General features: G+C 67.7%; 104 protein-coding genes, 1 tRNA gene and 1 pseudogene (2 of these 106 running past the window's edge). 84 read left to right on the top strand and 22 right to left on the bottom strand.

The window, feature by feature from the left end:
- Together BN3560_RS01050 and BN3560_RS01045 are read left to right on the top strand one after the other, a co-directional pair.
- Positions 1–1,592, top strand: the 3' portion of a protein-coding gene (locus BN3560_RS01050; RefSeq protein ID WP_227153925.1) for a helix-turn-helix transcriptional regulator. 88 nt of this gene lie to the left of the window's left edge; the window shows 1,592 of its 1,680 coding nt (coding positions 89–1,680); its start codon lies beyond the left edge, outside the window; its stop codon occupies positions 1,590–1,592.
- A 203-nt stretch (positions 1,593–1,795) separates the two neighbouring features.
- Positions 1,796–3,049 (top strand): GGDEF domain-containing protein, encoded by a 1,254-nt coding sequence (locus tag BN3560_RS01045; RefSeq protein ID WP_096226651.1) that lies wholly within the window; start codon positions 1,796–1,798, stop codon positions 3,047–3,049.
- Between the two features lie 66 nt (positions 3,050–3,115).
- Here BN3560_RS01045 and BN3560_RS01040 read toward each other — a convergent pair whose 3' ends face one another.
- The 5 genes from BN3560_RS01040 to BN3560_RS01020 all read right to left on the bottom strand — a co-directional run bounded on the left by BN3560_RS01040 (position 3,116) and on the right by BN3560_RS01020 (position 8,538).
- Complete coding sequence (locus tag BN3560_RS01040) at positions 3,116–3,817, bottom strand: DUF2461 domain-containing protein (RefSeq protein ID WP_227115434.1); 702 nt, start codon at positions 3,815–3,817, stop codon at positions 3,116–3,118.
- On the bottom strand, positions 3,814–4,707 hold the full coding sequence (locus BN3560_RS01035) for an RNA polymerase sigma factor (RefSeq protein ID WP_096226650.1): 894 nt from the start codon (positions 4,705–4,707) through the stop codon (positions 3,814–3,816). The genes BN3560_RS01040 and BN3560_RS01035 overlap by 4 nt, the downstream gene beginning before the upstream one ends.
- Before the next feature lie 213 nt (positions 4,708–4,920).
- The gene (gene yfcE, locus BN3560_RS01030) at positions 4,921–5,466 is read right to left on the bottom strand and encodes a phosphodiesterase (RefSeq protein ID WP_096226649.1); all 546 of its coding nucleotides are present in this window, start codon (positions 5,464–5,466) and stop codon (positions 4,921–4,923) included.
- 109 nt (positions 5,467–5,575) lie between these two features.
- A complete protein-coding gene (locus BN3560_RS01025; protein WP_096226648.1) occupies positions 5,576–6,802 on the bottom strand; it encodes a deoxyguanosinetriphosphate triphosphohydrolase family protein in 1,227 nt (408 codons plus the stop codon).
- 569 nt (positions 6,803–7,371) lie between these two features.
- Positions 7,372–8,538 carry a baeRF8 domain-containing protein gene (locus BN3560_RS01020; RefSeq protein WP_096226647.1) on the bottom strand — a complete coding sequence of 389 codons (1,167 nt, stop codon included), beginning with the start codon at positions 8,536–8,538 and terminating at the stop codon, positions 7,372–7,374.
- A 225-nt stretch (positions 8,539–8,763) separates the two neighbouring features.
- On the opposite strand from BN3560_RS01020, the gene BN3560_RS01015 reads away from it, so the two are divergent.
- The 19 genes from BN3560_RS01015 to BN3560_RS00925 all read left to right on the top strand — a co-directional run bounded on the left by BN3560_RS01015 (position 8,764) and on the right by BN3560_RS00925 (position 26,550).
- The gene (locus tag BN3560_RS01015; protein WP_096226646.1) at positions 8,764–8,955 is read left to right on the top strand and encodes a hypothetical protein; all 192 of its coding nucleotides are present in this window, start codon (positions 8,764–8,766) and stop codon (positions 8,953–8,955) included.
- Between the two features lie 9 nt (positions 8,956–8,964).
- Positions 8,965–10,878 (top strand): DNA primase, encoded by a 1,914-nt coding sequence (gene dnaG, locus BN3560_RS01010; RefSeq protein ID WP_096226645.1) that lies wholly within the window; start codon positions 8,965–8,967, stop codon positions 10,876–10,878.
- 128 nt (positions 10,879–11,006) lie between these two features.
- A complete protein-coding gene (locus BN3560_RS01005) occupies positions 11,007–11,432 on the top strand; it encodes an NfeD family protein (protein ID WP_096226644.1) in 426 nt (141 codons plus the stop codon).
- Entirely contained in the window at positions 11,432–12,370 is a 939-nt protein-coding gene (locus BN3560_RS01000) for an SPFH domain-containing protein (protein ID WP_087189650.1), read from the top strand. Before BN3560_RS01005 ends, BN3560_RS01000 begins: the two co-directional genes overlap by 1 nt.
- A gap of 165 nt (positions 12,371–12,535) precedes the next feature.
- A complete protein-coding gene (gene def / locus BN3560_RS00995) occupies positions 12,536–13,081 on the top strand; it encodes a peptide deformylase (protein WP_087189651.1) in 546 nt (181 codons plus the stop codon).
- Between the two features lie 2 nt (positions 13,082–13,083).
- Positions 13,084–14,040, top strand: a complete 957-nt coding sequence (gene fmt / locus BN3560_RS00990) for a methionyl-tRNA formyltransferase (RefSeq protein WP_096226643.1) — start codon at positions 13,084–13,086, stop codon at positions 14,038–14,040.
- Entirely contained in the window at positions 14,033–15,412 is a 1,380-nt protein-coding gene (locus tag BN3560_RS00985; RefSeq protein WP_096226642.1) for a transcription antitermination factor NusB, read from the top strand. The genes fmt and BN3560_RS00985 overlap by 8 nt, the downstream gene beginning before the upstream one ends.
- 307 nt (positions 15,413–15,719) lie before the next feature.
- Positions 15,720–16,304 carry a helix-turn-helix domain-containing protein gene (locus BN3560_RS00980; RefSeq protein WP_087189656.1) on the top strand — a complete coding sequence of 195 codons (585 nt, stop codon included), beginning with the start codon at positions 15,720–15,722 and terminating at the stop codon, positions 16,302–16,304.
- A gap of 134 nt (positions 16,305–16,438) precedes the next feature.
- Positions 16,439–18,220 (top strand): AMP-binding protein, encoded by a 1,782-nt coding sequence (locus tag BN3560_RS00975; RefSeq protein WP_096226641.1) that lies wholly within the window; start codon positions 16,439–16,441, stop codon positions 18,218–18,220.
- Positions 18,217–18,942: a nucleotide-binding protein gene (locus tag BN3560_RS00970; protein ID WP_096226640.1), complete on the top strand. Its 726-nt coding sequence runs from the start codon at positions 18,217–18,219 to the stop codon at positions 18,940–18,942. Before BN3560_RS00975 ends, BN3560_RS00970 begins: the two co-directional genes overlap by 4 nt.
- Before the next feature lie 67 nt (positions 18,943–19,009).
- Entirely contained in the window at positions 19,010–19,216 is a 207-nt protein-coding gene (locus tag BN3560_RS00965) for a 4Fe-4S binding protein (RefSeq protein WP_096226639.1), read from the top strand.
- A gap of 7 nt (positions 19,217–19,223) precedes the next feature.
- The gene (locus tag BN3560_RS00960; protein WP_096226638.1) at positions 19,224–20,297 is read left to right on the top strand and encodes a 3-methyl-2-oxobutanoate dehydrogenase subunit VorB; all 1,074 of its coding nucleotides are present in this window, start codon (positions 19,224–19,226) and stop codon (positions 20,295–20,297) included.
- 3 nt (positions 20,298–20,300) lie between these two features.
- The gene (locus BN3560_RS00955; protein WP_096226637.1) at positions 20,301–21,149 is read left to right on the top strand and encodes a thiamine pyrophosphate-dependent enzyme; all 849 of its coding nucleotides are present in this window, start codon (positions 20,301–20,303) and stop codon (positions 21,147–21,149) included.
- Positions 21,146–21,682, top strand: coding sequence for a 2-oxoacid:acceptor oxidoreductase family protein (locus BN3560_RS00950; protein WP_096226636.1), 537 nt, complete (start codon positions 21,146–21,148; stop codon positions 21,680–21,682). The genes BN3560_RS00955 and BN3560_RS00950 overlap by 4 nt, the downstream gene beginning before the upstream one ends.
- A gap of 182 nt (positions 21,683–21,864) precedes the next feature.
- Complete coding sequence (locus BN3560_RS00945; protein ID WP_096226635.1) at positions 21,865–22,416, top strand: helix-turn-helix domain-containing protein; 552 nt, start codon at positions 21,865–21,867, stop codon at positions 22,414–22,416.
- A gap of 12 nt (positions 22,417–22,428) precedes the next feature.
- The gene (locus BN3560_RS00940; protein ID WP_096226634.1) at positions 22,429–24,102 is read left to right on the top strand and encodes an AMP-binding protein; all 1,674 of its coding nucleotides are present in this window, start codon (positions 22,429–22,431) and stop codon (positions 24,100–24,102) included.
- Between the two features lie 37 nt (positions 24,103–24,139).
- Complete coding sequence (locus tag BN3560_RS00935) at positions 24,140–24,991, top strand: aminoglycoside 6-adenylyltransferase (protein WP_096226633.1); 852 nt, start codon at positions 24,140–24,142, stop codon at positions 24,989–24,991.
- A gap of 203 nt (positions 24,992–25,194) precedes the next feature.
- Positions 25,195–26,136: a HipA domain-containing protein gene (locus tag BN3560_RS00930; protein WP_096226632.1), complete on the top strand. Its 942-nt coding sequence runs from the start codon at positions 25,195–25,197 to the stop codon at positions 26,134–26,136.
- A gap of 36 nt (positions 26,137–26,172) precedes the next feature.
- A complete protein-coding gene (locus BN3560_RS00925) occupies positions 26,173–26,550 on the top strand; it encodes a peptide chain release factor family protein (protein ID WP_096226631.1) in 378 nt (125 codons plus the stop codon).
- A gap of 87 nt (positions 26,551–26,637) precedes the next feature.
- Here the strand turns inward: BN3560_RS00925 and BN3560_RS00920 are convergent, their stop codons facing one another.
- The gene (locus BN3560_RS00920; RefSeq protein ID WP_096226630.1) at positions 26,638–27,252 is read right to left on the bottom strand and encodes a Type 1 glutamine amidotransferase-like domain-containing protein; all 615 of its coding nucleotides are present in this window, start codon (positions 27,250–27,252) and stop codon (positions 26,638–26,640) included.
- Between the two features lie 195 nt (positions 27,253–27,447).
- Between BN3560_RS00920 and BN3560_RS00915 the strand changes: the two genes are divergently transcribed.
- The 6 genes from BN3560_RS00915 to BN3560_RS14830 all read left to right on the top strand — a co-directional run bounded on the left by BN3560_RS00915 (position 27,448) and on the right by BN3560_RS14830 (position 29,941).
- Complete coding sequence (locus BN3560_RS00915) at positions 27,448–27,723, top strand: hypothetical protein (protein ID WP_227115432.1); 276 nt, start codon at positions 27,448–27,450, stop codon at positions 27,721–27,723.
- A 109-nt stretch (positions 27,724–27,832) separates the two neighbouring features.
- The gene (locus BN3560_RS00910; protein WP_231897322.1) at positions 27,833–28,486 is read left to right on the top strand and encodes a flavodoxin; all 654 of its coding nucleotides are present in this window, start codon (positions 27,833–27,835) and stop codon (positions 28,484–28,486) included.
- On the top strand, positions 28,483–28,971 hold the full coding sequence (locus tag BN3560_RS00905; protein ID WP_096226628.1) for a cyclophilin-like fold protein: 489 nt from the start codon (positions 28,483–28,485) through the stop codon (positions 28,969–28,971). The genes BN3560_RS00910 and BN3560_RS00905 overlap by 4 nt, the downstream gene beginning before the upstream one ends.
- Positions 28,972–28,984: 13 nt before the next feature.
- Complete coding sequence (locus tag BN3560_RS00900) at positions 28,985–29,404, top strand: cyclophilin-like fold protein (protein ID WP_096226627.1); 420 nt, start codon at positions 28,985–28,987, stop codon at positions 29,402–29,404.
- A 26-nt stretch (positions 29,405–29,430) separates the two neighbouring features.
- Positions 29,431–29,748, top strand: a complete 318-nt coding sequence (locus BN3560_RS14835) for a flavodoxin family protein (protein ID WP_269456904.1) — start codon at positions 29,431–29,433, stop codon at positions 29,746–29,748.
- Complete coding sequence (locus BN3560_RS14830) at positions 29,630–29,941, top strand: NAD(P)H-dependent oxidoreductase (protein ID WP_269456922.1); 312 nt, start codon at positions 29,630–29,632, stop codon at positions 29,939–29,941. Before BN3560_RS14835 ends, BN3560_RS14830 begins: the two co-directional genes overlap by 119 nt.
- Positions 29,942–29,998: 57 nt before the next feature.
- Here the strand turns inward: BN3560_RS14830 and BN3560_RS00890 are convergent, their stop codons facing one another.
- The 3 genes and pseudogenes from BN3560_RS00890 to BN3560_RS14945 form a co-directional block, all read right to left on the bottom strand.
- A complete protein-coding gene (locus tag BN3560_RS00890; protein ID WP_197702161.1) occupies positions 29,999–31,906 on the bottom strand; it encodes an MFS transporter in 1,908 nt (635 codons plus the stop codon).
- A gap of 260 nt (positions 31,907–32,166) precedes the next feature.
- Entirely contained in the window at positions 32,167–32,475 is a 309-nt protein-coding gene (locus BN3560_RS14950) for an aldo/keto reductase (RefSeq protein WP_414842613.1), read from the bottom strand.
- A 20-nt stretch (positions 32,476–32,495) separates the two neighbouring features.
- Positions 32,496–32,975: pseudogene (locus BN3560_RS14945) on the bottom strand (aldo/keto reductase); the annotation flags it as partial.
- Between BN3560_RS14945 and BN3560_RS14940 the strand changes: the two are divergent.
- Together BN3560_RS14940 and BN3560_RS00875 are read left to right on the top strand one after the other, a co-directional pair.
- Positions 32,893–33,477: a LysR substrate-binding domain-containing protein gene (locus BN3560_RS14940; RefSeq protein ID WP_096228542.1), complete on the top strand. Its 585-nt coding sequence runs from the start codon at positions 32,893–32,895 to the stop codon at positions 33,475–33,477. The pseudogene BN3560_RS14945 and the gene BN3560_RS14940 overlap by 83 nt on opposite strands.
- A gap of 18 nt (positions 33,478–33,495) precedes the next feature.
- Entirely contained in the window at positions 33,496–33,987 is a 492-nt protein-coding gene (locus BN3560_RS00875) for a flavodoxin (protein WP_096226625.1), read from the top strand.
- Between the two features lie 108 nt (positions 33,988–34,095).
- Here BN3560_RS00875 and BN3560_RS14605 read toward each other — a convergent pair whose 3' ends face one another.
- The 6 genes from BN3560_RS14605 to BN3560_RS14215 form a co-directional block, all read right to left on the bottom strand.
- Entirely contained in the window at positions 34,096–35,412 is a 1,317-nt protein-coding gene (locus tag BN3560_RS14605) for a UDP-glucose--hexose-1-phosphate uridylyltransferase (protein WP_231897320.1), read from the bottom strand.
- Positions 35,412–36,635, bottom strand: a complete 1,224-nt coding sequence (locus BN3560_RS14600; RefSeq protein ID WP_096226624.1) for a galactokinase — start codon at positions 36,633–36,635, stop codon at positions 35,412–35,414. Before BN3560_RS14600 ends, BN3560_RS14605 begins: the two co-directional genes overlap by 1 nt.
- Positions 36,635–38,464 (bottom strand): glycoside hydrolase family 2 protein, encoded by a 1,830-nt coding sequence (locus BN3560_RS00860; protein WP_096226623.1) that lies wholly within the window; start codon positions 38,462–38,464, stop codon positions 36,635–36,637. Before BN3560_RS00860 ends, BN3560_RS14600 begins: the two co-directional genes overlap by 1 nt.
- A gap of 42 nt (positions 38,465–38,506) precedes the next feature.
- A complete protein-coding gene (locus tag BN3560_RS00855) occupies positions 38,507–39,832 on the bottom strand; it encodes an MFS transporter (protein ID WP_096226622.1) in 1,326 nt (441 codons plus the stop codon).
- A 74-nt stretch (positions 39,833–39,906) separates the two neighbouring features.
- A complete protein-coding gene (locus BN3560_RS00850) occupies positions 39,907–40,875 on the bottom strand; it encodes a helix-turn-helix transcriptional regulator (RefSeq protein WP_096226621.1) in 969 nt (322 codons plus the stop codon).
- Between the two features lie 117 nt (positions 40,876–40,992).
- The gene (locus tag BN3560_RS14215; protein WP_147611927.1) at positions 40,993–41,178 is read right to left on the bottom strand and encodes a hypothetical protein; all 186 of its coding nucleotides are present in this window, start codon (positions 41,176–41,178) and stop codon (positions 40,993–40,995) included.
- A 352-nt stretch (positions 41,179–41,530) separates the two neighbouring features.
- Between BN3560_RS14215 and BN3560_RS00840 the strand changes: the two genes are divergently transcribed.
- From BN3560_RS00840 to BN3560_RS00720, 25 genes are all read left to right on the top strand, one after another.
- Positions 41,531–42,136, top strand: a complete 606-nt coding sequence (locus BN3560_RS00840) for a TetR/AcrR family transcriptional regulator (RefSeq protein ID WP_096226619.1) — start codon at positions 41,531–41,533, stop codon at positions 42,134–42,136.
- A gap of 1 nt (position 42,137) precedes the next feature.
- Positions 42,138–42,914: an SDR family NAD(P)-dependent oxidoreductase gene (locus BN3560_RS00835; protein ID WP_096226618.1), complete on the top strand. Its 777-nt coding sequence runs from the start codon at positions 42,138–42,140 to the stop codon at positions 42,912–42,914.
- A gap of 214 nt (positions 42,915–43,128) precedes the next feature.
- On the top strand, positions 43,129–43,545 hold the full coding sequence (locus BN3560_RS00830; RefSeq protein WP_197702159.1) for an RNHCP domain-containing protein: 417 nt from the start codon (positions 43,129–43,131) through the stop codon (positions 43,543–43,545).
- Positions 43,545–44,615 (top strand): ribosome small subunit-dependent GTPase A, encoded by a 1,071-nt coding sequence (gene rsgA / locus BN3560_RS00825; protein ID WP_096226617.1) that lies wholly within the window; start codon positions 43,545–43,547, stop codon positions 44,613–44,615. Before BN3560_RS00830 ends, rsgA begins: the two co-directional genes overlap by 1 nt.
- A gap of 219 nt (positions 44,616–44,834) precedes the next feature.
- Positions 44,835–45,695 (top strand): aldo/keto reductase, encoded by an 861-nt coding sequence (locus BN3560_RS00820; protein ID WP_087189678.1) that lies wholly within the window; start codon positions 44,835–44,837, stop codon positions 45,693–45,695.
- Between the two features lie 193 nt (positions 45,696–45,888).
- Complete coding sequence (locus tag BN3560_RS14210; RefSeq protein WP_157780526.1) at positions 45,889–46,383, top strand: DUF5067 domain-containing protein; 495 nt, start codon at positions 45,889–45,891, stop codon at positions 46,381–46,383.
- A 113-nt stretch (positions 46,384–46,496) separates the two neighbouring features.
- The gene (locus tag BN3560_RS00810) at positions 46,497–46,916 is read left to right on the top strand and encodes a helix-turn-helix domain-containing protein (protein WP_041239651.1); all 420 of its coding nucleotides are present in this window, start codon (positions 46,497–46,499) and stop codon (positions 46,914–46,916) included.
- Positions 46,917–46,990: 74 nt separating this feature from the next.
- Entirely contained in the window at positions 46,991–48,382 is a 1,392-nt protein-coding gene (locus BN3560_RS00805; protein WP_096226615.1) for a serine/threonine protein kinase, read from the top strand.
- Between the two features lie 173 nt (positions 48,383–48,555).
- Positions 48,556–49,932, top strand: a complete 1,377-nt coding sequence (locus tag BN3560_RS00800) for an APC family permease (RefSeq protein ID WP_096226614.1) — start codon at positions 48,556–48,558, stop codon at positions 49,930–49,932.
- 127 nt (positions 49,933–50,059) lie between these two features.
- Positions 50,060–50,773: a LytR/AlgR family response regulator transcription factor gene (locus BN3560_RS00795; protein WP_161959466.1), complete on the top strand. Its 714-nt coding sequence runs from the start codon at positions 50,060–50,062 to the stop codon at positions 50,771–50,773.
- A 60-nt stretch (positions 50,774–50,833) separates the two neighbouring features.
- Positions 50,834–53,317, top strand: a complete 2,484-nt coding sequence (locus BN3560_RS00790; protein ID WP_231897319.1) for a glycoside hydrolase family 3 C-terminal domain-containing protein — start codon at positions 50,834–50,836, stop codon at positions 53,315–53,317.
- Entirely contained in the window at positions 53,314–54,492 is a 1,179-nt protein-coding gene (locus tag BN3560_RS00785) for a putative ABC transporter permease (protein WP_096226612.1), read from the top strand. Before BN3560_RS00790 ends, BN3560_RS00785 begins: the two co-directional genes overlap by 4 nt.
- Before the next feature lie 245 nt (positions 54,493–54,737).
- Positions 54,738–55,358 (top strand): recombinase family protein, encoded by a 621-nt coding sequence (locus tag BN3560_RS00780; protein WP_096226611.1) that lies wholly within the window; start codon positions 54,738–54,740, stop codon positions 55,356–55,358.
- A 296-nt stretch (positions 55,359–55,654) separates the two neighbouring features.
- Positions 55,655–56,206 (top strand): hypothetical protein, encoded by a 552-nt coding sequence (locus BN3560_RS00775; protein ID WP_123649907.1) that lies wholly within the window; start codon positions 55,655–55,657, stop codon positions 56,204–56,206.
- Between the two features lie 11 nt (positions 56,207–56,217).
- Positions 56,218–57,009, top strand: coding sequence for a sugar transferase (locus BN3560_RS00770; RefSeq protein WP_096226609.1), 792 nt, complete (start codon positions 56,218–56,220; stop codon positions 57,007–57,009).
- 6 nt (positions 57,010–57,015) lie between these two features.
- Positions 57,016–57,750: a sugar transferase gene (locus BN3560_RS00765; protein WP_096226608.1), complete on the top strand. Its 735-nt coding sequence runs from the start codon at positions 57,016–57,018 to the stop codon at positions 57,748–57,750.
- Positions 57,751–57,752: 2 nt separating this feature from the next.
- On the top strand, positions 57,753–58,667 hold the full coding sequence (locus BN3560_RS00760; RefSeq protein WP_157780525.1) for a glycosyltransferase family 2 protein: 915 nt from the start codon (positions 57,753–57,755) through the stop codon (positions 58,665–58,667).
- Between the two features lie 51 nt (positions 58,668–58,718).
- On the top strand, positions 58,719–59,984 hold the full coding sequence (locus BN3560_RS00755) for a UDP binding domain-containing protein (protein WP_096226606.1): 1,266 nt from the start codon (positions 58,719–58,721) through the stop codon (positions 59,982–59,984).
- On the top strand, positions 59,985–60,920 hold the full coding sequence (locus BN3560_RS00750; RefSeq protein WP_096226605.1) for an ATP-grasp fold amidoligase family protein: 936 nt from the start codon (positions 59,985–59,987) through the stop codon (positions 60,918–60,920).
- A gap of 62 nt (positions 60,921–60,982) precedes the next feature.
- The gene (locus tag BN3560_RS00745) at positions 60,983–62,032 is read left to right on the top strand and encodes a glycosyltransferase (protein WP_231897413.1); all 1,050 of its coding nucleotides are present in this window, start codon (positions 60,983–60,985) and stop codon (positions 62,030–62,032) included.
- Positions 62,033–62,046: 14 nt separating this feature from the next.
- Positions 62,047–63,402: a DUF362 domain-containing protein gene (locus BN3560_RS00740; RefSeq protein WP_157780524.1), complete on the top strand. Its 1,356-nt coding sequence runs from the start codon at positions 62,047–62,049 to the stop codon at positions 63,400–63,402.
- An 11-nt stretch (positions 63,403–63,413) separates the two neighbouring features.
- Entirely contained in the window at positions 63,414–64,514 is a 1,101-nt protein-coding gene (locus BN3560_RS00735; protein WP_157780523.1) for an EpsG family protein, read from the top strand.
- 31 nt (positions 64,515–64,545) lie between these two features.
- Positions 64,546–65,688, top strand: coding sequence for a polysaccharide pyruvyl transferase family protein (locus BN3560_RS00730; protein WP_157780522.1), 1,143 nt, complete (start codon positions 64,546–64,548; stop codon positions 65,686–65,688).
- Between the two features lie 43 nt (positions 65,689–65,731).
- On the top strand, positions 65,732–67,135 hold the full coding sequence (locus BN3560_RS00725; RefSeq protein WP_096226600.1) for a lipopolysaccharide biosynthesis protein: 1,404 nt from the start codon (positions 65,732–65,734) through the stop codon (positions 67,133–67,135).
- A 5-nt stretch (positions 67,136–67,140) separates the two neighbouring features.
- On the top strand, positions 67,141–68,172 hold the full coding sequence (locus BN3560_RS00720) for a Coenzyme F420 hydrogenase/dehydrogenase, beta subunit C-terminal domain (RefSeq protein WP_096226599.1): 1,032 nt from the start codon (positions 67,141–67,143) through the stop codon (positions 68,170–68,172).
- Between the two features lie 369 nt (positions 68,173–68,541).
- Here BN3560_RS00720 and BN3560_RS14205 read toward each other — a convergent pair.
- The 3 genes from BN3560_RS14205 to selA all read right to left on the bottom strand — a co-directional run bounded on the left by BN3560_RS14205 (position 68,542) and on the right by selA (position 72,573).
- Positions 68,542–68,638 (bottom strand) — tRNA-Sec (locus tag BN3560_RS14205).
- Positions 68,639–69,091: 453 nt separating this feature from the next.
- Positions 69,092–71,032, bottom strand: a complete 1,941-nt coding sequence (selB, locus tag BN3560_RS00715) for a selenocysteine-specific translation elongation factor (RefSeq protein ID WP_096226598.1) — start codon at positions 71,030–71,032, stop codon at positions 69,092–69,094.
- Positions 71,029–72,573, bottom strand: a complete 1,545-nt coding sequence (gene selA / locus BN3560_RS00710) for an L-seryl-tRNA(Sec) selenium transferase (protein ID WP_096226597.1) — start codon at positions 72,571–72,573, stop codon at positions 71,029–71,031. Before selA ends, selB begins: the two co-directional genes overlap by 4 nt.
- 467 nt (positions 72,574–73,040) lie before the next feature.
- On the opposite strand from selA, the gene BN3560_RS00705 reads away from it, so the two are divergent.
- The 7 genes from BN3560_RS00705 to BN3560_RS00675 all read left to right on the top strand — a co-directional run bounded on the left by BN3560_RS00705 (position 73,041) and on the right by BN3560_RS00675 (position 79,383).
- Positions 73,041–73,862 (top strand): formate/nitrite transporter family protein, encoded by an 822-nt coding sequence (locus BN3560_RS00705; protein WP_096228538.1) that lies wholly within the window; start codon positions 73,041–73,043, stop codon positions 73,860–73,862.
- A gap of 428 nt (positions 73,863–74,290) precedes the next feature.
- Positions 74,291–75,568 (top strand): double-cubane-cluster-containing anaerobic reductase, encoded by a 1,278-nt coding sequence (locus BN3560_RS00700; RefSeq protein WP_096226596.1) that lies wholly within the window; start codon positions 74,291–74,293, stop codon positions 75,566–75,568.
- Positions 75,569–75,572: 4 nt separating this feature from the next.
- A complete protein-coding gene (locus BN3560_RS00695) occupies positions 75,573–75,956 on the top strand; it encodes a DUF3343 domain-containing protein (RefSeq protein WP_227115420.1) in 384 nt (127 codons plus the stop codon).
- A gap of 264 nt (positions 75,957–76,220) precedes the next feature.
- Positions 76,221–77,003 carry an acyl-CoA dehydratase activase gene (locus BN3560_RS00690; RefSeq protein ID WP_096226594.1) on the top strand — a complete coding sequence of 261 codons (783 nt, stop codon included), beginning with the start codon at positions 76,221–76,223 and terminating at the stop codon, positions 77,001–77,003.
- 177 nt (positions 77,004–77,180) lie between these two features.
- Positions 77,181–78,326: an aminotransferase class V-fold PLP-dependent enzyme gene (locus BN3560_RS00685; RefSeq protein WP_096226593.1), complete on the top strand. Its 1,146-nt coding sequence runs from the start codon at positions 77,181–77,183 to the stop codon at positions 78,324–78,326.
- 170 nt (positions 78,327–78,496) lie between these two features.
- Complete coding sequence (gene yedF, locus BN3560_RS00680) at positions 78,497–79,120, top strand: sulfurtransferase-like selenium metabolism protein YedF (RefSeq protein ID WP_096226592.1); 624 nt, start codon at positions 78,497–78,499, stop codon at positions 79,118–79,120.
- 11 nt (positions 79,121–79,131) lie between these two features.
- Positions 79,132–79,383 carry a putative Se/S carrier-like protein gene (locus BN3560_RS00675; RefSeq protein ID WP_096226591.1) on the top strand — a complete coding sequence of 84 codons (252 nt, stop codon included), beginning with the start codon at positions 79,132–79,134 and terminating at the stop codon, positions 79,381–79,383.
- A 263-nt stretch (positions 79,384–79,646) separates the two neighbouring features.
- Here BN3560_RS00675 and selD read toward each other — a convergent pair whose 3' ends face one another.
- Both selD and BN3560_RS00665 read right to left on the bottom strand, forming a co-directional pair.
- Complete coding sequence (selD, locus tag BN3560_RS00670; protein ID WP_096226590.1) at positions 79,647–80,762, bottom strand: selenide, water dikinase SelD; 1,116 nt, start codon at positions 80,760–80,762, stop codon at positions 79,647–79,649.
- Positions 80,763–80,994: 232 nt separating this feature from the next.
- The gene (locus BN3560_RS00665; RefSeq protein WP_087189693.1) at positions 80,995–82,323 is read right to left on the bottom strand and encodes a Na+/H+ antiporter NhaC family protein; all 1,329 of its coding nucleotides are present in this window, start codon (positions 82,321–82,323) and stop codon (positions 80,995–80,997) included.
- A 419-nt stretch (positions 82,324–82,742) separates the two neighbouring features.
- Here BN3560_RS00665 and BN3560_RS00655 point away from each other — a divergent pair, with 419 nt between their 5' ends.
- From BN3560_RS00655 to BN3560_RS00590, 14 genes are all read left to right on the top strand, one after another.
- On the top strand, positions 82,743–85,892 hold the full coding sequence (locus tag BN3560_RS00655) for a molybdopterin-dependent oxidoreductase (protein WP_147611925.1): 3,150 nt from the start codon (positions 82,743–82,745) through the stop codon (positions 85,890–85,892).
- 11 nt (positions 85,893–85,903) lie between these two features.
- Positions 85,904–86,830 carry a 4Fe-4S dicluster domain-containing protein gene (locus BN3560_RS00650; protein WP_224768066.1) on the top strand — a complete coding sequence of 309 codons (927 nt, stop codon included), beginning with the start codon at positions 85,904–85,906 and terminating at the stop codon, positions 86,828–86,830.
- On the top strand, positions 86,830–87,597 hold the full coding sequence (locus BN3560_RS00645) for a cytochrome b/b6 domain-containing protein (RefSeq protein WP_096226588.1): 768 nt from the start codon (positions 86,830–86,832) through the stop codon (positions 87,595–87,597). The genes BN3560_RS00650 and BN3560_RS00645 overlap by 1 nt, the downstream gene beginning before the upstream one ends.
- A 199-nt stretch (positions 87,598–87,796) precedes the next feature.
- Positions 87,797–88,675 (top strand): formate dehydrogenase accessory protein FdhE, encoded by an 879-nt coding sequence (locus BN3560_RS00640; protein ID WP_096226587.1) that lies wholly within the window; start codon positions 87,797–87,799, stop codon positions 88,673–88,675.
- A gap of 18 nt (positions 88,676–88,693) precedes the next feature.
- Entirely contained in the window at positions 88,694–89,446 is a 753-nt protein-coding gene (locus BN3560_RS00635) for a formate dehydrogenase accessory sulfurtransferase FdhD (RefSeq protein WP_096226586.1), read from the top strand.
- A 170-nt stretch (positions 89,447–89,616) separates the two neighbouring features.
- Positions 89,617–91,044: an AmmeMemoRadiSam system protein A gene (gene amrA / locus BN3560_RS00630; protein WP_096226585.1), complete on the top strand. Its 1,428-nt coding sequence runs from the start codon at positions 89,617–89,619 to the stop codon at positions 91,042–91,044.
- Complete coding sequence (gene amrS / locus BN3560_RS00625; RefSeq protein ID WP_227115416.1) at positions 91,037–91,960, top strand: AmmeMemoRadiSam system radical SAM enzyme; 924 nt, start codon at positions 91,037–91,039, stop codon at positions 91,958–91,960. Before amrA ends, amrS begins: the two co-directional genes overlap by 8 nt.
- 64 nt (positions 91,961–92,024) lie before the next feature.
- Positions 92,025–92,849 carry a hypothetical protein gene (locus BN3560_RS00620; RefSeq protein WP_096226583.1) on the top strand — a complete coding sequence of 275 codons (825 nt, stop codon included), beginning with the start codon at positions 92,025–92,027 and terminating at the stop codon, positions 92,847–92,849.
- Positions 92,850–93,385: 536 nt separating this feature from the next.
- Complete coding sequence (locus tag BN3560_RS00615) at positions 93,386–94,180, top strand: class B sortase (protein ID WP_096226582.1); 795 nt, start codon at positions 93,386–93,388, stop codon at positions 94,178–94,180.
- A gap of 181 nt (positions 94,181–94,361) precedes the next feature.
- Complete coding sequence (locus BN3560_RS00610; protein ID WP_096226581.1) at positions 94,362–95,069, top strand: NPXTG-anchored protein; 708 nt, start codon at positions 94,362–94,364, stop codon at positions 95,067–95,069.
- Positions 95,070–95,429: 360 nt separating this feature from the next.
- Positions 95,430–96,017 carry a bifunctional pyr operon transcriptional regulator/uracil phosphoribosyltransferase PyrR gene (gene pyrR / locus BN3560_RS00605; protein ID WP_087189703.1) on the top strand — a complete coding sequence of 196 codons (588 nt, stop codon included), beginning with the start codon at positions 95,430–95,432 and terminating at the stop codon, positions 96,015–96,017.
- Positions 96,018–96,020: 3 nt separating this feature from the next.
- The gene (locus BN3560_RS00600; protein ID WP_087189704.1) at positions 96,021–96,965 is read left to right on the top strand and encodes an aspartate carbamoyltransferase catalytic subunit; all 945 of its coding nucleotides are present in this window, start codon (positions 96,021–96,023) and stop codon (positions 96,963–96,965) included.
- Complete coding sequence (locus BN3560_RS00595) at positions 96,949–98,241, top strand: dihydroorotase (RefSeq protein WP_096226580.1); 1,293 nt, start codon at positions 96,949–96,951, stop codon at positions 98,239–98,241. The genes BN3560_RS00600 and BN3560_RS00595 overlap by 17 nt, the downstream gene beginning before the upstream one ends.
- Before the next feature lie 433 nt (positions 98,242–98,674).
- Complete coding sequence (locus BN3560_RS00590; protein ID WP_096226579.1) at positions 98,675–99,658, top strand: PDDEXK family nuclease; 984 nt, start codon at positions 98,675–98,677, stop codon at positions 99,656–99,658.
- A 44-nt stretch (positions 99,659–99,702) separates the two neighbouring features.
- On the opposite strand, the gene BN3560_RS00585 is transcribed toward BN3560_RS00590, so the two are convergent.
- The gene (locus BN3560_RS00585; protein WP_096226578.1) at positions 99,703–101,211 is read right to left on the bottom strand and encodes a response regulator transcription factor; all 1,509 of its coding nucleotides are present in this window, start codon (positions 101,209–101,211) and stop codon (positions 99,703–99,705) included.
- A gap of 245 nt (positions 101,212–101,456) precedes the next feature.
- On the opposite strand from BN3560_RS00585, the gene BN3560_RS00580 reads away from it, so the two are divergent.
- The 5 genes from BN3560_RS00580 to BN3560_RS00560 all read left to right on the top strand — a co-directional run bounded on the left by BN3560_RS00580 (position 101,457) and on the right by BN3560_RS00560 (position 106,935).
- On the top strand, positions 101,457–102,230 hold the full coding sequence (locus tag BN3560_RS00580; protein WP_087189707.1) for a molybdopterin-binding domain-containing protein: 774 nt from the start codon (positions 101,457–101,459) through the stop codon (positions 102,228–102,230).
- 111 nt (positions 102,231–102,341) lie between these two features.
- On the top strand, positions 102,342–104,573 hold the full coding sequence (locus BN3560_RS00575; RefSeq protein ID WP_096226577.1) for a molybdopterin dinucleotide binding domain-containing protein: 2,232 nt from the start codon (positions 102,342–102,344) through the stop codon (positions 104,571–104,573).
- A 15-nt stretch (positions 104,574–104,588) separates the two neighbouring features.
- The gene (locus tag BN3560_RS00570) at positions 104,589–105,212 is read left to right on the top strand and encodes a 4Fe-4S dicluster domain-containing protein (protein ID WP_087189709.1); all 624 of its coding nucleotides are present in this window, start codon (positions 104,589–104,591) and stop codon (positions 105,210–105,212) included.
- A 5-nt stretch (positions 105,213–105,217) separates the two neighbouring features.
- Positions 105,218–106,159: an NrfD/PsrC family molybdoenzyme membrane anchor subunit gene (gene nrfD / locus BN3560_RS00565; RefSeq protein ID WP_096226576.1), complete on the top strand. Its 942-nt coding sequence runs from the start codon at positions 105,218–105,220 to the stop codon at positions 106,157–106,159.
- 143 nt (positions 106,160–106,302) lie between these two features.
- Positions 106,303–106,935, top strand: a complete 633-nt coding sequence (locus BN3560_RS00560; protein ID WP_157780521.1) for a molecular chaperone TorD family protein — start codon at positions 106,303–106,305, stop codon at positions 106,933–106,935.
- 70 nt (positions 106,936–107,005) lie between these two features.
- On the opposite strand, the gene BN3560_RS00555 is transcribed toward BN3560_RS00560, so the two are convergent.
- Positions 107,006–108,520 (bottom strand): helix-turn-helix transcriptional regulator, encoded by a 1,515-nt coding sequence (locus BN3560_RS00555; RefSeq protein ID WP_096226574.1) that lies wholly within the window; start codon positions 108,518–108,520, stop codon positions 107,006–107,008.
- Positions 108,521–108,763: 243 nt separating this feature from the next.
- Between BN3560_RS00555 and BN3560_RS00550 the strand changes: the two genes are divergently transcribed.
- The 4 genes in view from BN3560_RS00550 to BN3560_RS00535 are tightly spaced (at most 15 nt apart) and all read left to right on the top strand, a layout consistent with a single transcriptional unit that may run on beyond the window.
- Entirely contained in the window at positions 108,764–111,862 is a 3,099-nt protein-coding gene (locus BN3560_RS00550) for a molybdopterin dinucleotide binding domain-containing protein (RefSeq protein ID WP_157780520.1), read from the top strand.
- 12 nt (positions 111,863–111,874) lie between these two features.
- On the top strand, positions 111,875–112,504 hold the full coding sequence (locus BN3560_RS00545) for a 4Fe-4S dicluster domain-containing protein (RefSeq protein ID WP_096226572.1): 630 nt from the start codon (positions 111,875–111,877) through the stop codon (positions 112,502–112,504).
- Positions 112,505–113,365 carry an NrfD/PsrC family molybdoenzyme membrane anchor subunit gene (gene nrfD, locus BN3560_RS00540; protein WP_096226571.1) on the top strand — a complete coding sequence of 287 codons (861 nt, stop codon included), beginning with the start codon at positions 112,505–112,507 and terminating at the stop codon, positions 113,363–113,365.
- Positions 113,366–113,380: 15 nt separating this feature from the next.
- Positions 113,381–113,999, top strand: the 5' portion of a protein-coding gene (locus tag BN3560_RS00535) for a molecular chaperone TorD family protein (RefSeq protein WP_096226570.1). Its footprint extends 98 nt past the window's final position; 619 of the gene's 717 nt are visible here — the first part of the coding sequence; its start codon is at positions 113,381–113,383; the stop codon falls past the right edge of the window.

Raw genomic sequence — 113,999 nt, 5'->3', positions numbered from 1 at the left:
ACATGGGCGCGAACCGGGCGTTCGGCGAGGGAATCCTGTCGTTCGAGCGAGCGGACCTGTTCGGCACGCTGCTGTTCATGATAGCGTCGTTCGGCCTCCTGCGCGTGGCCTCCTCCAAGGCGCGCGGGGCGCTGCTCGCGCGGCCTCTTCTGTGGTGCTACGCCGTGCTGCTCGTGGTGGGCTCGATCGTGCCGGCGCTCGCCGGGAATCCGGCTCCCGCGAGCCTTGCGCTGGAGAGCGCGCTCGTGGGCCTGCCCGCCGGGCTCATGCTGGCTGCTTGGGGCCGCGCGCTGGGCGGGCAGCCGCTGGCCCGTGCGCTGCCGGCGGTGTTCGTGGGTTCGGCCGTGGGCGCCACGGCCTGCTTCGCCATGGCAACGGTGCCGGTGGAGGGAGCCGCCTTCTTGCTGAAGCTGCTGCCGCTGGGCAGCGCCTGGGCGCTCCAGGCGCTCGTCTGCGCGGGCTCCCAGCCCGACAGGGGCGGTCGCGATGCGGGAGGCGGCGTTGCGGAGGCCGGCGCCGGCGCCCGCGATGACGAGGCCCCTGCGGCCGGCAGGGCTGCAGCAGCCGAGACCGTGCAGGTTGCCTCGGCCGCCTTTGCCGCCGGCGCTGCGTCCACGCCCCGCGCCGTGCGGGGCGCCGAAGGCCCGAAGTCCCCGCTGTCGCTGCGGGCGCTGCTGGCCACGCCTGCCGAGCGGGCGCAGACGGCGCGCCTTTCGTTCAAGATGGCGGCCGGCACTGTGCTGTTCGGCTTGGCGGCGGGCTTCATGGAGACGTACGGCTCCGATCCCGGCATGGCTTCCACGCCCGCCTTCCCTGCGACGCTGCTGCTGTTCGTGCTGTTCTGCATTGCGGCGCTGCAGCTTCTGGCCACGGGGGGCCTCGACCTCGAGGCGGGCCCGGGTGCGGCATCGGGCCCGGACGCCGCATCCGCCGACGACGGCGCGCCCGCAGAGCCCGAGGGCCCGCTCGACGACGTGTACCGGCTGGCCGCGCTCGTGATGATGGCGGGGTTTCTGTTCGTGCCCGTGCTCGGCGACTTCGGCGTGCCGGGCGAGGCCATCGTGCTGGCGGGCTACCTGGGGCTGTCGGCCGTGCTCGTGTCGCTGTTCCTGGTCATGGCGCGCATCACGGGGCAGGATGCGGCGCAGTCGTTCGCCCGCGGCTTCACGGCCCTGTTCGCCGGGGAGATGGCCGGCGTGGCGCTGGGCAACGTCATCGACGTGGTGGCCGGCACCGAGCAGACGCCCTCCGTCGTGGTGGCCTGCGCCGGCCTCGCGGCGCTCTACGCCTTCCTGTTCCTGTTCACCGAGCGCGACTTCCGGGCGCTGTCCGTCATCGCGCGCGACGCCGACCGCTTCGACGACGCGTGCTCGCTCATTGCCGCCGAGCACGGCCTGTCCAAGCGCGAGGCCGAGATCCTGCCCTTCGCGCTCAAGGGCCGCACGGGCGAGCGCATCGCCGCCGAGTTCTACATCTCGAAGAGCACGGTGGACACTCACCTGCGCCGCATCTACGCGAAGTGCGGCGTCCACGGCCGCCAGGAGCTCATCGACCTGGGCGAGCGCACCGAGCGCCGCCTGTCGGGCCGCTAGCGCCCCTGCCCAGGTCCCCGCCCTGCGGCCTCCGGGCCCTCGCCCGCCTCATCCTGCGCCGCCCTTGCGCGGAGCACGGGCCTTCTCCGCCTCCTGGCCGCTCCTGCATGCCTCGCGGGGCCCGGATGGGGTACAATCGCGATCATCGAAGGGTGGGGGCTGGCACGGCGGGCGCCCTGGCGAGGCAAAGGCGGGAGCGGCGCATGGGACAGGAGAGAACGCGGGGCCCCGGCCGTTGGAGCCGGGTCGACGTCCAGGTGTCGATGGTCGCGGCCGTCGTCGTCGCGCTGTCGTTTCTGTGCGTGTACGTGTTCAACTACCAGATAACCTACCGGGACATGATATCCACGCTCAAGGAGCGCTCCGACAGCATCTACGGGTACGTCGAGGACGCGCTGGACAAGTCCACGTTCCTCGTCATCGAGGGTGCTGACGACGTCGATGGCGACGACGATCCGGCCCGTCCCGCCTACCGGGAGATGAAGGAGTCGTTCAAGGAGGTCAAGGCCGCCACCGGCGTGCGCTATCTCTACACGGCGAAGCGCGCGGCCGACGGCACGCTCGTCTACCTCGTGGACGGGCTCCCCTCGGAAAGCGACGATTTCCGCAACCCGGGCGACCCCATCGAGCAGGAGATCGTCGGCGATATGGAACGCGCCCTGGCCGACGAGGTGGTCTACCCGACCGACATCAAGTCGACCGACTGGGGACACATCTTCGTGTCGTACTATCCCATCCACGACGAGGGGAGCGTCGTGGGCGTCGTGGGCATCGAGTTCGATGCCGAGCGCCAGTTCGAGACGTTCCGCACGGTGCGCATCGGCACGCCGCTCATAGGGGTCGCGTTCTGCCTCGTGGCCGTGGCCGTGTCGGTGGTGCTGTTCAGGCGCATCTCGAACCCCGCCTACCGCGACCTGGCGAACACGGACTACCTGACGGGGCTCAAGAGCCGCAACGCGTTCGAGGTGGACGTGGCGAACTGGAACCGCACGGGTGTCCGGGTGGCCGGGGTCGTGGCCGTCGACGTCGACGGGCTGAAGGCGGTGAACGACGAGCTGGGGCATGCGGAGGGCGACGAGCTCATCCGCGCGGCGGCCGGGGTCGTGTCCTCGTGCTGCGGGGGCTTGGGGCCGGTGTACCGCGTGGGCGGCGACGAGTTCGCCGTCTGCTGCTTCGAGCTGGACGAGCGCGCCGGACGCCGCATCGCCGACGACCTGCGCGCCGCCTGCGCCGCCGTGGGCGTGGCCGGCCGATCCCTGTCGCTGTCCGTGGGGTGGGCGGTGCGGGAGGCGGGCGAGGATATCATGCAGGCCCACCGCCGCGCCGACGAGCGCATGTACGAGGACAAGGCGCGTGCCCACCGCGGCCGCAGGCCGGGGGAGCATGCCGGGGGCTCCGGGTTCGGCGAGGCGGCGGGATCGCCGGAGCCTCCGCCGCCCGGAGGCCGAGGCGCCTGATGCGCCCCGGCGCGGCCGATCCCCGTCCCAGTCCGGCCGAAGCCGCGCCGAGACGGGGGTCGGCCCCTAGCGCGCGGGCATCTCGAAGCCCTCGAGCGCGCGGTTGAGGAAGTCGTTCAGCGGCTTCATCCGCTCGAACTCGCGCGCGGCCGCCTCGGCGAAGCCGGGCGCGGCCACGTCCTCGTCGGGCACGGGCAGCTCCAGGTACCAGCTCTTGAACTTGAGCCAGCCGGCCTGCGGGTGCGCCGCGTCGAAGCCCTGCGGCACGCGCTTGAGCGCCTCGCCCTCCACCTGTAGGGGCGCGAGGCCCTCCACGACGCGCTCCCAGGCGTCGCCGTCCGCTGCGATGGCGCGCCGAACGCGGTCGGTGGCGTCCCTGAACATGGCCGCGAACAGCCCGCCTCCCAGAAACGAGCGGCCGCCCGGCCTGACCATGAGGTAGTAGCCCACGGGCACGGGCAGCTTGCCCGCCGGCCCCACATGGGCGCGCAGCGACGGGTTATAGGGCGACTTGTCGTTGGAGAAGCGCGTGTCGCGCGTGAGCTTGAACGTGAGCTTCTTCGGGTCGTGGCCCAGCACGGCGGGGTCGAACGCGCCCACGCGCTGCTGCACGTCGGCCACCAGGCCGTCGAAGGCGGCAAGGGCACGGGCCCGCTCGGCCTTCGTCTCGGCGAACCAGGCGCGGTCGTTGTGGGCCTCCAGCTCGGCCAGGTAGGAGAGCGCCGCGCCCATCCCGGCATCGACCCCGGCGCCCCTCTCGGCCGTCATTCGGACACCGCCTGCGCGAACACGTCCGAGGCCACGAGGCTGCGGGCGAATGCGGCCGCGTCGGAGGGACAGCGGTAGCGCGGCAGCGACGCGAACGCGCCCGATGCGTCGTCGAGGAGCTCCATGGCGTCGGTGCGCGCCTCGGCCGACGGTACCCTGGCGCCTGCGCCCGCGGCGGGCTGCGCACCTGCCGCGCGGCCCTCGACGGCATCCTCGGCCAGCTCCTCGAGCGCCTGGAAGCCGGGCCGGGCGGGGTCGATGCGGTGCGTGGCGATGGCGTAGTCCACGCGCCGCGCGCAGCGGCAGGGCCCGCCGGCCACGCCGCAGTAGGTTGTGAGGAACTCGGCCATGCGCGCCCGCGCGCGAGAAAGCCGTTGGCGGTACGCCTCGGGCGTGATGCCGAGCGCGTCGGCTGCGGCGCGGCTGTCCATCTTGAACATGGTGCCCAGCACGAACGCGCTGCGCCCCTCCACATCCAGGCACTGCAGCATGCCGTGCATGCACGACACCTTCAGCTCGCGTTCCAGCAGGCTCCTGTCCGCGCCGCCGGCCAGGTCGGGCACGTCGCGCTCGCGACCCGAGGCGATGTCCTCTCCATATACGTCGAAGCTCACGGGCCGCTGGGCGAACAGGCCCTTGCGGTAGGTGGCCAGATGGTTGAGCGCGATGCGGAACACCCAGGTGGAAAACGCGCTCTCGCGGCGGAACCCGGACAGGCGCGTACACGCCTTCACCAGCACCTCCTGCGTGGCGTCCTCGGCGTCGGGCACGGTGCCCAGCATGCGCAGCGCCAGGTTGAACACCCGGTCCTGCACGCCCGCCAACAGCTTGCCCAGGGCTTTCTCGTCCCCTGCGAGCGCGGCGTCGATCAATGCGTTCTCGTCGGTCATGCGGTTCCTCTCTCGTTCTCGCCGTCAGGTCGGGACACGGGCCGTTGCGCGGGGCCTTTGCGGCCGAGGCGGGCGCGCCCGCGCCCTCTGGTGCATTGGACGCTCCTGCGACCCCGCGTGTGACAGGGAAACGGAAAATTCCGGAAAAGCTGCGATCCGCATGCCCCGACGACCGTGGCGCCGCGCACCGCAGAACGGCGCCGCACGGCCGGCCTACCAGCCGCCTTCCGCGAGCGTCTCGCCGGCGAGCGACTTGAGCGCGAACGCCCCGCGCTCGTACACGGCGTAGCCCGCCGCGCCGTCTTTCGGGAGGGACGTGCTGCCGGGGTTCGCGAACAGCACGCCGCCGCGGTCGCCGAGCTCCTTCACGTGGGTGTGGCCGGTGAGGAGCGCGCTGCCGGGCGCGAGCGCGGGCGGGTCGTCGGGCGTCATGCGCGGCACGTGGCCGTGCGTGAGGTACAGCAGGTGCCCGTCGGCCTCCACCAGGGCGTAGTCGGCCAGGCAGGGGAAATCGAGCACCATCTGGTCGACCTCGGCGTCGCAGTTGCCGCGCACGGCCGTGATGCGCGCGGCCATGCCGTTCAGCACGGCCGCGACCTCCCGGGGCGCGTAGCCCTCCGGCAGGTCGTTGCGCGGCCCGTGGTACAGCAGGTCGCCCAGCAGGAGCACGCGGTCGGGCGCCTCGGCCTCGATGCGCGCGGCAAGCGCGCGCACGGCCGGCGCCGCGCCGTGCAGGTCGGATGCGATGACGAGCTTCATGGGACCTCCGATCAGTGGGGAGTTCCCAGTGTAGCGCACCGCCTCCCGACACGCGACCCCGCTGCACCGAGACCGCCCGGCGCCCAAGCCCCCATCTGCCTCTTCCGGCTCATCCGAGGTCGGCGCAGTAGCCGCGGGTGACGGTGCGCAGGGGGCTCTCGGGGAACAGGTGGGCGAACAGCGACGTGAAGTACCGGTCGGTCATGGACGCCAGGTAGTCCACCACGATCTGGTTCGGCTCGCCGGCCAGGTACTCCTCGGGCGTTATGGTGGCGGAGCGGGCGGCCAGGCTGCGCACGTGGTGGCGGAACACCGGCGAGCCCTCGTCGCCGCGCACGAGGTCGTCGAGCAGGCGCGCGTAGAGCTCCTCGAACATGGCGCCCACCACGTTGCCGTCGTTGCCCGCCATGCCCTCGCGCGCGTAGATGAGCTCGTAGTTCTGCCGCTTCGCCCGCTTGAGGTCGTCGAAGGCGGCCTCGGAGAGCGCGATGCGGTCGGTCCCGTAGCTCTCGTTCACGATGTCCACCGTGAGGTTGTTGATGATGCGCGCGTTGTCGCGCCCCAGGTAATCCGACTCGAACGCGTCGAGCGAGTCAACCACGCCCAGCTCGATGGCGTCGTAGCGGTCCTTGCCCACGTAGGCGATCATGTCGGCCACGCGCACGACGCAGCCCTCGAGCGTGGAGGGGCGCAGCCGGCCGATGGCGCCCTCGTCTGCCGTGCAGGCCTCCACCAGGCGGTCGAGCTCGTCGAAGGAGGCGGTGCTGCCCGTGCGCAGCACCTGCTGGGCGAACTCGCCGTTGTGACAGAGCACGCCGTCGAGCGTCTGCAGGCTCACGTTGCGGCGGTACAGCCGGTCGAGCACGCGCACGGAGTGCACGTTGTGGTTGAAGAAGCGCCCCGTGCGCTCGTGGTAGCACTGCGAAAGGTAGCGCTCGCCGGCGTGCCCGAACGGCGTGTGGCCCACGTCGTGTCCGAGCGCGATGGCCTCGATGAGCTCGCAGTTGAGCCCCAGGAGCGAGCCGATGCCCCGCGCGATGCGGCTCACCAGCTGCACGTGCAGGCCGCGCCGGCAGATGTCGTCGTTCTCCACGAACGAGAACACCTGCGTCTTGTCGGCGTAGCGGTTGTACGCGGGCACGTTCAGGATCTTCTCGATGTCGCGCGCGAACGCGGGGCGGGCGAGCGTGGCCTCGTCGTGGGGCTTCGGCTCGCGCCGCACGACGTCGGCATCGTCGAAGGCGCGCGGGTGCCGGCGCCCCGCCTTCCGGTCGGCGCGGATGGCGGCCTCGACCTCGGGGTCGAGCGTGCGGTAGGGGATGCTCGTGCGTTCCATAGGCGTCCTCTGCGAAGAAGCGCCGCCGCGGCGGCGCGCGTCGTGTTCGTCGGGGACATTGTAGCGCACGGAGGCGCGTCCCGCCGCCTGAACCGCGCAGCGAACGAATGTTTCACGCGAAGCGGGTGGGTGGCGGGAGGGCGCCGATCCACGATACGGGTGCCCTGACGTCCCCTTTGACGCATGGACGGTGAAGCGGATCGTGCCGTATGCGAAAAACGCCTTGCGCATGCCTACAGCGCTTCGATATATGACTGAATGCATAAGGGACAAAAAGGCCCGGTAATCTATAGATTTCGGACGGAAACCAAGGGATGGCGAATGCAGTGTTCGCGAAACACCTGGTAGCACCCCTGGTGTTTTGACTATCTTTTATCCAGAATAAAGAAAACTGCCCCTTTTCGTCCACAGCACCGCATGCCCCGTGCGTCGAGGGGGATGCCTATGAGAGGTGCGGCGCGTCGTGGTGATGCCGCCGAACGTGCGACCGACCCTGCGCGGCGGGCTTCGCGGAACCCGATGCGGCCGAACCCGGGCCCCTTGGCTCGGCGCCAAGGGGCCCGCCTCGATCAGTACCGGTACAGCGCCGCCATGCCGGAGTCGCCGGGGATCTTCTCGGGGGCGAGCTCGAACACCTCGGCGTCCTGGGCGAGCGCCGCGCGGGCGAACGCGTCGGCCAGCTCGGGGCCCTGGAAGCGGCCGTGCGGCTCGCGCTCGAACAGGAACACCTCGCCGGTCTCGTCGTCGAAACCGCCGGGGATGTAGGCGCCTTCGGCCACGAACAGCGCGCGCACCTTGCGCTCGACGAGCGCCAGCCCGATGGCCGAGAGGTCGGTGGAGCCGCCGCCGTGCGGCGCGGCGTCGCCCAGCTTCTCCAGCAGCTCGTCCGCGCGCGCCTCGCGCACGTGCTCGATGACGGCCTTGGCGTCGGCCAGCAGCTCGGGCGCCTCCATGCCGCCGATATCCTTCTCTATGCCCTCGTGCAAAAGGCGCGGCACGGTGGAGATGCGGCGGAAGGCGGCCTGGTGCTCGGGCAGGCTCACCAGGATGACCGGCAGCTCCGTTCCCTGCGCCAGGTACTCCGTCACCACCTTGTTCACGTGCTGGAAGAACTTCCCGGCCTCCTCCTTCCGCACGTCGTTGCGCGACTTGTAACCGTGGTAGGGCGGCATATGGTTCTCGAGCGACGAGTAGTCGAGCGCGCCCTCGTGGCCGTCGTACACGAGGGGGAATTCCTCGCTGAACTCGTCCAGCACGTCGGCAGGCAGCTCCACGCGGTCGAGCGAGCCGAAGTCGCCGTGCACGAACGCGAAGCGGTCGGCCGACAGCCCCAGCAGGAAGTAGCGCGAGCCGAACGAGAAGTTCTTGAGCAGCGGGCGCACGTAGAACCGCTCGCCTGCGAACGCGAGCGGACCCGCCACGTAGCCCAGCTGGTAGAGATAGGCGCGGTCGTTTCCCACGAGCACGGCCAGGCTGCCGCCGGGCACGGGGCTCGCCAGCTCCTCCAGCCGTGCGGCCACCTCGTCCAGCCGCGCGTCGACGCCCGTATGCTCGCGGTGCGCGAACTCCTGGGCGAGCTTGCCGCGCGCCTCCTCCACGAGGCCCTTGAACCGGATGCGGTCCTCCTCGGCGCCGGCGCGGCCGTGCGTGGGCAGGTAGAGCGATACCAGGGGAGGCTCCTCGTGCTCGAAAAGGGCCGAGTCGAAGTCCGCGAGTACCGAGATGCCGTCTTCCATGGGTAACCTCCCGTGTCCGTTTGCTTGTCCGTGGGCGTGCGTCGGCGCTCCCGGCCCGGACGCCGGGGCGCGACGCATCGGCCCAGCATAACAACGCGCCCGTAGGCCCGCCCGACCCCGCGACGCTCTGTAAGCATCCGGTTGGCAAGCTGCTGACAACTCGGCGCGGACGCGCTTGCGCTATACTGTGCGGAAGGGCGGGACGACGAGACGGAAGGGCCGTGCATGAGGAATCGGGAATGGGTGTACGCGGCGATCGCGGTGCTGAGCTTCGTCCTGATGACGGGCAGCCTGGTGCTCGCCTTCGGCAAGGGGGGCGAGGGCCTGTCGGGCGCGCGCGACTTCATCCCGGCCATCGGGTTCGGCGCCCTGTTCCTGGTGAACCTCGTGCTGGCCAAGCAGAACAGGCGGAGGTAGCGGGGGCGCATGGCGGGCACCATCAGCGAAGAGGACATCCAGAAGGTGCGCGAGGCGTCCGACCTCGTGGCCATTATCGGCGAGCGCACGCCCGTGAAGCAGCGCGGCCGCGACTTCTGGTGCTGCTGCCCGCTGCACAACGAGAAGACGCCCTCGTTCAAGATCGACCCCGTGCTGCAGCTGTGGCATTGCTTCGGCTGCAACGAGGGGGGCGACGTGTTCGGCTTCCTCATGAAGACCGAGGATCTGTCGTTTCCCGAGGCGGTGCGGAAGCTGGCCGAGCGGGCGCACATCGACATCGCCGACACGGGCGGCCGCGGCGGCGTGCCGAGCTCCAAGAAGGCGCGCCTGAAGGCGGTATGCGAGGCGACGGCCGCGTTCTACCACACCCAGCTCATGCGCAACCCGGACGCCGACGCGGCCGCCGCCCGCAGCTACCTGGCGGGCCGCGGCCTGGGCGGCGACGTTCCGCGCCGCTGGCGGCTGGGCTTCGCGCCGGGGCGCGGGCAGCTCGTGCGGCACCTGTCCGCGCAGGGCTTCTCGGCCGAGGAGATGGTGGAGGCGAACGTGGCCATGAAGGACCGCGGCGGCAAGCTGCGCGACCGCTTCTTCAACCGCGTGATGTTCCCCATCGGCGACGCGCAGGGCGAGTGCATCGCGTTCGGCGGGCGCGTCATCGGCAAGGGCGAGCCGAAGTACCTGAACTCGCAGGAGACGTCGGTGTTCCACAAGTCGCAGGTGCTCTACGGGCTGGACCACGCGAAGGCGGCTATGGCCGCCACGGGCGTGGCCGTGGTGGTGGAGGGGTACACCGACGTCATCGCGCTGCACGAGGCCGGCATAGGCAACGCGGTGGCCACGCTCGGCACCGCGCTCACCATGCGCCACATACGCCTGCTCGCGCGCCACGCGCAGCACAAGATCGTGTACCTGTTCGACGGCGACGAGGCGGGGCAGCGCGCCGCCGACCGCGCGCTCGGCTTCATCGACGACTCCATGACGCCGGAGGCGGGGCGGGCGAAGGTGGAGCTGGCCGCCGTCACGCTGCCGGACAACCTGGACCCTGCGGAGTTCGTGGGCGCGCGCGGCGCCGACGCGCTGCGCGAGCTCATCGCGCGCGCCCAGCCCCTGCTGAAGTACGGCATCGAGCGCCGCCTGGCCGCGCACGACCTGGGCAGCGCCGAGGGTCGCTCGCGCGCGCTCGTCGACGCGCTCGCGGTGCTCGCGCCCATCAAGGACTCGCTTCTGGCGAAGGACTACGCCGTGCAGATAGCGAGCCGCTGCCGGGCCCGCGAGGAGGACGTGCTCGAGCAGCTGGCGCGCCTGGAGCCGCCGCGCCGCGCCGCCGAGGCGGATGACGGCGGGCCGGGCCGTGCGGGCGCACCCGCAGGCGACGGGCGCCTTCCCGCGGCGGACCCGGGAGCCGCGGCCCCGGGCGGGGGCGCGCCGCGCCGCGCGGGGCTGTCCCAGCCCGAGGCGAACCGGCGCCGCTTCGAGCGCGAGTTCCTAAGCCTTGCGGCCCAGCACCCCGAGCTCGCCCTGGCACACGCTGACGCGCTCGCCAGCACGCAGTGGCACGAGCCGGTGCACGCCACGCTCGCGCAGAGCATGCTGGCCACGCTGGCCGAGGACCCCGCCGCGCCCGCGGCGCGCGTCATCGGCGACGCCGCCCGCGTGCTGCCGCAGGCGTCGGGCATCCTCACGTCCGGCTCCATGGCCGGCGCGACCGAGCCGGAGCCGCTCGCGCGCTTCCTGGCGGAGGAGCTGGCCATCGGCGACGCCGAGGACGCCGTGGCCGCCCTGCGCGCCCAGCTGTCCGACCCGTCCGCCCTGCCCGCCGACGAGTACGAGATGCTGTTCCAGACCGTGACCGCCATGCAGAAGGACCTCACCCGCCGCCGCCTCGCGCACAAGGCCGTGTAGCACGAGGAGGGGCACGCCCAAGGCCGGCTGATGCGAGGTTCGCCCGCTCGCGCTCTCTTCATTCCGCCTGGCGCCACCTCGGCGGCACGGACGACATGGTATACTCGAGCAAAGAGAAAGGAGTCGCCATGAGTCCCTTCGTCTGGCTGGGCGTCGCCGCCGTCATGGGCGTCGTCGAGATCGTCTCGCTCAGCCTCATCACCATGTGGTTCGTCGTGGGCGCGCTCGTCGCGTTCGCCGCGAGCCTGCTCGGCGCCGACCTCGTCGTGCAGCTGGTCGTGTTCCTCGTCGTCTCCGTGGCCTGCCTCGTGGGCCTGCGCCCCGTGTTCGTGAAGTACCGCGACCGCGGCAAGCAGGAGGAGCCCACCCATGTCGGCCAGACGGCCGTCGTGGTGGAGGACGTCGACAACGACGGCATGACCGGCCGCGTGGAGACGGACAACCGCATGACCTGGGCCGCGCGCTCCGCGGACGGCCTCCCCATCCCCGCGGGCGAGGTCGTGCGCATCGTGAGCCAGGAAAGCGTCAAGCTCATCGTCGAAAGGAAACGCTGATGTTCCCCTTGAACCCCCTCACCATCGCCATCGTCGTGGTCGTCGTGCTCGTGGTGCTGTTCTCCGTCACGTGCATCAAGATCGTGCCGCAGGCGCAGGCCGCCATCGTGGAGCGCCTGGGCTCGTACCTCACCACCTGGAACAACGGCCTGCATGTGAAGATCCCCTTCATCGACCGCGTGCGCGCGGGCATCACGCTCAAAGAGCAGGTGGCCGACTTCCCGCCCCAGCCCGTCATCACGAAGGACAACGTGACCATGTCCATCGACTCGGTGGTGTTCTTCAAGATCATGGACCCGAAGCTCTACGCCTACGGCGTGGAGAACCCACTCGTGGCCATCGAGAACCTGGCCGCCACCACGCTCCGCAACATCATCGGCGACTTGGAGCTGGACACCACGCTCGTGTCACGCGACACCATCAACGCCAAGATGCGCTCCATCCTGGACGAGGCCACCGACGCGTGGGGCATCAAGGTGAACCGCGTGGAGGTGAAGAACATCACGCCGCCGGCCGCCATCCAGCAGGCCATGGAGAAGCAGATGAAGGCCGAGCGCGAGAAGCGCGAGGCCATCCTCTTGGCCGAGGGCGAGAAGCAGTCCGCCATCACCGTGGCCGAGGGCAACAAGCAGGCGCAGATCCTGGCCGCCGAGGCCGAGAAGCAGGCCGTGATCCTGGCCGCCGAGGCCGAGCGCGAGAAGCAGATACGCGAGGCCGAGGGCGAGGCCGCCGCCATCCTGAACGTGCAGCAGGCCACCGCCGACGGCATCCGCATGGTGCGCGAGGCCGGCGCCGACAACGCCGTGCTCACCCTGCAGGCCTTCGAGGCCCTGAAGACCGTCGCCGACGGCCAGGCCACGAAGATCATCATTCCCTCCGACATCCAGGGCGTGGCCGGCCTCGCCGCCAGCCTGAAGGAGATCGTGGTGGACAAGTAGGAGTCGCTTGCTTTCTTCCCCTTCTCACCTTGGGTTTTGTGGATGTTTCCCGCATGCTACTGGACAAGGGGCAGACGAAACCGCACAATGTCCCCATAAGGAGCTTTTCCGCGTCCCGGCCTGCGCCGGGACGCGTGCGATAAGGAACGAGAGGGACGTGTCTTCGTGATAACCATCGTGCAATCACCGAACCCGTTGCTGAACACGGTCTGCGAGCCGTGCGATTTGGGCGACAAGGGCCTGCGCAAGCTGGCCAAGCAGATGGCCAAGGCCATGTACAAGAACGACGGCTGCGGCCTGGCCGCGCCGCAGCTGGGCGTGACGAAGCGCCTCGTGGTGGTGGACTGCGACCAGGCCGAGTCCGGCGAGCAGGACCCCATCGTGCTGGTGAACCCCGTGCTCGTGGACACCCAGGGCGACCCGGTGGTGGAGGGCGAGGGCTGCCTGTCATGCCCCGGCATCTCCGTGCCCATCGCGCGGCCGCCGTGGGCGCGCGTGCGCTACTTCGACCTGGACGGCGAGGAGTGGGAGATCGAGGGCGACGGGCTTTTGGGCCGTTGCCTGCAGCACGAGCTGGACCACCTGGACGGCGTCACCATGTTCGAGCGCTGCGATCCCATCGCGCGCATCCAGGCGCTGCGCGACTACGAGCTGGCGCGCGCCGCGGGCGCGAAGCCGGGCGAGACGTCGCTCGATACGCGGGTGCGCTGACCATGCGCGTCGTGTTCATGGGCACGCCGGAGTTCGCGGCCACCATACTGGAGGACCTGTCCCAGCAGCACGAGGTGGCGGCCGTGTACACCCGCCCCGACGCCGTGCGCGGGCGCGGCAGGAAGCTGGAACCGTCGCCGGTGAAGCGCACCGCCGAGCGCCTGGGGCTGCCCGTGCTCGAACCGCGCACGCTGCGCGACGAGGCCGTGCAGGCCGAGCTGGCCTCGTTCGAGCCCGACGTCATCTGCGTGGCTGCCTACGGCGCCATCCTGCCGAAGGCGGTGCTGGACCTGCCGCCCTTCGGCTGCCTGAACGTGCATGCGTCCCTCCTTCCTCGTTGGCGCGGCGCGGCGCCGGTGGAGCGCGCGATACTCGCGGGCGATGCCGTGGCGGGCGTGTGCATCATGCGCATGGAGGAGGGCCTGGACACGGGCGCCTACTGCGTGTGCCGCACGGCGCGCATCGACGGCAAGACGGCCCCCGAGCTCACCGACGAGCTGGCGAACCTGGGCTCGCACGCCCTGCTCACGGCCCTCGTCCACGTGCAGAGCGGCGCGGCCGAGTGGACCGAGCAGGACGAGTCGCAGGTCACTTACGCCTCGAAGGTGGGGAAGCGCGAGCTGGACCTGGACCCTCGGGATACGGCCGAGGCGGCTGTCCGCAAGGTGCGCGCCTCGAGCGGCGCCCACCCCGCGCGCGCCGTCGTAGCCGCCCGCCCGGTGACGGTGCTCGCGCTGCGTTCCGTGGAAGACGCCCGCGGGTGCGAGCTGGCAGGGGGGCTGGCGGCGGGGGAGGTGCGCTTCGCCGGAAAGCGGCTGTTCCTGGGCTTCGCCGACGGTGCGGCCGAGGTGGCTTCCGTCAAGCCCGACGGCCGCCAGGCCATGGACGCCAAGGCGTTCGCCGCCGGCGTGCAGGGCATCAAGCAGGAGACGCTTTCATGGGAGGCTGCGCATGAGTGACGAGAAGACCGCGGGCCGTCCGTCGAAGGCGAGCCCGGCGCGCCTCGCGGCCCTCGCCGTCGGCGGCGACGTGCGCCGCCGCGACGCCTACGCGCAGGACGTCATCGCCCGGCGCATCGACGGCTCGCGTATGAGCCCGGAGGACCGCGCGTTCGCCACGCGCCTCGCGCTGGGGGTGACGAGCAGCTGGGGCACGCTCGACGAGGTGCTGGACCGCGCGCTCGACAAGCCCGGCGACGTGCAGGACGACGTGCGCGACGCGCTGCGCATTGCCGCCTACGAGATACTGTTCCTGGACAAGACGCCGCATGCGGCCGTCGACCAGGGCGTGGAGCTCGTGCGCTCCGTGCAGCCCCGCGCCGCCGGCCTTGCCAACGCCGTGCTGCGCCGCGTGGTTGCCTTGAAACGCGACTTCCCCTTCGGCGACCCCTCCCGCGACGTGGCGGCGCTCGCGCGCCTGCATGCGTTCCCCCTATGGCTGGCCAAGCGCCTCATAGTCGACTTGGGCCCCCAGGCGGCCGTGGACCTCATGCGCGCCTCGAACGAGCCCGCGCCGCTGTTCGTGGCCGTGAACGAGGCGAAGGCGACGGCGGAGGAGGTGCGCGCGGCCCTGGGCGAGGCGGGCGCGGACGTGCGCCCGGTGTCCATCGACGGCGTGGAGGTGCCGGGCTGCCTGCAGGTTGCCGAGCCGCGCGCGCTGCAGGACGGGCGCGTGCGCCGGCTGTTCTCGCAGGGCAAGCTGCTCGTGTCGGACGCGGCCTCGCAGCTCGTGGCCGCGAGCGTGCTGCCCGCGCACATGCCCGCGTCGTTTCTGGAGATAGGGTCCGGGCGCGGCACGAAGACCATCCTCTTGCAGAGCGGCGCCCTGCGCGCCTACGGCAGCCAGATGGAGCTCGTGGCGCTGGACAACCACGCGTTCAAGACCGACCTCTTGCGCGAGCGGGCCGTGGAGTACGGCGTGCACGTGGCCGACGCGGTCACGGGCGACGCCACCATGCTCGGCGCCGTGCTGGGACGTCGCCGCTTCGACGCCGTGTTCATCGACACCCCCTGCTCGGGCCTGGGCACGCTGCGGCGGCATCCCGAGATACGCTGGCGCCTGACCGAGGAGCATCTGGGCGAGCTGGCCGCGCTCGGCCTGTCGCTCCTGCGTTCGGCGGCCGGCCAGGTGGCGCGCGGCGGCCAGCTGGCCTACGCCACCTGTACCGTGACCCATACGGAGAACAACGCCGTGGTTAAGCGCTTCCTGGAGAGCCCCGAGGGTGCCGATTTCGAGCTGGCCCCCATCGCTGGCAAGGCGTGCGTGGCCACGCGCCTCGCGCCCGGAACCCCCGACGCGCACTTCGCCGTGCGCTTCGCGCGCAAGCGATAGGGCGCATGCCCGGCCGGCGCGCCGGGCACCTGCGACGCTTTCCCGGGGCCGGCCGGTTGGGGCTTCTCGGTCGACCCGCAAGCGCCGTGCTCCGCTTATCGGCCGACTGGCGTTTTTTGCCGGACGGCCGTGGACGCACGGCGTCCCTTCCTCCGGTTTATTGCGCGTCCGCCTGCGGAGATTTCGGCCTTCTGGGGCCGAAGCCGACCGATTTGCTATACAATGGGAAAACTTTTTACCAGGCAAGGCAGGGCCGCCCCCCATCCAAGCGACGCTGCCGCGACGTTGAGAAGGAGGTCAAGCGACTATGGAGCCGAATATCGAAGAGGTGGCAGGGCGAATTCGGGCGCTGCGCGAAGACCTCGACATCACCCAGCAGGAGATGGCGGACGCCACCGGGCGCACCCTTGCCGAGTACGCCGCCCAGGAATCGGGCGCGCAGGACCTGTCGTTCACGTTCCTCTACAAGTGCGCCGAGCGCCTGGGCGTGGACGTCATCGAGCTGCTCACCGGCGAGAACCCTCACCTGTCGGGCTACTCGCTCACGCGCGCGGCGGACGGGCTGTCCATCAAGCGCCGCGCGGGCTTCGAGTACCTGCACAAGGCCCCCCACTTCAAGAACAAGCTGGCCGAGCCGTTCCTGGTCACTGCGCCCTACCTCGAGGAAGAGCAGGATGCTCCCATCCACCTGTCCTACCACGTGGGCCAGGAGCTCGACTTCATCCTGTCGGGCAAGATGCGCTTCGCCTACGAGGACCATATCGAGGAGCTGGGAGCGGGCGATCTGCTCATGTACGACTCCGGCCGCGGCCACGGCATGATCGCCACCGGCGGCGAGCCGTGCACGTTCCTGGCCATCGTCATGAAGCCCCACGGGGACGCGATTATCTAGGCGCCGCCACCTCTCCTCGGCTCGTCGCCCTTGATGGGCCGAGGCGGGCGTCAGGTCAGGCGCCGACGCATCGATGATCGTATCCGCCTCGCGGCGGGCTGCCCGCCGCATTGCCTCCAAGGAAGAGAACACCCATGAGAAACATCAACCTCCGCTTCGTCGAAGAGACCTACGACGAGGAAGGCCTGCTGACCGATTTCGCCGTCAAATGCCCCGAGAGCTTCAACTTCGGCTATGACGTGGTCGACGACATCGCGCTTGCCGACCCCGACCGTCGCGCCATGGTGTGGTGCAACCCCGAGGGCGAGGAGCACGCGTTCACGTTCGCCGACATGAAGGAGTGGTCGGACAAGACCGCGAACTACCTGGCGGACGCCGGCATCGGCCGCGGCGACTACGTCATGGTCATCCTGCGCCGCCACTACCAGTTCTGGTTCGTGGCCACGGCGCTCGCGAAGCTCGGCGCGGTCATGGTGCCGGCCACCTTCATGCTCAAGGAGCACGACCTTGAGTACCGCCTGAACGGCGCGTCCATCAAGGCGATCATCGCCACGTCGCTCGGCGACATCGCGAACGTGGTGGACAACGTGGCCGACGCGTGCCCCACGCTTCAGGTGAGGATGCTCGTGAACGGCGCGGGCGGCGGCCTCACGCCCGAGGACGCGGACGGCAACCTCGTGTTCCCCGACGACGGGCTGCCGCTCGGGCCCGCGCTCTCCGGCCCCGACGGCGTCTGCGCGGCCCCGGCCGAGCGCGCGGGCTGGCTCGACTTCAACACGGGCGTGCGCGCGGCCTCGGCCGACTTCGCGCGCGTGGAGACGAAGGCGGCCGACCCCATGCTCATGTACTTCTCGAGCGGCACGTCGGGCAATCCGAAGATGGTGCTGCACGACTCCGAGTACGCCATCGCGCACCTGGTCACAGCCAAGCATTGGCACAACGTGCAGCCCGACGGCCTGCACTTCACCATCGCCGACACCGGCTGGGGCAAGGCCGTGTGGGGCAAGTACTACGGCCAGTGGCTCATGGAGGCGTGCGTGTTCACGTACGACTTCGACCGCTTCCATCCCTCCGAGATCCTATCGCTCATCGGGAAGTACGGCATCACGACGCTGTGCTGCCCGCCCACGATGTACCGCATGATGATGGCCGAGGACGTGGACGCCTACGACCTGTCCACGCTCGCGTACTCCACGACCGCCGGCGAGGCGCTCAACCCCGACCTGTTCGACTTCTGGAAGGAGCACACGGGCCTCACCATCTACGAGGGCTTCGGCCAGACCGAGACGCCGCTCACCATCGCGAACCTCACGGGATCCACCCCGCGCCCGGGCTCCATGGGCAAGCCGGTGCCGCTGTACAACGTGGAGATCCAGCGCGAGGACGGCAGCCGCTGCGACACGGGCGAGACGGGCGAGGTGTGCATCGACGTGCGCGAGAAGGCCGCCGGCATCATGCTGGAGTACTACCGCGACCCGGAGAAGACGGCCGCGGCCGTGCACGACGGCTGGTACCACACCGGCGACACCGCCTGGTGCGACGAGGACGGCTACTTCTGGTACGTCGGCCGCAACGACGACGTGATCAAGTCGAGCGGCTACCGCATCGGGCCCTTCGAGATCGAGAGCGTGCTGCTCGAGCACGAGGCCGTGCGCGAGTGCGCGGTCACCGGCGTGCCCGACCCGGTGCGCGGCAAGGCCGTGAAGGCCACCGTGGTGCTGGCCGAGGGCTTCGCCGGCACGAGCGAGCTCACGAAGGAGCTCCAGACCTGGGTGAAGAAGCGCACCGCGCCCTACAAGTACCCCCGCATCGTGGAGTACGTGGACGCGCTGCCCAAGACCGTGAACGGCAAGATCCGCCGCGCCGCCATCCGCCAGGAGGACGAGAAGCCCAAGACCCCCGAGGGGCTGGTGTGACGCCCGCGGCTTGGGCGCCTGCCGCGCCCGTCCTGGTGGTGACCGGCCACTACGGCGTTGGCAAGACCAACCTCTCGCTCAACCTGGCGCTCGACGCGGCGGCGCGCGGGCTGGAGGTCACGGTGGTGGACCTGGACGTGGTGAACCCGTTCTTCCGCTCGAGCGACTACCGCGGCCTCTTGGACGAGGCGGGCGCGCGCGTGATAGCGCCGGTGTTCGCAGGCACGAACCTGGACGGGCCGAGCCTGTCGGGCACCATCCTGCCGGCCGTCGAGCAGGCGCGCGCGGGGGAGGGGCGGCTGCTCATCGTGGACGCGGGCGGCGACGACGTGGGCGCCACGGCGCTCGGGCGCTTCGCCAAGACGGTGGCGGCCGGGCCCTACGAGATGCTCTACGTGGTGAACCGCAGCCGCAACCTCACGCAGGAGCCCGCCGAGGCGGTGGAGGTGCTGCGCGAGATCGAGGCGAAGTCGCACCTTGCCGCCACGGCCGTTGCCAACAACACGCACCTGCAGGAGGACACCGACGCGTCCGTGGTGGCCGCGGGCATCCCCTTCGCCCAGGAGGTCGCGCGCCTCGCGGGCCTGCCGCTGGCCTTCACCACGGTGCCTGCCGATGCGGCCGGCCAGGACGCTGACCGGCAATTTCCCCGCTTTGGGCGGGACGGAGGGGCGGGCGCGCCCTATCCTGTGCGAGTATATGTGAAAACTCCCTGGCAATAAGACGAGAGAGCGGCGGCGCTTCGGCGGCGCCGAGCGTGCATGACTGACGAGACGAGGAAGGCGGATCATGGCGAGAATCAGCGTAGACGACTCCTTCTGCAAGGGGTGCGGCCTGTGCGTGGACGCATGCCCCGTGCATATCATCGAGCTTGACGACGACACGATCACGGCGAAGGGCTACCACCCGGCGCATTGCGTCGACATGGACGCGTGCACGGGCTGCGCGTCGTGCGCGACGATGTGCCCGGACGTGGCCATCACGGTGGAAAGGTAGGCTGGGCATGGCAGAGAAAGTGCTCATGAAGGGCAACGAGGCGCTGGCCGAGGCGGCCATGCGCGCCGGCTGCCGCTTCTTCTTCGGGTATCCCATCACGCCGCAGACGGAGCTCGCGGCCTACATGTCCAAGCGCATGCCCAAGGTGGGCGGGACGTTTTTGCAGGCCGAGAGCGAGATCGCGGCCATCAACATGGTGTACGGCGCGGCCGCTGCGGGTGCGCGCGTCATGACGTCGTCCTCGTCGCCGGGCATCTCGCTCAAGGGCGAGGGCATCTCCTACATGGCCGGCGCGGACCTGCCGGGCGTCATCATCAACGTGCAGCGCGGCGGCCCGGGCCTCGGCGGCATCCAGCCGTCCCAGGCCGACTACTGGCAGGCCACGCGCGCGCTCGGCCACGGCGACTTCCGCGTGGTGGTGTACGCGCCCTCCACGGTGCAGGAGATGGCCGACTACGCGTTCACGGCCTTCGACGTGGCCGACAAGTACCGCACGCCCGTCATGATCCTCGCCGACGGCATGCTCGGCCAGATGATGGAGCCCGTGGTCATGCCCGAGCCGCGCGACGAGCAGATCGAGAAGCCCTGGGCCACCACCGGCCACAAGCATGCGCGGCCGCACAACGTGGTGAACTCGCTCTACCTCACGGCCGACGAGCTGGAGCGCCTGAACATCGAGCGCTACGAGCGCTACGCCCAGATCGAGCGCGACGAGCAGCGCGCCGAGACGTTCCTCGTCGACGACGCCGACGTGGTGGTCGTGGCGTTCGGCGCGAGCGCCCGCGTGGCGCGCAGCGCCGTGATCGAGGCGCGCGCGAAGGGCGTGAAGGCCGGCCTCATCCGCCCCATCACGCTGTGGCCGTTCCCCGTGGACGCGCTCGAGGCAGCCGTGCCCACCGCCAAGGCCTTCCTCACCGTGGAGATGAACATGGGCCAGATGGTGGACGACGTGCGCCTCGCCGTGAACGGGCGGTGCCCTGTGGAGTTCTTCGGCCGCACCGGCGGCGTCATCCCGACGCCCGTGGAGGTGCTGGCCCAGATCGAGGACCTGAACGATCGCATGATGAAGGGAGGGGAGTAACCCATGGCCGAGAAAGAGACCAAAGTGGTGTTCGAGCGCCCGCACGCGCTCCTTCCCGTGGTGACGAACTACTGCCCGGGCTGCACGCACGGCATCATCAACCGCCTCGTGGCGGAATGCCTCGACGAGCTGGACGTGGAGGGCGACGCCGTGGGCGTGGCCCCCGTGGGCTGCTCCGTCATGGCCTACGACTTCTTCGGCTGCGACATGATCGAGGCCGCGCACGGGCGCGCCCCGGCGGTGGCCACGGCGGTGAAGCGCGTGCACCCGAACAACGTCGTGTTCGCCTACCAGGGCGACGGCGACCTTGCCTCCATCGGCATGGCCGAGACCATCCACGCGGCCACACGCGGCGAGAACATCACCGTCATCTTCATCAACAACGCCATCTACGGCATGACGGGCGGCCAGATGGCCCCCACCAGCCTGCCGAACCAGGTGACTCAGACCTCGCCCTACGGCCGCGACACCGACGCGGCCGGGTTCCCCATCCGCGTGTGTGAGCTCATGAGCTCGCTCGACGGCGTGGCGTACCTCGAGCGCGTGACGGCGGACAGCCCGAAGAACGTGCGCAAGGCGAAGAAGGCCATCAAGAAGGCGTTCCAGACCCAGATCGACGGCGCGGGCTACTCGCTCGTGGAGGTGGTGGCCACGTGCCCCACGAACTGGGGCATGACGCCGCAGGACTCGTTCGACTGGATGCGCGAGAACATGCTGCCGTACTACCCGCTGGGCGTGTACAAGGACGTGCGCGCCGAGGGCTTCGCGAACGCGGCCGAGGCCGCGGCGGCCCGCGCTGCGGACTGCCCGATCGCGAACCCCGCGCCGCAGGCGGAAGGAGGTGCGCGATGAGCCGCTCCCTGAACATCGTGCTCGCCGGGTTCGGCGGCCAGGGCGTGCTGTTCGCCGGCAAGCTGATCGCCTACGCCGGCCTGCTCGAGGACCGCGAGGTGTCGTGGCTTCCCTCCTACGGCCCCGAGATGCGCGGCGGCACCGCGAACTGCAGCGTGTGCCTGTCCGACGACCCCATCGGAAGCCCGCTCGTGCTCGCGCCGAACGCGCTCATCGCCATGAACCAGCCCTCGCTCGACAAGTTCGAGCGCAGCGTGACCGAGGGCGGCGTCGTGGTGGCCGACTCCACGCTCATCGCGGACATCCCGGACGTGCCGGGCGTGAACGTGTGCGCCATCCCCGCCACCGCCATGGCCGAGGAGGCCGGCTTCAAGAAGCTCGCCAACATCATCATGGCCGGCAAGCTGTTCGCCGAGACGCGCTTCTGCGCCGAGGACACGCTGTGGAAGGCCATGGAGAAGTGCGTGCCGGCCAGCAAGGCCGCCATGCTGGAGATGAACAAGAAGGCCCTCACGCTGGGCATGGAAGCATGATATTCCGCCGGCTTGCCGGCCGGCGGAATGGTCGATGCTGCGGCTTCCCGTGGTGCCCGATCTCGCCCCTTCTTCGCTTGCCCTCACGTGCGAAGCACGCTCGGCCGCGAAACGGGGCGAGATCGGGCACCACGGGAAGCCTCGCTGACTGATATGGACCTATGAGGTTGGAAAGGAACACGATGGTAACCGAATTCGCCGAGATAGGGCTGCGCATCAAGGGCCTGCGCGAGGCGTGCGACGTCACGGTCGAGGACATGGCGGCCGAGTTGGAAGTGCCGGTGGAGACGTATGAGGAATGGGAGGCCACGGGCGCGGACGTGCCCATCTCGGCCATCTACCACATGGCGCACCACTTCGGCGTGGAGTTCACCGAGATCCTCACCGGCACGGCCGCCAAGCTGCAGACCTACCAGGTGGTGAAGAACGGCGAGGGCCGCGAGGTGGACCGCTACCCGGGCTACCACTTCGAGGACCTGGCCTGGCGCTACACCGGCAAGATCATGCAGCCGCTGCTGGTGGTGCTGGACCCCTCCGACGAGCCGGCCAAGCTCGTGACGCACACCGGCCAGGAGTTCAACCTGGTGCTGGAGGGCACCGTCGTGGTGACGTGGGAGGACAAGGAGTTCGAGCTGAACGCCGGCGACAGCATCTACTTCAACCCCGAGCACCCGCACGGCCAGCGCTGCGGGAGCGACGTGCCCGCCAAATTCGTGACCATCATCGCAGAGTAGGAAGCGCGACCCGTGAACCATATCCTGAAAAAGTACTGTCCGCGCATCGAGTTCGACTCCTACGAGGACTTCTTCGAGAACTTCCAGATCAACGTGCCCGAGGCGTTCAACTTCGGCTTCGACGTGGTGGACGAGTGGGCGCGCGTCGAGCCCGGGAAGCGCGCGCTCGTGTGGTGCGACGACCACGACCACGAGCGCACCTTCACGTTCACCGACCTGTCGCGCCTGTCGAACCAGGCGGCCAACGCGTTTCGCAAGCTGGGCATCGGCAAGGGCGACGTGGTCATGATGATCCTGCGCCGCCGCTGGGAGTACTGGGTGTGCGCCGTGGCGCTGTGCAAGCTGGGGGCCACCATCATCCCCGCGTCGCTGCAGCTGACGAAGAAGGACATCGCGTACCGCGCCAACTCCGCGCAGGTGAAGATGATGGTGTGCGTGGACGACGACTACGTGTGCACGCAGACCGAGGAGGCGCTGCCCGATTCGCCGTCCATCGAGAACCGCATCATCGTGGCAGGCGAGCGCGCGGGCTGGACGCCGTTCGACGAGCTGATCGCCGGCGAGTCCGACGAGTTCGAGCGCCCGATGGGCGAGGCCGGCGTCACGAGCAAGGACACCATGCTCATCTACTTCACGTCGGGCACCACCGGCATGGCGAAGGCCGTGTGCCACAACTTCGCTCACCCGCTGGGCCACATCATCACGGCGAAGTACTGGCAGCAGGTGGAGGAGGACACGCTGCACATGAGCGTGACCGATTCCGGCTGGGCGAAGTTCGGCTGGGGCAAGATCTACGGTCAGTGGATCGCCGGCGCCACCATCTTCGCTTACGATATGGACAAGTTCGTGCCCACGAAGCTGCTGCAGAAGATCCAGGACTACCAGCTGACCACGTTCTGCGCGCCGCCGACGATGTACCGCTTCATGCTGCAGGAGGACGTGGCTTCTTTCGACCTGTCGAGCGTGCACAATTTCGCCACGGCGGGCGAGCCGCTCAACGCCGAGGTCACCATCGCGTGGAAGCGCTTGACCGGCAAGAACATCCGCGAGGGCTTCGGCCAGACCGAGGGCCCGGTGCTCCTGGCCACGTTCCCGTGGATCGAGCCGCGACCGGGATCGATGGGCAAGCCGTCGCCGCTGCTGAACATCAAGCTGCTCGACGAAGAGGGCATCGAGGTGCCCGACGGCGAGGAGGGCGCCATCTGCGTCACGGGCCTCAAGGAGGCGTACCCGCCGGGGCTGTTCACGGGCTACTACCGCGAGCCGGAGCGCACGCAGGAGGCCGTGGGCGGGGAGTACTACAACCTGCACGACATGGCGTGGCGCGACTCGGACGGCTACTGCTTCTTCGTGGGCCGCAACGACGACGTGATCAAGTGCTCGGGCTACCGCATCGGCCCCTTCGAGGTGGAGAGCGCGCTCATCGAGCACCCCGCCGTGGTGGAGTGCGCCGTCACGGCCGCGCCCGACCCCATCCGCGGCAAGGTGGTGAAGGCCACCGTCGTGCTGGCGCGCGGCTACGAGCCCTCCGACGAGCTGGTCAAGGAGCTGCAGAACCACGTGAAGCACACGACCGCGCCGTACAAGTACCCGCGCATCGTGGAGTTCGTGGACGAGCTGCCGAAGACCATCGGCGGCAAGATCAAGCGCAAGCTCATCCGCAACAACGACGGCATCGAGGACTAGGGGTTCCGCCGCGCCTGAAGAACCGCAAGGAGCACGCATGAGATCGCCTGCCGAGATGTTCGCGCTGTTCGAGGAAATCGCCTGCGCGGACGAGCGCATCCGCGCCATGACGCTCGAAGGGAGCCGCGCCAACCCGAACGCTACCTCGGACGCTTGGCAGGACTACGATGTGACCTTCCTCGTCTCGGACGTGGAGAGCTTCACGTGCTCCGACGGGTGGCTCGGACGCTTCGGCGACATCGTGCTCATGCAGAAGCCGGAGGCGATGGAGCTGTTCCCGCCCGACTTCCCCGCAGGGTGGTTCTCGTACCTCATGCTGTTCTCGGACGGCGTGAAGATCGACCTCACCTTGGTCCCCCTCGAGGACGGGGAAGCGTACTTCGCGCAGGATCCGCTGATCTGCGTGCTGCTCGACAAGGACGGCCTCTGCCCCGACGCGCTGCGGCCGTCCGACGAGCGGTTCTGGGTGCAGCGGCCCCCGTCGGCGCATGTGAGGGACTGCGCGAACGAATTCTACCTCTCCTGCACGTACGTGGCGCGCGGGCTGCTGCGCGACGAGCTGCTGTGCGCGAACTGGACGTTCGAGCAGATCGTGCGCGTCGAGCTGCTCCGCATGCTCGGCTACGTCGCCGGCGTGCGCAACGGCTTCCCGCTGAACGCGGGCAAGCACGACAAGCTGCTGCCCCGCCTCTTGGAGCCGGCCGAGCGCGAGCTCCTGCTCGGCACGTACCGGCTCGATTCCGTCGACGCGGTGTGGAAGGCTCTGCGCGCCGCGATGGATCTGTTCGAGGCGTCGATGGCGGAGGCGTGCGAAGCTCTCTCGTACGAGTGCCCGAACGACCGCCCGAAGATCGACGCCTACCTGGAAACCCTCAAGGACCTGCGATAGGCCCTCATGTTCTTTGGTGCGACGGCGGCCGAGCGGGTCGTATCCGAAAAGGGCAGGCCTTTTCGGACGCTTTGCCTATCGGGCGTGGAAGGGCGAACCTGATCCGATTTCTTTCGACCGGGCGACGAAGACACGCCCGTCTGCTTCCTTCTGGTACAATCGAGCGCAACGCGGGCGGGGCAACGGAACGGGAGGTGTGAACCATGGTTGAAATCGTCGATCTGCGAGATTGCGGCAAAAGCGGCTTGTTCTACGGCGGGCGCGCCGGGCAGAAGGAGGGCATCCTCATCGACGGAGAGCCTTGGATCGCAAAGTACCCCCGTACCACACGCGATCTGGAAGGGAAACACCTGCCGCCCTACACCTTGAGTCCGGTTTCCGAGTACGTGGGCGCTCGTATCTACGCATCGCTGGGCATCCCTGTGCATGAGACGATGCTGGGTTATCGGGCGGGGAAGGTCGTGTGCGCCTGCAAAGACTTCACTTATCCCGACAAGCGCCTGTTCGAATTCCGGGAGATCAAGAACGCGCTTTCTGACGATGACGCGGGGTTCAACTCTGCGCCGTCCGATGGCGAGAGCGTGTACTTGGGCGATGTTCTTGCTACCATCGAGACGTCTGACCTGCTGCGCGCGGTGCCCGGCGTGCGAGAGCGCTTCTGGGATATGTTCGTGGTCGATGCCTTCATCAAGAATCCTGATCGCAACAACGGCAACTGGGGCTTGCTCATGGACGTCGGCCGCTCCTACGAGCTGGCGCCGGTATATGATCTGGGAAGCTCGTTGTTCAGCAAGAGGAGTCCCTCGCTTGCGGAGGGCCGTCTGACAGGCGATGAAAATATCGAGCAGGACGCCTTCGGCACGAACGTGTCCTGCTATCGGTTGCCGAGCGAGGATGGTCGAGGCAGGGCCATCCATCCGTTCGATTACCTAGCCTCTACGCGCAATCCCGATTTGGACGCGGCGCTCGTTAGGTTCGTTGAGACGGTGGACATGGAGACCGTCTGCGCCCTTATCGACAGCGTTCCGGCAGAGGCTTTCGGTCGGGTGCTTATGACAGAAGGCGTGCGATCCTCGCATAAACTGCTGCTCCGCCGTCGATTGGAGGACGGCTTCCTGCCCGTCTATCGGCGGATTACCGGATAGGCTCTGCGTGCGGCCCGTTTGCGCTATCATGCTCGCATGGACTCCGAATCCCCGACATACCGCGATTTCGCCCGCTGGGCGCAGATGACGCTCGATGAGATCGCGCGCGACTGCGACGTGCAGGTGTTCCGCGCGAGCGGGCCGGGCGGGCAGTGCGTGAACACCACCGACTCCGCCGTGCGCATGGTGCATGGGCCGAGCGGCATCGCGGTGACGTCCCGCGAGTCGCGCAGCCAGTTCCGCAACCGGCAGCTGTGCCTGCAGAAGCTGCGCCGGCTGTTCGAGGCCAAGGCGCGCCCGCCGAAGGTTCGCCGCGCCACGAAGCCCTCGCGCCGAGCCAGGGAGGCGCGCCTCGCCGACAAGCATCGCCGCGCGCAGGTGAAGGCGCAGCGGCGCCCCGTGGACGGGGAGTGAGGGCGTTGCTCAGGGGAGCTCCGCGGCCTCGCGGGCGCAGCCGTCGGCGAGGCCCTCTGCGCTGAGCTGTTTCTTGCTGGGCTTTTCTTACGTATTGAGTACCCGCGCCACGCCGTTCTCCACGTAGAGAGCCTGCTTGTCATTGAACGGGCGCACGTCGAGGGCTTCGGCATGCTCGCGGACGATCTGCGCGGCTGCCGCCCCGAGCTCGCGATTGCCTTCATGAGGCACCGGGTAGAAATCGACGAGGCCGAGCCCGGCGGTGTCGTGCAGGTCGGGAGCGCGATCGGGGCGATCCATGGCGCGCGAGTACGCGATGTCGGGCGCCGCGACGATGGCCCCGGCCGACTCCCCGATGTAGAGCTTTCCTGCGCGCACCGCTTCGCGCAGCAGCTCGTCGGTTCCCGATTTCCTCAGCTCCTGCAGCAGGTAGAACGTGTTGCCGCCCACGACGAAGACGAGGTCGTTGCGTTCGAACGCGCGCTGCATGGTCTCGTAGGGCTCGGTGGACACGTCGACTGTGTCCACGCGCAGGCCCATGCCGCGCAGCACCCATCGGCTCATGCGGGCGAGGAACCCCCGGCTCTCGGCGAAGCTGGCCGTGGGGATGTAGGTGACGGATTTACCTTTGAGGGCGGGTTCGACTTGCCTAAGGAGGCCCGTGACGTTCTGAAACAGGGAAACGAGAAGCAGTTTCTCCATAAAACCGTCCTTTCCCGCTTGACCTGAAGTGCGCTCCAGCCGCTATGGTACCAGGAAGCCGACGACGAAAGGGGTCGCGATGAACGAGATGAAGGGCGCTCGCAAGGCAGCGCGCATGGATCGGCGCACGTTCGTCATGGGCGCGGCCGCGCTCGGGGCGGCGGCGCTGGCGGGCGGGGTGCTGGGCAGCTGTGCGTGGCGCTCGACTCGGTGGGCGCCGATTTCCTCATCAACCAGCCGGCGGTCATGTCGCGCAACGCCGCGCTCGACGGCAACCTGGGCGTGGAGAACTACCTGCACGAGGCCGCCCTCGTCGCCGCGCCGCCGTCGGGCGCGGCCTACCGCGACGGCGAGGGCAACCCGGTGGGAAGCCTCGGCGTCCACGAGCATTGGAACAACGCGGTCGAGCGTCTCTACAGCCGCGACCGTGACGAGGCGGAGGGCATCGAGCTCGTCCGCATACTGCGATGAGCCTGCGCACATGCAATCTCCATTTGACCTGGAGCAAGCTCCAAAGCGTAGAGTTCAAGGCGGATCAGACGATCGCAAGCGATGGGAGACAGGTATGGAGAAGCGAGACATGGATCGGCGGACCTTCGTGATGGGGTCGTTCGGCTTCGGCATGGCAGTGCTCGGCGGCGGGATGCTGGCCGGGTGCGCGGCGGGCGACGAGTCCGCGGCACCCGAAGCGCCCGAACCCGTAGCGGCGCCCGAAACGTCCGAGCCTGCGGCGGCCCCCGAGCCGAAAGCCGGCGGCGGACGCGCCCTCGTGGCGGTGTTCTCGTACTCGGGCACCACGCTCACGGTGGCTGAGCGCATCGCCGAGGCGACGGGGGCCGACCTCTTCCGCATCGAGACGACCGACGCGTGGCCCGATGACTACGACGCCATGACGGTGCAGGTGCAGCGCGAGCAGGACGAGGACTATCTGCCACCGCTGGCAGCCGCCGTGCAGGATTGGGATGCCTACGACACCGTGTACCTGGGCCACCCCATCTGGTGGGGGCAGCTGCCGCACGTCGTGCGGTCGTTCCTCGCGAAGCACGACCTGGCGGGCAAGACGGCGGCCCCGTTCTCCACGAGCAGCTCGAGCGGCAACGCCGTCGCCCTCGACGCCCTGCGCGAGCTGTGCCCTGCGGCCGATGTGCGCGACGCCCTGCACCTCACGCGCGGCAGCCTGCCCGACGCGCTCGACGAGGTGGGGCCGTGGCTCGAGGGATCGGGGCTTGCATGAGGAAGAGCGTTCTCGACCGGCGCACGTTCGTGATGGGGTCGGCCGGCGTCGGCGCGTCCGCGCTCGTGGGCGGCATGCTGGCCGGATGCGCGCCGGGGCCGGACGGCGGCGCGCGGCTATCCGCGCAGGAGCCTGTGCCCCGCATCCGCCTCTCGTTCGACGGTGCCGCGGTCGAGGCGGTGCTCGACGAGGGCGAGGCCGCTCGCGCGTTCGCCGCCCTGCTGCCGCTCGAGCTGGCCATGGACGACCTGAACGGCAACGAGAAGTTCGCTGCCCTGGACGCGCCGCTGCCGACGAGCCCGTACGCTCCCGGCCGCGTCGAGGCGGGCGACCTCATGCTCTACGGCGACGACTGCGCGGTGCTGTTCTACGAGTCGTTCGACACCCCGTACCGATACACGCGCCTGGGGCGCGTCGAGGATGCGGCGGCCCTCGCGGCCCTCGCCGCAGCGCCGAGCGTAGACGTGACGTTTGTAACCATCTGAGAAAGGAACTTGCATGAAGGACGAGAGAAGAATTCGCATGGACGATGGGGAAGGGAGCGAGGCGGACGGGGCCACGGCTATCGTGCTGCGCTTCGGCGACGTGGAGGTGCCGGCGCGCCTGAACGGCACGGAAACGGCACGGGCCTTCGCCGCGCGGCTGCCCGTGACCGTCGACGTGAGCGGCACGGGCGTCGACTTCTGCGGCCGCCTACCGTTCTCGCTGCCCTACGACGAGGCGCAGGTGCACGACGGTTGGACGAACGGCGATTTGAACTACAACCCGCGCGGCGGCTGGCTCGCCGTGCTGTTCGGAGGGGAAGAGGGGTCCGCGGCTTACGACGACCAGGTGACGATGGGCGCCGTCGACGGGCCGCTTTCCGTGTTTAAGCAGCTGGAGGGCGCGTTCGCCCTGCGTATCGAGGCGGTCGCGTGAGCGGCCGGGACAAGGAGCGCGAGATCATGGATATCCTCGTATTGAACGGAAGCCCACGTCCGAACGGGAACACCGCCGCGCTGGTGTGCGCGTTCGCGGGAGGCGCGCGCGAGGCGGGCCACGCAGTGGAGGTGATCGACGTGGCCGCGCTCGACATCGCCGGGCTGCGAGTTCTGCCATACGAGGGGGGACGGCGCCTGCGTCCAGCGCGACGACATGGAGCAGGTGTACGCGCGCTGGAACGAGGCCGACATGCTGGTGTTGGCGAGCCCTGTATACTACGGCTCGTTCTCGGGACAGCTGCACTGCGCCATCCACCGCACCTACGCCCTCGGCGTGCCTGAGCGTGCGCGCACGTCCGCCGCGCCCGAGCTGAGTATGAGCGCCATCTTGTACGCGGCCTCCGAGCGAATCTACCACGGTTTCATCCAGGGCTACTTCGGGGCGGAGGATTGCGGCGTCTTCACCGCCGCGGGCGCGGAGAACCGCTCGAGCGCCAAGCTGGAGGAGCTGCGCGCCTTCGGCCGCTCCCTGTAGGCGAGGCAGGGGGCGCAGCCGCAGCCCGCCCGCGGCTCGCGCCCGCCGCGGGCCGCGCTACGACGCCTCCGGCGCGAGGCCGTCGAGGTAGGTGGCCATGGAGTAGCGCGCGATGTTCGAGCGGTTCACGATGCCCACCATGCGCCCGCCGTCCAGCACGGGCGCCTTCTTCAGGTGCCGGTCGGCCAGCACCTTGCAGATGCCGCCCAGCTCGTCGTGCAAATCCACGCTGATCACGTGGCGCGTGGCGATCTCGGTGACCGGCTGGCCCATGACGGCGGCCACCGTCTGGTCGAAGTCGGCGTTGCCCCGCTCGACCACGAACGAGTACGCGCTCTTGAAGGCCGGCGTCTGGTCGGCCAGCGCGCGCATCACGTCGCCGTCGGACACGAAGCCCACCGCGTCGCCCCGTCCGTCCACCACGGGCGCGCCCGAGATGCCGCGCTCGGAGAACAGGCGCACGGCGTCGAGCACGGTGGCGTCGGCGGGAAGCGCCCACACGCCGGCCTTCATGATGGAGGCGAGCGGCGCGGCCGCAGGTGCGCCGGCCGTGCGCGCCGCGGCCGTGCGGCTTGCGGCCTGCGCCTTCTCGTAGGAGCGCACGCGCAGCGCCAGCAAGAAGCCCGCCAGCGCGAAGGCCGCCACCAGAAGGCCGGCTGCCAAAAAGCCCGTGCTCGCTGCGTCGAACGCCGACGCCCCCGCTGCGGCCCGGCCGCCCAGCACCGCCGCGTACACGCCGGTGAACAGCGACGAGCCGATGCAGCCCGCGATCTGGAAGCCCGTGCTCATGACGGTGACGCCGTGGGGGTTCAGCTCGGGGCCCAGGTGCGACAGCGCGAAGCTCTGCACGGGCCCGATGATGAGCGCCGATCCGCAGATGACGGGGATGTAGAGCAGGGCGATGAGCAGCACCGACCCGGTGGAGATGAACAGCGACACGAGCGCTGCGAACACGCCGATGAGCAAGAACCCGACCGGCAGCAGCACGCGCGCGCCGTGCTTGTCGTAGATGCGTCCCGCCAGAGGAGAGGCCGCACACGACAGCATGATGGCCGGGAACAGCGCGAGCGATGCCACGAGCGAGTCCATCCCCAGCACGCTCTGCAGGTAGGTGGGCACGATGATGTTCATGGCGAAGATGGTGACGAGCGACAGCATGTTCGCGACCACGCCCACGGCGAACGGCCGCACCGACAGCGGGCGCAGGTCGATGAGCGGCTGCTCGAGGCGCTTCTGGCGCCGCACGAACAGCGCGAGGAACGCAGCGCCGACGACGACCGCCGCTGCGGCCACGGCGATGCTGCCCGAGAACGCCGTGGACACGCCGTACATGAGCCCGATGAGCGCGATGCCCACGAGCGCCACCGAGGGGGCGTCGAGCTTGGGATGCGTGAGCTTCGCGACGTCGCCCAGCATGACGGCGCCGAACACGAGGCACGCCGCCGTGAGCACCGCGAACACCGCCATCAGCAAGTACCAGTCGAACGCGGCCAGAAGCACGCCGGCCACGATGACCGACAGCGAGGGGCCGAGCGTGGTCATGGCGCCCATGATGCCCATGTAGGTGCCCAGCTTCTCGCGCGGGGCCACCTCGAGCGTGATGTTCATGCCGATGGGGATGAGCAGCCCCGTGCCGAGCGCCTGCACGATGCGCCCCGCCAGCAGGACGGGGAAGCTCGGCGCCAGCGCGCCGATGACGCTGCCGACCACCAGCAGCGCCACGGTGGCCACGAACAGCGGACGGGTGGGCACGCTGCGGTAGGCGAACGCCGACACCGGCACCATGACGGCTGCGCCCAGCATGTAGGCCGTGGCAAGCCACTGCACGGTGGACACGTCCACGCCCAAGTCTGCCATGATAGGCGCGAACGCCACGTTGAGGAACGTCTCGTTGAACGTGGCGAGGAACGCGGCGAACGCCGCCACCGCCACGATAGTCGAGGGTTTGCGAAGTGTTGCAGTCAAAGCCGATACCTCCTTTTCCTGCCCACGCACCGGGGCGCGGGCACCCGGTGCAAAAAAAGACACATGCAGCGCGCCGGTTCCGTCATCAGATCTTGTACCGTGATCAGATTTACGTGCCGGAAAGCACCACATGTGTCGTTTGCAATACCTCTTCAGTTGTTTGAAGCCCTCGTATTATATCGGTCGGTTTCGCGAAAAATCAAGCGAGAATTTCCGAGCGGCCGAACGTGCGAAGGCAGGCTCGGAGAGGCTTGGCCTCGCTACAGCACGCGATGGCCGAAATCGGCTATGGACTCGACGGATTCCGGGTCATAATGGCTGAAGAAAAGGCTTTCTCCCTGGTCGAGCGCGCGAATCGCGTCCAGGTCCTCTGCGTCCAACTCGAAGTCGAACACCTCGAAGTTCTCGGCCATGCGCTCCTTGCGCGAGGATTTGGGAATGACGGCCACGCCGCTCTGGATGAGGAAGCGCAGCGCCGTCTGGGCGGCCGTCTTGCCGTGCTTCGCGCCCACGGCCGCGAGCGCCGGGTTCGCGAAGAGGCCGTTGCGGCCCTCCGCGAACGGCCCCAGGACTCGTGCGCCACCCCGTAGCGGTCCATGACCTCGCGCCCGGCGCGCTGCTGCTGGAACACGTGCGTCTCCACCTGGTCCACCATGGGCTTGATCTCGCTGAACCGGCAGAGGTCGACCAGGCGGTCCGGGTAGAAGCTCGACACGCCGATGGCGCGCGCCTTGCCGGAGCGGTATGCGGCCTCCAAGGCCCGCCAAGTTCCGTAGTAGTCGCCGAAGGGCTGGTGGACCAGCAGCAGGTCGACGTAGTCGCATCCCAACTTGTGCAGCGACCCGTCGATGGAGGCCGCCGCGTTCTTCTCGCCGGCGTGGTAGATCCACACCTTGGTGGTGAGGAACAGCTCGTCGCGCGCCACGCCGCTCTTCGCGACGGCCCGCCCGACGCCCTCCTCGTTGTAGTACGCCTGGGCGGTGTCGATGTGGCGATACCCTGTTTCCAGGGCGATGCCCGTGGCCGAGCTCGAGCGCAGGTTGCTGGACGGCACCCTCGATTTCTCCATCCTGCCGCATCGGCCGGAGGGGGAGGGCGTGCGCAGCGCGGCCGTCATGCGCGAGGACCTGTGCGCGTTTCTCCCGCGTACGCATCCGCTGACGGGCCGTTCCTCCCTCTCGCTCGCGGAGCTGGACGGCGAGACGTTTTTTGCTGTACGCCGGCATCGGGTTCTGGCGCGGCGTCTGCAAGCGCCTCATGCCGCGCGCCCATTGCGTCACACAGGACGACTACCTGGTGTTCAGCCAGTTGGCGCGCACCTCTCCGCTGCCGAGCTTCGTTACGGGCGAATCGGAACTCATGCGCGCCGGTCTCGATCGCGTGTCCGTCCGCCTCGAGGACGACGACGTGCATGTGACGTTCTACCTGGCCATGCGCGAGAGGCCGGGAAGCCCGCTCGGCGAGCTGATGGATTGGCTGGAGCGCCGGCTGGGGCTGTCCGCGCTCCCGTGAGATTTCCTGTTGACTTCGAGTCGACTCCAAGGTCTACGATAGTCTCGGAACCGATTTGAGCAAAAGGAGACCCTCTTATGACGAACGACAAGAAGATTCTCGTGGCGTACTTTTCCGCAAGCGGCGAGACGGAGCGGCTTGCGCGGACGATCGCGCAGGCGACGGGCGGCGACCTGCACGAGATCGAGCCCGCCGTGCCCTACACGGCGGCCGACCTCGATTGGAACGACAAGCGCAGCCGCAGCAGCATCGAGATGAACGACCCCTCCTCGCGCCCGGCCGTCGCGGGCCGCGTAGGCGACATGGACGCCTACGACATCGTGTTCGTCGGCTTCCCCATCTGGTGGTACGTGGCGCCGACGATCGTCAGCACGTTTCTGGAAGCCTACGACTTCTCGGGCAAGACGGTCGTGCCCTTCGCCACGTCGGGCGGCAGCGGCCTGGGCGGCACCGAGTCCATCCTGCACGAGCGCTGCTCGCCGGAGACGACGTGGAAGCCCGGCAAGCGCCTCTCGAGCCGTGCGAGCGAAGCCGAGGTGGCCCGCTGGGTGGAGAGCCTCGGGCTGTAACGCGTAGGCGGGCGCGGGCTGCAACGGCGCTGCGCCGCAGCCCGCGCGCGGCCCGCCCGAAACGCTACGACGCCTCCGGCCCGAGGCTGCCCGCCTTGCCCTGGACGCTCAGCCGAGCCCCTTGATAAACGCGTTCCAGCCGGCGCGGCCCGAAGCGTCGCGCTTGAACACGCCGGTGCAGGCGAGGATGCGCGCGAACGCCCCGCCGACCTCCTCGCGCAGGACGGGGCCGATCGCCTTGGCACGCGCGTCCTCGCAGGCCAGCTCGGCCGCTCGTCGGGCGAGCACGCTGACGGCCCAGGCGGCGTGGGGCGCGGTCGCCTCGCGCTCGAGCAGGAGCGCTTCCGCCTCCTGCGGCGTCCGGCCCGCCCGCGCGGCCTTGGCGAGCTCCCGCTCCACGGCCGGCAGCTCGCGGGCGAGGCGCGGCGGCAGGATGGCGAGGCCCATGATCTCGATGAGGCCGATGTTCTCTTTCTTGAGATGGTGCAGCTGCGCGCCCGGGTGGAAGACGCCCCACGGCCGCGCGTCGTCGGCGCGGTTGTTGCGCAGGACGAGGTGCATCACGTAGAGCGCGTCTTCGCGGTGCACGATGGGGTTGAGCGTGTTGTGCGGGCCGTCCGCGTCATGTGCGACGATGCCGCACGGCTCGAAGGAGAAGCGCTGCCACGCCTCCAGGATGCGCGTCGCAGCGCGGGCGAGCGCGGCGCGGTCATGCGAGGCCAGCCGCAGCGCGGAGGCCGGCCAGCGCACGACGCCGCAGCTCACCTGAGGCAGCCCCGCGAGCGCCACCTCACGCTCGACGGGGGCTTTCATGAGGGGGAACACGTGACGTCCTCCCTGGAAGTGGTCGTGGGAGAGGATCGATCCGCCCACGATGGGCAGATCGGCGTTCGATCCTATGAAGTAGAACGGGAACAGGTCGGCGAAATCGAGCAGCCGCTCGAGGCAGGGCGCGTCGATCCTCATGGGCCGGTGCTCGGGCGAGAGCGCGATGCAGTGCTCGTCGAAGTACGCGTACGGCGAGAACTGGAGGCCCCAGCGCTCGCCACCCAGCTCGATGGCGGCGATGCGCAGGCCGGGCTTGGCCGGGCGCCCGGGCGCGCCGGGGAAGCCCTCGTTCTCCCAGCAGAGGTCGCAGCGGGGGACGCCGGGGCCCGTGGGAGCGTCCGCTACCGCGCCGCGCGCCGCCGCGACGGCGATGGCGCGCGGGTCCTTCTCGGGCTTGGACCGGTTGATGGTGATCTCCAGCTCGCCGTAGGGGCTCGCCGCCGTCCAACGGATGGTGCGCGCCATGGCCGCCTCGTCGAGGTAGCCGCTCGAAGCGCCCAGGTCGTGCAGGTACGCGACGGCAGCCTCCGCGTCCTGCGCGAGCAGGCGGTCGAACTCCGCGCGCACCTCTTCCGGCGCGGGCAGCGGCGCGCCCATCAGCCGATCCTCCGCGCGCACGCGCCCGGCGCGCCGACGGCTACGGGCAGGCAGGCCTCGAAGCCCAGCAGCGCGTCCATCCGCGCGCGGAACGCCTCGGCCTCGGCGTCCGGCACGAAGGCGAGCACGCTGCCGCCGAACCCGCCGCCGTGGATGCGGTACGCGCCCCGCTCGCCCAGCAGATGCGCGCACAGCGCGAGGGCCACCATCGCGGGCTGCTCGGCGCCCGAGGCGTCGGCGCGCGGCGAGACGTTCTGCAAGAACTGCGCCGACGACATCCCCGACTGGCGCACGAGCGCGAGGAACGCCGGGAAGTCGCCCTTTTCGAGCGCCCGCCGCTGCGCCGCCACGCGCCGCGTCTCCTCGAAGTAGTGGAGCGCGCGCAGGGCCGCGCGGTCGCCCAGCTCGGCGCGCACGCCCGCGAGGTCCTCGAGAAACGCCTCGCAGGGCACGTCCTCGAGCCGCTCGCGCCCAAAGCGCTTCGCGACGGCGAACATGTCGGCGGGGACGGCCACGAACTCGTCGGTGTAACGGGAGTGGTCGCAGCGGCTGTCCACGAGGAACAGGGCGTGCCCGCTTGCGCGCACGTCGAAGGCCACGGGGGAGACGCGCGGCTCGGCGCCGGCGAAGTCGAGGGCCACGATGCCGCCGAAGGCGCTCGCCAGCTGGTCTTGGGCGCCCGTGGGCTTGCCGAAGTGGACGTCCTCGGCCCACGACCCGTCGAGAGCGAGCCGCACGAGGCTGCGGCGCGGGTCCAGGCCCTCCGGATCGCAGAGTGCGCGGATCAGCAGGCCCGTCAGCATCTCGAAGGCGGCCGATGAGGACACTCCGCATCCGGCGGGGATGTCCGAGCACGTCACGGCGTCGAAGCCGCGCAGCGCGCCGCCCGCGCGCACGTAGGCGGCCGCCATGCCGCGCACGAGCGCCGCCGACGAGCCGCGCTCCTCCGCGCGCGGCTCGAGGTCTTCCACGTCGATGGCCGCCTCGCCGAAGCCCTCCATGCTCACGTGGATCACGTCCTCGCCGTTCGGCGCGGCCAAGGCGAACATCCGCCGGTCGATGGCGGTGGAGATGGTGCGCCCGCCCTGGTGGTCGGTGTGGTTGCCCGCCAGCTCCACGCGCCCCGGCGCGGACGCGAACGCGAGGGCTCGGCCGGCCATGACGCCGAAACGATCCGCGAACCGCCCCTTCAAGCACTCCAACGCCTCTTCCTCGGTCCGCATCACGACGCGCCTCCTTCCGCGAGCTTGTTCACGCGCCGATCGTACGTCAGAATCCCGTTCGTCTCCTCCTCCACGTCGGAGAGCTGGGTGTACACGTAGCCCGCGAGCCCCTCTCCCTCGAGCGCGTCGGCTCGGGCGAGGGTCGCGCGCACGGCGCCCCGAAACGACGCGAGGTCGCTCGAGGAGCCGTACCCGTACGACGTCTCCAGCGAGGAGTGCCCGTCCACGTGATGCGACAGCCCGCCGAACTCCGAGATGACGAACGCGCGCGGCGGCTGGGCCGCGTCGGGGTACACCTCGAGCGGCCGGAAGTAGTTGTGCACGCTGAGGAAGTCGCCGCAGCGCTGGTCGTACCACCCGCTCACCGCGTCGATGGGGCGCGTCGGGTCGAGCGCGCGCACCGCCTCCACGGCCCGGCATGCGTCGAACTGCCCCCACGCCTCGTTGAACAGCACCCAGGCGACGACGCAGGGGTGGTTGCGCAGATGGCGCACCGTTCCCGCGCACGTTTCGGCCCATTCCGCGCGAAACGCCGGGTCGTCGGCGGCCAGGCCGGGGAAGCGGCGCGGGTCGTCGTCGGCGTAGCGGCCCCACGAGCTGCGGAAGAACGTGGGCTTGTAGCTCGAGTGCCACGGGTTTGGAGCCGCCCCTCCGCTCACCATGTCCTGCCACACGAGCATCCCCAGCTTGTCGCACCACCAGTAGAAGCGGTCGGACTCCACCTTGATGTGCTTGCGCAAGAGGTTGAAGCCCGCCTCGCGCATCGCGCGCACGTCGTGGGCGAGCGCCTCGTCGTCCGGCGCGGTCATGAGGCCGTCGGGCCAGTAGCCCTGGTCGAGCACGCCGCGCAGGAAGAGAGGTTCGTGGTTCAGGCAGAAGCGCGGCACGCCCTGCGCGTCGGGCTCGACGCCCACGGTGCGGAAGGCGCAGTAGCTCTTCACGCGGTCGCGGCCGAAGGAGAGCTCGAGGTCGTAGAGATGCGGGTCGTCCGGGCTCCACAGATGCGGGTTCGGCACGTCCAGCGCGAGTTCGCAACGGCCGTTCTCCGCACGCGCCTCGCCGCGCGCCACCTCGCGGTCGTCATCGAGCAGCCGCACGGCCAGCGTCGCCTCGCCGCGCACGGCTGCGGAGAGCATGAGCTTCCCCTCGTCGGGCCGCGGGTCGATTACCAGCGCGACCACGTGCTCCTCGGGCACCGTTTCCAGCCAGACGCTCTGCCAGATGCCGCTCTGCGCGGTGTACCAGATGCCCCCGCGCGCAAGCCGCTGCTTTCCGCGCAGCTGGGTGCCGGCATCGCTGGGGTCCCACACGCACAGCGCGACCTCGTTCTCTCCATCGGCCAGCGCGTCAGTGACGTCGAAGCAGAACGGCAGGTAGCCGCCCCTGTGCTCGCCGACGCGCGTCCCGTTCACGTAGCACGCGCACGCCCAGTCCACGGCGTCGAAATGCAGGATGACGCGCTCGCCGCCCGCGGGCTTCGTGCAGGACAGCGCGCGCCGGTACCACAGAAGCTCGTCGGGCCGCACCTGCCGGCGCACGCCCGACAACGGCGCCTCCGGCGAGAACGGCACGCGGATGCGCCTGTCCCAGGCGGCGGGCGGGGGAGCGTCGCGCCACGCGCCCCCCGCATCGGCGACGGCCGCGATCGCGTAGTCCCACCACCCGTCGAGCAGCTCGAAGGCCTCGCGCGCGAGCTGCGGCCGCGGATGGACCTTCGCCCGCTCCCCGCCCGCCGCCAGCGCCTCGCCCCACGGCGTGAGCAGCTCCCGCAGCTCCGCGTCCTCCGGCTTGCGCGGCGCGCTCGCCAGCACGCGTTTGATATCGAGCATTTTCGCCTCCTCCGAAAATGTCATAGAAGGGACAGTCCCCTTCTATGACATTTTGCTCTTCTTGATGAACGGCAGCACGGCGAACGTGAGCAGCGCCACGGCCGCACCGCCCAGGAAGATGAGCGACGACGGCGTGAACCCGTCGCCCACCACGCCGAACCCGAGCGCCCCCGAGCCCGCGCTCAAAGCCGAGCCGATCCACAGCCCAACGAGCATCGGCACGAGCACGGCCATGAAGATGCGCACGCCCTGGAACGACCCCACGCGCCCGGCGGGCGTGTTGTTGCGCACCTCCGCGCCGAAGCAAGCGACCGCCCCCAGGTAGCCGCAGAGCATCAGCACCGACCCCGCGAACACGCCCGCCATGCCCGTGAGCAGCGTGAGCACCACGCACCCCGCCACGAACAGCAGAAGCGGCAGCACCACCGCGCGCCGGAACCCGCAGGCGTCGACCCGCTTGCCGTAGAGGATGGTGAACACGGCCGCGATCGCGATGCCCGGCGCCATCACGAACACGTAGCTCTCGCCCAGGATGTAGGGCAGGCGCAGGTACAGCACGTAGTAGGGCATGAACACCTGCAGCGCCGTGGCGAACACGAGGTAGCCCAGAAGCACCAGGTAAAGCATCCGGTTCTCGCGCACCGCCTGCGGGCGGAAGCCGTAGAGCGCGCTTGCCAGGTAGCCGCCCGTAGGCGCGCGGCCGGGCGCCGAGTCGTCCATGAACAGGAGCACGCCCGCGCCGAGCGCCATCACCGCGACGCCGACGATGGTGAAGAACAGCGGGTAGTCGTAGGTCACCGTGCCGTCGGGCCGCACGATCATGAAGAACAGCGCGCCGCCGAACACCGCGAGCATCGCGAGCAGCGGCATGGCGGAGTTCACGCCCTCCACGCGCCCGCGGTTCTCCTCGCAGGTGATGTCGGTGATCCAGGCGTTGAAGCACGAGTCGTTCGCCAGGCTGCCGAAGAACGTCATCACGCAGTCAAACACGATGGTGAGCGTCACGCCGAACGCCATGGCCGCCGCCGCGGTGCCGGCGAGTGCCGACGAGATAGACTGCAGGTAGGCGAACACGATGATGGAAGCGCCCCACAGCACGGTGCCCACGCCGATGAACGCCTTGCGCCGCCCGACGCGGTCCGACCACGCGCCCGCGAACAGCGTCGTGGCCGTGGCCGTGAGCGCCGAGGCGGACACCATGAGCGCCACGTCGGAGAGCGACGCGCCGAACGCGTCCTGGATGAACAGGTTGAAGAAGTTGTTCTCGAGCGCCCAGGCCACCTGCCCGAAGAACGACAGCAGGATGATGAGCGCCCACGACTTCCTCGTCAGGCCGGGGCGGGGCAGGGAGGCGTGCTCGGCAGGCATGGCATCGTCGATTCTCTCGGAGGAAACAACTTGGTGCCATCCTACCGGATTCCGCGCCCCGGCGCACCCTCCTTCTACGCCCTGCGCACGGGCCGCACGTACTTGCAGAAGCGCGCGGGGTCGAAGTAGAGGTAGATCACCTTCCCCGGCGCCGTGTCGAACTGCCAGCCGTTATCGGCGGCCTCGAACGCGGCCATCGCGGCCTCGATCTTGTCCTCCACCGTGCGCATCTGGCGCTCGTAGTCGAAGGGCCCGTGCTCGAACACGGCGTACTCGCCCGCCTCCACGTCCATGAGGCGCAGGTTCGGCGGCACCTCGCCCGCCCAGTCGCGGGGCAGGCGCGCGCCCAGGCACTCGACGCGGGGGAAGCCCCAGGCGCACAGGCGCCCCGCCGGGTCGCTCACGTAGGCCATCACCTGGCCGCCGCCGGCGTTGGCCTCCGCGCCGCCCTCGTCGTCGAGCTTGCCCTTCACGCTGTCCAGCAGGCCGCAGACGGTGGCCATGTCCTGCCCGGGAATCTCGTTCTGCTTCTGGCAGAAGTCCCAGTAGCCGTTGCTCTCTCGGTTGGCCACATGCAGGAACCGGTGCGCGGGCACCGTGATGAAATAAGGTTCCACGTTCTCGTTCTCGTCCGTCATGCCGATCTCTCCCATTCCCAGCACGTAGCGGTCGAAGGCGGTGATCTTCGTGCGCAGCACCACGGGCCGCGGGTCCGCCCGGTACGCGCTCGGCGTCACGCCGAAGGCGCGCTTGAACGCCCGGGTGAACGCCTCGTGCGAAGAGAACCCGTGCGAAAGTGCGATATCGAGCAAGCTCGCGTCGCCGTCGCGCACCTCCTTGAGCGCGAACGCCAGCCGACGTCCCCGCAGGTAGTCCCGCAGCGGCATGCCCGAGACCTCCTTGAACCTCCGCGTGGTGTGGAACTCGGAGTACCCGAGCAGCTCCGCCAAGGCGCGCAGGGTGAGCGCCTCGTCGTCGCGGGCCGCGATGCTCTCGTCGATCGCGTCGACGATCTGCTGCACCTGCCTTCGCCATTCGTGCATGTCTTGTCCGTTCTCCTTGCCGGTCAGCGCGCGCTGAGCTGCACTATACGGCACGCGGGGCACGCGCGCTTGATCCGACTTGCGAACGTTGCCCGCGGGCTCTCGGCGCGGGCCGCCTTACTGCTCGACGGAAACGAACGGGGGAAAGCGGTCGAAGCCTCCCGTTCGGCGCATGGTCTCGACGTCCACGTCGAAGGAGGCGCCGTCGTACTCGTGGCGCAGCTTGCCGCCTTCGCAGCGGGGGCGATGCTCGGCTTGGAAGGCGACGGGCTTTCCCCTGTGTCGAGCGCGCAGGGCGTCCACGTTCCAGCATCGCAAGGCCTCCAATCTGGCAAAGATTCCGAGGTAGGTGAGATTTTCTCTGTCATCGTCGGAAGTGGATGTGTGCAAGTAAAAGACTAGGTCGATGCTTGCTATCTGGTCGTTTCGGGTTGAACATGCTAAATCGAAAGTCGCATACCTCAAGATCTCTGCCATTTTCGGGTATGCATCGGTTATGGGTGCTGCCGTCCTGGCCTAATCCCGTGCGGCTTCAAACGGCTCGCTTGGAGAAAGGGCCATTCTTCTTCTCGCTTGGGACCACTTCCTTGATTCTTCGTCTGCTATGGCGTATCTTATGAATGAAAAATAATTCATTTAAAGGTAGGGGGGACAGATGCCGAAATCGCCGGAGCGGTGCGCGGAGTTGCGGGGCGAGATGCGGGCGCGGATACTGCGCGAGTCGCTGCGCTACTTCGCGCGCAACGGGTTCGCGGGCACCCGCATAGCGGACCTCGCGCGCGGCATCGGCATCGCGCAGGGGACGATCTACCGCTACTTCGACTCGAAGGAGGACCTGTTCGCCGCCTTGCGCGAGCTCGCGGCGAACGGCGACGACGTGCGGGAGCTCAAGCTGCTCGCCCGGCTGCCGCTGACGGCGAAGGCGAAGATCGGCCGCCTTTCCGCCTCCATCCTGGGGCGCCTGGCCGACGACGAGCTGTTCGCGGCCTCGGTGGTGCTGAACACGCAGCTCATGCTGGAGGAGGAACCCGATGCGGACGGCCGGCCCGCCCCGTACCGCTCGGAGCTCTACGCGCACACTGCGCGCATCGTCGAGCAGGGCCAGCGCGAGGGCAGCGTGGTTGCGGGCGATCCCCTCAAACTGGCCGACTACTACTGGGGCGTCGCGTACCTCTACGCGCTGAAGCGGCTGTTCACGGCAGGCTACGCCATGATCGACGCGGCCGATCTGGATCGCACGCTGCTCAAGGGAGGACGCTAGCATGGGCGCGCGCATCGCCGTCGTCACGGGCGCGACCGGCGGTATCGGCCGCGCCTTCGCGGAGCGGCTGCTCGAGGACGAGGGCATCGACGAGCTCTGGGCGGTGTCCCGCACCCCCGAGAAGCTCGAGCGCCTGCGCGGCGATCTGGGCGGTCGCGCGGTGCCGCTCGCCGCCGACCTCTCGACCGCCGAGGGGTTGCGCGTCGTGGAGCGCGCCCTGCTCGCGCAGCCGGAGCGTCCCACGGTGGCCTACCTGGTAAACAACGCGGGCGCGGCCAAGATGGGCGCATGGGCCGAGTTCCCCGTCGACGAGATCGAGCGCACGGTTGCCCTCAACTGCACGGCCGTCGCCGCGCTCTGCCGCATCTGCCTGCCGTTCATGGGGCGGGGGAGCCGCATCCTGAACGTGTCCTCCGCTTCGGCCTTCCAGCCCACGCCCTTCCTCGGCCTGTACGCGGCTACGAAGGCGTTCGAGCTCAGCTACTCGCGCGCGCTCGGCGCCGAGCTGGCGGGCACCGGCGTGACGGTGTGCGCCGTGTGCCCGAGCTGGGTGGACACCGACCTGCTCCTGCACGAGGTGAACGGTCGCCGCGTGGCGTTCCCCGGCCTCGTGCCGCCCGGTAAGGTGGCCGCCCTCGCCCTGCGCGACGCGCGGCGGGGACGCGCCCTGTCGGTGCATCCCCTGTACGCGAAGTACCTGCACGTGGCCGCGAAGCTCGTGCCGCAGCGCCTCGTCATGGCCACGTGGCTGCGCATGTTGAAGCGCTACGGGGGCTGAGGGCGCGCCGGCCGTTCGACGCGCGCGGCGGCCCCCTTGCGGCCCTTCGCCCTCCTGTGGTATAAACGACGGCGTCAACACTACTTGAGGAGCATGACTTTTGTCACAAGGATGTAGCGTGGAGATTGTCGCAAGCCGGGAGGTTTGCGAGCGCTAGTCTCCGCTGGAACCTCCCAAACAGGGCAACGACCACCAACGTTTTGGGAGAACCACCGTGGAAAAAATCAAGAGAGGCACCGCCTTCTACCAGGCGCACGCCTGCATGGACAGCTTCATCTGCAAACAGTGCGGCCAGCTCGTCACGCCCGACGAGGCGGGGAGCCGCCATCGCAACCACTGTCCTCAATGCCTGCACAGCCTGCACGTCGACGAGCGGCCCGGCGACCGGGCGTCCGTGTGCGAAAGCATCATGGAGCCCATCAGCGTGTGGGTGCGCAAAGGCGGGGAATGGGCCATCGTGCACCGCTGCAAGCGCTGCGGTCACCTGAGCTCGAACCGCATCGCCGCAGACGACAACCCCGTCAAGCTCATGTCCATCGCCGTGAAGCCGCTGGCAGAGCCGCCGTTTCCCCTCGAGGGCCTGCGGGCGGACGCGCCCGGCGCGCAGGCGCGCGAGGGAGGCGAGGCGTGATGGCGGCCGTCGATGTGCGCGCCTACGGCGTGACCGACGCGATCATGCAGCGGGCGCGCGAGGCGTCCGGCTTGGAGGACCCCGTCGTGGGGCGCGTCCTGTCCCAGGCCCACGAGCTGTACCGCGTCGTCGGCGAGCAGGGCGAGCTCTTCGCCGAAGCGGCGGGCAAGCTGCGCCACGCCGCCCGTTCGGCTGCCGACTTCCCGGCGGTTGGCGATTTCGTCCTCTTGGACCGCGCGGACGACGCGGGCGGGCGCGCCATCGTCTCGCAGGTGCTTCCGCGCACGAGCGCCTTCGTGCGCAAGGCGGCCGGCGCGTCGTTCGAGCAGCAGGTGGTGGCGGCGAACATCGACACCGCGTTTCTGTGCATGTCGCTCGTCGGGGACTTCAACCTGCGGCGGCTCGAGCGCTACCTCGCGCTCGCGTGGGAGGGCGGGGCGGTGCCCGTCGTGGTGCTGACGAAGGCCGATGCGTGCGACAGCCTGGGGCGACGGCTGCGCGCCGTAGAGTCGGTGGCCTTCGGCGTCGACGTGCTGGCCGTGTCGTCGATGGAGGAGGGCGGCTGCGAGGCCGTGCGCCCCTTCCTGCAGCCCGGCAGGACCGTCGCGCTTCTGGGTTCGTCGGGCGTGGGCAAGTCGACGCTGGTCAACCGCTTGCTGGGAGAGGACGTCCTCGAAACGCGCGACGTGCGCGCCGACGGCCGCGGCCGCCATGCCACCACGCGCCGCCAGCTCGTGCTGCTGCCGGGAGGCGGCCTCGTGATGGACACGCCCGGCATGCGGGAGCTGGGGCTGGGGGACGTTGCCGAGGGCCTCGAGCAGGGGTTCGCCGACGTGGAGCGCCTGTTCGCCTCGTGCCGGTTCTCGAACTGCACCCACACCTCCGAGCCGGGGTGCGCCGTCTACGAGGCCATCGCGGACGGCGAGCTGTCCGAGCGCCGCTGGCAGGCGTACCGCAAGCTGAAGGCCGAGGCCGCGTTCGCCGAGGACAAGGCCGGCTACCTCGCCCAAAAGGAACGCAGGTACAAGGACATATCGAAGGCCGTGAGGCGCCTGTCCGCGAAGCGCTGACATGGCGAGCTCCTGTGCGGCACCCCGGAGCATGCCGGTGCGGGGCGGCGCCGGCGCCCCCGCCTGGTTTGTGCGCGCGGGCCTACAACCGGGTGACGGTTCGCCCGCGTCGTCCCGCATCGGGCGCGATGGCCGGTAGAGTGGGCGCATACGCGAAGGCGAAGGCGCACCGCGGGGCCGCGCGCTCGGGGCGGCGCGCCTGCGAACTAGGAGGCACTCATGGCAGACCTGCAAAGCCCGCAAGACAAGATCACCCTGCGCAACGGCTACGGCGTGCCGTGCATCGGGTTCGGCACGTGGAAGATGCCGGACGGCGAGGTGGGCATCGATGCCGTCCACCAGGCGCTCGCCGACGGCTACCGACACATCGACACGGCGGCGGCCTACGACAACGAGGCCACGGTGGGCAAGGCTCTGGCCACGTCCGGCCTCACGCGCGAGGAACTGTTCGTGACCACGAAGGTATGGAACACCGACCGTGGCTACGAGCCCACGCTCAAGGCGTTCGAGGAATCCCGCAAGAAGCTCCACCTGGACTACGTGGACCTCTACCTCATCCACTGGCCGGCGGCGCAGGGCGCCGAGGACGACTGGCAGCGCACGAACCAGGAGACGTGGCGGGCGCTCGAGACGCTCTACCTGGACGGCCAGGTGCGCGCCATCGGCACGAGCAACTTCAAGCCCCACCACCTGGAGCCGCTCATGAACGCCGCCGAGATCCTGCCCATGGTGAACCAGATAGAGCTGCACCCGGGCTGCAACCAAGAGGCCACGCGCGATTTCTGCAACCGCAACGACATCGTGGTGGAGGCCTGGTCGCCGCTCGGCGCAGGGCGCGTGCTGGAGAACCAGCTGCTCATCGACATCGCGGCCAGCTACGGCTGCACGGTGGCGCAGCTGTGCATCCGCTGGTGCCTGCAGCGCCGCGCCATCCCGCTGCCGAAGTCCACGGACGCCGGGCGCATTTCCGAGAACGCCCGCGTGTTCTGGTTCAATATCACCGATGAGGACCTGCAGCGCATCGACGAGCTGGACCCCCTCGGCCAAAGCGGCCTCGACCCGGACACCATCGACTTCTAGGGCGGCTCCCGTTCTTCCGGTTCGAAGCGGAGCAGGGCGGGATGCCGGCCATCTCCTCGCCGAGCGGAAAGCCCATGGTAGCGGGGGTTTTCCGCCCCTGCCCCGCTGGCGGGAACTTAGCTGCCAGCTAATGTTTTGGCTGGGCGGTTTCGATACCCTTGTTCCGATGGGTAAACCGGAGCAAGGAGGGACCATGAGGAAGAACATCGGTACTTTGGCGGCGGCCTGCGCTCTAACCGCCTGCGTCGGGCTGTTCGGCTGCTCGTCGGGCGGCTCGGAGGCACCGAGCGGCGAGAAGGCGGACGACGCCCCTCAGGCCGCGCAGAAGGAGCCCGAGCAGAAGGAGTCGAAGTACGCCGTGACTATCGACGAGTGCACGGTGGGGCAGGACTATGCGGGCAAGGCGGCCATCGTGGTGACGTACACGTTCACCAACAACGCAGAGAAGGCCGTGCCGTTCTTCACGGCCGTGTCGGCCAAGGCGTTTCAGAACGGCGTACAGCTCGACACGGCGATCGTGAGCGACATCGACTCCCAGAGCTCCATGAACGAGATCAAGCCCGGCGCCACCACCACCGTCCAGCAGGCCTACCTGCTTGACGACCAGTCGCAGGTGAGCGTGGAGTGCACCGAGCTCATCAGCCTGGACGACACCGTCCTCGCCGAGAAGACGTTCGACGTGGCGTAAGGCCGTGCCGGCCGCCGGAACCGGGGCGGGCGCCCTCGCGACGCCATGGCCGGTTCCGGCGGCCGTCTGATACCATGAGACCGGACACGAAACGTAGAAGAAGGAAGCGCCGCGTGAAAGAGCCCTTGACCGACGAGCTGCTGCAGGAGCTGCTGGATGCGCCGGATCCGCGTGCATTTGCCGAGCGGCACCGCATCGGCCGGCGCAGCCTGCCGGACTACCTGCAGCAGCTGCTCGACGAGAAAGGCCTCGAGCGGGCCGAGGTCGTGCGCCGGGCGGGCCTCAACGACACGTTCGGCTACCAGATATTCATGGGGCAGCGCGGCGCCTCGCGCAACAAGGTGCTGCAGCTGGCCTTCGCCCTGGGCCTCACGCTCAAGGAGGCCGACCGGCTCCTCCAGGCAGCTGGCGCAAGCGGGCTGTACTGCAAGGATCGCCGCGACGCCATCATCATCTTCTGCCTCGACCACGGCTACAGCCTGCAGAAGACCGACGAGGAGCTCTACCGCTTCGGCGAGGACACGATCTGCTGAGGCTGCGAGGAGCCTGCGCGAACCGCTCCGGCGTCCGGTGCGCCCCCGGCTCCTTCTGCTACCATGTACCTGTCATGGACGAGCTTTCGGAACATCTCGATGCACTGGCGCGCGACGGCTGCTACCGCGTGGACGCCGTCATGAAGGAGAGCGCGTTCGAGACCACGCAGCTCGTGTACTTCGTGGGGGCGAACGGCTCGGAGCAGGGGCCGTACGTGCGCAAGTACCTTGACGGCGACGCGGGCCTCGGCGCGGCTTACGAGAGGCTCTGGCGCGCCCAGCGCTCGGGCCGGCGGTTCCTCCACCTGCCCCTGGTGCTCGACTGCCATGCGGTGGGCTCCCGGCGCGTCGTGGTCATGGAGTTCGTTCGGGGCGAGACGCTCGCCGACGTCGTGTACCGCTGCGATCCGTCCGTCGCCCTCGCATGCGACGTGTTCCCGAAGCTTTGCGGGGCCGTGCGCGAGCTGCACGAGGCGTTTGACCCGCCTCTTATCCATCGCGACCTCAAGCCCTCCAACGTCATGTTGACGCGCGACAACCTCACCCTCATCGACTTCGGCATCGCCCGCTCCTTCGACGAGGCGGCAGAGCAGGACACGCACCACTTCGGCACGAGGGCCTACGCGCCGCCCGAGCAGTTCGGCTACGGGCAGAGCGACGCGCGCACCGACGTCTACGCGCTGGGCATGCTGCTGTACTTCTGCCTGACGGAGAGGACTCCGGACGCCAAGGCGCGTCGAGCGGGCTACCGCGACGAGGGCATCCCCGAGCCGTTTCGGGCGGTGGTGGAACGTGCGGCGTCGTTCGATCCTCGGGACCGCTACGCGAGCGTGCGCGAGCTCGAGGAAGCGTTCGGGGAAGCCGCGCGCCGTGTGCTCCCTCCCGGCGGCAGCAGGGCGGCAGGGATGGCGCCGGGGCGGTCGGCGGTGGCCGCAGGGGAGGCGAAGGGCGCGGCGGCAGCGCAGGCGCAGGCTGCGTCGGCGGGCCCCGCGGCGGGAAGGCAGACGGCGGTGGTGCCCGAGCCCGCGGGAGCTGCGCCTTTGGCGTCTTCGAAGGCCCTTCCGATACGGCCTGCTCCGCTTCCTGCCGTCTCGCGCGCCGCTGCGCACGGGGGCGGGGCGTTCTGGGGACGCGTGCCGCGCTGGGCGGGCGTCGCGTGGGACGTGGCGCTGGCCCTGCTCTCCGTGCTCTTCCTCTGCGTGGCCACCGACCTGGCGTTCTCGCCGCAGCCGGGCGACACGGGCTATGGCGGTCCCCTCGCCGCGCGGGTTGCGGCCTACTACGGCATCGCCGTTCTCATGTTCCTGCCCGGCTTCTTCCTGGCGAGCGACCGCCGGCCGCTCGTTCGCCTCGTGCCTGCGTTGGGTCGCGTCCCGCTCAAGACGCAGGTCGCCGCCTGCCTTGCCCTTCTCGCGATCGGATTCGTCGTCGTGGCCGTGGCCACGGGCTTCCTGCCGCGCACCTAGGGCGCTCGCTGGCCGCGAGCCCCGTCAACGCTCCCGCCACGGGTCGATGACGGCGTGCGGTTGCGCCGGGGCGGGCACGCGGGGAACGCTAGAGTGGGACGGACGGCCGGCCGATGGGGCCGGCGGGCGCGCGGTGCGCGCGCCGTTTCCGACCTGCCGAAAGGAGCCGGCCCATGGCGAACGCCCCTTCCGCGCCGAGCAGCACCCCTTCGAAAGGGGGCTCGGGCAAGCCGAAGCTCGCGCGGGTGCTCAGCGTGCCCGACATGATCGTGTACGGGCTCATCTTCATGGTTCCCATCGCGCCGTTCGGCATCTACGGCGGCGTGTTCTCCGAGTCGGGCGGCATGCCGGCGCTCGTCTACGTGGTGGGCACGCTGGCCATGGTGTTCACGGCGCTGTCGTACGGCATGCTCATCCGCGAGTGGCCGGTGTCCGGCTCGGTGTACGCCTACACCTCGCGCGGCCTGGGCAAGGGCATCGGGTTCGTGTCGGGTTGGACGCTGCTTCTCGACTATCTGCTCATCCCCGTGCTCATGTACGTGGTGGCCTCCACGGCGCTGTCGGGCATCGTGCCGGAGGTGCCCCCGTGGGCCTTCTCCATCGTGTTCGTGGTGGCGAACACGTTCGTGAACATCCGCGGCATCGCGCTCACCGACATCGTGAACCGCATCGCGCTCGTGTTGGAGGTGCTGGTGCTGGCCGTGTTCGTGGTGCTGGGCGTGCGCTGGCTCCTGTCCGACCCCGCCTCGCACGGTTTCACGCTTCAGCCCCTCTACAACCCCGCCACGTTCAGCCTGCCGCTCGTGTTCAGCGCCGTGTCGTTGGGCGTGCTGTCGTTTTTGGGCTTCGACGGCATCGCCACGCTGTCGGAGGAGGCCGAGGACGGCCGCCGCGGCCCCGGCCGCGCCATGATGGCGTCGCTGGCCATCGTGGGAGCGCTGTTCGTGCTGCAGACGTACATCGCCGGGTGCATCAGCCCCGATGGCGCCGTGTTCGCGCACGACAAGGGAAATGCTTTCTACCTGGTGGCGCAGGTGGTGGGAGGACGGTGGCTCTACGTGGTGTGCGCCGTGGCCACGGCGCTGGCCTGGGGCATCTTCACGGCGCTCGCGGCGCAGACGGCCGTGTCGCGCATCCTGTTCGCCATGGGGCGCGACGGCGGGCTGCCGCACGCGCTCGCGCGCATCCATCCGAAGTACCACACCCCCTACGTGGCCACGCTCTTCGTGGGCGCGCTCACGCTCGTGCTCGTGCTGACGTTCGGGCAGCTGGGCACCGACACCATCTCGCTCTTCGTGAACTTCGGCGCGCTCACGGCGTTTCTTTTGCTTCATGTTACCGTCATCTGGTACTTCTTCGTCAAGAAGCGCGACGGGCGCTGGGTGGCGCACCTGCTGGTACCGCTGGCGGGCCTGGCGGTCATCGGCTACACATGGTGGGGGCTCGACGTGCCGGCAAAGGTGCTCGGCGTGGTGTGGATGGCCGCGGGCACGGCCTACTACCTTGTGCTGCGCTTCGTGCTCAAGCGCGAGGTGACGCTTGGCGGGTGAGCGCGCGGCTTCCCTGTTGCGTAAACGGCCGCGAAGCCTGCGAAAGCGGCACTGGACAGCAAAGCCCTCTTGGCTGGACAATAGGAAAACGTGATTTGTACCGGGGAAGAACACGAGGAGGATGGGCTTGAGAATCGCGCTGTGCGACGATGACGGGGCGCAACGGCGGGAGTTGAGGGCGGCGGTGGACCGGCATCTGGTCACCCGAGGCTACCGTCCCCGCTTCGAGGAGTATGCGGGCGGCGGGCCGCTCGTCGCCGAGGTGGCCGCGGGTGCCGATCCGTTCGACCTGGTGTTCCTCGACGTATACCTCGAGGGCGAGGACGGCATCGCCGTGGCGCGGAAGCTGCGCGAGCACGATCCCAGCGTGCCCCTCGTGTTTCTGACCGTATCGCGCGAACATGCGGTGGAGAGCTACGAAGTGCAGGCTACGGGCTATCTCGTGAAGCCGGCGGACCCGCGCAAGCTGGCCGCCGTGCTCGACCGTGTGCTGCCGGCCACCTCGCCGCGCCTCGCGTTCCGCGTGGGCTCTGCGCGCCGCTATTTCGATTACCGCAGCATCGTCTACCTGGAAAGCCGCGACCATGCGGTGCTGCTGCATCGGTCCGACGGCTCCTGCCATCGCAGCCTGGCGAAGCTCGACGACGTGGCCGACGAGCTTCGCGATCCCCGCTTCCTGCGCTGCCATCGCAGCTTCATCGTGAACATGGACTTCATCGTGGACGTGCGCGACGACTTCATCCTGCGGGACGGCACCTGCGTGCCCGTGCGCGTGAAGGAGCGGCGCAAGATGCACGAGGCCTATTACCGTTATTTCACCGACGCGCTCAGCGTCGGATAGGGGCGGCCGAGCCAAGAACCTTTATAATCATGTGGGGATAAAGGAAGGATCGGCTCGGCAATGTTCGAGGGGAAGGCGAGGCGGATGGTGAGCGGGGGGCGGGCTGGAGGGGGCATGTCGCTCTTCGATGTCGATGCCGTCGTGGCAGCCATGACCCTTGAGGAGAAATGCGCGTGCCTGACGGGCGAGGGCTACTGGGAGCTGGGCGGGTGCCCGCGCCTGGGCATAGGCCCCATCACGGTTTCGGACGGCCCCCACGGGCTGCGCCGGCAGGCGGACACGGCGGACAACCTGGGGCTCGCGGGCAGCGAGCCGGCGGTGTGCTTCCCCACGGCGAGCGCCGCGGCGTGCTCCTTCGACGCGGACCTCGTGCGCACGATGGGCGAGGCGCTGGGCGACGAGGCGCGCGGGCAGGGCGTGGCCGTGGTGCTGGGGCCCGGCGCGAACATGAAGCGCAGCCCCTTGTGCGGCCGCAACTTCGAGTACTTCAGCGAGGACCCGCACCTGGCCGGCGAGCTGGCGGCCGCCTACATCGAGGGCGTGCAGAGCCGGGGCGTGGGAACGTCGCTCAAGCACTTCGCCTGCAACAACCAGGAGACGAACCGGCTGATCGTGGACGCGGTGGTGGACGAGCGCGCGCTGCACGAGCTGTACCTGGAGCCGTTCCGCATAGCGGTGGAGAAGGCCCGGCCCTGGACGGTGATGACGGCGTACAATCTGCTGGACGGCGCGTACTGCTCCGAGAACGCGCGCCTTCTGGCGCTGGCGCGCGACGAGTGGGGCTTCGACGGCGCGTACGTGAGCGATTGGGGCGCCGAGAACGACAACAAGGCGAGCCTGCCCTCGGGCCTCGACCTGGTCATGCCGGGCCCGCGGGCCGACTACCGCGCCGACGTGGCCGCTGCCGTGCAGGCGGGGGAGCTCTCCGAGGAGCGCCTCGACGCGGCCGTCCGCCGCATCCTGGAGCTGCACGCCAAGCATGCGGCTGCGGAGGGCACGTCTGTCGTGCGGAGCCTGGACGAGCGCCTGGACGTGGCCCGCGCCGTGGCCGAGGGCTCGGCCGTGCTCCTGGAGAACGACGGTGCGCTGCCGCTCGTGCCGGGTGCGCGCGTGGCGGTGATCGGGGCCTTCGCGCGCGAGCCGCGCTACCAGGGCGCGGGCTCGTCGAAGATCAACCCGGTGCCGCTCGACTGCGCCTGGGATGCGCTCGCGGCAGCCGGCGCGGCGGCCTCCTACGCGCCCGGCTACGATGCTGCCACGGGGGAGGCGGACGAGGCGCTGCTGGACGAGGCTGCGCGCATAGCGGCCGCGGCGGACGTGGCCGTGGTGTTCGTGGGGCTCCCGGACGCCTCGGAGTCCGAGGGCGCCGACCGGGTCGACATGGCGCTGCCCGCCGGCCACAACGCGCTCGTGGAGCGCGTGTGCGCCGCGAACCCGAACACGGTGGCGGTGCTGCAGGGCGGCTCCCCCGTGGAGCTTCCCTGGCGCGGGCGCCCGCGCGCCGTCCTGCTGTGCTACCTGGCCGGTTGCCGGGGAGGGCAGGCGGCGGCCGACCTGCTGCTGGGGCGCGCGAACCCCTCGGGCAAGCTGGCCGAGACGTGGCCGGTGCGCTTGGCGGACACGCCGTGCGCGGAGCACTTCCCCGAGAAGGGCCGCCAGGCGCGCTACCGCGAGAGCGTCTACACGGGCTACCGCTACTACGACGCTGCGGGCGCGGACGTGGCCTATCCGTTCGGCCATGGGCTGTCGTACACGGAGTTCTCCTACCGCGACCTGCAGGTGGGAGAGGCTCCCGACGGGGGCTTTTCCGTGTCGTGCCTCGTGCGCAACGACGGCCCCTGCGCCGGCAGGGAGGCCGTGCAGCTGTATGTGGCCCCGCTCGAGCCGGGAGCGTTCCGGCCGCCGCAGGAGCTCAAGGGCTTCGCGAAGGCGGCGCTTGCGCCGGGCGAGGAATGTCGCGTGACGCTTCCGCTGCCGAGGCGCGCCTTCGCGCACTACGATGCGGATATGCGTGCTTGGGATGTGGAAGCCGGCGCCTACGAGGTGCGCATTGCCGCCTCGAGCCGCGACGTGCGCCTGAGCGCGCGGGTGGAGGTGGCGGGCTCGCCGCGCCGTGAGGACGGCGCCCCGGAGGCCTACCATCGCGTGCGGCCCGGCGGGTTCTCGGACGAGGCGTTCAGGAAGCTGTACGGCCGCGCGCTGCCCAAGGTCGTCGTGCCCATGCGGCCCTACACGGCCAACGCCACGGTAGGCGATTTGAAGGCGTCGCTCGTCGGGCGCTTGGTGCATTACCTGCTGCGCCGCGAGCTCAGGCTGCTTCTGGCAGGCGACGCCGAGCGGCGCGCCCAGGCCGAGCTGGCCGTCATGGAGACGCCCCTGCGGACGCTGGCCATGTCGGGCACGAATATGAACCTGGTAGGCGCCGCCGTGGACGTTCTGAACTACCGTTTCATCCGCGGCTTCAAGAAGCTGCGTGCGCTCAAGCCCGCCCCGCCGCCCGGCGGTGCGGGGGCGCCGTCCGAGAGGGAAGGGGACAACGTATGACCGAAGATCGCAACGACGAGGGGCGCATGCCCGACGGGCAGCGCGTGCCGTTGCCGCTGAAGCTGTTCGGCGCGCTGTGCGTGCTGGGGGGCCTCGCCTCGCTTGGCGACCTGGTGCCGGTGGCCGTCTCGCTCGTCCAGGGGCTGGGAGGCGCCGGCTACCGCACGGCCTCCGTCGCCATCTTCGCCGCGCTCATGGCGGTGCTCGCGGCGTCGGCCGTGCTGTTCGTGTTCCTGGGCGTGCGCCTTCTGCTCAACCGTCGGAAGCACGCTGCGGCCACGGCGAACACGCTGGCAGCGCTCACGGTGCTTTCCATCATCGGCACCCTCATGCTGTTCGGCCTGTCGGCGCACCATATCGGCTACCTGGTGCAGCTCGTCATCCTCATCGCGGTCACGAGCTATCTGGACCCGTCGCTTGCCGAGGAGCGCGCGCTGCAGCGCAAGCTGCGCAAGATGGACAAGGAGCAGCGCCGCGAAGAGCGGCGCCGGGCCGCCGAGGCTAAGCCGAAGCGCGGCTTTATCACGCTGAACTTCTTCAACCTGTTCTGGATCTTCGTGGTGTGCTGCGTGCTGGGGCTCATCATCGAGGTGCTGTTCCACTTCGCGCTGTACCACGAGTACCAGGACCGCGCGGGCCTGCTGTTCGGGCCGTTCTCGCCCATCTACGGCTTCGGCGCGCTGCTCATGACCATCGCTCTCAACCGCTTCCACGACAAGCCCGTGTGGGTGATCTTCCTCGTGAGCGCCGTCATCGGCGGGGCGTTCGAGTACTTCACGAGCTGGATCATGGAATTCTCGTTCGGCATCCGCGCGTGGGATTACTCGGGCACGTTCCTGTCCATCGACGGGCGTACGAACTTCGTGTTCATGGTGATGTGGGGCGTGCTGGGCGTGGCGTGGATCAAGCTCCTGCTGCCGCAGCTGCTGAAGCTCATCAACCTCATCCCGTGGAACTGGCGCTACGGCGTGACGGCGGCGTGCGCGGCGCTCATGCTGCTGGACGGCGTGATGACCGTGCAGTCCATCGACTGCTGGTACCAGCGCATGGCGGGCAAGGCGCCCGACACGCCCATCGAGCAGTTCTACGCGAAGCACTACGACAACGACTTCATGCAGAACCGCTTCCAGACCATGACCATGAACGTGGCCGACGCCACCCGTATCGGCCGGTAGGGCCAGGGCCGGGGCCGCCCGTGCCTCGGGGGAAGTGCAAACAAACTGCCTCGATTTGCCAGAAGAGGAGCGAAGCTGCTTGGCGGCCTCGCTCCATTTGCATTCCCTGGCGTTCTTTCCGAGGTGCCAAAATTCTTTTTTCAACAGTATGAAATCGAACCCGAGGGTCGATCTGCCCTCGGTATTGCAGGGACACCTCTTAGCCTGTTTCCCGTGATGCAAGCGACGGGAGAATCGGAGGGGCCATGGCATCGACGATGTACGGCTACGCGCGGGTGAGCTCGCGTGAGCAGAATCTGGACAGGCAGCTGGACGCGCTGCGCGCATTCGGCGTAGAGGACGGGGCGGTGTACGCCGACAAGGCGAGCGGCAAGGACTTCGAACGGCCTGCGTGGCATCGGCTGATGGGTGCGCTGCGGCCGGGCGACGTGCTGGCAGTTAAGAGCATCGACCGGCTGGGACGCGACTATGCCGAGATCTTGGACGTATGGCGCGATGTCACGAAGGTGCGCGGCGTGTTTGTCGTGGTGCTCGACATGCCGGTATTGGACACGCGCGAGGAGCGCGACGGCATAACGGGGGTGCTGATAGCGGACATCGTGCTGCAGCTTCTAAGCTACGTTGCCCAAATCGAGCGTGAGAACATAAGGCAGCGGCAGGCCGAGGGCATAGCGGCCGCCAAAGCCCGCGGGGTGAGCTTCGGGCGTCCGAGGAAGAAACGCCCTGCGAACTACGGGGAGACGCGGGAGGCCTACTGGGGCGGACGCATAACGCGGAAAGAGGCCGCCGCGCGCTGCAAGGTGAGCGAGACAACCTTCGCGCGATGGGCGCGCGAGGACGGGAAATATCAGGGGGAGTCTTCATAGAAGCGGCATAGCAGCAGGTAAACGGTATGTTTAGCCCATCACAAAAGTACACCTTTTTACCGTAGTTGAATTTCACCATTATACACGACCCCTTGCGGGCTCTTTATTGAGAAACCCCAAATGACGCGTTCGGATGTCATGAACGGCCCTTTTGGCGTCGCAGCTGCCAAAAGGTGTACCTTTCCGACGCAGCTGCCCCGCATTCTCGCAGGTCAAGGCTTTGTCGGAGTCGCCTTGAGAGAGGGAGGCGGGGTCATCCGATGGGGACGGCTTCGATATCGACAAGCGCTCTGCCTATGGGGCTGCCTCGCGGCAGGAGGACGCCGCGCGGCAAAACGCGCTGGTATCTGGTGCATGTGCCCGAAGGGCGCGAGCAGGCGACCTGCGAGAAGATTCGAAAGATCGTGCCCTCAGACCTCCTGGCCGATGCGTTCGTGCTGCGCAAGGAGCGCTGGTTCAAGCGCGCCGGCGTCTGGTCGCTCAACCTCGTGCAGATGTACCACGAGTACTTCTTCGTGGCGACCGGCGACGTGACGGCTTTGGACAGGGAGCTTTCCCGCCTGAGCTTCCCTGCGCGCATCGCGAGCGAGAGCGGACGCGGGTTCTTGCCATTGGCCTTCGAGGCCCAGGAGTGGTTCGAGGCCTCCATGGACGCAGACCACGTGCTTCGCAGCTCGATGGCCCACATCGTGGAAGGCGAGCTTCGGGTCCTTGCCGGTCCCCTCATGGGTCAGGAGCGCCGCGTGCGAAAGATCGACCGCCACCGCAGGCGCTGCCTGGTGGACGTATGCGACGCCGACGGCGGCTTCGTGGAGCAGATGCCCCTCGACGTCCCCTTCAAGAGCTGAAGGGGGCAACGATGGCAACGGACACAAGCAGCGCCCTCGATCTTGGGGAGGGGGCACCCGAGACGCCTGCTGAAGACATGCGCGGGGAGGAATGGAGTCGTGGGAGACGCGGCTACCGTTTCGTGAAACGGGCGTTCGACATTGCGTTTTCCGCTGTGGTGATCATGGTTGGGTTCATCCCTGCAATCTTGTTGGCGCTGGCGATACGCATAGAGTCCCCCGGCAACCCGTTCTATGGGCAGGTGCGTGTGGGAGGGTTCGGCGCAGACGGCAAGCCGTCGTACTTCCGCATGTGGAAGTTCCGGTCGATGGTCGAGGACGCCGATGCTTGCCTGGAACAGCTACGCGAGAAAAATGAAGTGAAAGGACCCATGTTTAAGATCGCGGACGATCCGCGGGTGACGAGGATCGGCCGCTTCATACGCAGGCACTCCATCGACGAGTTCCCCCAATTCATCAACGTGTTTCTCGGGCAGATGTCCGTGGTGGGCCCGCGCCCGCCGTTGCCCTGGGAGGTCGAGCTCTATGACGCCTGGGCCATGCAGCGTCTGGCCGTGAAGCCGGGACTCACGGGGCCGTGGCAGGTGGGGGGCCGCTCCAACCTTGACTTCGACGACATGGTGCGGCTGGACCTTGGCTACATCGCCGAGCGCGGCGTCATGACCGACCTGAGGCTGATAGCCCAGACGGTTCGCGTTGTCGTGACCGGGGGGGGGCGTTCTAGATGCGCTTCGCACTCGTGCCCGCCAGTTCCGTCGCCGCAGCTTGCTCTCTTGCAGCCCGTGTTCGTATGCGGTCGGTGATGCCGCATGACGCAGCAAAAAACCACGTCGAGCTCGAACGAGGGATCGGTTGCACTCGCATGCGAGGAGACGTTTGCGCCGCTTCCCGAACTCTCGGATGCCGAGGTCACGAAGCGCAACCGTGCGCGTTTGGGCTACCGCGCCGCCAAGAGGGCGTTCGACATCGCGTTCTCGGCTGTCGTGCTCGCGGCGCTAATGGTACCTGGTTTGGTTTTGGCTTTGGCTATCAGCTTGGATTCGCCCGGAGGCCCCGTGTTTAGACAGGAGCGGGTGGGCCGGGGCGGGAGGCCCATGCGCATATTCAAATTCCGCAGCATGCGGGCCGACGCGCACGAGCACCCCGAGCGCTACTTGGACGAGGCGCAGCTGGCCGCGTGGAGACGCGAGCAAAAGGTGGAGGGCGACCCCCGCGTGACCCGCCTGGGGCGCTTCATACGCAAGACCTCGATAGACGAGTTCCCGCAGTTAGTGAACGTGCTGATGGGCGACATGTCGGTCGTGGGCCCGCGGCCCGTGACCGAGGCCGAGACGCACGAGTTCGGAGAACATCGCGACTTGGCGCTCTCGGTGCGCCCAGGCGTGACGGGGCTGTGGCAGGTGACGGAACGCAACGAAGCCACATGGGAGAATGGAGATCGTCAGCGTATAGAACTCGAGTATGTGCGGCGGTGCGGCTTGCGGATGGACGCCGGGATAGTCGTCGGCACCCTCGGCGCCATGGCGCGAAAGACGGGGCGGTAGCGATGCGCAACTTGAGCGAAACCCCGTTGGTGACTGTGGTGATCCCTACGTACAGGCGCGCCAATAAGCTGCCGCGCGCGATCGACTCCGTGCTGGGACAGACCTACCGCAACATCGAGGTGCTAATTGCAAACGACAACGTACCCGGTTCTCCTGAGGACGAGGCGACGAAGCGGCGACTGGCGTGCTATGTGGCCGACGGACGCCTACGCGAGGTGGAGACGGGCGGAAAGACCGGCGGTGGAGCAGCACGCAACGTCGCTTGCAGGCAGGCTTGCGGCGAGTGGCTCGCCTTTCTGGACGACGACGACGAGTTCCTGCCCGACAAGATCGAGACCCAGGTCGTTTTCACTATGGAAAACGACCTGGATATGAGCTGGCAGGACGTGGCTTGGTACAACGAAGAAGGCAAGCTTGTAGAGCATCGCTATCTGAACCATTGCAAGGACTTTTCACGAGACGGACTGCTGCGCGCCCACCTGCTGACCCCTATCTGCCCCACGTCTATCTACCTGCTCAAGAAAGAGCTTTTCGACAGGATCGAGGGCTTCGGCGAGGTGGCGACCGGGCAGGACTGGTGGCTTATGCTGCGGTGCATCGAGGCCGGTGCACGCATCGGCTATATGCCGGAGGTTCACGTGCACCAGTACCTCCACAAGGGAGAGAGGCTCTCGCTCGGGCAGAACAAGATCGAAGGCGAGATGGCGCGTCACGAGGCGGCGAAGGTTTTCTACTCGCGCCTGAGCAAGCGGGACATCCGATTCGTAGAGTTCAGACATAACGCGGTGCTTGCGTTCGCGTGCCTACGTAGCGGCATGCTTCTGAAATCTATGGGGTACGGGGTGCGGGCGTTTGCCACGTCCCCAGGGGCATGCTTCGCGAAGGGGCTCGAGTTCTTCACGAGAGGAAAGCGATGACCTGCGACGCGTCACGTATGCGGGTTCGACTATGGACATGAGGTTTCTGATATGAGGATAGCTATAGCGGGCACAGGATACGTCGGGCTCTCGCTCGCTGTGCTGCTCGCGCAGCGCAACGAGGTTGCGGCCGTGGACGTGGTGCCCGAGAAGGTGGATGCGATCAACCGTTGGGCGAGCCCCATCCGGGACGCGGAGATCGAGCGGTTCCTGACAGAGGCGAAAGCCGGTGTGCGCGAGCTTGCGCTTGCAGCGACGCTTGACGGATATGCGGCCTACGCGGCGGCCGAGTTGGTGGTCATAGCCACGCCCACCAACTACGATCCTGAGAAAGACTATTTCGATACGAGCCTTGTGGAACAGGTGGTGGAACTGGTACTGAGCGTGAGCCCTGATACAGTCATGGTGGTGAAGTCGACCGTGCCCGTAGGCTACACTAAGACGCTCTGCGAGCGCTACCCGCAGGGACGTTTCCTGTTCAGCCCGGAGTTCTTGCGCGAGGGGCATGCTCTTTACGACAACCTGCATCCCAGCCGCATCGTAGTGGGCGTGCCGAGTAATCATGCTGAAGCCGACCTTCTAAGTGAGTACGCCGAGCGATTTGCGGCGCTGCTGGAGGAGGGGGCCGACCCCGCCGAGCGGGAGCGCGAGAACGCCGATGGGACTGCCGGCATCCCGAAGCTCGTTATGCACGCCACAGAGGCGGAGGCCGTGAAGCTCTTTTCCAACACGTACTTGGCTCTGCGCGTGGCGTACTTCAACGAGCTCGATACCTACGCGTGCGTGCACGGGCTGGACGCTACCCAGATCATCGAGGGCGTGTGCCTGGAACCGCGCATTGGCTCGCACTACAACAACCCCTCCTTCGGATATGGTGGCTACTGCCTGCCCAAGGACACGAAGCAGCTCTTGGCGAACTATCAGGACGTGCCGCAGAACCTGATAGGCGCCATCGTTGACGCCAACCGAACACGCAAGGATTTCGTGGCGGCACAGGTGGAGGAGCTTGCGGAAAAATTTGCCGACTGGGACGCGATGCCCATGGTGGGCGTATACCGCCTGACCATGAAGGCCGGTTCGGACAATTTCCGGGCATCTTCCGTGCAGGGCGTCATGAAGCGCATCAAGGCCAAGGGCATCCCCATGCTGGTGTATGAGCCAACTTTGGACGAGAACGAGTTTTTCGGTAACGAGGCGACGCATGATCTGGATGCCTTCAAGCGGCGTTGCGACGTGATAATTGCCAATCGCTGGAGTGACGAGCTGGCTGACGTGGTCGGCAAGGTGTACACGCGAGACCTGTTCAGGAGGGACTAGATGTCGTCGAATGGGATTGGGAAAAGCACGTACAGGGCTTTCCTCAACGGTTTTGCGCGTTTCTTCGGGTCGAAGAACGCCAAGCTCTTCGATGCCCGATTCAGATACGGCCGACGGCTCGACATCGAAAAACCGAGAACATTGGCTGACAAGATCTCGTGGATTGAGCTGAATGCCGACGAGGAGCTAATGGCTCGCTGTACAGACAAATACGCCGTAAGGGACTACGTTGCAAATTTGGGTGCCGAAAACATCCTTATACCGCTGTGCGGGGGGCCTTGGAGTAGCGTCGAGGAGATCGACATCTCGGCTTTCCCGGACAAATTCGTCCTCAAGGCCACACATGGCTGCGAAATGAATTACATTTGCATGGATAGGACGAGACTTGATGTCGACGATATGATCTCGCATGCTCACCAGTGGTTGGCTGCCGACTACCCTCGCGCTTGCGTGGAGCCACACTACAAGCTGATTCCGCGTCGTATTTACGCAGAGGAATACGTCGGCGGTTTAGATGACGTTATAGACTATAAATTCCATTGCCTGAATGGTGTTCCTTCGTTCGTCCTCACCTGTTCAAATCGGGAAGAATCGCTGAAGCTCAACCTTTACGATCTCGAGTGGAAGCCAATCGAGGGCCTTCGGGGTTCGATGAAAAACGAGCGCGAAATTCCGAAACCCAGCGGGTTCGACACGATGCTCGAAATAGCGAAGTCCTTATCGGCGGATTTCGATTTCGTCCGCGTCGACCTCTATGAGGCTGAAGGGAAAGTCTACTTCGGCGAGCTGACGTTTTCTCCCGCGGGAGGCGTTCTTCCCTATTTCACCGATGACTTCATTTTCCGATGGGGAGAGGTCTTGCATGTGCGCGGGATGCGAGAGTCCAGATCGCATAAGCCGTTTGACGATGCCGCAGATAGAGGTGAGATAAGGTGACATCGCGTGAGAGAATCAAGGTTCTCCAAGTCGTGCCCGCGATGAGCAAAGAGTCGGGCGTGATGCGCTATGTCTGGAACATGATGCGGGAGATCGACCAGAACAGAATTGCTTTCGACTACCTCTACCACATTCCTTCATCCATAACGTTCGAGAAGGAGTGCATGGCATCTGGTTCCAGAATTTACTGTGCTCCGGACGCTTCGAAAGAGCCGCTTCGATATGTCAGGTACGTGAACGAATTGCTAAAAAGCGAAGGAATCGCTTATTCCATAGTTCATTGCCACGTTCCGAATACCGCTTTCTGCGTCCTTCGCGCCGCATCGTATGCTGGGGTGAAAAACAGGCTTATTCACAGCCATCTTGCGGCGAGTTCGGAGCATTTGAGCCATCGAATAAGAAACTATCCGCTTATCCGATACGGAAAAAGATTTGCAACGGAACGGCTCGCTTGCTCGCAGGAGGCCGGAGACTATCTTTTCGGCGATCAGTCCTATCGCATCTTCCGTAACGGTATCGATGTGGAGGCGTTTCGTTTCGATGAAGCCGCCGCCTCCGAGCTCAAACGGAAGCTGCCGATCGGCCCCGATGCCTTCCCCGTCGTTGGATGCGTCGGCAGGCTTGCAAAGCAGAAGAACTACCCCTTCATGTTCGATGTGTTTCGAGAGCTTCTCAAGACCGAGCATCGGGCCGAGCTCCTCATCGTCGGCAGCGGGCCTGAAGAAGAAGCGTTGTCCGGTTTGATAGCCGAATTCGGGCTGGAGGGCAAAGTACATCTTTTGGGACTTCGCGAGGACGTGGGCAAGCTGTATTCCGTATTCGACGTGCTGGCTATGCCGTCTTTGTGTGAAGGATTGCCCGTGGCCGCAGTTGAGGCCCAAGCATCTGGGCTGAGGTGCGTGTTCTCCAAAGACGTCCCGTCTGAGGTGGATATTACCGGTGTCGCTACATTCCTTGGAAGAAAGGAACGACTGTCGGATTGGAGCGATGCGATTGCAAATGCGGCGCTCGAGGGCAGGTTCCAGGATCCCGCGATGCGCATCGACGATGCCGGATACTCGCAAAGAGCTGCAGCGTTGCTGCTGGCAGATTTCTATACAAATATTGCGTAACGATGGGATCGGCTATGACGGAAAGCGTTATATCAAATCTAACCTGCCATTGCTTCACGGGTTGCGAATATGATGCGGAGAAGATCGGCCGGCTCATATCGAGCACTGGTGTTCTGAGCTGCGTGCATCCTGGCGACAGGGTTTTCGTCAAACCCAACTGGGTTCAGGAGAGGCATTTGCGCAGGGATGAATGGGTCCAGATGATCACCCATCCTTCCGTCATTACGGCGGTGATCGATATCTTGGTCGAGAACATGGCCGGATCTGGAACTATCATCGTCGGTGACAGCCCGATGACGCCTGCCAATTTCGACGAGATCGTGGCGCTCATGCCGGTTGAAGAATGGAGACGTAAGTGCGAAGAAGGTGGAATCTCCTTTTCTCTCGTCGACATGAGAAACGAGCGCTGGAACGTCTCTGGTGACGGGATAATCCTTTCTTCCGTCGAGCTGCCAGGCGATCCGTCTGGAAAGACCCTTTACAACGTTGAAGGCGACCTGAGCGAGTTTTTCACCAAGGAGACCTCTTTGGGAGGCTACTACGGAGCGAGCTACGATATCGAGGAGACGAATAGGGCGCACGACGGACAAACCAATCTGTACGAGATGGGCGGGTCTGTTATGGAAGCCGATATCTTCGTCAATCTGCCGAAGTTGAAGACTCATAAAAAGGCAGGCATGACCTGCTGTCTGAAAAACCTTGTGGGAGTCAGCACGAACAAGAATCTACTCCCTCATCATACCGTTGGCGCGCCGGCTGATGGCGGCGATCAATTTGCGGAGAACGGCATGGCTAGGAAGGCCGAGGGAGTGCTGACGGCACGGGCGAAAAGCATTGCTAATCTGGCGCGGCCCATCGCTCGCGTACTCGTCCCCTTGAAATGGATTGCGAAAAAGGTGTGGGGCGACAACAGGGCGGTTGCCAGAAACGGCAGTTGGTTCGGTAACGATACGCTTTGGAGGACGATTCTCGATCTCAACAAGATTCTCCTGTACGGAAATCTCGATGGGACTTTGAGCCGATCCGTTCGAATGGGATACGTTGCGATTGTGGACGGGATCGTAGCGGGCGAAGGCGAGGGCCCGCTTGAGCCTGATCCGGTCGATGCCGGAGTTCTGCTATGCGGGGGTAATCCCGTCATCGTTGACATGGTGGCTTCCAGGATTATGGGATTTGATTTCCAGAAAATACCTTCATTGGCGCATGCATTCAAGGTGGAGCGTCTTCCTTTGGTCTCCGGATTGCCGGGTGATGTGATGTGCAGTATGGACGGGCGGAACCCCGTGTCCTTCAATCATATTTCCCCTGTACGCCGCTTCACCCCTCCGTCCGGATGGGTGGGCCATGTCGAACTCGACTCTTTAGATTAAGGCGAGCGCAAATGTTTTTCTACAGCCTCGTTCTGCTAACCCTCCTACTTTTGGCGATTGTCATCAGGCCAAAACGCTCAACCAAGGCGAAAAGATTGTACGTCGCCTTGGTCTTCGCCCTGCTCATTTGTATCGCTGCATGCAGAAGCTACACGGTTGGCGTTGACACGGAGCAGTTCATTCGCGCGTACGCGAGGATTGGGGCCGAGGGTTGGTCGGCGTTTGCTTTGGAGCGATACGAGCCGGGTTTTACTGCTCTGTGCCTTCTCTTGAACCAGCTGTCCAGCAACTACCAATTGCTTCTCGTATTCACGGCGATTGTAATGTATGTTCCCATCGGCTATGCGATATACAAATATTCGGAGAACCCCCTGTTGAGTTGCTTTCTTTTTATCACGCTCAACATTTATACGGCCTATATGAACGTCATGAGGCAGGGAATTGCCGCCGCCTTGCTGGTGGTTGCATTCGTCTTTCTTCTAAAGCGGAGCAATGTTGGTTTTGTGGCTTGCGTCGTTGCCGCTTCCATGTTTCACGTTTATGCATTGATCGCTCTCGTCATCTTGCCTCTGACGAAAATAGGTTTTCGCAAAGGCTACGTGTTCGTGTACCTTGCGCTTTACGCGATCTGCCTGCTTGCCTTTAACGTTGTTCTTGCGCTTGCGCAATGGGTTCTCGGTCGTGAAGATGTGTACAGTAGCGATTTCATGGCTTCAAATTATTTCGGTGCTGTCATTCAGCTCGCATTCGTTGCCGTGCTTGCGTTTTTTGTTGTGAACTATATCGAAGTTCTTAAGCGAACGAACTTGGATGATCGTGGGATGCTGTCCTTTTATCAGCACGCCATGATGCTCGCCGTTCTCTTCCAAGTGACGGGCGTTCAAGCTGAGATCTTTGCGCGGCTCGCGTATTACTTCTCGATATTCGCAGTCATCTCAATTCCCATTGCTTTGACCGCCCCGAAACAGAAAGAGCGGACGTTCTCCCTTGTTTTTCTGTGCTCGATGTCCTTCGCGTACTTTTTTGCCGTAGGACTGCTCCGACCTGAATGGCAGGGCGTCATCCCTTATGCGGTCGATTTTTCGAACGTGTTGGCAATATTGGGTTGGTGAGAGTGGGAAAACCGTCTATGAAGGACAAACGATGAACAACGAATTCAAGATGAAGTTTAAGTCGATACCCGGCTTGTCCGCCTTCGCCGTGATGGTCAATAGGGAGATCGTGCGTCCTATTCGGCTTGCTCTCCGCCACCCTTTGGCGCACAAAGACAACAAAGCGTTGTTGAAGATGCTCAATGGCCTGCAGGGTGCCGAGCGTCCAAGGGTTTGGTATTTTGGCGTTCCCACCCACAACAACTTGGGCGATCAGGCGCAGAAGTTCTGCATTCTTGCTTGGGTCGAGGCTAATTGCCCCGGTGCCGAGATAGTGAAAATTTCGAGCAGGGATTTCAACGGAGGGGCCGCGAGGACGGCGGTGCTTTTGAAGCGGCTGGTTCGACCCGACGACGTCATAATCATGCAGAGCGGCCACACTATGGATGGGCTGCATCCGGACGAGACGGCGCATCGCATGATTCCTGACTCCTTTCCTGGGAACAGGATCGTGTTCTTTCCAACGAGCATAAAGTTCCTGAGCAAGCGAGGCATGCGCCGCGATATAAGGGCGATAAACGCGCATCCTCGCACCCTCTTCTTGGCGCGGGATGCAGTGTCCGCCGAAAAGGCCCGATCCATCTACCCCAAGGTCGATGTCAGGCTTTACCCCGATGTGGTCACTACGCTCATCGGTAAATACGAATTCGACGGACATCGTTCGGGCGCGCTACTTTGCACGAGGAACGACGGGGAGAAGTTCTATTCGTATGGCGAAATCGATGCTCTTGCCGACGAGCTTGAGCGGCAGATCGGCTCCCTTGCCCAGACGGACACAACGGTTGATCTCGGCGGGATTGATCTTGATTCGAAGGAGGCGTGGAGTCGAATCGAGAAGGTGATCGAGTCGTATGCCCATTATAGAGTCGTAGTGACTGATCGCTATCACGGCACTATCTTTGCCCGTATCGCCGGAACGCCCGTGGTTGTGCTCAGGACCGCTGACCACAAGGTGACCTCGGGTGCTCAATGGTTTGAGGATGCGGGCGATGAGGCGATAACGGTCGCAGGTGATCTTGCGTCCGTGCCAGACCTTGCGCGAGGCTTGATGACGAGGTTTCCCGAGGGCGCAGCCGCCCCGCCGTTCGCCGCCCCATATTACGAGGAACTACATGATTTGATCGAGGCGGTGTGAAAGTGGCGCTGAAGCGTGCTCGGGTGGGGGGAGGGGCGATTTCATGAAGCGAGCCTACAAGCGTCTTGTCAGCGATACCATGGTTTTTGCGGTAGGCAACATGCTTACAAAGCTCATGCAGTTCCTTCTATTGCCTATGTACACCGCGCTGCTTTCTACTGAGCAATACGGTATCGGTGAGCTTGTTAACAACATGTCGGAGTTGCTTTACCCCCTCTGCTGTCTTGGGATATACGAGGGAGTTTTTCGCTACTCGATAGATCGGGACTCTGACCCACGGAAAGTGCTATCTACGGGTGTGTCCGTCGCCTTCGCTCTTGCACCTGTAGTCGCAGTGGTTGGTATTGCTGGCTATGCCTTCACTGGGTTTGACTACACGTGGTACCTCGTTACCCTTTGCCTTGTTACTTCGTTCAAGACGGTGTGCATGCAGTTCGCGAAGGGGCTTGGAAAGACGAAGCTCTATGCGGCGTCTGGAGTAATCAGCACACTTGTGCTCTGCGGGGCCGGTTACCTGCTTCTCGGTGTTCTCCGTGCCGGAATCACCGGCTACTTGCTCGCCCTCATACTATGCCAGGCAACACAGCTCCTGCTCGTGACGATTGGTGCGAGGATGTGGCGCTACTTCTCCCTAGGGAGCATCGATGGGGATCTCATGCGCAGACTACTTCGCTACAGCATTCCCATGGTTCCTAATGCGCTCGCATGGTGGTTCGTAAACCTGTCGGGGCGTTATATCGTTCTGTTTTCCAGCGGCATTGCGGTTGCAGGCTTGTACACAGCGGCATCGAAGCTCCCGGCCGTGATGAACATGCTGGTGTCTGTTTTTCAGCAGGCATGGCAGATATTCTCGGCACGGGAATATTCTGCCGCAGATCGTAGCCGGTCGTTCAGCATTGTGTTTCGCGTTTATTCAGCTCTTCTGCTATGTGCTGGCTCACTTGCCATCGCTATCACCGAACCGCTGTCGCGCGTCATGCTGAGCAGCGGGTTCTACGAGGCGCGGCTGTTCGTGCCGTTGCTCATGTTCGGTGCGGTGGTAAACGGCTACTCGACGTATTTTGGCGTGCTGTACAACGCTGCAAAGCAAAACAGGATGATCTTCGTAACGACCGTCGTAGGGGCTCTATCCAACGTTGTGCTGAGTGTTCTTCTCGCCACCGAAATCGGCGTATGGGGCCCCATTGTCGGTTCGGTTGTCGCATATTCGATCATCTCAATCTCCAGAGCATTCGACACGCGAAAGTTTGTAAGGATAGAGATGGACTTGCCGTACCAGGTTGTTGGCCTTTCCGTGCTGCTCGCAGAGGTGGCCCTCCTAAGTATAGGCATCGTGCATGCCACGACGATCTCCTTGGGTTTGTCGGTCGCACTCGTGGCGTTCACTATCGTGAGGTATCGAGGCCTCTTGGGCGGTGCTACAGCAATCTTCAAAAGGAAGGGGTGAGTGATATGAAAGACGCTGTCAAGCCGAGGCTGGCAGATCCCGAGTGGTGCACAGGGTGCTCGGCGTGCGCCGCATCCTGCCGTTTCGGCGCCATCGCCATGGTGTCTGACGACGAGGGGTTCTTGCGTCCCTCTATTGTGATCAGTAGGTGCGTCGGCTGCGGAGCGTGCTCGACAGCTTGTCCGGAGCTTTATCCCGTATCTCGTTCGGATATTCCGATCGAGGCGCTGGCGTGCTGGGACAAGGATGGCGAGCGTCGAGCTTCGGCGACCTCCGGAGGGGTTTTCATGCTGCTTGCCGATGCCGTTCTTGGAAGGGGCGGCTGGGTATGTGGCGCGGTATTCGATGATGCGTTCGATGTCCGTCATATCGTGACGCGTGATCGTGCAATCGTCGAATCCATGCGTGGATCGAAGTACGTGCAGAGCGATGTCGCAACTGCGCTCTCGGTGTGCGCGGACAGATTGCGCGCGGGCGAGCTCGTCTTGTTTACCGGAACGCCGTGCCAGGTTGCGGCGATGCGGAAATTGTCGGAGAAAATACCGACAGGAAATCTTATCACCGTCGACGTTCTCTGCCATGGAGCGCCGTCTCCTCTGTTTTGGCGGGAGTACCGTTGGTTTAGAGAGAAAGAGTCGGGTTCGAAGATCACGGGGGCCAGTTTCCGAAAGAAAGACCCATCATGGACGATCTTCAGTATGGAAATGCGTTTTCTGGACGGTTCGACGAGAAGCTGGCCAACCACGGATGATTTGTACCTGAGGGCGTTTCTTGGCGACTTCATATCCCGTCCCAGTTGTTGCAAATGCCCCTATGTCGGGACGCGGCGGTTGGGAGACCTGACACTCGCAGATTTCTGGGGTTACGTCTCGGAATCGCGTTGCCACAGAAATGACGAGCGTGGAATCAGTCTGGTGCTTGTTGATACCCAACAAGGGGCCAAGGAGCTTGCTGCGATCAGCGAGAGTCTTGTGATGGTTCAAAAAAAAGCTCCAGGAAGCGATCGAGGGAAACGGCCCATTGCGCTTGCCCTTTAGAGCGAACTCTCGAAGGGATGAGTTTTGGTCGATTTTTCGCAAGGGCGGGATTGAGGCAGTTGCCGACGACTTCTTGAGACCCAGGTATGGGAGTGCAAAACATTCTGCCAGCCTGTTCTTTAACAACCACGCGTATCTCATCCCTGCTGTCATCAGGAGATCGTTGATATCGATTAGAACGATGCTAACTGGTGGGGCATCGAAGAAATAAAATATGTGTGAGGCAATGTGGGCAGTAGCGGCTTCGAGGCAACTGTCGCCAAGTGTGGCGTACGATACGGAGCAGAAATCCCCCTTGCTTTTCGTGCCCGTATTTTCCGCAATGGAAAAGCGCCCGCGTCTCGGTGAGGCGCGGGCGCTCGTGGTTTTTGGCGGAGATGCGTGCGAATCGAACACACCCGAGACGTTCTGCGCGCCTCACAACGGCTTTGAAGGCCGCGGGGCCCACCAGGACCCATCCATCTCCAAGAGCAAAAGGCAACGTTGACTATAATAAGGCAAAACGGCCGAAAACGCTGCAAAATGCAAAAAAAGTGGCATCTTGCCGAAAGGGGGCCGTTTCCGCAGGGGCTTGCCCCAAACAGGCTTCCTTCCTGGCTGGGACGAGGCGGCCTGTGTGCTGTCGCAGCGGGGGAACTTGCACAGAAATCACCGATTATTGCGGATTCGCGGGCTCAGCGTGCTGCTGTAGCTTGGACCCGGACGTTTGCGCCCAACGTTTTCCCTGATGGCGAAATGATGGGTGCCCAATTTGCCGACCAAGGGCCGACAATGCGTAAAAAACCGGTGATTTCTGTGCAGAAAGGCCGGTGGGGAGAGGCACTTCCTCCTGCAGGGAACCCGGGCGCCCAACCCTGCGACAGGATGCGGCACCGTTGCAGGGTTGGGGTCGGGAGGATGGAGGCCGGAGGGCGGGGGCTTACGCGCGCTTGGGGCCCAGCACGCGCAGGTCGCCGTCGCGGCGCGTGACGCCCTGGGCGTCGAAGTGCTCCAGCAGCGGGATGGCGTACTTGCGCGTGGTGCCCATGGCGTCGCGCAGCTCGGCCGCCGTGGCGCCGCCCTGGCCGCGCAGCAGCGCGACGGCCGCCTGCTCGAGCGCCTCGTAGGCGGCCGCGTCGAAGGCCAGCTCGCCGCTCACGCGGCGGATGCGCCCGGCCTTCTCGAGCGCGCCGAGCGCGCGGTGCGCGACAGAGGCATCGACGCCCGCCTGCGCCACGAGCTCGGCCACGGTAGGCGGGGCGGCTGCGGCTGCGGCAAGCACCGACGCGAGCGCCTCGGCCGCCTGCTCTTCGAGCTTGCGCGCCCCGCCGCCGGCGCGCGGGTGGCCGATGAGGCCGCCGTCCACCACCACGCGCCCGTCCGTGCGGGCGCGCTCCACGAGCGCGTCGATGCAGGCATCGGACAGCGCGCCGGGGAGCCGCGCGGCGAGCGCGCCCTTCGAGATGCCCGTGGCCGCCGGCTGCTCGGCGTGGAAGCGCAGAAGCGCGTTCTTCAGCGCGCTGTCCAGCTTCTGCAGCACGGCGCGCTCGGCGAAGTGAGCGCCCGCCCCGTCGCCCAGGCGCACGAGACCCTGCTTGCAGCGCTCTCCGAGGCGCCGCCCCGCCGCTGCGGCCGGGATGCCCGCCGCCGCGGCCAGCTCGGCCGCCGTGACGGGCGCGGCCGCCAGCGCGAGCGCCGCATCGCAGGCACCGTCCTCGTCGCCGGCGCGCAGGGCGTCGAGCAGCGCCTCCTCGCCGGGCTTCAGGTTCGTGCGGCGGCGCGGGTGCGCGTGCAGCACCTGGCCGCCGCCCACCACGTGCACGGGCGTCAGGGAGCGCACGACGAAGCGGTCGCCGCGGGACGCCGGCAGCGGCTCGTCCAGGCGGATCTGCGCGTAGGCGCCCTCGCGCGCGCCGAGCGCGGCGCGGCCGCCCATGAGCAGCACGCGCCCCGGCACCTCGGCGGTGCCGTGGGCCACGCGCACGCGCGTGCCCGTCTCCAGCGCCTCCGGCGCGCCGGGCGCACCCAGGTACGTGAGCCAGGCGTCGAAGCGGTCGGTGGGCTCCACCGTGCCGGGGGCTGCCAGCAGCATGCCGGGGCGCACCTCGCCGGTGTCCACGCCCGCCAGGTTGAGCGCCACGCGGTTGCCGGCCTCGGCGCGCTCAACCGGTTGGCCGTGTATCTGCGCGGAGCGCACGCGCGCCCGCGTGCCGCCGGGCAGCACCTCCAGCTCGTCGCCCGGCGCCACCTGCCCGCTCCAGAGCGTCCCCGTGACCACGGTGCCCGAGCCCTTGATGCTGAACGCACGGTCCACGGGCAGGCGCGCGGAAGAGCCGTCCTTCGCGCGCACGAGGCCGCGCGCGGCCTCCGCCAGCGTCGCGCGCAGCTCGTCCAGGCCCTCGCCCGTGCGCGCCGACACCGGCACGACGGCCGCGTCGGCGTACGGGCCGCCCGCCAGGCGCCCGCGCACCTCGTCGGCCATGAACGCGGCCCACTCCTCGTCCACCAGGTCGCGCTTCGTGAGGGCCACCACGCAGCGCGCGATGCCCAGCAGCTCCAGCACGGCCAGGTGCTCCTCGGTCTGCGGCATGACGCCGTCGTCGGCTGCGATGCACAGAAGCGCCAGGTCGATGCCCGTGGAGCCCGCGATCATCTGGCGCACGAAGCGCTCGTGGCCCGGCACGTCCACCACGCCGAGCGCGCTGCCGTCCGGCAGCTCCAGCTGCGCGAAGCCCAGCTCGATGGTGATGCCGCGGCGCTTCTCCTCGGCCAGGCGGTCGGGGTCCTCCCCGGTGAGCGCCTGCACGAGCGTGGACTTGCCGTGGTCGATGTGGCCCGCCGTGCCCAGCACGACGCGGCGGCCGCCCGCGGCGGCGCTCATGCGCCCGCTCCCGCCGAGCGGCCGGCCGCGGGCGCTGCCGGGGCAGGGGAGCCTTCCGCTGCCCCTTCCGCTATCCCGGCCGACGCCGCCGCAGCGCCCGGCCCCTCGAAGTAGGCGCGCACCGCCTCGGCGATCTCGGCGATGTCGTCCTCCCCGATGGTGCGCGCGTCCAGCAGCACGGCCTCGCGCTTGATGCGACCGATGACGGGCACCGCGCGCTTCGACACGAGGAAGGCCTCGCATTCCTGCGCGTCGCCGCGCTCGAAGGAGATGCTCGCCGCGAACGTGGGGATGTCGCACAGCGGCAGCGCCCCGCCGCCGGCCCGCGCCACCTCGGGCACCACCTCGATGCGCGCGCAGCCCGCGGGCACGGCCCGGCGCAGCGCGTCGGCCAGGCGCTCGGCGCGTACGCGCACGGCTCCGTCGGGCTCGGAAAGCATGCGGAGCGTGGGGATGGCCGTAAGCGCGCGCTCGGGGTCCAGGTACAGGCGCAGCGTGGCTTCGAGCGCGGCCAGCGTCATCTTGTCCAGGCGCATGGCGCGCGCGAGCGGGTTTTTCTTCAGGCGGTCGATAAGCTGCTTCGACCCCACCACGATGCCAGCCTGCGGGCCGCCGAGCAGCTTGTCGCCCGAGAACGATACCAGGTCGCATCCCCCGCGCAGCGACTCGGCCACGGTGGGCTCGGCGTAGGCGCCGAAGCAGGCCAGGTTGATGAACGCGCCCGAGCCCTGGTCCTCGTACACCAGCACCTCGTCCTCCACGCCCGCGGCGCGGCGGCGCTCGTTCTCGGCATCGGCGAGGGCGCGCATCTCGCGCATGCCCACCTGCTCCGAGAACCCGACGATACGGTAGTTGGAAGGGTGCACCTTCAGCAGCATGGCCGTGTCCGGGGTGAGGGCCCGCTCGTAGTCGGCCGCGTGCGTCTTGTTCGTGGCGCCCACCTCCACCATGCGGGCGCGCGAGAACGCCATGATGTCCGGGATGCGGAACGACCCGCCGATCTCCACGAGCTCGCCGCGCGACACCACGGCCTCGCGCCCCTGGGCGAACTCGGCCAGCACCATGACCACGGCCGCGGCGTTGTTGTTCACCGCGATGGCGGCCTCGGCGCCGGTGAGCGCGCAGAGCAGGCCCTCCACGTGGTCGTGGCGGCTGCCGCGGGCCATCGCGTCCGTGTCGTACTCCAGCGTGGAATAGCCCCGCGCCGCCTCCGTCACGGCATGCACGGCCTCGTCTGCCAGCGGGCTGCGTCCCAGGTTCGTGTGCACCACCACGCCCGTGGCGTTCACCACGCGCCTGAGCGAGGGGCGCAGGCAGGCCAGCGCCCGGGCGCACGCGTCGTCGGCGAGGGCGGCGCCGTCCACCGGCTCCCGGCTCCCGGCCAATATGGCGCTGCGCACGGCATCGACGGCATCGCGCACGCAGTCGGCCAGGATGTCGTGCGGGAGCAGCGGCGCGAGCGCGCTCACCTGGGGGGAGCGCAGCACCTCCTCTACGGGGGGCAGGGATCGCAGCAAGTCGCGGGCGGGCGTGGGTGCCATGGGATGCCTTTCTCGATAAGCGGGCCGGACGCAAGGTTTCCCGAGCAGTATACCAATGTCGGACCGGGCCGCCGGCCCGAAACGGCGGCGTGCGACGAATCCCCGCAGGACGGGGAGGGGAAAGGCAGCGCGCGTTGCGCGAGAGGGGCCGGCAGAGGGAAGGGCGCGCGGAAGGGGCGGCGCGGGGCGCGTCCCGCCGACGTGGGGCGCATTCGGAGACGAGGCATCCCGGAGGCGGCTTCGGTGGGGGAGGGGGGCCTCCTCGGGTGCATTCCGAACAGCCAGCCGGGCGCATGCGCTCGGGGCTGGAAGGCGGGAAGGAAGATGGTGGGAATTTCTGGGGCGAACCGGGCCCGAATCTGCGATAATGGTGCGTTCGCGGGCCAAAACGCCCGCCGGGTGAGGCCCGGCGGGCGTTTTGCCGCAGCAAGGGAAGAGCAGGGAGAAGGGGATTCGACGTGGCGGTGATGCAAGAAGGCGCGGGGCTCAAGTTGGAGGCCTTTTCGCCGACCGAGGTGGAAAAGCGGGTCGAGGACGCGGCGTGCGCGAAGGCTGCCCTGCCGATGGGCAGGTGCTTCGTCTCGGCAATGCTCGCCGGGGCGTTCATCGGGTTCGGCGGCATGTTCTTCTGCACGTTCCTCTCCGATGCCACGCTGCCCTTCGCCGTGCAGCGGCTCGTAGGCGGCGTGTGCTTCTGCCTGGGCCTCGTGCTCGTGCTCTGCTGCGGCGCCGAGCTGTTCACCGGCAACGTGCTCATGGTGTGCTCGAGGGTCTCGGGCCGCGTGCCGTGGCGCGCGGTGCTGGGAAACTGGGGCCTGGTGTGGCTGGGGAACCTGGCCGGCTCGCTTGCGGCGATGGCGCTCGTGCTGCTGGCGAACGTGCAGGGCATGAACGGCGGCGAGGTGGGCGCGACGTTCGTGTCGGTTGCCTCGGCCAAGGCGTCGCTCGGCCCCGTGGAGCTGTTCTTCAAGGCCGTCATGTGCAACGTGCTGGTGTGCCTGGCGGTGTGGATAGGGTTCGCGTCGCGCTCGGTGACGGACAAGGTCGTGGGCATCCTGCTGCCCATCGCCGCCTTCGTGGCGTGCGGCTTCGAGCACTGCGTGGCGAACATGTTCTTCCTCTCCACGGGCATCCTGCTGAACGTTCTGGGCGGAGTGGGGGCCGCCGGGGCCGTGTCGCTGGGCGGCGCGGCGGCGAACCTCGTGCTGGCCACGCTCGGCAACGTGGCGGGCGGCGTTCTGGTGGGGCTCGCGTACTGGTACGCCTACCGGGGCAGGGAAGCGCGCTAGGCGGCGAGCGAGATCCAGCTTGCAGCAGCGTGCGCCCGCGTGCGGCTGCAGCGCTGTGGGCGTGCGCGCCCTCGGTCGCGCCCTGTTGTCGCTGCAGCCCTGCGGTGCCGGCGGCCTGCCCCGGCGACACCTGGCCGAACGGGTCATGCTCTTTCTGCGCGCGGCCGACCTGCCTGCGCTATACTGGTTTCCGACGGCAGCCTGCCCGCCGGACGCGCACCTTCTGCCAAAGGCGCGTCCCCCTTCTGCATCGGGGCCGCATCGCCGTCCACCCACCGTGCTTCAAGGGAAGCCGGCGGACGCGCCTCTGCCCCCGCGCCCGCTTGTTCTGCACCGCCGTTCCCGGCGGCGTTCCCGTCTGCCCCGGGCTCGGCTCCATCGACAGACGAGAAGACGAGACGCAGACCCCTGCGAAGGAGGATACCCCTATGACCGACTACCGCCAGATGTGGACCGATTTGGACATGGACCTGGAGACGCACGACCAGCTGTGCGCCGTGTTGCCCGCCGCCTTCGGCGACACGTACCTCTCCCAAGAGAACCGTCCCGAGAACATGGCCTTCTATGACTTCGTCGTGTCCGAGATCCACGGCGTGCGCCCCGCCGAGCTCATCGAACTGCAGAAAAAGGGCGGCAAGGTGTTCGGCACGTTCTGCGTGTTCGTGCCCGACGAGGTGGTGGTGGCCTGCGGCGGCGCCGTCACCGGGCTCTGCGGCGGCTCGCAGTTCTGGGTGCCCGAGGGCGAGAAGGTGCTGCCGAGCGACCTGTGCCCGCTGGTGAAGGCGTCGCTCGGCGCGCACTTCGGCAAGACCTGCCCTTACTTCAGCGTGGCGGATATGTACGTGGGCGAGACCACGTGCGACGGCAAGAAGAAGGCCTACGAGATACTCGGCGCCGACAAGCGCACCTACGTCATGGACATGCCGCAGATGAAGCGCCCCAAGGACATCGAGAAGTGGACGGGCGAGATCGCCGAGTTCGCGCGCGAGGTGGAGGACGTCACCGGCCGCGCGCTCACGCCCGAGGCGCTGGGCGCGGCCATCGGGCTGATCAACGAGAAGCGCCGTGCGCTCGCGCGCGTGTTCGAGGCGCGCAAGGCGGAGGGCTGCATTCCCATCAGCGGCAAGGACGCCCTGCTCATGATGCAGATCGCGTTCTTCGACGATCCGGCCCGCTGCGCCGAGATGGCGAACAAGCTGGCCGACGAGCTGGAGCAGCGCATCGCCGACGGCGTGAGCGTGTTCCCGGCGGGCACGAAGCGCATCCTGGTCACGGGCACGCCGCTGGCCATCCCCAACTGGAAGCTGCACCACATCATCGAGACGAGCGGCGCGGCCGTGGTATGCGAGGAGATGTGCACGGGCACGCGCTACTTCGAGAACCTGGTGGACGAGTCCGCCGATACGTTGGAAGGCCAGTTCCAGGCCTTGTCCGAGCGCTACATGAAGAACAACTGCGCCTGCTTCACGCCGAACCCCGGCCGTATCGCCGACGTGGTGCGCATGGCGCGCGAGTACCACGTGGACGGCGTGATCGATGCGAACCTGAAGTTCTGCACGCTCTACGACGTGGAGAAGCCGAGCCTGGCCGCAGCGCTCGAGGCCGAGGGAATCCCCTGCCTGGCGCTGGAGACCGACTACACCGACAACGATGCCGAGCAGCTGCGCACGCGCGTGGGCGCGTTCGTGGAAATGCTGGGGGAGTAGGCCCGTGGAGCCCGTCGGCGGCGAGCCCGCCGCGCAGGGGGCGGGAGGCCCGGGCGCTGCCGATGCGCCGGAGGCTCCCGGCAACGGCCCCGGTTCCCCCGGCGCCCCGGACGGCGACGCGCAGTCCGGGGCGCCCGTGGACTGCTACGTGCTGTTCCGCGGGCACACCGACGGGCTGGCCCTGTTCGGCGCGCTGAAGGGCACCGGCGTGGACGCGCGCATCTCGCCCACTCCGCGCGCCGCGCGCGCCGAGTGCGGCATGAGCCTGCTCGTGTCGTGCGACGACGAGGAGCGCATCCGCGCGGTCGCGCAGGCATGCGGCGCGCACATCGAGGGCGTGGCGCGCCTGCCGCGCCAGATACGCCCCGACCGGGACCGCTACTGCTGAGGCACCGCCCTCGTGGGATGCCCGTGCGGGGCCGTATCGAAAGCTCCGCCTCGCCGCCTCTGGCAGGTCGCTCGTAGGGCAAGGGCTCTGCCCTTGCCGGCGAGCGGGGTCGCCTCGCAGGTTACGGCAAGGGCAGAGCCCTTGCCCTACGAGACGGTTCCCTGGCGAACTTGCGCTCTGGGACTTTTGACACGCCCCCTACGGGCAAACCGCGGAGCGCCCCGGTTTTCGGGGCGTCCGAGACCGTACCAGGAAAGGAAGGCCATGCATTACGTGGGCATCGACGTGGGGTCCACCGCCACGAAGGTCGCCGTGCTGGACGGGGACGGCGCGCTCGCGCGCACGTTCCTGTGCCCCACGGGGTTCAGCAGCGTGGACGCCGCGCGGCGGGTGCGCTCTCTCTTGGCCGAGGCGGGCATCGACGCGGACGGGAGCTCGGTCGTGGCCACCGGCTACGGCCGGGTTGCCGTGCCCTACGCGAACAAGGTGGTCACGGAGATCACCTGCCACGGCCGCGGCGCCGCGCGCCTGTTCGGGCGCGACGGAGTGGTGGTGGACGTGGGCGGCCAGGACACGAAGGTCATCGCGCTGGCGGGGGGCGCGGTGAGGAAGTTCGTCATGAACGACAAGTGCTCCGCCGGCACGGGGCGCTTCCTGGAGATCATGGCCGACCGCCTGGCGGTGGACCAGGACGAGCTCGCGCGCCTCGCGCGCGCCGGCACGCCCACCGTCATCTCCAGCATGTGCACCGTGTTCGCCGAGTCCGAGGTCATCTCGCTCGTGGGAAAGGGCGAGCCGCGCGAGAACATCGCCAACGGCGTCATCGAGTCCGTGGTGGCCCGCGTGGCCGCGCTCGCGGCGCAGATGCCGGGCGAGGCCTACTTCCTCACAGGCGGCCTGTGCGACAACGGCTACGTGGTGGAGCGCCTCGCCGCGCGCCTGGGCAAGCCGGTGGAAACCTGTCCCGAGGCCCGTTTCGCCGGCGCTCTGGGCGCGGCGCTCTGCGCGCTGGAGCAGGCGGCACAGGGGGGCGCTGGAAGACGGTGAGCGCCCTGCGCGCGTTCGGGTGGGCGCCGGCGCGACGGAAGGATTCCGCGGCGGAGGCTCGGCGGCGCGGCGGAGACCCGTTTTTCCTGTCGGTTCCGTAGCAGGTGCGGATGCGTTTTCGGCACAAGGCGGGGAACTGGTATGATGCGGGAAGAAGAATGACGGAAAGGCTCTCCCATGATCTACTTCGACAACGCGGCCACGACCCGGCGCAAGCCGCCCGAGGTGGCCGAGGCCGTGGCGCGCGCCATCGGCTCGTTCGGCGGCGTGGGGCGCGGCGTGCACGAGGCGTCCATCGACGCCGGCATGGCCGTGTACGACGCGCGCGACAAGATGGCGCGGCTCCTGGGCGCGCCCTCGGCGGCCCGTGTGTCGTTCGCGGCCAACGCCACCATGGCGCTCAACATCGCCATCGCGGGGCTTTTGCCCGCCGGCGGCCGCGCCGTGACGACGGCTGCCTCGCACAACTCGGTGCTGCGGCCGCTGTTCAAGTCGCGCGACGAGCGCGGGTGCGCGGTTGGCGTGGCGCCCGTCGGCCCGGACGGCGCCCTCGACTTCGCCGCCTACGAGCGCTTGCTGGAAGAGGGCGCCGACCTCGTGGCGGCCACCCACGCGTCGAACCTCACGGGCGACGTGTACGACGTGGCCCGCATGGCGCGCCTCGCGCACGAGGCCGGCGCGCTGTTCGTGCTCGACGCCGCGCAGACGGCGGGCGCGCTGCCGCTGGACATGGGCGCGCTCGGCGCCGACATCGTGTGCTTCACCGGCCACAAGAGCCTGTACGGGCCGCAGGGAACGGGCGGCTTGGCCGTGGCGGAGGGCGTGGACGTGCCGCCGCTTCTGGAGGGCGGCTCCGGCACGCACAGCTTCGACGAACGGCATCCGCGCTTCATGCCCGAGGCGCTGGAGGCCGGAACGGTGAACGCCCACGGGCTGGCGGGCCTGGCGGCCGGCGTGGCCTACCTGGAGCGCACGGGCGTGGGCAACGTGGCCGCGCGCCTGCAGGCGCTCACGGAGCGCTTCGAGGCCGGCGCCGCCGCCGTGCCCGGCGTGCGCGTGCTGGGCGGGCACGGCGGCATCGACCGGTGCGGCATCGTGGCGGTGGACGTGGCGGGCGCCGACTCCGCCCTCGTGGCCGACCGGCTGTCCAGCGACTTCGGCATCTGCACGCGCGCAGGCGCCCATTGCGCCCCGCTCATGCACCGCGCGCTCGGCACCGAGGAGCGCGGCGCCGTGCGCTTCAGCTTCTCCAGCTTCACCACGGAAGACGAGATCGAAGCGGGCCTCGCGGCCCTTGCGGCCGTCGCGCGCGACGCAGGCTGACGGCCGCCGGGTCGCGCGCAGGGCCGCCGCCGGGCCACGGGGTCGCCCGCATCGCGGCCCTGTTTCGCGCCGGTCGAACCGCGGCCGGCACGACTCGTGCGACTGCGCAATAGCCCCGTCCGACGCGCAGGGCGGGCGGGGAAACGGGAAAAGACGGAAAGGAACCTACCATGAAGATAATCGACGCCTTCGGCATGCAGTGCCCCAAGCCGCTCGTGCTGGCCAAGAAGGAGATAGACGCGGGCTGCCGCGAGCTGTCCGTGCAGGTGGACAACGAGACGGCCGTGAAGAACCTCACGCGCCTGGGCGGCAAGACGGGCCTGGCCGTGTCCGTGGACGAGATCGAGGGCGGCTGGCTCGTGTCGTTCGCCGAGGGAGACGGCTCGGCGGCCCCGGCCCCGGCTCCCGAGGCGGCTCCCGTCGCCGCAGGCGCGTCGTGCGCGGCGGGCGGCGGGTGCGGCTATGCCGTGTTCGTCGGCAAGGACCATGTGGGCGCGGGCGACGGGGAGCTCGGGTACAACCTCATGAAGATGGCGCTGTACACGCTCTCCGAATCCGACGACGTGCCGGCGTCGCTCCTGTTCATGAACGCGGGCGTGAAGCTCGTGGCCGGCGGCGAGCAGCAGGTGGTCGACAGCGTGCGCGCGCTCGCCGAGAAGGGCACCGAGGTGCTCGTATGCGGCACGTGCCTTGACTTCTACGGGTGCAAGGACCAGCTGGCCGTGGGCGAGGTTTCCAACATGTACGACATCCTGGGCCGCATGCAGGAGGCGGCCAAGGTCATCACGCTATAGGGAGGACGGACGTGCCCCGCTACCTGCTGGCCTTCGAGTCCACCCATGCGGCCATGGCCGCCAACAAGGCGCTCGCCGCCGTGAACCCCGCCGTCATCCCCACCCCGCGCGCCATCACCGCGAGCTGCGGCATGACCCTGCGCTTCGAGGCCGAGGACGCAGCCGCGGCCCGCGCCCTCGCCGTCGCCGTGCCCGAAGCCCGCGGCCTTGCCGCCCTCTACGCCGACCAGGCGGGGGAGTACGTGTTGCTGGAAAAGCTGTAGGCGGGGGATGCCGGCGTCCGGCACAGTAATCACCGCTTTTTGACATGATTGCCCCGCGTATGGCCGGACTCGCTTTCGACGAACGGGCAGAACGTCCCGCATAGGCCATCCATGGCGAACGAGAGGCGCGATCTTGTCTCCGAGAATGCAGGAATCGGTGAAAACTGTGCTTCTCGAGAAGGGGAAGGGGGCGCCTCGGAGAGAAGGTAGGGCGCGACTTGTGGCAAGAGGGGAGGGGCGCCGGCGTCGCCCCTCCCCCAGCCTCACCCTGCGAAGCGGATCGTCCCCGGCTCGCCGGCTTCCACGCGCCCGATGCGCGCGGGCAGCCGGCCGGCGCGTGCCTCGAAGGCGCGCTCGAAGGCGCCGGCCGCCTCGGGCGGCACGGCGGCCAGCAGGCCGCCGGAGGTCTGCGGGTCGCAGACCACGGCCAGGCGGTTGTCGTACTCCTCGTCGGAAAGCGCGCCCTGCGCCACGTAGCGCTCGGCCTGGTCCATGATGGTGAACAGGCGGTTCGGCCGGCAGTAGGCGCGCGCGTGGTCCCACACGCCCTCGAACAGCGGCAGCGCCTCGAAGTCGAGCGCGGCGGCGCAGCCGCTCGCCTCCAAGAGCTCGTGCAGGTGCCCGGCCAGCCCGAAGCCGGTCACGTCCGTGGCCGCGTGCACGCCGGATTCCGCGAGCGCGGCGGCGCCGGCGGCGTTCAGCTCCATCATGGACTCCACGGCCGGGCGCAGGCCCGCGTCGTCCACGAGGTCGCAGGCGCGCGCCGCCACCATGATGCCGGTTCCCAGCGGCTTGGTCAGGTACAGCGCGTCGCCCGGCACCGCCCCCGCGTTGCGCACGATGCGGTCGGGGCGCACGGTGCCGAACACCGCGAGGCCGTACTTGGGCTCCGCGTCGTCGATGGTGTGGCCCCCGGCCACGAGCGCGCCCGCCTCGCGCACGGCGTCCGCGCCGCCGCGCAGGATGGCGCCGGCCACGTCCGCGCCCAGCGCGCAGTCGAGCGCCAGCAGGTTCAGCGCCACGTGCGGCTCGGCCCCCATGGCGAACACGTCGGAGAGCGCATTGGCCGCCGCGATGCGCCCGAACTCGTAGGGATCGTCCACGATGGGCGTGAAGAAGTCCACGGTGAGCACGGCTGCCGAGTCGTCCGAGAGCTGCCACACGGCGGCATCGTCGCACGTGTTGAAGCCGAGCAGCAGCCGTCCGGCCCCGCTGCCCGCGTCGCCGGCAGCGTCCTGCCCGCCTGTGCCCGACGCGCCGCCGCCGGCAGCGGCCGCAAGCGCGCCCAGTATGTCGTCGAGGTCGCCCGGACCCCACTTGGCCGCTCAACCGCCCTTCGACGTGAGCTTCGTCAACCTGATGCGCTCGATCTCGTCCACGGTGCCTCCTTCCGCATGCCGCGCCTCGCCGCCTCGGGCGGGCCTCTTTCGTCGTCGGACAGTATAGCAGCCCGCCGCGCCCCCGCATGCCGCGCCTGCCAGCGGTCAGCCGCCCGTCACGTGCCCCGTCGGCATGCGACGGGCTATCGCCTTCCCGGCTCCGGGCGCCGTGCCGCGCGGGGGTTTGCGTTGCGCAACGTGGGAGCGGCAAGCAGCCCGAGCCGCACGCCGGCTACGCCTTCTCGCTCTCGTGGCCGCGCTTGTCGGGCACGAGGAAGATGAACACGAGCGAGCTTGCCAGCAGCAGGAACGGGTAGAACAGGAAGGGCATGATCTGGAACGCGGACACCGCATACCCCAGCTCCGCCGCCGCCGATATGGCCACGAGCATCTGCGCGCCGTAGGGGATGACGCCCTGGAACACGCAGGAGAACGTGTCGAGGATAGACGCCGTCTTGCGCCGCGATATATCGTAGGTCTCGGCCATGTCGGCGGCGATGGGGTTCGCGATGACGATGGCCACGGTGTTGTTGGCCGTTGCGATGTCCATGGCGCCTACCAGCAGGCCCATGCCCAGCTGCCCGCCCTTCTTGCTCTTGAACAGGCTCTTGATGCCGTTCAGAAGCGCGGTGAAGCCGCCGTACTCGCGGATGAGCGCGCAGATGGCGCTCACGAGCACCGCCACCATCGTGGTCTCGAACATGCCGGCCGCGCCCGAGCCCATGCTGGCCAGAAGGTCGGTGGCCGCGGTGGCGCCGGTGGCCACCATGATGAGGGAGCCGGAAAGGATGCCCAGCAAAAGCACGACGAACACGTTCACGCCCACGATGCCGCCCACGAGCACGATAAGGTACGGCACGAGCTGGATCAGGTCGTAGTCATGGCTCACGGTGCCGCTGATGTCCGAGCCGAGCGACAGCGCCAGGATGATGGCGAGCGTCGCCAAGGCGGCCGGCACGGCTATCTTGAAGTTCTCGCGGAACTTGTCCTTCATCTGGCAGCCCTGGCCCTGGCACGCCGCGATGGTGGTGTCGGAGATGAACGACAGGTTGTCGCCGAACATCGCGCCGCCCATGACGCTGGCCACGCACAGCGGCAGGTCGAAGCCCGAGGCCGTCGACACCGCCACGGCTATGGGCGTGATGAGCGTGATGGTGCCCACCGACGTGCCCATGGCCAGCGACACGAAGCAGCTCACCACGAACAGCACCAGCACGGAGAACTCCGCGGGAATGACGGAGAGCATGAGGTAGGCCACGCTCTCGGCGCTGTCGCGGCCCACCGTGCCCACGAAGATGCCGGCCGCCATGAAGATGAGCACCATGGTGACGATGGTCTTGTCGCCTATGCCGCGACCCATGACGACCAGCTTGTCGTCGAAGGGCAGCTTGCGGTTCTGAACGCACGCCACCAGAAGCGCCACCAGGAAGATAACCACGATGGGTATGTTGTAGAAACCCATGGGGATGCCCATCCCGTATTCGAACAACACGCCCAGCCCTAGATACAGCACCAAGAACACCCCGATGGGCAGGAGCGCCTTGACGTTGCCCTTCTCCATGAACTTCCCCTTCCTCCGAACCAGCAACCCGCCTATTGTAGCGCAATGCGGCGTGCGTGCGTCCCCGAGCCCGCTCATCGACGTTTCGCGCCGCCCGCGTGTTTCCGCTTGCCGCGGAACTGGCTCCCTTTACCTGCCCGGTTGGAGCCGCTCGCCCTGGCTTGACCGCCGTTCGCCCTGGTGGGAATAGGCTCATGCACCGTTCGCCGAAAGGCCTGCAAAGGAGCTGCAGTGCGCAGGACGGGCCCGGCGCGCCCCCTATGGTACGATCAGTTCGCCGGGTGACGAGGGCATTTCCCCGGTGTCACCACCGGGATCACGCAGCGGGGCCGGGCGCCCTCCCATGCCCTCAGGCTCCCCGCCCTGCCGCGCGACCCACTGCACGTTCCCATAGGACGAGAAGGAAGGAGAGAGAGGACATGAACCTGTCACGCAGGGGCTTCTTCAAAGCCGCCGGTGCTGCGTTCGCCACGTCCATGGCGTTCGAGCTGTCCTCGAAGTCGGAGGCGTTTGCCGTTGAGACGTCGCCCGATTGGAAGCTCGTGAACACCGAGGAGTACACGAACATCTGCTGTTACTGCTCGGGCGGATGCGGCGTCATCTGCTCGACGCGCGACGGCGAGCTGGTCAACCTCGAAGGCGATCCCGACCACCCCATCAACCAGGGAGGCCTGTGCCCGAAGGGCGCGACGATGTTCCAGCTGCGCAACGTGGTCGATCCCGAGACGCGCGAGATCATCAAGAACACCAACCGCAAGACCAAGCCGATGGTCCGCCGCCCCGGCGCCTCCGAGTGGGAGAACATCACCTGGGACGACGCCGTCGCCGAGATAGCGCAGTGGGTCAAGAAGACCCGCGACGAGACCTTCGAGACCGTGCACGACGGCATCACGGTAAACCGCTGCCACGGCATTGCCAGCCTGGGCGGCAGCCAGCAGAACTCCGAGGAGGAGTACCTCATCAACAAGATGATGAGGTCGTTAGGGGTGATAGCCATCGACAACCAGGCTCGTGTTTGACACAGCCCCACGGTTGCCGGTCTGGCAGCAACATTCGGTCGCGGTTCCATGACGAACCACTATTGCGACATGCAGAACGCCGACGTCATCATGACCATCGGCTCCAACAACGTCGAGAACCATCCCGTGTCGTCGAAGTGGGTGCAGAAGGCCCTCGACCGCGGCGCCACGTGGATCGTGGTCGACCCCCGCTACACGCGCTCGGCCGAGATGGCGGACATCTACTGCCCCATCCGCTCGGGCACCGACATCGCCTTCTACGGCGGCCTGTTCAACTACATCATCGAGCACGACCTGTGGCAGCACGAGTACGTGCTGAACTACACGAACGCCTCCTACCTGCTGGACGAGCAGTACTCCTTCGACGTGAACGAGGGCATCTTCTCCGGCTTCGACGAGGACACGGCCGCCTACGACGCCAAGACCTGGCACTACCAGGTTGAGACGACGAAGACCTGGGACACCTCCGAGGGCGGCGCCTACGCGTGGGCCGCAGCGCCCGGCGTGCCGGAGTTCACGCCCCCGACGCTCGAGGTGCCCAAGCGCGACATGACGCTTCAGGACCCGATGTGCGTGTTCCAGCAGATGAAAAAGCACTACTCCCGCTACGACCTGGACACCGTGTCCAGCGTGTGCGGCATGGACAAGGACCTGCTGGAGAAGGTGTACGCCACCTACGCCTCCACGGGCGCTCCCGACAAGTCCGGCACGATCCTCTACGCCCTCGGGCAGACGCAGCACACCTACGGCGCGCAGAACTGCCGTTCCATGGGCATCCTGCAGCTGCTGCTGGGCAACGTGGGCGTGGCCGGCGGCGGCGTGAACGCGCTGCGCGGCGAGCCCAACGTCCAGGGCGCCACCGACATGGGCATGCTCGTGGCGAACCAGCCCGGCTACCTGAACTGGCCCACCGAATACGGCACGCCGTCTTTGCGCAAATGGTGCGAGAAGGAGACCTACTCCGATGGCTACTACACCAACAAGCCCAAGTTCGTCGTCTCCGCGCTCAAGGAGTGGTTCGGCGACGCGGCCACGGTGGACAACGACTACGGCTACGACTGGTGGCCGAAGGTGCCGAAGAGCCCCGACTACTCCATCATCGGCTCGTTCGAGCTCATGAGCCAGGGCGTCATCAAGGGCTACTTCAACTGGGGCATGAACCCCTGCCACTCCGCGCCGAACGCGAGCAACGTGCGCCGCGCCATGGCGAACCTCGACTGGCTCGTGGTGGCCGACTGGGTGGAGACGGAGTCCGCCACCTTCTGGAAGGCCCCCGACATGAACCCGGCCGATATCGACACCACGGTGTACTTCCTGCCGGCCGCGCTCATCTACGAGAAGCCCGGCATCATCCTGAACTCCGGCCGCTGGCTGCAGTGGCGCTACCAGGCCGTCGAGCCGTGGGACGAGGCCAAGCCCGACTACGAGATCTGCGACGTGCTGTGGACGGCCATCGTCGACCTCTACAAGAAGGAGGGCGGCGTCGCGGCGGAGCCCATCGTGAACACGAAGTGGGACTACTACGTGGACGGCAAGATCGACCCGCGTCCCGTGGCCTGGGCCCTCAACGGCTACGTGTACGACGGCACCGAGTGCAACACCACCTCGGCGGCCCCGAAGACCGAGCTGCTCTCCACCTTCGCGAACCTCAAGGCCGACGGCTCCACGGCCTGCGGCATGTGGATCTACACCGGCTTCTGGGCCAACAACGAGGCACCTCTCGATCCGGCCGAGCAGGCCATCGGCAGCCGTGTGGCCGACGACCCGACCGGCCTCGGCCTGCATCCGAAGTGGTCGTTCGCCTGGCCGCTCAACCGCCGCATCATCTACAACCGCGCCTCGGCCGACCTGAACGGCAAGCCGTGGAACCCCGAGCGCACGCTCGTGGAGTGGACGGGCGAGAAGTGGGTGCAGAACGACGTGGGCGACTTCGTGGCCGTGTCCAACGGCAAGCCCGTGCCCCCCAACGACAAGGCGTTCATGATGCTCTGGGAGCAGAACGCGCGCCTGGAGAGCTACAGCATGGGAGACGGGCCCCTGCCCGAGCACTACGAGCCCTTCGAGAGCCCGGCGGACAACCAGATGAACGGCCGGCAGAACTCGCCGTGCGTCCGCTTCGCCGAGTTCGAGTCGGTCAAGCGCGGCGACCGCTCCGAGTTCCCCATCGCGGTGACCACGTACTCCGTCACCGAGCACTGGCAGACCGGCGGGCAGACCCGCACGTGCCCGGCCCTCAACGAGGCCATGCCCGAGCAGTTCGTGGAGATGTCGCTGGAGCTGGCCGAGGAGAAGGGCATCAAGAACGGCGAGAAGGTCCGCGTGCGCAACAACCGCGGCTCCGTCGAGGTGATGGCCCTTGTCACGCCGCGCTTCAAGCCGTTCACGGTTAACGGCGAGACCGTGCACCAGGTGGGCATGACGCACCACTTCGGCTGGGCGGGCGAGTACGCCACCGGCGACATCGTGAACGACCTGCCGCCGAACGTGGGCGACCCGAACTGCTGGGTGCCCGAGTACAAGGCGTTCCTCGTCGACATCGAGAAGATCTAGGGAGGTGTTGAATGATGAGTGACAAAGCCATACTGTTCGACACCTCGCGCTGCAGCGCATGCCGCGGCTGCCAGGTGGCCTGCAAATGCTGGAACGACCTGCCGTCGACGCTCGAGAAGAACGGCAACCCGTCCACCGGCTCGTACCAGAGCCCGATGGACCTGAACGGCACCACCCGCATCCTGATCTCCTTCAACGAGGAGGCAGGTGGCGACAAGGGCGTGAAGTGGGCCTTCGGGCGCCGCTCGTGCCAGCACTGCACCGACGCCGCGTGCGCCACCATCTGCCCGGCCGGAGCCATTGCCAAGCACGAGGCCACGGGCCTGGTGACGGTGGACGAGTCCAAGTGCATCGGCTGCCAGTACTGCTCCACGGCGTGCCCGTTCGACGTCCCCCGCTACCAGGAGGGCCTGCGCACGACCGTCAACAAGTGCACGGGCTGCGTCGACCGCATCGAGCAGGGCAGGGAGCCCGCCTGCGTCACCACGTGCCAGCCGGACGCACTCGTGTTCGGCGATCGCGACGAGATGATAGCGCTGGCGCACGAGCGCGCCGACTTCCTCAAGGCCCGCGGCTACGAGGACGCGGTGGTCTACGGCGAGGACGAGATGGGCGGCCTGCATGTCATCCAGGTGCTGAAGTACGGCGTGGCCGCACATGGCCAGGTGGAGAACCCGCAGGCTAACCCGGTGGTGGGCCTCACGCAGATCATGAAGCCGATCACGGGCGCCGTCACGGGGCTCACCGTGGCGGGCCTCGCCGCCATGTTCGCGCTCGGCGTCGGCTACAAGCGCGACAAGCTGGCGTACAACCCCGAGACGGAGGACACGATCTCCGTCGACACCGGCCAGGTCGTCAAGCATGGCGACGGCCAGGACGAGGAGACGGTGATGGAGCACATTACCGAGAACCTCCCGGGCAAGAAGGGAGGCAACTGATGAGCAAGGGACCCGTTATGGTTTCCGCCGAGGAAACCGCCAAGAACAAGGCGTTCTTGGAGCAGATGGCGGCAAGCGGCGCGGAACGCTACATCCGCCGCCACTCCAAGCAGGCGCGCTGGACGCACGGCATCACCATCATCGCGTGCATCCTGCTGTGCATCTCGGGCTTGTTCGTGTTCGTTCCGGCCTTGGCGGCCGCGGCGGGGGCGGACACGGTGTTCGCCATCCGCATGTCGCACCGCGTGATCGGCGTCATCTTCGTGATCGTGCCCCTGATCAGCGCCATCATGGCGCCCAAGGGTGTGAAGCACATCTTCAAGAACCTGTTCGACCGGTGGGATTCGGACGACAAGAAGTGGATGATGCTGTTCTTCCCCTACCTGTTCATGGCCAAGTGGATCCACATGCCCGACCAGCGCGAGGTCAAGAGCGGCCAGCGCTTCGCCGACGGCATGCTGTGGTTCGCGGGCGCGCTCATGGGCATCACGGGCGTCATCCTGCTTTTGGGCACGACCCTCTTTGACTTCGGGTCGGGCGTGCACGGCTTGACGCTGTTCCTGCACGACATCGGCTTTCTGCTGATCGCGGTGTTCGGGCTGGCGCACATTTTCCTGGGTGCGGGCATCTTCCAGCCGTACCGGGGAACGTACAAGCTCATGTTCGGCGACGGCATGGTCTCCGAGTCCGACGCCCTGTACCACTGGGGCCACTGGGCTCGCAAGGAAATCGCTTCCGGCGAGAACGTGATAGAGAAGAAGGCTTAAGGGAGCCGCTTTTGCGGGGCTGCCGGGGCGGATCGTGCCCCGGCTGCTCCGCTGGCCGTTCGCAGGGGCGCTCGGGGGAGAGCCCCTGCGAACGGCCAGCGCCAAGGGCGCGCCGAGGAAAGGCCGGGCACGGGCGGAGGAAGCGACGCCGACGGCCCGGACGGTACGGATCGACGCAACTGACTGACAAGGATACGGCATGAATTTGAAAGCGATCGACGCGGCTTTGGCCGCTTACCGCGAGAAGCTCGACGAGGGCGAGATGGCGCGCCTCGCGTTCTTCCGCAAGCTGTGGGGCGCCCTGGACGAGGCGGCGGCCGACGCGCCCGCCGCGGAGGGCTGGGACGCGCCGTGCGCGGAGGACCTGCGCACCTGGTTCGCGGCGGGCGAGCCGGTGCTCGCGCACGCGCCGGCAACGGTGGGGGCCGCCCCGTTCGCCGTAGCGCTCGGGCGCGCGGCTGCCTGCGCGGCCGAGCACGGCGGCTTCGCCGCGGGCACGGCCGAGGCGCTCGGCCGCACGAGGTGGGACCGCATCGTTGCCGCGAGCCCGCTCGGGCTGGCCGGCAGCGACCCGGCAGCCTATCTGGATGCCCTGGCCGAGCTGCTGGCAGACGACGGCATGACCGAGGACCAGGCACGCACGGCCGCGCTGGTGGCGGCGCTTGCGCTGCGCTCGCAGCTGGAGGAGCCTGCCCGTGCGGCGGCTCGCGCGCTCGGGCAGGCGGGCTGCGACGCGCCGCACCCCCTTGCGTGCCCGGTGTGCGGCGGCGCCCCGGCCGCGGGTCGCGTGGGCGGCGAGAACTCGACGCAAGGGCGCGGCAAGACGCTCTGGTGCGCGCAGTGCGGCACGTCGTGGGAGATCGAGCGCGTGCGCTGCGCCCGCTGCGGCACGCAGAACCAGGCGCACCTGCACTACTACAACGTGGAGGGCGACGACGCCCACCGCATCGCCACCTGCGACGAGTGCGGCGGCTACCTGCGCACCGTCTACGCGGACGACGCGCTCGCGCCGTTCTCGTTCGAGGTGGAGGACGTGGTCATGGCCCGGCTCGACGCCATCGCGGCCGAGCGGGGCTAGAGAAGGGAAGGGGGGCGCATGGCCGTCATCGAGTACCGCCCGTCCGCGCCGCGCACGACGGCCGAGCGGCCCATCCGCATATTCTTGAACGACGCGCCCGTGGCGGTGAGCCAGGGCAGCCCGTACGACCTGGCCGAGCTGGCCGTGGGCTACCTCCTGTCCGAGGGCCTCATCGCCGACCGCGAGCGCTTCGTGGAGGTGACGGCCGACCCCGAGGCGGCGGCCGTGTACGTGGCCAGCGGCGAGCGCGCCGCGGAGGGCTACGTGCCGCTGCACCGCGTGACCTCGGCCGGCTGCGCCCGCTCGGCGCTCCTGGCCGACGGCGGGGGCGTGCCGAGCCCCCGGCGCCTGGAGACCGCCGCGCGCTTCGACGCCGATGCCCTGCTCGCCCAGATGGACGAGCTCTGCGAGCGCAGCCCGCGACGCAACACCGGCGAGTGTGTTCACGGCTGCGGCCTGGGCGACGGCCGCACGGGGGGCCTTCTGCTCGTGCGCGAGGACATCGGGCGGCACAACGCCATGGACAAGCTCATCGGCCAGGCGTGGCTCGACCGCGTGCCGTTGGACGACAAGGCCCTGTTCATCACGGGACGCATCAGCTGCGAGATGGCCCTCAAGGCCCACCGCGCCGGCTGCCCCGTGCTCGTGAGCCGCAAGTCCGCCACCGACGAGGCGGCCCGGCGTGCCGAGGAGCTGGGCGTGACGCTGGTATCCCACTGCCGCGACGGCCGCCTGCGCGTCCTGTCCTGCCCCGACCGCATCGCGGGCTAGGCTTCGGCGGACGGGGCGCCCGGCAACGCTTGCGTGCCGGATCGCCTGCGGCCGCGCGCAAGGCTCGCAGGGCGCGGCCCGGCGTTGTACAATGGCGGAAAAGCGCCCGCCAGCCTCCCGAGCCGGACGTGCCGTGCGGCGGGCCGAGCCTGCAAGGTTAGGAGCCGCCCATGAGCATCGTCGCCGCCTACGTCGTACCGCATCCCCCGCTCATCGTGCCGGCGGTGGGGCACGGCCAGGAGCGCGCCATCCAGGCCACCGTCGACGCTTACGAGGAGGTGGCCCGCCGCATCGCCGCTCATGCGCCCGACACCATCGTCGTGGTCTCGCCGCATGCGCCGCTCTACTACGACTGCTTCCATATCTCCACCGGCGACGCCGCCCACGGCGACATGGGGCGGTTCGACGCGTGGGAGGCCGCCATGAACGTGCCGTACGACCCCTCCTTCGCCGCAGCGGTATCGGCCTGCGCCCGCGCCCGCGGCGTGCCCATCTGCGGCAGCGGCATGCGCGACGGCGAGCTCGACCACGCCACGTTCGTGCCGCTCCACTTCGTGAACGAGCGCTATGCCGGCTACCGCCTGGTGCGCGTGGGACTCTCGGGCCTGACCCCCGCCGATCACCGCGAGGTCGGGCGCTGCGTTGCCGAGGCGGCTTGCGACTTGGACCGCGCCTGCGTGCTCGTGGCCTCGGGCGACCTGTCCCACAAGCTGAAGGAGGACGGCCCCTACGGCTTTGCGCCCGAAGGCCCCGTGTTCGACCGCACGGTCACGGGCCTCTTCGACGAGGGCGACCTCGAGGGGCTCTTCTCGATCGATGCGGCGTTCCGCGAGGCGGCGGCCGAGTGCGGCCTTGGCTCGTTCCAGATCATGGCCGGCGCGCTGGACGGCGTGCCGGTTACCCACGAGCTGCTGAGCTACGAGGGGCCGTTCGGCGTTGGCTACGCCGTGGCCGCCTTCGAGGTGCAGGGGCCGAAGGGCGACGGAGCGGTTGCCGCGGGCGTGGACGCGGAAGCCGACGCGCGCGGGGCCGAGGACGCGGCGGCCGCTGAGCAGGACGGGGCCGACCCGTTCGTCGCGCTCGCGCGCGCCGCGGTGGAGGGCTTCGTGCGCACGGGAAGGCCCCTCGCGCGCCCCGACGGACTGCCGCCTGAGTTGGCCGACGCGCGCGCCGGCGTGTTCGTGTCGCTGCACGAGGGCGGCGACCTGCGCGGCTGCATCGGCACCGTCGAGCCCGTCACCGGCTCGATCGCCGACGAGATCATCCGCAACGGCGCGGCGGCCGCGAGCGAGGACCCGCGCTTCCCGCCGGTGGGCGCCGGCGAGCTCGACGCGCTGTCGTACTCGGTGGACGTGCTGTTCCCGCCGGAGCCCGTGGACTCGGAGGCCGCGCTCGACCCGGCGCGCTACGGCGTCATCGTGACGCTCGGGCGCCGGCGCGGCCTTTTGCTGCCGAACCTGGAGGGCGTGGACACGGCGGCCCAGCAGGTTGCCATCGCCCGCGCGAAGGCGGGCATCGCGCCCGACGAGGGCGGTGTGCGGCTCGAGCGCTTCGAGGTCGTGCGCCACGACCGCGGCGGGGAGGCCCGCCGTGGCTGAGCCGGGAGCAGCTAAGTCGGGGACCGTGCCCGAGGGGTGCGCCGGCGCGCCCCGGTCCTCCGCCGAGGATGCGCCGCACGGCGGCCGGGCCGTCTGCGGCGTGTGCCCGCACGCCTGCGCGCCCGCCGAGGGCCGGCAGGGCCTCTGCCGCGCCCGCGTCGCCCGCGGCGAGCAGGTGGTCTGCGAGAGCTACGGCCGCGTGACGTCGCTTGCGCTGGACCCCGTGGAGAAGAAGCCGCTCGCGCGCTGGCACCCCGGCTCGCTCGTGCTGTCGGCAGGCTCCTACGGCTGCAACCTGCGCTGCCCGTTCTGCCAGAACGCCTCCATCGCCTGCGCCGGGCCGGACGACGTGCCGTGGCGCCCGATGGCGCCCGCCGAGCTGGCGGACCTCGCTCTGGAGGCGCGGGACCGCGGCTGCGTGGGCGTGGCCTACACCTACAACGAGCCGCTCGTGGGCATCGAGTTCGTCGCCGACACCGCGCGCCTCGTGCGCGGGCGGGGGATGGCGAACGTGCTCGTGAGCAACGGCATGGTGAACGCGGGCCCGCTCGCCGGGCTCGTGCCGCTCCTGGATGCCGCCAACATCGACCTCAAGGGGTTCTCGCAGGAATTCTACGACGTGGCGGGCGGCGACTTCGAGGCCGTGAGGCGCACCATCGCCGCGCTGGCCGCGGCACCCGGCTGCCACCTGGAGGTGACGACGCTCGTCGTCCCCGGCCTGAACGACGACGAGGCGACCATCGACGCGGCCGCCGCCTGGCTCGCCTCGCTCGACCCCGCCATCCCGTACCATCTCACGCGCTTCTTCCCCTGCCACCGCCTGACCGACCGCCCGCCCACGCCCGCGGCCGACCTGCGCCGCCTGGCCGACGTTGCCCGGCGCCACCTGGACGACGTGCTGCTGGGCAACTGCTGAGCGCCCTCCCTCCGTTCCCGCGGTTCCGCTATACTGGCTCCTAACCCGCGAACCGAGGAGAGCCATGCTGCGCTATTTCAAGAAGTACGTCTGGGCCGCCTACGCGCTGTCGGTGCTGATACCCGCGGCATCGCTCGCCGCCTTCTCCCTGGTGATGGGCGGCAACGTGGTCAAGACGCTGCCGGGGCTGTTCTCGTCGCTCATGCTGTTCTTCGCGTGCCTGTACGTCATGCCGCGCCTCATGGGGCAGCTGGCCGACCGCAAGGCCGAGCAGCTCGTCTCGCTCTACAACGACGGATGCGACCCGGACGCCTTCCGCGCCCAGGCCGCCGCGCCCGCCCGCGCCATCGGGGAGCCGTACACGGAGGCGGGCTCGTGGTTCCTGTCGTTCTACGCGCTGGCGCTTGCCGATGGCGGCCAGGTCGAGGAGGCGGCGCGCATCGGCGAGGGCCTGCGCGCGAGCGCCGCGCAGGCGCAGGATGAGCGCGAGCGTGCGGCGCTGCTCGTGAACATGGAGCCGGTCGTGCAGAGGCTGTTGGGCGCCCGACCGGCGCTCGGGGCCGTGGAGGAGGCCGAGCGCCTGCTGGAGGGTGACTCGTCCGCCGAGACCGCCCAGCGCCGTAACTTCCTTGCCTGGGAGCGCGGCGTACTGGAAGCCCGCCTGTCCGGCGACGACGGCGTGCTGGCCCCGAAGCTCGCGCACGTGAGGGAGACCGAAGGCTATCCGCTGCGCATGCGCGTGCTGGCCGCTGCGGACGAGGCGGCCGTCCGCCGGCGCCAGGGCGACGGGGCGCGCGAGCGGGAGTGCCTTCGTTTCGTCGTCGAGAACGGCAATCGCCTGCCCGCCGTGCCCGAAGCCCGCGCACGCCTCGCGGAGCTCGGCAAGTGACCACCGTGCGGCGCACGGTCGGATAGCCACGTAAAGCCGTCCGGAATTGCGGCGAGCCCTACGGCGAGGTGCTGCCCGGGCGTTTCGTGCCGTGGCTCGAGCAGGACCCATGCTTCTACGACCTGGGCAATTGGATAATGGAGCAAGCGCTGGCAGACGGCGTGCTCATGGTACGCCGGCATCCCGGCCTGCGTCTCAACGTGAACGGGCTGAGCTGCCGGCGGCGCGCGCCGCCGACCCTGCCGCGGCCGCGCTTCGGCCGGGCGATCCCGCTGCACTGCTCTGCGTTCCTGCCAGCGCCGTGTCCTGCGTTCCAGCTACGCGATCCGTAGGCTCTCCCGTTCGCTTCCTGCGCCTCCGCGCCCTGCACTTTCGCCTGCTGCGCCTTTGCCGGGCAGATGCCTCCCCGCCCTTTTCGCGGTGCAGTGCCCCGGTTTCGCCCGGCTCGTTGACGGCGGTGGCCGGCGGCGTCTAGGATAGGTCGGATCGTGTCCGATACGCGCCCGTCCGCGGCGTGTCGAGTGGGAGGATGTTCGGTGGAGAAGCGCCCAGCGCGGCCACGGGCCGCCGTTGTCCTGGCCGTCTTGCTCGTCGTGCTGCTGGGGGCCGCGGCATCCGGTTTCGGCTTCCTGGTGTGGCAGCAGCGGCAGATAGACCGCGCCGTGGCGGAGGTCGCCCAGACGCCGCTGCCCGCCGTGGAACCCACGGTGGAGGCGCAGGAGGCCGGACCGCAGAACCCCATCGACTTCGCCGCCCTAAAGGCGGAGAATCCCGACCTGTACGCGTGGATCTACGTGCCGAACACGAACGTCAACCTGCCGGTGGCGCAGCGCGCCGGGGACGACTTCTTCTACCTGGACCACGACTACCGCGGCAACTGCGCCGTAGAGGGCGCTGTGTTCTCTCAGATGGCGAATGCCAAGGACTTTACCGACCCGGTCACGGTGCTCTATGGTCACAACATCGTGAACGATGGCATGTTCGCCACGCTGCATAGCTTCGAAGATCCCGCCTTCTTTGCGGCGAACGAGGCATTCTATGTTTACATTCCCGGGCATATCCTCACGTATCGCGTGGCGGCGGCCTATGAATACGATGACCGCCATATCCTGAATTCATTTGACTTCGCCGATTCGGTGGTGCGCGAGAACTATTTCGCTTCCGTGCTCGCCCCCGACGACCTGCAAGCCAACGTGCGCGAGGGCATCGCTCTTAACGCCGAGAGCAAGCTCGTCCAGCTGAGCACGTGCCGATCGGCCTTCACGAGTGATCCTGTGCGCTACCTCGTTACCGGTGTGCTGACTGACGACCAAACAACTGCGGCTGCATAGGGGTTTTCTGCCAAAACGTCGCTCGCCGTGCTGCTGCTATTGCTGAAACTTTTCCTATTTCGCAGAGGAGAAGTCTGCTTTCGTCTTACGGGTCGATTGGCGTGTGGTTGTGCTTTAGCATGAGGAAGCTGTGGTTCGCACGCGCCTTCTTGTGGGGGCGCGCCAATGAGAGAGGTGTGAGATGAGGAAGAAACTGGCGGCGCTTCTGTGCGCCGGAATGCTCGCGTGCGCGCTCCCTGCGCTCGCATGGGCCGAGGAAGCGGCTGAGCCGACGGCGGATCAGGCGACCGCGCAGGAGACGGGAGCAGCGACCCGCTCGATCGGGCCGTGGCAGGAGAGCGCGTCGAACGAGGACGGCTCGTTCGTCCTCTCTGGCGAGACGAGGGCAGCCTCGTTTGCCATCATCGCTACGAGCGAGACGGCCGACGACGCTCTGGACGGCATGCCCTCGTTCAGGGTCGTTGCCGAGAGCGCGACCAAGAAGATCGATTTCGGCGCGGCGCTTATCGCAGGCGGTAAATACGCTGGTTGCAACAAACTCGAGGTGCACGTGAAGCCGAGCGCGGGCAGCGCCGGCACCGCTAAGACGTTCGAGGTGACGAGGGCCGCCAGCCAGAGCAGCTTCAACTTCACGTCCGAGATGCTCAACCTCGGCGACCAGACGGCCGATGCCTTCTACAACGCCGACTTCATCATGACGCTCGTTCCCTCGAAGGTGGATGCGGACGAACCGGCCGTCGACGACCCAGCCGCGCTGCCGTCCGGCACCGACACGGGCGCGACCTCGCCGAAGACCGGCATGGATGCCGGTGCGGTGGCGGGCGCCTCTTTCGGCATGCTGGCCGCCGCCGGAGTCGTGGCCTTCGCGCTGCGCCGCAAACTCGCGTAGAAACGCTTCGAACATCCGGTGTGCCATCTGAACGGCGGCTCGCGCGAGCCGCCGCTCGCGCTGCGACCGGAAATTCGATTATGCACGTTCTCGTAAATTTCTGCATAAAAGGGGTTACATATCGCGGGTAAACCGCATATACTGCGAGCAGTCCTTTAAAAGCGGTACAGAGAGACCGACAAGGTAACAGCCACCAAGCGCTCGCCCGGAAAAGAGCGCGCGGAGTCGAAGCCTTTGTCTGTCGCGGAGGCTTTTTTCTTGCCCGGCGACAGGCGCCTGCGAGGCGGGGGAGCGCGAAGGCGCGAACCGCACGACGGGGTGAGGGTCGCCTGTACCATCCCGAACGGAAGGGGTGGGTGCATGACCGACACCGGCACAGTCAAGACCGTCTGCATGGACGCGGACGAGATCGAGCGGTCGTTGACGCGCATTGCGCATCAGATCCTCGAGGCGAACAAGGGCGCGGACAACATCGCGCTCGTCGGCATCGTGACGCGCGGCGATTTGCTCGCCAAGCGCCTGGCCGAGAAGATCGAGCAGATCGAGGGCACGAAGGTGCCGCTCGGCAAGCTCGACATCAGCTTCTACCGCGACGACTTCGCGACGCATCTCGCTCCCGAGGTGCACTCCACCGACATCTTCTTCGATCTCGACGGCAAGGACATCGTCCTCGTGGACGACGTGCTGTACACGGGCCGCACCATCCGCGCCGCGCTCGACGCGCTCATGGACATCGGCCGCCCGGCCACGGTGCAGCTGGCCGTGCTGGTGGACCGCGGGCACCGTCAGCTGCCCATCCGCGCCGACTTCGTGGGCAAGAACGTGCCGTCGGCGGCGGACGAGAACGTGCGCCTCTTCCTGGAGGAGACGGACGGCAAGTCCGAGGTCGAGATTCTGGAAATCGCACCGGGCTCCCGCGCGGGTTCGGCACCGCTGGGAGGTGAATAGGGCATGGCCTTCAATCACAAGCATCTGATCGATATCACGGAGTACTCCGCCGAGGATATCATGACCGTCCTCGAGACGGCCACGCGCTTCAAGGAAGTCAACGAGCGCCGCATCAAGCAGGTTCCCACGCTCAAGGGAGTCACGGTCGTGAACATGTTCAACGAGCCGTCCACCCGTACGCGCTCCTCGTTCGAGATCGCCGAGAAGCGCCTCTCCGCCAACAGCCTGAACTTCGGCGGCAGCTCCACCTCCACGGTGAAGGGCGAGAGCCTCGTCGACACGGTGGAGACGCTGTGCGCCTACAAGATCGACATGATCATCGTCCGCGACAAGCACGCGGGCGTGCCCCGCAAGATCGCCGACGTCTCCGGCGCGCACGTCATCGACGCGGGCGACGGCAAGCACCAGCACCCGACGCAGGCGCTGTTGGACCTGTACTCCATCTGGGAGGTCAAGGGCGACCTGGCCGGCCTCAAGGTGGGCGTCGTGGGCGACATCGGCCACTCCCGCGTGTGCGGCTCGCTCATCCCCGCGCTCAAGATCATGGGCTGCGAGGTGACGGTGGTTGCCCCGCCGACGCTGCTGCCGGCGCGTCCCGACATCCTCGGCGCCGACCACGTCACCACGAAGCTCGACGAGGTGCTGCCCGACCTCGACGTGGTGTACATGCTGCGCATCCAGCGCGAGCGCCTCGAAGGCGCGCCGTACCCGTCGCTGCGCGAGTACAACATGCTGTACGGCCTCACGAAGGAGCGCGAGCCCCTCATGAAGCCCGACGCCCTCATCTGCCATCCCGGCCCCATCAACCGCGGCGTCGAGCTGGACAGCTACATGGCCGACCATCCGAAGCGCTCGGTCATTCTCGATCAAGTCTACGCCGGCATTCTCACGCGCATGGCGGAAATGTATCTTCTTCTGGGAGGGAGCGAAGATGGCCTTACTGCTTAAGAACGCCCACGTGATCGACCCGCAGGTCGGTCTGAACGAAACGGCCGACATCCTCGTGCGCGACGGCAAGATCGTCGAGATCGGCCAGAACCTCGCGATGGAGAAGGGCGTCGAGCGCGACCTGGGCGGCAAGATCGTCATCCCCGGCCTCGTCGACATCCACGTGCACCTGCGCGAGCCCGGCTACGAGACGAAGGAAGACATCGCTTCCGGCACGCGCGCCGCGGCCCACGGCGGCTTCACGGCGGTGTGCTGCATGCCGAACACGAAGCCCGTCATCGACAACGCGGTGGGCGTCGAGTACGTCAAGGTCCGCGCCGCGGCCGTCGGCAAGTGCCGCGTGCACGTGGCCGGCTCCTGCAGCCAAGGCCTCGCGGGCGAGACGCTCTCCGAGATGGGCGACATGGTGGCCCACGGCGCCGTCGCCTTCACCGACGACGGCCGCGGCGTGCAGGGTGCGGGCATGATGCGCCGCGTGATGGACTACGCCGCGCAGTTCGACCGCGTGGTGATGAGCCACTGCCAGGACGAGGACCTCGTCGGCGCCGGCCAAGTGAACGAAGGCGTCGTGTCCACGCGCCTCGGGATGCTGGGCTGGCCGGCGGAGGGCGAGGAGATCCAGATTGCCCGTGACATCGCCATCTGCCGCCTCACGGGCTGCCCGCTGCACGTGCAGCACCTCACCACCGCCCGCGGGCTCGAGCTCGTGCGCGCCGCGAAGGCCGAGGGCCTGCCCGTCACCTGCGAGGTCACGCCGCACCACCTGTTCCTCACCGAGGACGCCATCGGCGACGACTACAACACCTTCCTCAAGGTGAACCCGCCGCTGCGCACGGCCGACGACGCCGCCGCGCTCGTCGAGGGCGTGAAGGACGGCACGGTGGACGCCATCGTCACCGACCACGCGCCGCACAACGACTTCGAGAAGAACGCCGAGTTCGAGCTGGCGCCTTTCGGCATGATCGGCTTGGAGACGTCGCTCGCGCTCGTCATCACGAACCTGGTCGCGCCCGGCATCATCAGCTGGGAGCGCGCCGTCGAGCTCATGGCCGCGAAGCCCCGTGAGATCCTGCGCGTCGAGCGCGTGGCGCTCGAGCCGGGCGCGACGGCCGACCTCACGGTCATCGACCCGGACGCCGCCTGGACGGTGGATGCGGCCGACTTCCTCTCGAAGGCCGTGAACTCGGGCTTCATCGGCGCCGAGCTCACGGGTCGCGCCACCGACGTCTACGTGGGCGGCTACGCCACCCTCGAGGACGGCGCGATCGTCGAGTAACCCGTCTGCAAGCAGCCGAAGGACCGCACCGGGCACGTCCGGTGCGGTCCTTCGCTTTTTCGGGGCTCCGAAGTCACGGTTTTGGCCGCTGTGAAGCCCGGCCGGGACCCTCGAACTGATGCCTGAATGCGCTCTCGAAGAAACCGCAGGTCGAGCGAGGGCTCGTTTCCTGTGGCAGGTGCGCAGTGTCGCGAGATAGCCGTGGAAGGCGTGCGAAAGCTTCACAGCGGCCAAAACGGTGACTCGTGCGTCCGTTTTTCAAGCGGTATGATGAACGCATGATTTCGCGTGGTATGATGAGCGCATCAAAGAGCCAGTGCAGGCGCGCCCCTTATATGGAGGCCGCCCATGCGGAAGCGGCGATGCCCTCGCTTCCCTCACACGCCTGCAAGATCCTCCTCGGAACAGGGCGTTTGGAGGGGGTAGTGCGCCTATGGCGGGCACACGGGTCTATTTCAGCCATCGAACATCGCTCCAGCTGCTGCGGACGTCGAGTCCGACCAAGCGCGCGCCGCTGCAAGGTCCCTCGCGTGCGCTGCCGGACCGTGCGCCGAGCGCGGCCGAGCTTGCCGAGATCGTCGAGCGCCTGGGGGCGGCTCATCACGGCGTCCGCATCGACCAGCCCGTCCATGTTCTCGTGGGCACGGCCGCGCACCGACGCTTGGCGCCCGATTGCCGCGAGCATGTGTGCGCGGCGCCTCTGGCGGGCAGGGAGTTTTGCCGTCTGGCGGAGGGTGCGTTCTCGGCGGGCGCCGCCCTCGCCCTCGTTCAGATCGCTATGGACGAGAAGAGCCCTATCGCCCTGCTCGAGCTGGTGTACGAGGCGTGCGGGACGTACCAGACGCGGCGCACGGGTGTCGAGTCGGCCTACGACGTGCCCCCGCTCGCCTGCGTGGACGACCTGCGCGCCTTCGTCGCGCGCAACCCCTCGCTCGCCGGCGCAGGCAAGCTCGGCCGCGTCCTGCGCTACGCGGCGGACCGCTCTGCCTCGCCGCGCGAGACGAAGCAGGCGCTCGTGCTGGGCCTTCCGTTGCGCCAGGGCGGCGAGGGCCTGGGCATCCCCCGCATGAACTTCGTGGTGCGCGCGAGCCCGGCGGCGCGGGCCATCGCGGGGAGGTCGAGCTTTCGGTGCGACCTGTGCTGGCCGGAGGCCAAGCTCGACGTTGAGTACCAGAGCCGCTTCGCGCATGAGGGCGAGGCGAGTCGCCTGCGGGACTCTCGCAGGACGAATGCCCTCATGGCCATGGGATGGACGGTGGTCGGCGTCACCAACGACGAGCTCGACAGCCTCGCGGCGACCGAGACAATCGCCCGCACGATACGGCGGCATCTCGGCAAACGCTCGCAGTTTCGCATCGACGACCTCCATGCGCGCAAGCTCAAGCTCAGGCGTCAGCTGGGGCTGGGCGTGGGGTGAGGGCTGAAGCAAGCTGCGCAAGCGGCTACGGCGCTGCTCTGGTGCTACGCCTTATCGCCAGCTGTACCGGCGCCCTTGCGGGCGAGGTCGATGAGCTCCTGCTGGGAGTGCACGCCGCATTTGGAGAAGATGCTGCGCACATGCGAGCTCACCGTGTTGATGGACACGGTGAGCTCGTCGCGGATGTATGGACGGCTGCGGCCGGCCAGCAGCAGCGCCGCCACGTCCGTCTCGCGGCTCGTCAGGTCGAAGGTCGCCTGGAGCGTGCGGGCCTCCTGCTCGAACAGGGCGTCCAGGTCGGGCCCGCCGCCTTTCGCGCCCGGCCTGCCCGGGGCGTCCCGCTCGCTGCGGTCGCGGGTGCGGTTGAACACCCACTGCGGGTTGAAGCCCGTGACCATGATGGCGAACGCCACGGCCGTGAGCAGCACCGACGACAACACCATGAGCCCCTTCACGTCAAGCGTCAGCACGGCGTAGAGCCCCGCGATGCAGCCTGCGAAGATGCCGAGCCCCTCCCCGAGCGCGTACACGCCGAACACGGTGAGCGCAGGCGAGCCGGTGCGCCGCAGGTACTTGCACGCGCCGAGCCAGCAGCCGAACTGCACGCCGAACATGCCGAGGAAGTTGATGGCGTAGGCGGCGAGGCGCAGGGTGGGGTTGCCGTAGTCGATGAAGATGGGCACGTAGCTCAGCATGAACAGCGGCAGGCTCCACCGGTAGGCGAGCGATATGTTCAGGTAGCGCGACATACGCAGGCACAGTGCCAGCATGACGAGCGACAGCACGCAGGCGCACGTGAACGGTATGAGGAAGTGGGCGATGCGGTCGCCCATGATCTCCGGCGTGGCCACGACGCGGAAGAACGCCACCTGCACCCACGACACGCATGCGAGCACGCCGAACGACAGCAGCCCGCGGTGCGTGCGCGGCCCCGGCCGCGACGCGGCGGCAGGAGGGCGTCCCTCGCCGCCGTGGCGGCAGGCGAGCCAGAACGAGAGGGCTATCATGGCCAGCAACAGCACGAGGAAGGGGATGGAGCCCCGCTTCGTCAGCAGCAACACGAAGTACAGCGCGAAGGCCACCGTGAACGAGAGGGGTATGGCGAATTCGACGTGCGCCTCGTCATAGGATCCCAGGCGGTCGCTCCACAGCATGGCGAACAGCGCCACGGCGATGCCCGTGAGCGCGCCGCCCGGCACGTGGAATGCCCACACGGCGCCGAAGCGGTCGGTCCAGGCGAGCCAGGTGAGCACGTTGCCGGCCACGGCGCATGCAAGAGCCACGGCCCCGAAGGCGCGCCGCCGCACGAACCGCGCAGGATCGGCCACGAACCTCGCCGCCACGATGCCGCCCAGCCCGCCGAGTCCCTCGAACAGGCCGCTCACCATCCAGATGCGCTCCAGGTTGTAGTTCGTCAGCGTGCCGTCGATGGCGGCATCGTGCGTGGCCAGCCCGCAGCCGAACAGCGTGCAGAACACCCATCCCAGAAAAAGCGCGAAGCCGATGGTCTCGCGCCGGTACAGCGGAAGGTTCCGCCGATAGTACTCTCTCAAACGCCCTCACCTCCCAGCGGCTGATTATAGTATAGGTGCGCTTGCGCCCTGCGTGCAACCTACCGACTGCCACTCCACCTAACTAGAGTATGAACAGGTAAAATGCAAACTTCACCTGGATCAGGTGAGGGGTTTATGCGGGATTGTCCCGCCAAAACGCCTCGATCAGGTGATGAAGCGCGCCGCCCTCCCGCCTAGACTCGAAGGCTGTTGTGTTCGTTCTCTGGCATAAGGAGGAGGAGAGTATGGGAAAGAGCATCGACCGACGCACGTTCGTCGGCGCGATGGGCGCCCTGGGCGCGCTGTCGGTAGCCGGCGCCGCGCTCGGCGGCCAGCCGACCGCGGCCGTCGCGGCCGAGTCGGCGTTCCCGGCGCCGGGCAAGGGCAAGCCCGTCGAGGCGAGCGTCGACCCGAAGACCGGGGACGTGACCGTCAACGAGGACGTGGTCGTGCGCTATTCGGGCTGCGTGGGGTGCTACTGCTCGTGCGGCAACCGCGTGAAGCTCGACCGCGAGACGGGCAGCGTGCTGGGCGTGGGCGGCAACCCCTACAACCCCGCCGACGCGTACCCGTTCCTGGACTTCGAGGCGCCCCTCACCGAGGCGTACCAGTCCTTGAGCTACGCCAACGGCAAGGGCAACCAGCTGCGCGGCACCGTATGCGGCCGCGGCAACGGCACGTTGGACGGCTATACCCAGCCCGACCGCATCACCGTGCCGCTCAAGCGTGCCGGCAAGCGCGGCGAGGGCAAGTGGAAGGCCATCGGCTGGGACCAGCTCATCAAGGAGGTCACGGAGGGCGGCAAGCTGTTCGCCGAGATCGGCGAGGACCGCGAGATCATGGGCTTCAAAGAGCTGCATGACACGAAAACGCCGATGAACCCCGACGAGCCGGGCCTCGGCCCCGTGTCCAACCAGCTGGTTATGCTGGGCAGCCGCTCGGACGGCCGCGGCAACTTCTCCAGCCGCTTCGCCTCGACGTTCGGCACGATCAACGCCTACGGGCACGCCAGCAGTTGAGCGGTCGCCAATTCAGCGAGTTCGCTGGCACAAGCAGGTAAGAACGGCCTCACCCCCGAGCCGGAGGAGGCCGAGTACGCAATCTGGCTGGGCGCCTTCCCAGGCGGCAGCATGATCAACTTCCAGAGCTCCGGCAAGCGCACGCTCAAGAACCTCGCAGCCGGGAAGCTCAAGATCGACGTGCTCGACTGCACGCTCGCCAACGGTTCCGTGACGCCCACCATCCCGGGCATCAACTGGATACCCATCAAACCCGCCACGAACGCCGCGTTCTGCGCCGCGCTCGTGCAGAAGATCATCGCCGACAAGACCTACAACGCCGACGCCATCTCCTTCACCACCCAGAAGGCGGCTGTCGAGGGCGGATACGGCGCCTATACGAACGCCACGTACCTGGTCATCGTCGACGAGAACCATCCGAACTACCGCAAGCTCATGCGCGCGGCCGACGCCGGCATCGATGCGCCCGAGGAGAAGGACAAGGACGGCAAGGCCGTCGAGCAGTACGTGGTCATCGACGCCGCCACCGGGCAGCCGGCGCTGCACTCCGCGTGCAGCAAGGGCACGCTCGAGTACGAGGGCGAGGTGAACGGCGTGAAGGTGCGCACGGGCTTCTCGCTCCTCACGGAGACGGTGAACGAGTACACCATGGACGAGTACGCCGAGATCACCGGCGTGTCCGTGGAGGACCTGGAGCGCATTGCCAAGGAGTACACCTCTCACGGCACCCGCGTGGGCATCTGCCACAAGGGCGGCTCGGCCGCCTCGGTCAACGGCATCGACACGGTCATGGGCGCCGCGGTGCTCCATGCCATCGTGGGTGCGAACCAGATGATCGGCGGCAACGCGCCCAACAGCCCGGCTCCCACCACTGCCGGCAACGGAGCGCGCTACAAGCTGGGCGCCATCGAGGGTAAGCCCGACGTCTCCACGAAGAACGCGTGCTACATCTCGCGCACGGTGAAGGCCTGGGAGAAGACCGACGAGTACAAGAACCGGGTCGCAGCCGGCGAGAAGGACCCCAAGCCGCTCATGCCCTGGTTCGCCAACGGCGCGGCCTCTGACAGCCAAGCGCTGCTCTCCATCGTGAACAAGTATCCCTACCAGGCTAAGATACTCACCTCCTTCATGTGCAACACGATCCAGGCCACGCCGGGCGCCATGCGCGACGAGGTCGTGGAGCGCCTGTGCGACCCCGAGGTGCTGCCGCTGCATATCGTGTGCGACGTGTTCGTAGGCGAGCACGCCCAGTACGCCGACTACATCGTGCCCGACGTCACCCCCTACGAGAGCTTCGGCCTGCCCACTACGGGCACCACGTTCACCGGCTACGGCACCACCGTGCGCTGGCAGGTGAAGGAGCCGGAGAGCATGAAGCTGGACGACGGCCGCCATGCCAGCTGGGAAACCTTCCTGGCCGACGTGGCCGAGGCGTGCGGCCTGCCCGGATGGGGCGAGGGCGCCATCAAGGACGTGGACGGCAAGGCGTGGCCGCTGCGCGACGCCGCCGACTTCTATCTGAAGGCGGTTGCGAACCTGGCCTACGCCGAGGAGCCGGTGGCCGACATCGACGCGCGGGAAGCGCAGCTCCAGGGCCTCGACGAGCTGCCCGACAGCTTCAAGGCAGCCGTATCCGACGAGGAGTGGCCCAAGGTGCAGAACGTGCTGTCGCGCGGCGGGCGCTACTGGCCCATGTCCTACGTGCACGACGCCGACGGCCGTCGCAGCCGCGGGTACAAGGACGAGAACCAGGCATATTTCTACAGCGAGAAACGCGCGACGAACAAGAACTGCTACTCGGGCAAGCAGCTGCCCGGCACGCTGCGCTACAACCCCGAGACGTTCACCGACCTCTCTCCCATGGAGGACCACTTCTCGCGCGAGGAGTACCCGTTCGGCGCCTCGGAGCACAAGCCGCGCTTCCGCTCCATCTCCATGCTGTCGAACAGCCCGGTCATGCGCGACCTGTGCAGCCACAACTACATCGAGCTCAACCGTGAGGACGCGGCCGAGCTGGGCATCAAGGACGGCGACAAGGTGCGCGCCATCACGCCGCTCGGCGACGTGAGCGAGGGCATCGCCATGGTGCGCGCGGGTCAGACGAAAGGCGCGTTCGCGCTGGCGTTCGGCTACGAGCACCAGAACTACGGCGCCCAGGATATCGAGGTGGACGGCCAAACCACCAAGGGCGACCCGGCCATCGCCGCGGGCGTGCGCATCCACCAGATGCTCGATCCCACGGTCACGGGCGTCACCGGCGACGACGTCATCAGCATCATCGCGGAGAACGACGCGGCCTCGCCCGGCCGTTGCGGCGGCATGTTCAAAATCGAGAAGGCATGAAGGGGGTAAGCGATCATGAGTGAGAGAAAGCTTGGCATGCTGATTGACCTATCCCTGTGCATCGGCTGCAACGCGTGCACCGTGGCCTGCAAGCGCGAGAACGACGTGCCCCTGGGCGCGTTCAACACCTGGATCGAGAGCTTCGACGTGGAGCGGCCCGACGGGCGCATCGCCCGGGCGAACGTTCCCAAGCAGTGCAACCACTGCGCCGACGCGCCCTGCGTGCGGGTGTGCCCCACGGGCGCGAGCTACCGCGCTGAGGACGGCACGGTGCAGATCGACCAGGACAAGTGCATAGGGTGCAAGTACTGCATGGCGGCGTGCCCGTACCAGGTGCGCTACCAGGTGGAGTCCGGCGAGGTGCAGAAGTGCACGTTCTGCCACCACCGCACGAGCGTCGGCCTGCTGCCGGCCTGCGTGGGCACGTGCGTGGGCTACGCCCGCACCTTCGGCGACCTGAACGACCCGGAGAGCGACATCGCGAAGCGCCTGGCCGAGGCGGACGGCGGCGACGTCCTGTACGAGGATCTGGGGCTCAACCCCTCGCTGTACTATATCGGACTCAAGGAAACCGAGGCCATGCCGGTCGCGTCCGCCATCCACCGCGGCGGCAACGTCATGAAGCCGTACGAGGGGTGATCGAGATGGTTTGGGATGCATTCATAGCAATTTACCTGTTCCTGGCCGGTTTGGGCGCGGGGGCGTTCGTCTTAGGCGCGCTCACGAACTGGGCGAAGAAGCCGGCGGCGCGCATGAAGAGGATCGCGTTCATCATCGCGCCGGTGGCCGTGGCCGTGGGCACGCTCGTGCTGGTGATCGACGCGAAGGCCGGGTTCGCCAACCCGCTGCGCTTCTTCATGCTGGTGTCCAACCTGAACTCCGTCATGGCCTGGGGCGTCATCATCTTGAGCGTGTTCTTGGCGGTGAGCATCGTCGACTTGGTGCTGCTGCTGGTGAAGAAGCGCACCCCGAAGGCGCTCGACATCGCAGGCATGGTGCTGGCCGTGTGCGTGGCCGCCTACACCGGCGTGCTGCTGGGCGACGCGGGCCTCGCGTTCCCGCTGTGGAACATGGCCGTGCTGCCGGTGCTGTTCGTGGTGTCGGCCGCCTCGACGGGCATCGCCGCGGTGCTGCTGGCCACGCGCATCGCGGCCCCCGAGGAGGCCGGCGCGCTGCCGCTGCTCTCCAAGGCCGGGCTTGTCCTGCCGGTGCTCGAGCTGGTGCTGGTGGCGGTGCTGCTGGGCGTGACGGCCGGCACGTCGGGATCGGGCGCCGCCGCCGGCGCCGCCTCGGTGGCGAGCCTCGTGTCCGGCGCCTACGCCGTGCCGTTCTGGCTCGGGTTCGTGGGAGTGGGCCTGGTGCTGCCGTTCGCGCTGGAGCTCGCGGCGCACCGCGGCGCCCGGGCGCCGAAGGCAGCCGCGGCCGCCGGCGATGCGGCGCCGGGCGCCGGCCCTGACGGCTCCGCCGCCGCGGCGGCGGGCTCGGGCAGGGCGCTCGCCCTCGTGGGCGAGGCCGGCGTTCTCGTGGGCGGCTTCATGCTGCGCTACCTGGTGATTATGGCGGCGCTGGCAGTCGTGTTCGCCTAGCGTATGCTATGCTGGGGGACGGGGGTCTGCGGGCCCTCGTCCCCGCCTGGCTTGCCCGGCGCGGCAGCCGGACGCTCGGGAGGGCGCCCGGCTGCCGCGCCAGACAGACTTGTTTTCCTATTGGAGCAATGGAGGTACTTCCCATGGACGATGCAGCGCCCCTTTCGCCCGAAGAGCTGCAAGGCTTCGCCGTCATCGCCGAGGCCTGCGCCGAGGCGTTCCTGAACGAGCCCTCCGCGCAGATCGTGGACGACGTGGCCCGCGTGGCGCGGGCGCTTGGCGACGGCCGCCTCGACGGCGTCGTTGCCGACGAGGCGCTGCGGCAGCGCTACAGCGAGCGCTTCTTCGTGCCGACGAGCCCGCTCTACGTGCCGCTCTCCGAGTGCAGCGTGCGCGGCGCGGCCGAGGAGGAGGGCCGTGTGCGGTACGCGCCCGTCTCGGGCGCCCAGGCCGACCACGTGCTGAAGTGCTACCGGGCCGTCGGCTTCGACTACCGGGCGCTCGCGGGCTTCGGCCCTGCCGTGGGCAGCCTGCGCCCCGACTCGCTGGCCGCCGAGCTCGCGTTCATGGCGTTTTTGGCTCGCGCGGCCGCCGAAGCGGCGGGGGAGGACCCGGCGGCGTCCGAGCGCGCGTCGGAGCTGCTGCGCCAGTTCGCCCGCGAGCATGCGAACGCGTGGCTGCCGAGGGCCGCCCGCCTGCTGGCTGCCGGCGACGACGACCTCTACGCCCGCACGGCCGCTTTGGCCGCGGATGCGGTGGGGTCGATCGCCGAGTAGGCCGTCCCTCGCGAAAGGATCCCTGCCGGCGGCTCGCCGCGTGATGGCAGGTAGCCAAGGGGAAGGGAGCTCAGTCCTCGTTGGCGCTGCGGGCATTGCGCGCGAGCACCATGAGCTCCTGCTGGGAATGCACGCCGCACTTCGCGAAGATGCTGCGCACGTGCGTGCTCACCGTGTTGATGGACACCACGAGCTCGTCGCGGATGAACGGCCTGCTGCGGCCTTCCAGCAGCAGCACGGCTACGTCCGTCTCGCGATTCGTGAGTCCGTAGGCCGCCTGCAGCGTCCGAGCTTCTTGCAGGCAGGGCGGCGCGTCCGGCCTGCCTGCGCCGGATGTGCCCTCAAGGGGGTCTGAACCCTGCGTCGCATGCCTCTCGCTCGGGCGGCTGAACACCCAAGTGGGATTGAACCCAGTGACCATAGCAGCGAATATGACGGCGGCCATGAGCCCGATGGACACCTGCATCATGCCGTGCTCGTCCATCGATCCCATCACGTACAGCCCGATGATGCAGCCGGCAAAGATGCCGATCCCCTCGGCCAGCGCATAGGTGCCGAACAGCCGCAGCGCGCCGCCGTTCGAGCGGTGCAGGTGCTTGCAGATGCCTATCCAGCAGCCGAACTGCACGCCGAACATGCCCAGGAAGTTGATGGCGTAGGCCAGCATGCGCAGCTCGGGATTGCCGTAGTCGGCGAACAGGGGCAGATAGCTCAGCATGAACAACGGCAGACTCCAGCGGTAAGCCAGCGAGATGTTCAGGTAACGCGACATCCTCAGGCACAGCAGGAACATGACGAGCGAGAGCACGCAGGCGAACGAGAAGGGCAGCAGGTAGTGTGTGAAGCGGTCGCCGGTGAGCTCGGGCGTGGAGATGATGCGGAAGAAGGCCACCTGCACCCACGACACCACCACGAGCACTGCGAACGAGAGCAGACCCTGCCGCCCGTCCGTCCACGGAGCATCCCGCCGCGCCGTGCAGGCCGGCGCGGCCGAGTCCGCGCGCTCGCGCACCGCGAAGAATGCCGAGGCGGCTATCATGACGGCAAGCGCTATGAAGAAGGGCTCGTGCCCCTGTTTCGTCAGCAGCAGCACGAAGTACAGCGCGAAGGCGAGCGTGAACGAAAGCGGCACGGCGAACTCCGTGTACGCCTCGTCGTAGGAACCGAGCCGTGCGCCCCACAGCGCCACGAACAGTGCGATGGCGAGGCCGGTGAGCGCACCTCCCACAGGGTAGAGCTGCCAGAATAGGCCGGGAAAGTCGGCCCAGGCCACCATGGTAACGTAGTTGCCCGCCACGGCGCACAGGAGCGCCAGCACCCCGACCGTGCGGCCGTGCAGCAGCCGGTCGGGCGCCGGGTGGAACCGAGCTGCCACGATCCCCGCCAGGCCTCCGAGCGCCTCGAACAGTCCGCTGACCATCCACACGTGCTCCAGATTGTACACGGTTGTCACGCCGACGGGCGAATTCTCGTAACTCGCCAGGCCGCAGCCGAACAGGCTGCAGAACACCCAAGCGAGAAAGAGCGCGAAACCGAGGGTCTCACGCAAGTAGAGCGATTTGTAGCGGACGCAGTATTCTCTCATGTTTCCTCCCGGCGAAGATTATAGGGCACCGGCCCCGGTGCCCTGACGGGAACCATTGTCTGACAATGAGGGTAATGATTGTCTGAACAGGTGCGATGTAAATATCACTCGATCAGGTGAGGCAGAAAACACGGCTTGTCCGCATCAATATCCCTCGACTAGGTGATGTGCCCGCTTTTCTGCTCTCCTAGAATCTGCGCTTGGAAAACCCCGAATATCTTAGGAGGAGGAAGAATGGGGGAAATGAACATAGATCGACGCACGTTCGTCGGGGCGATGGGTGCGCTTGGCGCGCTCTCGCTCGCAGGCGTGGGCCTAGGATCGCAGGCTTCGGCAGCCATCGCGGCAGACACCGCGTTTCCGGCACCGGCAACCGGTAAGCCCATCGAGGCAAAGGTTGATCCCAAGACCGGCGACGTGGCTGTCAATGAGGACGTTATCGTGCGCTACTCGGGTTGCGTGGGCTGCTACAGCTCGTGTGGCAACCGCGTGAAGCTCGATCGTGCCACCGGGCGCGTGCTGGGTGTGGGTGGCAACCCTTACAACCCTGCGTGCGCGTATCCGTACTTGAATCACGAGGAGCCGCTCGAGGAAGCGTACCGCTCGATGAGCTACGCACACGGCAAGGGTAACCAACTGCACGGCACTGTGTGCGGCCGCGGCAACGGCACGCTCGACGCCGTGAGCCAGCCCGACCGTATCACCGTGCCGCTCAAGCGCGCCGGTGCCCGCGGTGAGGGCAAATGGAAGGCCATCGGCTGGGACCAGCTTATTAAAGAAGTTACGGAGGGCGGCAAGCTGTTCGCCGAGATTGGTGAGGATCGCGACATCGAGGGCTTCAAGGCTCTCTGCGATACCAAGACGCCCATGAACCCCGAACAGCCCGACCTCGGCCCCGTGTCGAACCAGCTTGTCATGCTCGGCGGTCGCGCCGACGGCCGCGGTGCGTTCAGCAGCCGCTTTGCCGCCACGTTCGGCACGCTCAACCAGTACGGCCACGTGTCGAGCTGCGCTGGTGCCAACGGGGCCGGATCGCTTCTGCAAGAAGCCGTGAACACTATGATGCCCGACCCGGAAGAGGCCGAGTACGCGCTGTGGTTCGGTGGCTTCCCTGGTGCGAGTGGCATCAACTTCCAGAGCTCGGCCAAGCGCACCACGAAAAACCTTGCTGCCGGCAAGCTCAAGATCGACGTCATCGATCCCACGCTTGCAAACGGTGCGGTCACGCCCACCATTCCCGGCATCAACTGGGTGCCTATCAAGCCGGCCACGAACGGCGCGTTCGCCTCGGCCCTCACGCGCAGCATTATCGACAACAAGCGCCACAACGCGCAGTTCCTCGCGTTTCCGAACCAGGAGGCGGCGGTGGCGGGTGGCTACGCGTCGCACACGAACGCCAGCTACTTGGTTATCGTGGACGAGTCCCATCCGAACTTCCGCAAGCTCATGCGCGCGGCGGACGCCGGCATTGAGGTGCCGGACGTCAAGGATAAGACCGGCAAGCCTGTCGAGCAGTACGTGGTCATCGACGCAGCCACGAACGCGCCCAGCGCGCATTCGCAGAGCGCCGCGGGCGTGCTCGAGTACGAGGGCGAGGTCAACGGCGTGAAGGTGCGCACGGGCTTCCTCATGCTCAAAGACACGGTGAGCGCCTACACCATGGACGAGTACGCCGAGATCACGGGCATCCCGGTAGATGAGCTTGAGCGCATCGCGTACGAGTACACCGACCATGGCGTGAAGACGAGCATCTGGGCCAACGGCGGCTCCTGCATCGCGGTCAACGGTTTGGACGCCTCCATGGGCACGGTGGCACTGCGCGCCCTCATCGGATCGAACCAGATGACCGGCGGCAACGTGCCGTACAGCATGACGCCCGTGGCCATGGGCAACGGCGCCCGCTACAAGCTGGGCGACATTGCGGGCAAGCCCGACGTGTCGGCCAAGAACGCCGCCGCCATCTCCCGTACCGGTAAGGCGTGGGAGACCACGGCCGAGTACAAGAATCGCGTGGCGGCCGGCGAGAAGGATCCCACCCCTGCGCTGCCTTGGTATCCCAACGCGCCGCTTTCCGACGCACAGACGCTCATGTCTATCGTCAACCGCTATCCCTATCAGGCGAAGATCCTCACCACGTGGATGAACAACGTGCTGCAGGCCACGCCGGGTGCCATGCGCGACGAAGTGATCGAGCGCTTCAAGGACCCGGAGTACGTGCCGCTGCACATCGCATGCGACCTGGTGGTGGGCGAGGGCACTCAGTACGCCGACTACATCGTGCCCGATGTGAGCCAGTACGAGAGCTTCGGCGTGCCCCAGGTGGGCACCGCCTTCACCGGCTACGGCTCCACGGTGCGCTGGCAGGTGAAGGTGCCTGAGAGCATCGAGTTGGCCGACGGACGCCATGCCAGCTGGGAGGCATTCCTCACAGATGTGGCCAAGGCATGCGAGCTGCCCGGTTGGGGAGAGGGCGCTATCAAGGATGTCGACGGCAACGCCTGGCCGCTCAACGACGCGTGTGACTATTACTTGAAAGCGGTGGCGAACCTTGCCTACGGCGAGACGCCGGTGGAGGACCTCTCCGCCGAGGAAGCGCGCCTGCAGGGCCTCGACGAGCTGCCCGAGGCGTTTTCGGCCGCAGTGTCGGAGGCGGAGTGGCCGAAGGTGCAGAGCGTGCTCTCGCGCGGCGGGCGCTACTGGCCCATGTCCTATATCTACGGCGACGGTGGCCGTAGCAAGTGGTACAAGGACAACTACTGTGCCTTCGTGTACAGCGAGAAGCGCGCGCTGACGAAGAACTGCTATTCCGGCGAGCGTCTGCCCGGCACGCTGCACTACCGTCCCCAGACGTTCAGCGACCTGTCGCGCATGACCGACCGGTTCTCGACCGAGGAATTCCCCTTCACGGCCTCTGAGCACAAGCCCCGTTTCCGCTCGGTGTCGATGCTGGCGAACAGCCCCATCATGCGCGATTTGTGCGATCACAACTACGTTGAGATCAACGAGGAGGACGCCGCCGCCCTCGGCATTGCCGACGGCGACACGGTGAAGATCACGAACCCCTTGGGAGATGTGAGCACGGGCGAGGCCATGGTGCGCGCTGGTCAGGTGAAGGGCGCGTTCAGCTCGTCGTTTGGCTACGGGCACCGAGCCTACGGCGCCCAGGATGTCGAGGTGGATGGCACGCTGGTGAAGGGCAATCCCGCCATCGCCACCGGCACCTTCGTCACCACGATGCTTGACCCCACCGTCACGGTGGACGGCGTGATGGGCATCATCGCCGACAACGACGCCTCGTGCCCCGGGCGCTCCGGCGGCATGTTCAAGATCGAGAAAGCGTAAGGAGGACCTACCATGAGCAAACAGAGATTGGGCACGGTCGTTGACCTCGCGCTCTGCATCGGCTGCAATGCGTGCGCGGTGGCCTGCAAGCAGGAGAACGACGTACCCCTCACCAAATTCAACACGTGGGTGGAGAGCTGGGATGTTGACGACGGCGGACGCATCAGCCGCGCCAATTTGCCCAAGCTGTGCAACCACTGCGAGAACCCGGCGTGCGTGAGCGTGTGCCCGACCGGCGCCAGCTACGTTGCCGACGACGGCACGGTGCAGATCGACGTGAGCAAGTGCATCGGCTGCAAATACTGCATGGCCGCCTGTCCCTTCGGCGTGCGCTACACCAACGACGAGACGGGCGATGTGCACAAGTGCACGTTCTGCCACCACCGCACGGCAAACGGCCTGCTGCCCGCTTGCGCAGGAACGTGCGTCACCCACGCGCGCCTGTTCGGCGACTTGAACGATCCGGAGAGCGACGTATCCAAACGGCTTGCCGAGGCGGACGACGCCCAGGTGCTCTTCGCCGATATGGGCATGAACCCGTCGGTACACTACCTGGGCTTGGACAAGATGATGGGCATGGAGCGCGTGAGCGCCGTGCATAAGGGCGGCAACGTGAAGACGCCCTACGAGGGGAGGCAGTAAATGGTTTGGGACGGCATAGTCGCCTGCGACTTGTTCTTCGCCGGCATGGGCGCGTGGACGTTCGTGTTCGCGGTGCTGGCTGCAGGCAGGGATGATGCGTCGAGGAAAGCAAAGCTCGCGGGCGTGGCGGTGGCGTTCGTCGCCGTGGCGCTCGGCGCGCTCATCTTGGCGGTCGACGCGCGCGGGGGTCTGTTGAACCCGCTGCGCTACTTCAACCTGCTGGGCAACTTCGGGTCTGTCATGACCTGGGGCGTGGTGCTCATCAGCCTGTTTTTGGTGGGTGCGTTCGTCTGTGGCGTGCTGCTGGTGCTGAAGCGCAACGTGCCGCGCGCGCTGGAGGTGGTGACGGCCGTGTTGGGCGTGGGCGTGTCGCTGTACACGGGCGTGCTCCTGAGCACCGCGCCGGCGTTCCCGCTGTGGAACCTGGCCGTGCTGCCGGTGGCGTTCGTGGTGTCGGCAGCCTACACGGGCTACGCCGCCTACGCGCTGGCAGCTCGCTTTACGCTGCCGAGCGGCACGGCGCTGCCTGCTTGGACGGGCAAGGTGGCGCTCGTCCTGCCCGTGCTCGAGGTAGTGGCGCTTGTGGCGCTTCTGGTGGTGGTGTCCGCTACGACGGGCAGTGCGGCTCCGTACGCGATCCAGTCGGTAGCGAACCTACTCACCGGCAGCAATGCCGTCGTGTTCTGGGGCGGGGTCGTGGCTGTGGGCCTCGCGGCGCCGTTTGCCCTGGCCCTCGTGCGTACCCGCAAGGGCGAGGCGGCTCCCAGCTGGTTTGGCGTCGCCGAGGCCGTGTGCATCCTGACGGGCGGTTTCGCATTCCGCTACGCCGTCATCATGGCTGCCGTGCCGATGTTCGCCTAGGGAGGCGGCTGGAATATGGCTGACCCGATGCCGATCATGAAGGATGCTCCGAAGGCGCGCTCGCCCGAAGAGCTGCAAGGCTTCGCCGTCGTCGCCGAGGCCTGCGCCGAGGCGTTCCTGAACGAGCCCTCCGCGCAGATCGTGGACGACGTGGCCCGCGTGGCGCGGGCGCTTGGCGACGGCCGCCTCGACGGCGTCGTTGCCGACGAGGCGCTGCGGCAGCGCTACAGCGAGCGCTTCTTCGTGCCGACGGGCCCGCTCTACGTGCCGCTCTCCGAGTGCAGCGTGCGCGGCGCGGCCGAGGAGGAGGGCCGTGTGCGGTACGCGCCCGTCTCGGGCGCCCGGGCCGACCACGTGCTGAGGTGCTACCGGGCCGTCGGCTTCGACTACCGGGCGCTCGCGGGCTTCGGCCCTGCCGTGGGCAGCCTGCGCCCCGACTCGCTGGCCGCCGAGCTCGCGTTCATGGCGTTTTTGGCTCGCGCGGCCGCCGAAGCGGCGGGGGAGGACCCGGCGGCGTCCGAGCGCGCGTCGGAGCTGCTGCGCCAGTTCGCCCGCGAGCATGCGAACGCGTGGCTGCCGAGGGCCGCCCGCCTGCTGGCTGCCGAGGGCCGCCCGCCTGCTGGCTGCCGGCGCC

Source organism: Gordonibacter urolithinfaciens (assembly GCF_900199375.1).
GTDB classification, from domain to species: Bacteria; Actinomycetota; Coriobacteriia; order Coriobacteriales; family Eggerthellaceae; genus Gordonibacter; species Gordonibacter urolithinfaciens.
This window is presented reverse-complemented; position numbering and strand designations above follow the sequence as displayed.

Bases quoted from the DNA above. Each gene is read 5' to 3' on its own strand.
- BN3560_RS01000 (WP_087189650.1), top strand. From the start codon at position 11,432: ATGTTCCCCTTGAACCCCCTCACCATCGCCATCGTCGTGGTCGTCGTG.
- BN3560_RS00985 (WP_096226642.1), top strand. From the start codon at position 14,033: ATGAGTGACGAGAAGACCGCGGGCCGTCCGTCGAAGGCGAGCCCGGCG.
- BN3560_RS00700 (WP_096226596.1), top strand. From the start codon at position 74,291: ATGACCGACTACCGCCAGATGTGGACCGATTTGGACATGGACCTGGAG.
- BN3560_RS01035 (WP_096226650.1), bottom strand. From the start codon at position 4,707: ATGACCGACGAGAACGCATTGATCGACGCCGCGCTCGCAGGGGACGAG.
- BN3560_RS00875 (WP_096226625.1), top strand. From the start codon at position 33,496: ATGACGAACGACAAGAAGATTCTCGTGGCGTACTTTTCCGCAAGCGGC.
- BN3560_RS00610 (WP_096226581.1), top strand. From the start codon at position 94,362: ATGAGGAAGAAACTGGCGGCGCTTCTGTGCGCCGGAATGCTCGCGTGC.
- BN3560_RS01040 (WP_227115434.1), bottom strand. From the start codon at position 3,817: ATGACGGCCGAGAGGGGCGCCGGGGTCGATGCCGGGATGGGCGCGGCG.
- BN3560_RS00755 (WP_096226606.1), top strand. From the start codon at position 58,719: ATGAGGATAGCTATAGCGGGCACAGGATACGTCGGGCTCTCGCTCGCT.
- BN3560_RS00685 (WP_096226593.1), top strand. From the start codon at position 77,181: ATGATCTACTTCGACAACGCGGCCACGACCCGGCGCAAGCCGCCCGAG.
- BN3560_RS00785 (WP_096226612.1), top strand. From the start codon at position 53,314: ATGACCGAAGATCGCAACGACGAGGGGCGCATGCCCGACGGGCAGCGC.
- BN3560_RS00775 (WP_123649907.1), top strand. From the start codon at position 55,655: ATGGGGCTGCCTCGCGGCAGGAGGACGCCGCGCGGCAAAACGCGCTGG.
- BN3560_RS00965 (WP_096226639.1), top strand. From the start codon at position 19,010: ATGGCGAGAATCAGCGTAGACGACTCCTTCTGCAAGGGGTGCGGCCTG.
- BN3560_RS00740 (WP_157780524.1), top strand. From the start codon at position 62,047: ATGACGGAAAGCGTTATATCAAATCTAACCTGCCATTGCTTCACGGGT.
- BN3560_RS00690 (WP_096226594.1), top strand. From the start codon at position 76,221: ATGCATTACGTGGGCATCGACGTGGGGTCCACCGCCACGAAGGTCGCC.
- rsgA (WP_096226617.1), top strand. From the start codon at position 43,545: ATGGCGGCCGTCGATGTGCGCGCCTACGGCGTGACCGACGCGATCATG.
- dnaG (WP_096226645.1), top strand. From the start codon at position 8,965: ATGGCGGGCACCATCAGCGAAGAGGACATCCAGAAGGTGCGCGAGGCG.
- BN3560_RS00545 (WP_096226572.1), top strand. From the start codon at position 111,875: ATGAGCAAACAGAGATTGGGCACGGTCGTTGACCTCGCGCTCTGCATC.
- BN3560_RS00635 (WP_096226586.1), top strand. From the start codon at position 88,694: ATGGCCGTCATCGAGTACCGCCCGTCCGCGCCGCGCACGACGGCCGAG.
- BN3560_RS00930 (WP_096226632.1), top strand. From the start codon at position 25,195: ATGGTTGAAATCGTCGATCTGCGAGATTGCGGCAAAAGCGGCTTGTTC.
- BN3560_RS01025 (WP_096226648.1), bottom strand. From the start codon at position 6,802: ATGGAACGCACGAGCATCCCCTACCGCACGCTCGACCCCGAGGTCGAG.
- BN3560_RS00645 (WP_096226588.1), top strand. From the start codon at position 86,830: ATGAGCAAGGGACCCGTTATGGTTTCCGCCGAGGAAACCGCCAAGAAC.
- amrA (WP_096226585.1), top strand. From the start codon at position 89,617: ATGAGCATCGTCGCCGCCTACGTCGTACCGCATCCCCCGCTCATCGTG.
- BN3560_RS00570 (WP_087189709.1), top strand. From the start codon at position 104,589: ATGAGTGAGAGAAAGCTTGGCATGCTGATTGACCTATCCCTGTGCATC.
- BN3560_RS00925 (WP_096226631.1), top strand. From the start codon at position 26,173: ATGGACTCCGAATCCCCGACATACCGCGATTTCGCCCGCTGGGCGCAG.
- BN3560_RS00590 (WP_096226579.1), top strand. From the start codon at position 98,675: ATGGCGGGCACACGGGTCTATTTCAGCCATCGAACATCGCTCCAGCTG.
- BN3560_RS00620 (WP_096226583.1), top strand. From the start codon at position 92,025: ATGCTGCGCTATTTCAAGAAGTACGTCTGGGCCGCCTACGCGCTGTCG.
- BN3560_RS00800 (WP_096226614.1), top strand. From the start codon at position 48,556: ATGGCGAACGCCCCTTCCGCGCCGAGCAGCACCCCTTCGAAAGGGGGC.
- BN3560_RS00730 (WP_157780522.1), top strand. From the start codon at position 64,546: ATGAACAACGAATTCAAGATGAAGTTTAAGTCGATACCCGGCTTGTCC.
- BN3560_RS00975 (WP_096226641.1), top strand. From the start codon at position 16,439: ATGAGAAACATCAACCTCCGCTTCGTCGAAGAGACCTACGACGAGGAA.
- BN3560_RS00725 (WP_096226600.1), top strand. From the start codon at position 65,732: ATGAAGCGAGCCTACAAGCGTCTTGTCAGCGATACCATGGTTTTTGCG.
- fmt (WP_096226643.1), top strand. From the start codon at position 13,084: ATGCGCGTCGTGTTCATGGGCACGCCGGAGTTCGCGGCCACCATACTG.
- BN3560_RS14210 (WP_157780526.1), top strand. From the start codon at position 45,889: ATGAGGAAGAACATCGGTACTTTGGCGGCGGCCTGCGCTCTAACCGCC.
- BN3560_RS01005 (WP_096226644.1), top strand. From the start codon at position 11,007: ATGAGTCCCTTCGTCTGGCTGGGCGTCGCCGCCGTCATGGGCGTCGTC.
- BN3560_RS00900 (WP_096226627.1), top strand. From the start codon at position 28,985: ATGAAGGACGAGAGAAGAATTCGCATGGACGATGGGGAAGGGAGCGAG.
- BN3560_RS00835 (WP_096226618.1), top strand. From the start codon at position 42,138: ATGGGCGCGCGCATCGCCGTCGTCACGGGCGCGACCGGCGGTATCGGC.
- BN3560_RS00745 (WP_231897413.1), top strand. From the start codon at position 60,983: ATGCGCTATGTCTGGAACATGATGCGGGAGATCGACCAGAACAGAATT.
- BN3560_RS00560 (WP_157780521.1), top strand. From the start codon at position 106,303: ATGGACGATGCAGCGCCCCTTTCGCCCGAAGAGCTGCAAGGCTTCGCC.
- BN3560_RS00805 (WP_096226615.1), top strand. From the start codon at position 46,991: ATGGACGAGCTTTCGGAACATCTCGATGCACTGGCGCGCGACGGCTGC.
- BN3560_RS00575 (WP_096226577.1), top strand. From the start codon at position 102,342: ATGATCAACTTCCAGAGCTCCGGCAAGCGCACGCTCAAGAACCTCGCA.
- BN3560_RS00550 (WP_157780520.1), top strand. From the start codon at position 108,764: ATGAACATAGATCGACGCACGTTCGTCGGGGCGATGGGTGCGCTTGGC.
- BN3560_RS00850 (WP_096226621.1), bottom strand. From the start codon at position 40,875: ATGCACGAATGGCGAAGGCAGGTGCAGCAGATCGTCGACGCGATCGAC.
- BN3560_RS00595 (WP_096226580.1), top strand. From the start codon at position 96,949: ATGGCCTTACTGCTTAAGAACGCCCACGTGATCGACCCGCAGGTCGGT.
- BN3560_RS00955 (WP_096226637.1), top strand. From the start codon at position 20,301: ATGGCCGAGAAAGAGACCAAAGTGGTGTTCGAGCGCCCGCACGCGCTC.
- BN3560_RS00945 (WP_096226635.1), top strand. From the start codon at position 21,865: ATGGTAACCGAATTCGCCGAGATAGGGCTGCGCATCAAGGGCCTGCGC.
- BN3560_RS00750 (WP_096226605.1), top strand. From the start codon at position 59,985: ATGTCGTCGAATGGGATTGGGAAAAGCACGTACAGGGCTTTCCTCAAC.
- BN3560_RS00910 (WP_231897322.1), top strand. From the start codon at position 27,833: ATGGATCGGCGGACCTTCGTGATGGGGTCGTTCGGCTTCGGCATGGCA.
- nrfD (WP_096226576.1), top strand. From the start codon at position 105,218: ATGGTTTGGGATGCATTCATAGCAATTTACCTGTTCCTGGCCGGTTTG.
- BN3560_RS00790 (WP_231897319.1), top strand. From the start codon at position 50,834: ATGTTCGAGGGGAAGGCGAGGCGGATGGTGAGCGGGGGGCGGGCTGGA.
- BN3560_RS00555 (WP_096226574.1), bottom strand. From the start codon at position 108,520: ATGAGAGAATACTGCGTCCGCTACAAATCGCTCTACTTGCGTGAGACC.
- BN3560_RS00950 (WP_096226636.1), top strand. From the start codon at position 21,146: ATGAGCCGCTCCCTGAACATCGTGCTCGCCGGGTTCGGCGGCCAGGGC.
- BN3560_RS00820 (WP_087189678.1), top strand. From the start codon at position 44,835: ATGGCAGACCTGCAAAGCCCGCAAGACAAGATCACCCTGCGCAACGGC.
- pyrR (WP_087189703.1), top strand. From the start codon at position 95,430: ATGACCGACACCGGCACAGTCAAGACCGTCTGCATGGACGCGGACGAG.
- BN3560_RS00580 (WP_087189707.1), top strand. From the start codon at position 101,457: ATGGGAAAGAGCATCGACCGACGCACGTTCGTCGGCGCGATGGGCGCC.
- BN3560_RS00935 (WP_096226633.1), top strand. From the start codon at position 24,140: ATGAGATCGCCTGCCGAGATGTTCGCGCTGTTCGAGGAAATCGCCTGC.
- BN3560_RS14605 (WP_231897320.1), bottom strand. From the start codon at position 35,412: ATGGGCGCGCCGCTGCCCGCGCCGGAAGAGGTGCGCGCGGAGTTCGAC.
- BN3560_RS00840 (WP_096226619.1), top strand. From the start codon at position 41,531: ATGCCGAAATCGCCGGAGCGGTGCGCGGAGTTGCGGGGCGAGATGCGG.
- BN3560_RS01020 (WP_096226647.1), bottom strand. From the start codon at position 8,538: ATGGAAGACGGCATCTCGGTACTCGCGGACTTCGACTCGGCCCTTTTC.
- BN3560_RS00855 (WP_096226622.1), bottom strand. From the start codon at position 39,832: ATGCCTGCCGAGCACGCCTCCCTGCCCCGCCCCGGCCTGACGAGGAAG.
- BN3560_RS00705 (WP_096228538.1), top strand. From the start codon at position 73,041: ATGCAAGAAGGCGCGGGGCTCAAGTTGGAGGCCTTTTCGCCGACCGAG.
- yedF (WP_096226592.1), top strand. From the start codon at position 78,497: ATGAAGATAATCGACGCCTTCGGCATGCAGTGCCCCAAGCCGCTCGTG.
- BN3560_RS00960 (WP_096226638.1), top strand. From the start codon at position 19,224: ATGGCAGAGAAAGTGCTCATGAAGGGCAACGAGGCGCTGGCCGAGGCG.
- BN3560_RS00770 (WP_096226609.1), top strand. From the start codon at position 56,218: ATGGCAACGGACACAAGCAGCGCCCTCGATCTTGGGGAGGGGGCACCC.
- nrfD (WP_096226571.1), top strand. From the start codon at position 112,505: ATGGTTTGGGACGGCATAGTCGCCTGCGACTTGTTCTTCGCCGGCATG.
- BN3560_RS00735 (WP_157780523.1), top strand. From the start codon at position 63,414: ATGTTTTTCTACAGCCTCGTTCTGCTAACCCTCCTACTTTTGGCGATT.
- BN3560_RS00765 (WP_096226608.1), top strand. From the start codon at position 57,016: ATGACGCAGCAAAAAACCACGTCGAGCTCGAACGAGGGATCGGTTGCA.
- BN3560_RS00665 (WP_087189693.1), bottom strand. From the start codon at position 82,323: ATGGAGAAGGGCAACGTCAAGGCGCTCCTGCCCATCGGGGTGTTCTTG.
- selA (WP_096226597.1), bottom strand. From the start codon at position 72,573: ATGGCACCCACGCCCGCCCGCGACTTGCTGCGATCCCTGCCCCCCGTA.
- BN3560_RS00650 (WP_224768066.1), top strand. From the start codon at position 85,904: ATGATGAGTGACAAAGCCATACTGTTCGACACCTCGCGCTGCAGCGCA.
- BN3560_RS14835 (WP_269456904.1), top strand. From the start codon at position 29,431: ATGGATATCCTCGTATTGAACGGAAGCCCACGTCCGAACGGGAACACC.
- BN3560_RS00720 (WP_096226599.1), top strand. From the start codon at position 67,141: ATGAAAGACGCTGTCAAGCCGAGGCTGGCAGATCCCGAGTGGTGCACA.
- BN3560_RS00920 (WP_096226630.1), bottom strand. From the start codon at position 27,252: ATGGAGAAACTGCTTCTCGTTTCCCTGTTTCAGAACGTCACGGGCCTC.
- BN3560_RS00905 (WP_096226628.1), top strand. From the start codon at position 28,483: ATGAGGAAGAGCGTTCTCGACCGGCGCACGTTCGTGATGGGGTCGGCC.
- BN3560_RS00760 (WP_157780525.1), top strand. From the start codon at position 57,753: ATGCGCAACTTGAGCGAAACCCCGTTGGTGACTGTGGTGATCCCTACG.
- BN3560_RS01045 (WP_096226651.1), top strand. From the start codon at position 1,796: ATGGGACAGGAGAGAACGCGGGGCCCCGGCCGTTGGAGCCGGGTCGAC.
- yfcE (WP_096226649.1), bottom strand. From the start codon at position 5,466: ATGAAGCTCGTCATCGCATCCGACCTGCACGGCGCGGCGCCGGCCGTG.
- BN3560_RS14940 (WP_096228542.1), top strand. From the start codon at position 32,893: ATGTGGCGATACCCTGTTTCCAGGGCGATGCCCGTGGCCGAGCTCGAG.
- BN3560_RS00860 (WP_096226623.1), bottom strand. From the start codon at position 38,464: ATGCTCGATATCAAACGCGTGCTGGCGAGCGCGCCGCGCAAGCCGGAG.
- BN3560_RS00980 (WP_087189656.1), top strand. From the start codon at position 15,720: ATGGAGCCGAATATCGAAGAGGTGGCAGGGCGAATTCGGGCGCTGCGC.
- selB (WP_096226598.1), bottom strand. From the start codon at position 71,032: ATGAGCGCCGCCGCGGGCGGCCGCCGCGTCGTGCTGGGCACGGCGGGC.
- BN3560_RS01015 (WP_096226646.1), top strand. From the start codon at position 8,764: ATGAGGAATCGGGAATGGGTGTACGCGGCGATCGCGGTGCTGAGCTTC.
- BN3560_RS00780 (WP_096226611.1), top strand. From the start codon at position 54,738: ATGGCATCGACGATGTACGGCTACGCGCGGGTGAGCTCGCGTGAGCAG.
- BN3560_RS14600 (WP_096226624.1), bottom strand. From the start codon at position 36,635: ATGCGGACCGAGGAAGAGGCGTTGGAGTGCTTGAAGGGGCGGTTCGCG.
- BN3560_RS00600 (WP_087189704.1), top strand. From the start codon at position 96,021: ATGGCCTTCAATCACAAGCATCTGATCGATATCACGGAGTACTCCGCC.
- BN3560_RS00640 (WP_096226587.1), top strand. From the start codon at position 87,797: ATGAATTTGAAAGCGATCGACGCGGCTTTGGCCGCTTACCGCGAGAAG.